A 112448-nucleotide genomic window follows, 5' to 3' on the forward strand; every position below is an offset into this window, starting at 1 on the left:
TGGCCCCGGTTGATCCAGAACAAGTGCAACGGGGGCGAATGCGCCTATTGAGTGCCATGCCGATGAAAGAGCGCTATGAGGCTGCAATTGTGCTGAATGACCACCACCATCCCAGGAAAGCGCTTCGTGGACACAGTGCTTTCCTTCTAGCCGGAGTTAGCCTTGCGTAGCCTTGTCGCCGCCGCGGTTGTCGCGCTCCTGACGATCGTTTTCACGCTGCCGGTCTTTGCCCATGCGAGCCTGCTCAGCGCGCAGCCGGCCGACGGCGCCGTGCTCACTGAAGCGCCGACCGAGCTGGTCCTGACCTTCAACGAACCGGTCAGCCCGCTTGCCGTGCTCCTTGTCGGCCTTGATGGCGCCACGAGCCCGCTCGACACGGTTTCTGCGGTGGGGAACGCCCTCACCATCGAACTGCCCGCCGATCAGGCGGCGGGAACGCGTGTGATCAGCTGGCGCGCGATTTCTGCAGATGGGCATCCCATAGCCGGCACGACGAGCTTTTCCGTCGGCGCTGCGGGGGCCGAACCTGTCGTGGCTGAGGTGGCGCCACTCCATTCGGAGGTGGCGGCCACGCTTTGGGTGACCCGGATCGTTCTCTTTGTCGGACTTTTCTTCGGGGCGGGCGGCGCGGCCTTTCGGGCGCTCTCCCCACTTCTTCCCCAACCGGCCCGGCGCCTGAGCATGATCACCAGCGTTGCGGGCATGGTGGCCGCGTTTTTGGTCATCGGCCTGCAGGGCCTCGATATTCTGGGGCTCGGGCTTGGCAATCTGACGGAGGGCCGGGTCTGGATTGTGGGCGTCGCTTCCGTCTACGGGCAGACGAGTCTGGTGGCGCTGGGCGCCCTGGTGATCGCCTTGGTGGGCCTTGGCGCAAAGAGCGCCGGCTGGGGCAAGGGCCTGGGCATTGCCGCCATTCTTTTGGTCGGCCTCGCCATTTCCCTTAGCGGGCATGCGAGCGCTGCCCAGCCGCAATGGCTGATGAAGCCGGCGCTTTTCCTCCATGTGGTCGCCATCGCCTGGTGGGTGGGCGCGCTTTATCCGCTGATCCTGCTGTTGCGCGCCGACCCCGCCGTGGCAACGCTGCCGCTCGTCAAATTCTCCCGCGCCATTCCCTTCGCTGTGGCGCCGCTGGTTGTGTCCGGCCTGGTTCTGGCCGTTGTGCAATTGGGTTGGCCCGGTCCCGCCTGGCTCTCGGGCTATGGCGCTATTCTCGCCGCGAAACTGCTGCTATTGGCCGGGCTCTTTGCCATAGCCTGCTGGAACCGCTGGGCGCTGACCGCGCCCGCTGCGGCGGGGGATGCCGGGGCGATCGGGCGCATGCGCCGGTCCATCCTTGGCGAAATCATCCTGGTCCTTGCCATTCTCTGCCTCGTTTCCGGCTGGCGCTTTACCCCGCCGCCGCGGGCTCTGGCCCTTGAACAGCCGGTGGCGGCCGAACTGACCCTCACCCAAGGCGACTTTGTTGCCACGGTCCAGATTGCGCCGGCAAAAGTCGGACCGGTCGATTTCAGCATCGGCCTCTCGACGGCGGATGGCGAAACAGTCGCCCCCAGGGCGGTGCGCCTTTCGGTGGAGCCGGTCGGCGCCGATCTTGCGCCCATGACGCGTTCGGCCGAGGCGGATGCAGCGGGGACCTGGCACGCCAACGGCATGCCACTGCCCCTGCCCGGCGCCTGGACCGTGGAGGTCGAGGTGCGGGTCAGCGATTTCAAACTGGTCAAATTCAGCGGCGAGTTCGATCTGGCGCCCTAGGCCAGCAGCGCCGGATTTGTGCAGCCGGTCGCCCGGAACGGCTGCAGGCGATGGGCGGGAACGCCAAGCGTTTCAAGCTCGGTGGTCAACCGCGCCAGAGCCATTTCGTCGAGCAGGAGATCGTGCACCGTGGTGCGGATATCGCAGGCAATGCCGCTCGCCAGAACCTTGAGAAGACTGGCCCGACCCTTGGCGCCGCTGCCTGCAACCCCGGTGACGCGCTGATATTCGGCAAAGGCGGCTTTGACGTCGAAGCCGATCCAATCGATCAGCGGCAGCACCTGCGCCAGCCGGCCCGGATAGGGGCCGGCGCTGTGGAGGCCGATCCGAAAACCGAGGCCCCGCACCGCCCTTATGGCGTCGGGCAACGCGGCCTGCAGGGTCGGCTCGCCGCCGGAAAAGACGACACCATCAAGCAGCCCCCGCCGGCTCGCAAGAAAATCCATGACCTCGGACCACGGGATCGTGTCCTCTGAGGTGGGAGGGATGAGGTGGGGATTGTGGCAATAGCCGCAATCCCAGGGGCAGCCCTGGCAAAAAATGGTGGCAACCAGTTCGCCGGGCCAATCGCAGGTGGAGATTTTCGTGAGCCCGCCAACGCGCAGCTCAGCCGAGCGCTGCCTGCTTTTCGCTGAAGAACCGACGCTCATTATGCTCGCCCTTCTTGCCGCGATTGAAGGAGGAAACGGGGCGATGATAGCCCATGACGCGGGTCCAGACCTCGCAGGGCTGACGCTCTTCTTCGGTGAGGGTGATTTCGGCGCGCAGTGGCTTTGTCGTCATCATATTCATGCGGTTTTCCTTTCAGCATGCGGCGGCCTGCCGCTTGGCTGCGAGCCGTTCGGCGTCGCATTTTGGACAGAAGGCGTGCTCGCCTTCGAGATAGCCGTGGGTGGGGCAGATCGAGAATGTCGGGGTGACGGTGATATAGGGCAGGCGGAAATTGCTCAGCGCCCGCTTCACCAGCTTCTTGCAGGCCGCGCCCGAGGACAGACGCGAACCCATATAGAGATGCAGCACCGTGCCGCCGGTATATTTGCGCTGCAATTCGTCCTGCTTTTCCAGCGCCTCGAAGGGGTCATCGGTGAAGCCGACGGGGAGCTGGCTGGAATTGGTATAGTAGGGATTTTCGTCGGTTCCGGCCTGGATGATGCCGGGAAACCGCTTCCGGTCTTCCCTGGCGAAGCGATAGGTGGCGCCCTCGGCGGGCGTCGCTTCGAGGTTGAACATGTTGCCGGTTTCTTCCTGGAACTGGGTAATGCGCTTGCGCACATGATCGAGCAGGCGCACCGCAAAGGCATGCCCCCAGGCCGTGGTGATGTCTTCGCAATCGCCGGTGAAATTGCGGATCATCTCGTTGACGCCATTGACCCCGAGCGTCGAGAAATGATTACGCAGCGTGCCGAGATAGCGCCTGGTATAGGGATAGAGCCCCTCATCCATATAGCGCTGCACCACGTCGCGCTTGATCTCGAGACTGATGCGCCCGAGATCGAGGAGAGCATCGAGGTGGGCAAAAAGCCCGGCTTCGTCACCCCGATAGACATGGCCCAGCCGGGCGCAATTGACCGTCACGACGCCGATGGAACCGGTCTGTTCGGCGCTGCCGAAAAGGCCATTGCCGCGCTTGAGCAATTCGGTGAGGTCGAGCTGCAGGCGGCAGCACATGGAGCGGATCATGTGCGGCTTGAGCTCGGAATTGAGGAAATTCTGGAAATAGGGCAGGCCGTATTTGGCCGTCATGTCGAAAAGCCGGTCGGCATTCTCGCTGTCCCAAGGGAAATCGGGCGCAATATTGTAAGTGGGGATCGGGAAGGTGAAGACGCGCCCCAGGGCGTCGCCATTACTCATCACCTCGATATAGGCGCGGTTGATCATGTCCATCTCGGCCTGGAGGTCGCCATAGCGGAACGGCATCTCCTCCCCGCCGATCAGCGGCACCTGATCCCTGAGGTCCTCGGGACAGGTCCAGTCGAAGGTGAGATTGGTGAAGGGGGTTTGGGTGCCCCAGCGCGAGGGCACGTTGAGATTGTAGACCAGCTCCTGCATTGACTGCAGGACCTGCCGATAGCTGAGCCCATCCTTGCGGACAAAGGGCGCCATATAGGTGTCGAAGGAACTAAAAGCCTGGGCGCCGGCCCATTCGTTCTGCAGCGTGCCGAGGAAGTTGACGATCTGCCCGACGGCGCTCGAAAAATGCTTTGGCGGGCCGGATTCGACCTTGCCCGGCACCCCGTTGAGCCCTTCGGTCAGGAGCATGCGCAGCGACCAGCCGGCGCAATAGCCCGCGAGCACGTCGAGGTCATGGATATGAATGTCGCCCTCGCGATGGGCCTCTCCGATTTCGGCGGGATAGAGGTGGGACAGCCAATAATTGGCGACGACCTTGCCCGAAATGTTGAGGATGAGGCCGCCCAGCGAATAGCCCTGATTGGCATTGGCGTTCACCCGCCAGTCGGAGCGGTCGAGATATTCCTCGATACTCTGGCCAACCGCGACCTGGGGCGCCACTGTCTGCGGATTCACTGGTTTTTCGCGATGCATTTCACAACCCTTAGTATGGCGCGACTGCGAAATGTATAGATGTGGTATGCCTTGACCGTCTTTGCGCTGACGCAAAGATCGGCCCCGACTGGGTAGCACTTCGGGTCCGAACTGGCGGATTGGTTGCTGGACGGTTGACATCGCGCTAACGCGTGGTAACGTTCCCACGAAGGTCATGACAAATTGACCGCGGAGGATCTGCCGTTGCGCAAGCGCCGGCCTACCATCATCGATGTGGCTGAACGGGCCGGGGTGTCTAAAAGCACCGCGGCGCGGGCCCTTGCGGGTGCGGAAAGCATCCTCGATGAGACGCGCGAGCGCGTGCTCGCGGCGGCAAAAGCCGTGGGCTATGAGCGCAATCACCTGGCGGTGGGCATGCGGTCCGGTCGCTCGGGCATGCTGGGCCTGGTTATTCCAGACATCACCAACCCCTTCTGGGCCGATGTGGCGCGGGGCGCGCAGGATCGAGCGGCGGAGGCGGATGTTTCCCTGCTGGTGTTTTCCTCGGACTGGGACCCGGCCAAGGAAGAGAGCCATTTGCGGGCCTTGCGCCGGGCGCGCGTCGATGGCGCGATCGTCAATCCGGTTTCCGATGCGCTCGATGATCTCGACCGGTTCGGCCTGCCCTTCGTGCTGATCGGTTCGAGCGCCGAGCGCTTTGCCGATGTGTCGAGCGTTGGTTCCGATATTGCCCAGGCAGTGACGCTGGGGCTGAACCATCTGGTTTCCAAGGGACACCATGCGCCGCTGATTATTGCCGGGCCGAAATTCCGCCTGGCGCGCACGCGCTTTCTCAACACCGTGCAGCGTCATTGCATCGAGAGGGATGTGGACCCTGCCCAGCTCGTTGTCGAGGACGGCGAATATACGTTCGAGGGCGGGCGGCAGGCCATGTTGCGGCTACTCGACCGCCCGCATGTCGTCCATATCTGCGTCTTTGCCGCCAATGACATGATGGCGATCGGCGCCATGATGGCCGTGCGCGAGCGCGGCCTGCGCTGCCCCGAAGATGTGTCGATCCTTGGCTTTGACGGCATCCCGTCAGGCGCCTTTACGCTTCCGGGATTGACGACCATTGCCAAGCCCGGCCGGGACATCGGCACGCGGGCGGTGGAGAGCCTTTTCGACGAAATCGAAGGACGGCCGGAACACGGCCGCGTCTATATGCCTTGCCGGCTGGTCGATCGGGCCTCGCTCGCCGATCTGTCGCGCGAACCCCGCAAACTGGCGGGGTAGGGAGGATCTGACTGATGGCGGAACCAAGTGCTGGTGGCATTGCTGCACCCAATAATGGGAACGTTCCCAACGCTGACGCCGTCGCGGGTGGCGCGGGGCAGGAGTTGGGTAACAGACTGTTACCGTCTGGCGTAACGTTCAGGGCGCAAGTGCGACAGTGGTGGCCCTATTACGCCATGATGGCGCCGGGACTGATCTTTTTCATCATCTGGCACTACGTGCCGATCTGGGAAGCCAAGATGGCTTTCGAGCAGGTGCGCATCATCCCGCCCAATATCTGGGTCGGGCTGAAGAACTTTCAGGTCCTGTTTTCGTCCCCGATCTTTTATCAGGTGCTGGCCAATACCCTGATCATTTCGGGCATGAAGATCCTCTTCGTCTTCCCCGTGCCGATCATCGTGGCGCTGCTACTCAACGAAATCCGCAGCGGCAAGCTACGCGGCACGCTGCAGTCGGCGATCTATCTGCCGCACTTCCTCTCCTGGGTTGTCATTTCTGGCGTGTTCATCGCCCTGCTCTCGCCTACGGACGGCGCGGTCAACCAGATCCAGACGGCGCTCGGCTTCCAGCCGATCAGCTACATGACCAATACCGGCACCATTCGCTGGGTGCTGGTGATCTCGGAAATCTGGCGCTCGGCCGGCTGGGACAGCCTGCTCTATCTCGCCGCCATCTTCGCCATCGATCCGCAGCTTTATGAGGCGGCGGAAATGGATGGAGCCAATCGCTGGCAAAAAATCTGGCACGTCACCATTCCCGGCATCGTGCCGACCATCGCGACGCTCTTCATTCTCAATATGGGCATGTTCCTCAGCGCCGACCTCAACCAGGTCATCAACATGCAGAACGACGTCAACGCCTCGACCATCGATATCTTGGACACCTATGTCTACCGACTGGGTCTTTCGACGGGTGAGTACGCCCTCGCCACGGCCGCTGGCCTCTTCAAGGCGGTTATCGGCATGATCCTCGTGATCACCTCGCATCTCGTCAGCAAGAAGCTGACCGGCAAGGGAGTGTGGTGATGGCTAGCCAGGTACGCCGCAGCCCGCTTGAGCGGGTCGAATACGTGCTCATTGTTTCAACCCTGCTGCTGCTGGTTGTCTTTACCCTGCAGCCGCTGTTGAACCTGCTGGCCCTGTCGTTCACCGATCCGAGCAAGGTGGCCGGATTCTCGGGGCTCTCCATCGTGCCCGATGGGTTCTCGCTCGATGTGTGGATGCTGCTCCTGCAGCACCCCAATGTGCAGCGCGGGCTGTTCAACTCGATCTGGATGACCTCTACCAGCGTGCTGATCGGCGTGATGGGTACGGCGCTAATGGCCTGGGGTCTGTCGCGGCCGGGCCTGCCCGGGCGTCGGCTGATCTTTTTGATGGTGCTGGTCACCATCGTCTTCGAGCCGGGCATCATTCCCGACTACTTCCTGATGAAACGGCTGGGCCTCCTCAATTCGCCCTGGTCGGTGATCCTCTATAAGGCTGTCAGCGCCTGGTACCTGATCATCCTCGTGCGCTTCTTCGAGGAGATTCCGAAGGAGCTGCTGGAAGCTGCGGAGCTCGATGGCGCCAATCCGTTCCAGACCTTCTTCATGGTCGTGCTGCCGCTGGCAAAGCCGGCGCTTGCCACCATTGCGCTGTTCTACTTCGTGCTGCACTGGAACGAGTTCTTCCGCTCGATGATCTACCTCAACGACCAGACCAAATGGCCGCTGCAGGTGGTGCTGCGGCAGTTCGTGATCGAGGGCGACAAGATCGCCATCGTCGGGGCGAACAATGCCAACAACAATATCGGGCTGGCGCAGATCAACATCCGTGCGCTCAAGGCCGGGATGATCTTCATCACCATCCTGCCGATCCTGGCGATCTACCCGCTCATCCTCAAATATTTCACCAAGGGCACCATGTCGGGGGCGCTGAAGGGATGAGAGGGTTTGCGACCACGAGCGTGACTTCACCTCTCCCTTTGGGGGAGAGGTCGGCTTGCGCAGCAAGACGGGTGAGGGGGCCTTCGTCTTGGTTCGTGGTTGCCGAAGGCCCCCTCACCCGACGCTTCGCGTCGACCTCTCCCCCGAAGGGAGAGGTGAAGAGAGCACCGAGCCAAAAATCCAAAAATTCCGCGGAAGCGGTGTGACCAAAAAACAACGGAGGAGACTACCAATGACACTGAAGAAACTGCTCCTGGCGACGACGGCTGTTGCCATGCTGGCCGGCATTGCCGCGCCGGCCATGGCCCAGACGACACTGCGCCTTGTCAGCAAGGACCTGCTTTCGACCAACCCGGATGACGTGAAGGAAATCGAAGCCATCGAAGCCGCGCTCAAGGCGCAGGGCGTCGATGTCGATATCCAGACCATCGACCTGCCGAGCGGCACTTCGGCCTATGGCGAAGCGCTGGGCGTGATGCTGCTCTCGGGTGATATTCCCGACATCATCTACTTCCAGGGCGGCGACCAGAAGATGGCCGACCAGGGGATTCTGGAAGACCTGACGGCGCATATCGAGGGTTCGGAGCATGTGAAGGCAGCGCTCTGGCCGCACAATGTCGATCGCCTCGCGAACTATCCGTACCTGCTCTACATCTACCCGCCGCGCGCACCGCAGCCGGTGATCCGCCAGGATTGGCTGGAAAAGCTTGGCCTCGAAGCGCCGAAGACCGTCGAGGAATATGAGGCCCTGTTCCAGGCCATTCATGACGCCGATCTCGATGGCGATGGGACAGCCGGCAATACGCTTGGCCTGACCGGCTTTGGCAATACGGGCGAACTCGACTCCATCTTCAACCAGGCGTTTGGCGTGACCGGCACCTGGATGAAGAATGCCGATGGCCAGTGGGTCAATGCCCGCGTGACCGATGCCGAAAAGGCAAAGATCGAGTTCTATGCGCGGCTCGCGGAAAAAGGTCTCTTCGACAAGGAATATGTCACCAACACGTTCGACGTGAAGGAAGACAAGTTCTACACCGGCAAGGCCGGCGTAGTGTTTGGCTCCTCGCCCGAAGTGATCGACATCTATGCGGGCAAGATGCGCCAGGCGCATCCGGGCGAGGACATTTCCCTCACCCTGCTGCCGATCCCCTCGGGCCCGGGCGGCCAGGGTCTGGCAGCGGTCGACGTTTCCAAGGAATCGCGCGGCTGGGCCATTTCCTCGCTCTCCGAGCACAAGGAAGAAGCCTTCAAGGTGCTCGATTTCATGGCTTCGAAGGAAGGCCAGGATATCGACCGCATGGGTTTTGAGGGCACGCAATATACCAAGGACGCGAGCGGCGCGGTGACGTTCACCGACGCGATCTCGACCTGGTATGCGCGCTTCTTCAACGCTGCCAACTGGACCCCGCCGACCCCGCTGCTCTCGGCCACCGCGCAGGAAGCACTCGACACGATCAAGGCGAACTTCGTGGCTGACAATGCCTTTGTCTGGCCGGCCGAATACGCTGCCGATGTCGATGCGACCGAGCAGGTCTACCGCTCGTGGGTTGCCAAGTTTGTCACTGGCGAAGCCGGGATCGACCAGTGGGATGCGTTTGTTGCTGAGTACAATGCTGCCGGTGGCGAACGTATGGCCGAGCACGCAAGGACTGTGTTGGGCGAGTAAGCGACAGACCGGGCCTGACGGGATGCTGTCAGGTCCACAGGACGGCACCTCCCCCTTGATGGGGGAGGCTGGGAGGGGGTGCGAGAGCCGCGATGTCGTGGCTCACACCCCCACCCTTGATCCCTCCTCACAAGGGGGGGGGGGTGTCGACTGAAAGCGCACGGCAAGCGCCGGGTCATGATCCCGGCGACAACTGAAATATAAAAGAGTCGGAGTCGACATGACCCCATCCTTCCAGTCCCGCATTCGGGCCATGCTTTATGGCATTGCCCTGGGAGATGCGCTGGGCGCGCCGGTTGAAAAACTGTCGGCGGCGCAGATCAGGGCGCGCTATGGCCGCGTGACATCGGTGATGACGCGCTGGCACAAGATGGACCTGCCGCCCGAACAGCGGAACCACCGCGTGCGCGGCGACGGCATCATCACCGACGACACGATGATGACCCTGGCGCTGATGGATATTTATGCCGATACCGGACGGCATCTCGACGCCTGGGACATGGCCGACGGCATGGTCAAGCAGATCGCCTGGACGCCGCGCTGGGTACCGGAATTGCAGCGCGAAGCCATGCTGATCGATCGACTGTTTTATCCCGAGAAGTGGATTTTCCAGCGGCACCAATTGTCCAATTGTGACCCACGCCAGGGCGGGATCGGCAATATGGTGAACTGCGGGGCGGCTATGTATATCGCCCCGATCGGAGTGGCCAATGCGGCCAATCCGCGGGCGGCCTATGACGAGGCGATCGCCTTTGCTGCGGGACACCAGGAAAGCTATGGACTCGAAGCGGCCGGCGTGACGGCGGCGGCGGTGGCTGCGGCTTTTGTGCCGGGAAAAACCATTGAAGGCGTGGTTGAAACCGTCCTGGGCCTCGCCAAGGACGGTACGCGCGATGCCATTGCCGAGATTGCCGATGTGGCCAATCGGTTGCGCGGCAGCGGCGCGGAGCATGCCGAGATTTGCGACGCGTTTCACGCGGCCATCGCGCCCTTCTCGGTGATGGGCGACGACGTCAACCACATGCCCGAAAAGGTCGGGCGGCTGACCGATGCCTATCGGCCGAGCCGGTTGCAGGCGATTGAGGAATTACCTCTAGCGCTCGGCTTCTGCCTCCTCAATCAGGGCAATTTCCGCACCTCGATCGAGGACGGGATCAATTCGGGGCGCGATACGGATTCCATCGGCGTCATGGCCGGCGCCATTCTCGGGGCGCTGCATGGCGAGGCGGTTATCGATGCCGCCGATCTTGCCCAGCTCAATTCGGCCAATCGACTCGATCTCATGACTTCGGCTGACGCCTTTGCGGCGACGGCTTCCAAAATCATTGCCGCTGATCGCGCCGCTGCCCGCGCCCGCGAAGAGGCCTTTGCTCAACTCAATCTCGCCTGAAAGTTGCCCATGCTCTCCGAACAACAAATCCTTGAAAAGATCTATGCCGGCTTCATCGCCAAGGCCATCGGCGTGCGGCTTGGCGCGCCCGTGGAGCCGACCATCTGGAGCTATGACCGCATCCAGAAGACCTATGGCGAGGTGACGGAATATCTCCGCGATTTCAAGAATTTCGCTGCTGACGACGACACCAATGGCCCCGTCTATTTTATCCGCGCGCTGCGCGATTATGGGCTCGACTGCACGGCCGAGGATGTGGGCAAGACCTGGCTCAACTATGCAGCCGAAGAGCATGGCATGTATTGGTGGGGCGGGTTTGGCGTCTCGACCGAACACACCGCCTACAAGAACCTGCAGGCCGGCATTCCGGCGCCGCATTCGGGCTCGATTGCCACCAATGGCACGACCGTGGCCGAGCAGATCGGCGGGCAGATTTTCATCGATAGCTGGGGCTGGGTGAACCCGGGCAATCCCAAGCGCGCGGCCGATATGTCGGCCATGGCGGCATCAGTGGCGCATGATGGCGATGGGCTCAATGGCGCGCGCTTCTGCGCGGCGGCGATTGCGGCGGCGTTTGAAGCCAAGTCGATCGACGAGATCATCGAGACGGCGATGGCTCAGATTGATGCCAACTCGACCTATGCAAAAGTCTGCCGGGCGGTGATCGATTTCCATAAGGCCAACCCCGACAACTGGCGGCTTTGCCGCGACATGCTGACGGCGGACTGGGGCTATGATCGCTATCCCGGCGTCTGCCACATCATCCCCAATGCCGGGGTGACCATCATGTCGATCCTTTATGGTGCAGGCTCGCTGCCGCGCACGGCCGAGATCGCCACCATGGCGGGCTGGGATACGGACTGTAATGCGGGCAATGCCGCGGCGATCGTCGGGACGTTCCAGGGGCTCGATGCGGGCTGGGACAAGTATCGCAAGCCGATCAGCGATTTTCTGATTGCTTCGGGTATCGTGGGCTCGATCAATATCGTCGATATTCCGAGTTTTGCGCGGGAACTGACGGTGTTGGCGCTGCAACTTGCGGGACGCGATGTGCCGGCGCTGTGGCTGGAAGATTTTACCCGCCGCGGGCTGCGCTTCGATTTCGACCTGCCGGGTTCGACGCATGGCTTTAGGACCGAGGGCTTCAATCAGATCAGCCTGAGGCACTCGGACGAGCGGCATGTCGAGGGATCGCGCGGGTCGCTGGAGATCCAACTCGACCGGCTGGAGCGCGGACAGGGCGGGCGGATTTTCTGGAAGCCCTTCTATCGCCGCAGCGACTTTGACGACGAGCGTTATCGCCCGATGTTCTCGCCGGTGGTGGATGCGGGTCAGGTGGTCAAATTCAAGCTCTGGCTCGATCCGTGGAATGGCGACGGCAATCTGCGGGTGGCGCCCTATGTGCGTCGCGCCATGAGCGGGACCATCGAAGAAACCGGCGCCTGGCATGTGCCTTCCCATGATGGCTGGCAGGACTATGAATTCGTGGTGCCCGATGGGGTTGAGGCAATCGACGAGATCGGTATTTCGGTCGAGTATTTTGGGCGGCTAAAATTCCTCGGGCGGCTGTTCCTCGCGGATTTCAGCGTGACGGGACCGGGGCATCTCACCATCGATCCGGCGACGGAAATCCAGGAATGGGGCGCGATTTCGCGCTTTACCTGGAACCGCGGGCACTGGACCAAGCAGTTTGGCCGCATCCATGGGCACGCTTCGAGCGATGCCGATATGTGGACCGGGCACTACTATAGCCGCGACGTGACGGTGTCGGCCGACCTAGAAGTTCTGGCCGGGCAATCGCAGCTGGTGACGGCGCGCGTGCAGGGCACGGGGCGGTTCTATGCGGCCGGGTTCCAGAATGGCGAAGCGGTCATTGTGAAGCATGACTTTGGGCAGACGGTGCTCGCGAGCGTGCCGTTCAAGCCGGAGGCCGGGCGGGTTTATCGCTTGGAGCTTGCTGTTGAGGGCGACAAGCTGGCGTTCTCTATCGACGGCAAGGTTTTGGGGTCCGCAACTGACAAGACCTTTGCCTATGGCATGTCCGGGCTGCGGCTGGGCTCGGCGGGCCGCATGGCGGTTGACCGCTTTGCCGTGACGGAAAAGTAGGAGGCCAAGAAAATGCCGGAAATCGAACTCCGCAATGTCAGCAAAAACTATGGCGGCGTGACGGTCATCAAGGACCTGTCGCTGACCATGGAAAAGGGCGAGTTCGTGGTGCTGGTCGGGCCCTCGGGCTGCGGCAAGTCCACACTTCTACGCATGATTGCCGGACTGGAGCCGATTTCCGGCGGCGAGATCACCATTGGCGGGAAGGTCGTCAACAACATGCCCGCCAAGGAGCGGGACCTCGCCATGGTGTTCCAATCCTATGCGCTCTATCCGCATATGAAGGTCGCCGACAATATGAGCTTTGCGCTGCGGCTCGCCGGAGTGTCGAAGGCCGAGCGGGACAAGCGGGTGGCCGAGGCGGCGGCGATCCTGGGGCTCGAAAACCTGCTTGATCGCCTGCCCAAGGAGCTTTCCGGTGGGCAGCGGCAGCGCGTGGCCATGGGGCGCGCCATTGTGCGCAATCCGCGGGCGTTTCTGTTCGACGAGCCGCTGAGCAATCTCGATGCGAAACTGCGCGTGCGCATGCGCGGCGAGATCAAGGCGCTGCATCAGAGGTTGGGCAAAACCACGGTTTATGTGACGCATGACCAAACCGAGGCCATGACCATGGCCGATACGATCGTGGTGCTGAATGGCGGGAAGATCGAACAGGCCGGCGCGCCGCTCGACCTCTACAATGATCCCAATAATCTCTTTGTCGCGGGCTTTATCGGTTCGCCGGAAATGAACCTGCTTGAGGTTTCAACGCTCGGACCGGATGTGTCTCATGTGGCGTTGGCGGGCGGGGAAAAACTCCCAATTCCCCGTCCGCTGTCGCTGCCCGCTGGCACGCCCGTGATCTATGGCATTCGGCCGCAGCATATCGGGCTGGCTGCGGGCGGCGTTGCCGCCGAGGCGCTGGTGGTGGAGCCGACGGGCGAGGCGCAGGAAGTGCGGGCGCGGATCGGGGCGACCGAGATCAGCGTCGTCATTCGCGATGCGGAGCTGCTGTCGCCGGGCCAGGCGATTGGGCTCGGGATCGATCCGGCAAAGGTGCTGGTGTTTGACAAGGCGAGCGGGGAAAGGCTCGACCGGTGAGTTTTGCGCAGCTTCGGTTTGATGGCGCGGCGACGGGACCGCTGGAGGGCATTCGCGTTGTCGATCTGTCGCGGCTGATGGCGGGCAATATGCTGAGCCTGCAGCTTGGGGATTTTGGGGCCGATGTCATCAAGGTGGAGCCGCCAGAAGGCGATCCGCTGCGCGACTGGAAGGAGGAGGGACACTCTTTTTTCTGGAAGGCCTATGGGCGCAACAAGCGGTCGATTTGCCTTAATCTGCGCGAAGCGGCGCAGATGGATGTGCTGCTGAAGCTGATCGATACGGCCGATGTGTTCATCGAGAATTTTCGGCCGGGGACGCTCGAAAAGATGGGGCTGGCGCCGGAGACCTTGCTGGAGCGCAATCCGCGATTGGTTGTGGTGCGGATTTCGGGGTTTGGACAGACCGGGCCCTATGCGCATCTGCCGGGGTTTGGGACCATCGTTGAGGCCATGAGCGGTTTTGCTGATCGGACGGGGTTTCCCGATCGCGAGCCAGTGCTGCCGCCCCTGGCGCTGGCCGATATGATCGCCGGCGTCTATGGCGCTTCGGCTGTGATGACGGCGCTTTATGCCCGCGATGTGCGGGGTGGACGGGGGCAGGTGATTGATCTGTCGCTGCTCGAATCCATGTTCTCGGTACTCGGGCCCGAGGCGGGGATTTTTGCGAAAACTGGCAAGATTAAGCAGCGGGTGGGTAGTGCGTCCAACACGGCGTCACCGCGGAACGTCTATCGCTGTGCCGATGGGGGCTATGTCGCTCTGTCGGGGTCGACCCAGACGGTGGCGCGGCGGATTTTCGAGATTATCGGGCGGCCGGACATGAATGACGATCCGCGCTTTGCGAGTAATTCGGATCGGGTGAAACATCGCGATCTGGTGGATGCGGCGATTTCCGAGTGGTTCTCGACGCGCACACGGGATGCGGCGCTGGCGGAAATGCGAGCGGCAGGAGCGACGGTGGGGCCGGTCTATAATATCGGCGACGCTATGGAGGATGCGCATTTTCAGGAGCGCGAAATTGTCGTGGCGCTTGAGGACAAAGAGTTCGGCGATATGCCGATGCACAATGTTCTGCCGCGGCTTTCTGGCACGCCGGGCGGATTTCGGCGGCCGGCGCCGGGGCTCAATGAGCATGGCGCGGAATTGCTGGCGGAACTGGGGTTTGATGGGGAATTCCGGAGGGGCGCCTGATGCGTTCGCTGCTCTATGTGCCGGCTGATCAGGAGCGGTTCATTGCCAAGGCGCATTTGCGGGGGGCGGATGCGGTTATTCTTGATCTTGAGGATGCAGTGCCGGAAGAGCGCAAGGATTTTGCGCGGGGGAGTTTGTCCGAGGCCGTGAAGAGCCTGCGGCAGGGTTCGGGCGGTGTGGCGGTGCGGATTAACTCCGGATCGGAGGCGGATGTTGCGGCGGCGCTGACGGCGGGGGTGGATCTGCTGGTTTTTCCCAAGGCCAATTCGGTTGCGGCTGTGGACGAGCTCGACGTGATGATGCGGCGGCATGGTGGGGCTAATGTTCCCGTGTTGGCGACGATCGAGAGCCCGGCGGGAGTGCTGGATGCGGCGGCGATTTGCCGGCATCCTCGGCTGGCTGCGATCAATCTTGGCAGCGAGGACCTTGCGCTGGAGCTGGGCGGGGTGCCGGATCCGGATGTGCTGCGCATGCCGAAACTGCTGGTGCATTATGCGGCCAAGGCAGCGGGGAAACGCTCGCTGGGGCTGCTGCGCTCGATCGCCGATTATGCGGATACGGAGGCCATTGCAGAGGCGGCGCGGGAGGCGCGGCGGCATGGGTTTGATGGGGCGACCTGTGTGCATCCTTCGGCGGTGCCGCTGTTGAATGAGGCTTTTGCGCCCAGTGCGGCGGAGATCGAGTGGGCAAGGGCGGTGATGGCGACCGAGGGGACGGTTAGCCTGGATGGGAAGATGATCGACAAGCCGTTGCGGGATCGGGCGGCGGCGATTTTGCGGCAGGTGGAGTAGCCCCCCTCCCCGGTGTCATTCCAGTGAAAGCGGAATCCCGGTTCCGAAACGGAGATCCCCGCTTTCGCGGGGATGACACGGTGGGTGTTTAGGCGCCGCTCCACGCACAGTCGTCATTGCCGGGCTTGTCCCGGCAATCCACTCTTGCGGAGACATGGACCACCGGGACAAGCCCGGTGGTGACGATGGAGGGGAGACGTTGGGGACTCTCAGGCCGGCTCCAGTCGAAGGCCTCAGGCGGCCGGATTCTTCTGCGGCACATCGCGGAGGTGGTCGAGGAGATAGGCGTGAGTGGCCTTGTTGGCGACGACCAGGACGCCGGTTTTTTCGAAGGTTTCCGGGCCGCGGCCCCACCAGTCGGTGACCACGCCGCCGGCTTCTTCCACCAGCAGAATGCCGGCTGCTGTGTCGACGAAACCGGTTTCTTCAAAATAGCCGGTCAGGCGACCGCAGGCGACCCAGGCGCAGGAATTGGCGGCGCTGCCGACGATGCGGACGGCGCCGATGGGGGCGCGGATGGCGTCGAGGCGGGTGTAGGCGCCGGGGTGCAGCGACAGGTTGGGTGTGGGGAGGCCGGTGCCGACGCACATCATGGCGACATCGGTGGAGCGGCTGACGTGGAGGCGCTCGCCATTGAGGAAGGCGCCCTGCCCTTTTACGGCGGTGAACATTTCGTCGGCGACGGGATCGTAGACCAGGCCGCAGACGGTCTCATTGCCACGGCGCAGGGCGATGGTGATCGTATAGTGCTGGCCATTCAAGAAGTTAGTGGTGCCGTCGATGGGGTCGACGAGCCAGCGATGGGTCTCGTCGTCGCGTTCGGCGGGGGCGAATTCCTCGCCGGTCAGGCCCCATGGGTAGCGAGACAGCAGGCGATCGCGGATGAGGGTTTCGGATTCGCGGTCGGCATCGGAGACGAAGTCACCGGGGCCCTTTACGCCGATCTCGAGATCGCGAAAACGCTTGAAATGTTCGAGGGTCAGCGCACCGGCTTCGCGGGTGGTGGCGACCATGTCAGCGAGGATAGCGTTGTAATCGTGAGTCATTTTTCGAGGGCCGCCTTCAGCCCCTCGGGATCGTCGGTGGTGATCTGATCGACTTTGAGCGCCAGGAGGCGCCGGACTTTGGGGAGCGTCGTGTCGTCGACAGTGCGGATGGTCCAGGCGTCGATGCGCCGGCCGGAGGCGTGAATGGGGGCTACGATATCAAAGCCGGCGGCATCGGCTTGGAGGACGATGTCGTAGGCGAGATAGATCATTTCGGCGTCGGGCGCGGTTTTGAGCGCGTCGTTGATGAATGCCGAGAAGTCGCCTGTGGCTTTCAGACGGGCGAGAGAGTCGCCGTAGCAAGGGTCGTAGCCGGTGCGCAGATCGGGGGCCGAATTCGCTAGCAGACTGATAGCATCGAAGTCGCCGCCCGAGAGAATGAGTGAACGCGCGACGGGGCCAACGGTGGCGCCGAAATTGGCGATCACTTCGGGTGTCAGGGCCGCGGAATCTTCCTTGAAATCGAGCTGCAACAGCGCGTCGGGATGCGGCTGGTTTTGCGTAAGGAGCGCGCAGAGATCTTCGAGCAGCATCACCTTGTCGTCGATGGGATGCCCGTCGGTGCCGCGCAGGTGCAACTCGCGCAGAACTGCGGCCGGCGTTTCGCGCACAAGGCCGAACCCGGTGGTCTCTTCCTCAAGCGAGAAGTTATGGAGGATAGCACAGCCATGGTCGGCGTGGATAACCAGGTCCACCTCGACGCTGGCGCCGAGGCGCATGGCTTCAAGGATGCGGCTGCCGGTGAAGACCGGGTCGGATGCCTTACGGCGGCCGCGGTGCCATTTGAGCCAGGTGCGGTGACCGCCCTGTTCAATATAGAGCGGGTCGCTCATGCCTCGCTCCGGAAGATCTGCTTGTTGTCGCGATAGGCGGCGACGGCGCGGGGAGCGAGATTGACGCCCTGGCCGTGGCTGAACTGGCCGGGGTGGTTGACCATGGCTTTTACGCGGGTGCCATCGGGCAAGTTGAGGTCGAGCAGGCCATGGGTGCCATAGTCGGTGACGCGATGGACCTTTGCGGCGCCGGGTTCGGCGGCGACGAGGTCGAGCGCTTCGGGGCGGATGGCGAGGGTTGCCGGGCCATCGGCGACGGCGAGGGGATGGCTAAAACTGGCGCGGGTAAAAATGCCGTTGGAGACGGTGCCTTCGATGAGGTTCATGGTGCCGATGAAGCCGGCGACGAAGGGGGTCTGAGGATCGCGATAGACGACGTCGGGGCGATCGATCTGCTCAGTGCGGCCATCGCGCATGACGACGATGCGATCGGCCATGGAGAGGGCTTCGTCCTGACCGTGGGTGACGAAGAGCGTGGTGATGCCGACGCGCTGCTGGATGTCGCGGACTTCTTCGCGGAGGCGCTCGCGCAGGTGCTGGTCGAGGCTGGCAAAGGGCTCGTCGAGTAGCAGGATTTTGGGTTCGAGCACCAGCGAGCGGGCGAGAGCGACGCGCTGCTGCTGGCCGCCGGAGAGCTGGGTGACGCGGCGGGTGCCGTAGCCGCCGAGCCCCACGAGTTCGAGCACGGCTTCGACCTTGCGCTTGATTTCATCGGCCGGCAGGCGGCGGAGTTTCAGGCCAAAGGCGAGGTTCTTGAAGACGTCCATGTGGGTCCAGAGCGCGTGGCTCTGGAACACCATGCCGGTGGGACGCTTTTCCGGTGGCAGGTGGGTGATGTCCTGGCCGTCGATGGTGATGAGGCCGGAGGTCGGCTGTTCAAAGCCGCCAACCATGCGGAGGAGCGTCGATTTTCCGGAGCCCGAGGGACCGAGGAGGCAGACGAGTTCGCCGTTCGCCACTTCGAGCGAGAAGGAGTCCACGGCCTTGGTGCCGCCGGGGAAGAGTTTTGTGACGTCTTTGATAGTCAGAACGGACATTTTTACTCCCGGTCCAATTGGATCGGTTGGGATTCTTGAGGGGTCGTCATTGCCGGGCTTGTCCCGGCAATCCACGGCAGGCGCTGCTGGTCAGCCATCCTGCGGATGGCTGGGGACCACCGGCACAAGCCCGGTGGTGACGATAGATGGGTGGAATTGGTGGCGCCCATCATCCGCCAAAGCCCTTGGCGAAGGAGCCGGAATTGACGACGCGGCGCGCGAACAAAAGGGCGATGAAGCTCGGGACCCAGAGGAGGACCGAGAGCACCGCGCCATATTGGATGACGGGCTGGTTGTTGATGAAGGAGATCATCAGCACAGGCAGGGTGCGGACCTGGGGCGCGCCGATGAGCCAGGCGCCTTCGGTTTCGTAAAAAGTGCCGACAAAGCTCAGGAGCAGGGCCGCGGCGATGGTCGGGCCGGCCTGTGGCAGGGTGATCGACCAGAAGACGCGGAACGGGGAGGCGCCCACGTCTCTTGCGGCTTCTTCCATGCGGCGGTCGACGGCCTGGAAGGCGGCGACCGGAATCCAGATCATGAACAGCAGCGTGCCCACGAGCTGGATGAGGACAACGCCCCAGAAGGTGCCGATGAGGTTGAGCTGGAGGAAGATGCCGGCGATGGCGACGAGGAGGCCGAATTTTGGAAAAGCGTGGCCGGCGAGGAACGAGAAAAACAAAATGTCGCGGCCGGGGAAATCCAGGCGGGCGAAGGCGTAGGCGGCCGGCAGGCAGATGATGGCAGAGAGGACCGTCACCGTGGTGGCCAGCGTCAGGCTCATGGTGATGGAGCTCCAGACGTCGGCGCGGGCCAGCGTCTGGTACCAGAATTTCAGGCCAAATTCCTGCGGGATGACCGAGGGGAAACGCCAGACATTGGTGAAGGCCCAGGTGCCGACGACGAGCAGCGGCGCGACGATGACGAGGGTGAGGACGACGGCGAAGACAATGCCGGTCCAGTCCACGGGTTGTGCGACTTTGAGAGAGGCGCTCATGTCAGGGCGTCCTGTTCTTGGCGACGGACCGCACATAGAAGAGCCCGAAGAGGATGCAGAAGCCGAAGGTGATGACGGCCTGGGTGATGGCGTTGGTGGGGTCGAACAGGTCGCGGAAGGTGCGCTGCATGAAGGGGCCCATCATTTCCGGCGCGGCGGGGCCCAGCACGTAAGGCAGGGTGAAGGCCGAGAAAATGCCGAGGACGGCAAAGGAAATGGCAACGAGGATCGAATTGGAAATGCGCGGCAGGATGATGTGCCAGAAGAGCATGAGGCGCCCTGCCCCGACATCGCGCGCCGCTTCGATGGCCTGATTGGACACATTGCCGAGGCCGGAAAGCAGGATCAGCACGGTGAGCGGGATATTGTCCCAGACAAGGCCGATGACCGGACCCCAGGGGGTGAGGTAGGGCGACTTGATCTTAGGCAGACCCACGGAATTGAGCAGCAGATCGACCGTGCCATTGGGGCCGAGCACGCGGATGAAGGCGAAGCTCAGGATGATCGAGGGCACGAACATCGGGAAGATGGCGAGGCCCTGCACATAGGCCGAGATCTTTGAATTGGAAAAGCGCAGATAGAGCGCGATCGGCAGGCAGATCAGCAGCAGGAAAATGGCGCAGACGCCCGTGGTCCAGAGCGTGATGGCCAGGTTCGCGCGGCTATAGGGATCGTTGGCGAAGAACTCGTAGCTCGAGACCGAAAGGGCGCGCCCGCCATCTGATGCCGGCAGCCAGAGGGTCTGGATCACGGCCGAGATAATCGGCCAGATGATGAGCCAGAGAACGAGCAAAACGGGGGCGGCCACGAGCAAGAGGCCAATCGGCCTCTTGCGTTGCGTGGGTGCGGGCGCCAAAGCGCCCGCGTCTGTCGTGGTCACGAGGCAGGGTCCACGTTCGGAGCAACGGCGCGATACCAGCCGTCATTGAGCGCGGTTTCCCACTTGCCGCCCGGGAAGGTCGGGATCGAGGCCGGGATGATGTCGGCAAAGCGCTCGCGCAGGTCGGCCGAGACATAGTCCCAGGCAACGCCGGGGAAGCCACCGAGTTCGGTGAGGACGGCCGACTGGATTTCCTCGGTGAGGAGGAAGTCGGCCAGGAGAATTGCCGAGTCCTTGTTGGCGCCGTTGGAGAGCACGGCGATATAGGTGAAGCCGCCGGGCAGGCCGAGGTCCTGTAGCTGGACGAGGCCGGTGGTTTCCGGAAGCACGCCCTGGGCGATGGCCGAGAGCGCCTGATCGGACCAGGCCGGGATCATGGTGACGGCCGACTGGCCGAGCAGCTGCAGCGACTGGGTATTGCCCGACGTATAGGCGCCGCCTTCAAAGAGCGAGGGGGCGAGGTCGTTGAGAATGGCAAAGGCCGGGGTCAGGGCCTCTTCGGCAAATTCAGGGGTGAAATTGTCGACGGTGAACTTCTTGGGATCCTTGCCATTGGCTTCGAGCACGGCGCGGCGCACGAAATTGCCACCCGAACCGCCCTTGTTGGGACGGTTGTAGATGAACTGGCCCGGGTTCGCCTTGATCCAGGTGACGAGGTCGGCCCAGGTCTTGGGCACGGCAGCAGGATCGAGCTTGGTGGTGTCATAGGCGAGCAGCACCTGGCTGCCGCGATAGGCCAAACGGGTCGGGATGTCGTTGGCGAGCGGATTGACCTTGGAATAGTTGGAGAGGCCTGCGGCCGAGAAATCGACGAAGAGACCCTTGTCGATGGCGCCGGCATTGACGCGGGTGTCATAGCCTTCGAAGAGGTCGGCCTGCGGATCGGCGCCGCTGGCAAGCGCGGCGAGAGCGCGATCGCCGATGGCGGCAACGCCCGGACCGTCGCCACCGTCAACGAGGTTGAGCGTGATGCCGGCATGGGCGGCTTCAAATTTGGGCTTCACCACATTGGTCCAGAAGTCGATGACGTTCTGGTCCGAGGTGAAATAGACGTCGATCACGCCTTCGGCACCGAAGGACATGCGCGGCATAATCGTCACGCCGGCGGCAATGCTGGCGGCGGAAATCAGGAAATGGCGGCGTTTCATCGTGTTCTCCCATGTGGGCAGCCCCAGAGGGTACCCTAGCTGCGCTGGCGACGGAGTCCATGAGCCGGCAAGGCCGACAAGCAGATGCGCACCAGCCCGCACCCGCAAACTTGATGGAACTCCCCTCCTCGCTGCTTGAGCGCGGCGGGCAATTCCGAATTCTGTGTCGGATATTGCCGGGGCCGCGCCGAGCGCATGCATAGACAACACCGAATGATGCTTGCACACAAGTGCATTTGCATCTCTTTCGGTGAAACTAGATATTTGGCTTCGATAACGCTTTCATGACAGCGCTGTTATTGCGACCGTGTGCAATGCTGTGCAAGGTGCAAGACGAGCCGTTTGGGCGCGTTAGTCCGCTGATGGCCTTACACTTTTTCGCCAGATGGGAATGGGCTCGAAAATCCGTCTTCCGGTTTCGGCTGCAACGGTCTGGCCGAGCAGTTCAACCAGGTGATCGCCCATGGCGGCGAAGGGCTGGGCGAAGGTCGTGAGCTTGTAGGATTGCCAATCGCCCTCGTCGATATCGTCGAACCCGACAAGGCAGAGATCGTTCGGGAGGGAGAGACCGAATTCGTGGCGGGCGGCATCCATGAAGCCGAGCGCCAATAGATCGGTGACGCAAAAGACGCCATCGGGACCATCGGAGCGACCAAAAAGGCGGCGTGCGCTTTCGTAGCCCGAGGCGTAATTGGTGGGGCCGGCGGCCATGACGGTGACGGCCATGCCGGCTTCTTTGGCGACCTCGACGAAGACGCGTTCGCGTTCGAGAAGGCTCGCGGTGCTAGCCGTGGAAGTGACGAGGGCGAGGCGCTTGCAGCCGGCGCGGCGGAGCAGGAAGAAGGCTTCGCGCCCGGCCATTTCGTTATCGACGCTGAGATTATGGCAGCCGGTCAGCGGATCGTCGCGATTTATGAGGATAACCTGCTGTCCATTGGCAAGGCTGGTTTCGATCAGTTTTGCCGAGGGGGTGCCGGAGAGGACGACGGTGGCGTCGGCGCGGTAGTTGAGGGTCTGGCGCAGCGCAGCGGCGACGCTTTCCTCGTCGGTGCCGGTATTGATGATCATGATCACCTTGCCGGCGGCCTGCAATTTTCGTGTGAGCACGTCCACCAAGCGGGCGCGGATCGGGGTCGTCATGTCGGCGACGACGAGGCAGACGATATTGCTGCGCTCGCGAAGACCCCGGGCGAGGTGATTGACGTGGTAGCCGAGCTCGCCGGCGGCTTCGAGCACCTTGCGGCGGGTTTCTTCGGAAACGCTGGCGCCATCGGTAAAGGTGCGGGACACGGCCGAGCGCGACACGCCGGCGCGTTCGGCCACTGTGCGGGCACTAACGAAGGGGCGGCGTTCCTGCTCGCTCATGGGGCTCTGCTCTTGTTCAACGGCCGCGATAGTGCGGGCATTATGGCGGCCGTCAAGGGCCGTCAGGCTTTGAGGGCCGCTGCGTGGTGGGCGATGTGCTCGCCGATGAAGCTGGCGATGAAATAGAAGGAGTGATCGTAGCCGGGGCGCAGGTTGAGGGTGACCGGGTGATCGAAGCGCCTGGCTTCGGCGGCGAAGATTTCGGGTTTTAGCTGGGTCAGCAGGAAATCGTCGGCGTCGCCCTGGTCGATGAGGATGGGCAGGCGCTCGGCGGCCGAGGCAAGGAGCGCGGTCGCGTCGTACTGTTTCCAGGTGTCGCGGTCGGGGCCGAGATAGGCGGAGAAGGCCTTTTCGCCCCATGGGACCTGGCTTGGCGCGACGATGGGGGCAAAAGCCGAGACGGCGCGGTAGCGGCCGGGGTTCTTGAGGGCGATGGTGATGGCGCCGTGGCCGCCCATGGAGTGGCCCATGATCGAGCGGCGATTGCTCACAGGGAAATTGGCTTCGATCAGGGTGGGGAGTTCTTCCACGATGTAGTCGTACATGCGGAAGTGTGCTGCCCAAGGGAATTGCGTGGCGTTGAGGTAGAAACCGGCGCCTTTGCCGAGATCGTAGGCCGGGTCGTCGGCGACGTCATCGCCGCGGGGCGAGGTGTCGGGGGCGACGACGATGACGCCGTGTTCGGCGGCATAGGCCTGGGCGCCTGATTTGGTGATGAAATTCTGCTCGGTGCAGGTGAGGCCGGAGAGCCAGTAGATCACCGGCAGGCGCTCGCCCTCTGCGTGCTTGGGGACGAAAATCCCGAAGTTCATGTCGCAGTTGAGGGTTTTCGACGTGTGCCGGAAAACGCTCTGCGTGCCGCCGAAGCTGGCGTGTTGTTCAATGAGGTTCATTGTTTGGGTCCTCTGGGAGGGAGGGCTGCAATGGGGCCGCCCTTACCCGCGGCGTCATCCCCGCGAAAGCGGGGATCTCCGGTCGGAAAAGAGATTCCCGCTTTCGCGGGAATGACACCGAGGATGGATGGGAGGAAGCGGCTGGGTGCCGACCAAGAGCGCCAGCACCCAGTTGCAAATTAATACTTGATGACCGAGCGGATCGATTTGCCTTCGTGCATGAGATCGAAGGCGTGGTTGATTTCGTCGAGGCCCATGGTGTGGGTGACGAACGGCTTCAGGTCGATTTTTCCCGCCATCGCGTCTTCGACCATGCCGGGGAGCTGGGTGCGGCCTTTTACGCCGCCGAAGGCGGTGCCCATCCATTTGCGGCCGGTGACGAGCTGGAACGGACGCGTGGAGATTTCCTGGCCGGCGCCGGCAACGCCGATGATGATCGACTGGCCCCAGCCGCGATGGGCTGATTCAAGTGCGGCGCGCATGACGTTGACATTGCCGATGCACTCGAAGGAGTGGTCGACACCCCAGCCGGTCATTTCGACGATGACCTGCTGGATCGGCTTTTCATAATCTTTCGGATTGATGCAGTCGGTCGCGCCGAATTCCTTGGCGAGATCGAATTTACCGGGATTGGTGTCGACCGCAATGATGCGGCCGGCCTTGGCCTGGCGGGCGCCCTGGATGACGGCGAGGCCGATGCCGCCGAGACCGAAGACGGCGACGCTATCGCCTTCTTGCACCTTGGCCGTGTTGTGCACGGCACCAATGCCGGTGGTGACGCCGCAGCCGAGAAGGCAGACGTGTTCGTGGTTGGCTTCCGGGTTGATCTTGGCGAGGGAGACTTCGGCCACGACCGTGTATTCGGAGAAGGTCGAGCAGCCCATATAGTGGTAGAGCGGCTGACCATTATAGGAGAAGCGGGTGGTGCCGTCGGGCATGACGCCCTTGCCCTGGGTGGCGCGGACGGCGGTGCAGAGATTGGTTTTTCCGGACTTGCAGAAGAGGCATTCGCCGCATTCGGCGGTGTAGAGCGGGATGACGTGGTCGCCCGGTTTTACGGACGTGACGCCTTCGCCGACTTCGACGACGACGCCGGCGCCTTCGTGGCCGAGGACGACAGGGAAGAGGCCTTCGGGGTCATCGCCCGAGAGGGTGAACGCGTCGGTGTGGCAGACGCCCGTATCGGTGATCTTGATCAGCACTTCGCCCTTCTTGGGCGGGGCGACGTCGATCTCGACGATTTCCAGGGGCTTTCCGGGTGCGAAGGCAACGGCAGCACGGGATTTCATCTGGGGCATCTCCTTTTTGGGCGTCAGTTTCCGTTGGGTACAAGTGGAACCGGGCCGGCGCAAGCCCGGTGGGTGTCCATGGCCGGGTCTGATTGTATATGCTGTGCCAACAGCCCAAGGGAGTGGATCATGCAGCTTAGGGACAAGACACTTTTTCGGCAGGCCGCCCTGGTGGGGGACCGCTGGGTCGAGGCGGACGGTGCCGGCATTGCGGTGACCAATCCAGCGACGGGCGAAGTGATCGGGCATGTGCCCAAGCTTGGCGCTAGGGAAACGCGCGAGGCCATCGAATTCGCCGAGGGCGCGCAGAAGGCCTGGGCGAAGCGGACGGCCAAGGAGCGCTCCAATATCCTGCGGCGCTGGTTCGAGCTGATGATCGAGAACAAGGAGGATCTGGGCAAGATTCTCACGCTCGAACAAGGAAAACCCGTGGCAGAGGCGACGGGGGAGATCGTCTATGGCGCGAGCTTCATTGAATGGTTCGCCGAGGAGGCGCGGCGGGTTTATGGCGACCTGATCCCAGGCCATCGGGCCGATGCGCGGATCATGGTGATGAAGCAGCCGATCGGGGTCGTGGCGGCAATCACGCCGTGGAATTTTCCCAATGCGATGATTACCCGCAAGGCGGGGCCGGCGCTGGCGGCGGGGTGCGCCATGGTGCTGAAGCCTGCTTCGCAGACGCCGTTTTCGGCGATTGCCATTGCGGTGCTGGCCGAACGGGCGGGATTGCCCAAGGGGCTTTTCAGCGTCGTGACCGGCTCCGCTAGAGAAATCGGGGCGGAGATGACGGCCAATCCGATCGTGCGGAAGCTGACCTTTACCGGGTCCACCGAGGTGGGGGCGGAACTCTACAAGCAGAGCGCGCCGACGATCAAGAAACTGGGGCTGGAACTGGGGGGCAATGCGCCCTTTATCGTTTTTGACGATGCCGATCTCGATGCGGCAGTGGACGGGGCGCTGATCGCGAAATTTCGCAACAATGGACAGACCTGCGTCTGCGCCAACCGCATCTATGTGCAGGGCGGGGTTTATGACGCTTTTGCGGAGAAGCTCAGCAAGGCCGTGGGGACGCTGAAGACCGGCAATGGTTTTGACGAGGGTGTCATTTTGGGGCCGTTGATCGACGAGGCGGCGCTCGAAAAGGTGGAAGAGCATGTGGCCGATGCGCTGGGGAAAGGCGCGAAGGTGTTGCGCGGGGGCAAGGCGCATGCGTTGGGCGGGACGTTCTATGAGCCGACGGTTTTGGCCGATGTGACGGCAGACATGGCCGTGGCGCGGGAAGAGACTTTTGGGCCGGTGGCGCCGCTGTTCCGGTTCAAGGACGAGGCCGATGTGATCGCGCAGGCCAATGATACGGAGTTTGGGCTGGCTTCGTATTTTTATGCGCGGGATCTGAGCCGGGTGTGGCGGGTGGCCGAGGCGCTTGAATATGGGATGGTCGGCGTAAACACCGGGCTCGTTTCCACGGCCGAAGCCCCGTTTGGCGGGGTAAAGCTTTCGGGGCTGGGGCGCGAGGGATCGCGCTATGGCATCGAGGAGTTTGTCGAGATCAAATATGTTTGCCTTGGCGGGATCAGTTGAGGCTGCGCCACCCTGTTCTCCACTGCATAACGTCATCCCCGCGAAAGCGGGGATTTTTGTTTTGGGGCCCGGAGCTGGGATTCCCGCTTTCGCGGGAATGACGCCGTGGGTGTGGGGCGACCGAGGGCGCGGCACTTGGCACCGCAACTAAGTGAAGTGTCCTCGGGTCAGGCCCGAGGATGACGTTCGGTGGTTGGGACGGCGTGCGTGCCGTTCCAAAAGAATCCGTCTTGCCAACTTCTCGGCTCAACCTTATGACATATGACTTATGACATAAGTTGGAGCGATAGATGTCTGACCTTTTCAGCGTCGCTGGCAAAGTGGTGGTCCTGACCGGTGGTCTGGGGCAGCTTGGTCGCGAATTTACCACTTCGCTGGCCAAGGCCGGTGCCAAGGTGGCCGTATATAGCCGTCGTTCGATCACGCAGGAAAAGTTCGACGAGCTGTTTCCCGGCCTTGGCGAGAATGTGCGCATCTATGAGGCCAGCGTCACCGACAAGGCGGCGATCGAGGCGGCAACCGACAAGGTGATTGCCGATTGGGGCGTGCCGGAAGTTCTGGTCAACAATGCCGGCATCGACTCAAAACCCGATGGCGGCGCCGAGCAGAATGCGCCGTTCGAAGTCTATCCGCAGAAGTTCTGGGACGACATTATCGACGTGAACCTGACCGGCGTGATGCTGTGCAGCCAGGTGATCGGCGCGAAAATGGCCGAGAAGGGCCGCGGCAGCATCATCAATGTCGGCTCGATCTACGGGATCGTCTCGCCCAACCAGGCGCTCTATGCCTATCGCGAAAAGCGCGATGGCGTGCCCTTCATAAAGGCCGTGTCCTATGCCGCGTCAAAATCCGGCCTCGTCAACCTGACGCGCTATGTGGCGACCTATTGGGCGGAAAAGAATGTCCGCTGCAACCTGATCTCCTTTGGTGGGGTCAAGACCGGCAGCTTTGACAAGGAATTCGTCGACAATTTTCTCGAGCGCGTGCCGATGCGCCGCCAGGCCGAGAAGGGCGAATATAACGGGGTCATCCAGTTCCTGGCGTCCGATGCCTCGACCTATATGACCGGCTCCAATGTCGTGGTCGATGGCGGGTTTACCGCATGGTGATCTCAGGCGCGTCAGACCGGGAAAAGCTCCACACTTCGGTGGTTGCCGCCATTGAGGCGGAAATCCTCTCGGGCGAATTGAAGGTGGGCGCCCGCCTGCCTTCGGAAGCCGAGCTGGCGCGCCGCTTTTCGATTTCGACGCGCTCGGTGCGCGAGGGGCTGCAGATCCTTGAAACCAAGGGTCTCGTCCGTCGCCGCCATGGCGAGCGCGCCGAAGTCGTGCGCGATGACGTGGACCAGTTTCTGGGTTCGCTCGCAACGACCGTGAAGGCGCTCTTTGCCGAGGACCCGGCCTATCTCGTGCAGCTCATGGATGTGCGTCGCATGTTCGAGCTGGAGGTGGTCGGGCGGCTCGCTGGGGGTGAGGGCAAGGTTTCCGAGGCGGTCGAGACGGCGCTGGCCGATCTCGCTGCCGCCAAGGATTTTGCCCACTATGCCGAGGCCGACGCGAAGTTTCACCTCGCGCTGGTGCAGTCGCTGGGCAATGAAATCATGTCCAGCGTCTATGCCAATCTCTATGGGCTGATCACCGACGTGATCCGGCTGACGAGTCGCGTGCCGAGCAAGACGCAGGCCGAAGGCGTCGCCGAACACCAGGCCATCTTCAAATCCATCTGTAGTGGCGACGTTGAAAAGAGCCGCGCGCTGATGCGCGAGCATATCGACAATTCCACCACCTATCTCGAACAGGCGATCGACGCCGCAAGAAAGGGACGCTGAGACAATGGCGGCTTATGACTACAACAATACCGATTGGGCAGCGATCAAGCGGCTTTCCCAGTGGTATTCGGGCGATATCCACGACGTGCTCGATGGCCGCGGCCCCTATGGCTATCTGAAGGGTATTTCCCAGTTTGGCGTTCTGGCCCCCGGCCAGGTCGTGTGTGGCCCCGTATCGACCGTGCTCTATGAAAAGAGCGCGCGCACCGGCCAGCCGCAGGACGTTTATCACGGCGCCATCGATGCCGTGGTCAAGGGCGGTATTCTGATGGTCGACAGTTCCTGCGCCGAGGGCTCGGGCACGGGCGAACTGATGTCGAGCGGCGCCAAGACCAAGGGCGCGGCAGCGACCGTGGTCAATGGCACGGTGCGCGACCTGGCCGAAGTTCGGAAGCTCGACTACCCGCTGTTCGCCAAGGGCATGAGCCCGGTGGGCGTCTCGGGCCGCATGGAAGCAACCTATTACCAGACCGAACTCAACATCGATGGCGTGCGCATCCGTCCCGGCGACGTGATCTTTGCCGACGTGACCGGTGTGGTGGTCATTCCCTCTGAGCTGGTTGGCGTGATTGCCGATGCGGCAGATGAACTGGGGAAGAATGAAGTGGTTTGCCGCCAGCGGATTTTGGCGGGTGAAGACCTGCAGAAGATCTGGCCGGTGGGGAAGACTGGCGGGCCGGTCTGATCACGAACGACGCCCGGTTTCCCACTGACCGTCATCCCGGCGAAGGCCGGGATCCATCCTGAGATCTCAAGATGGGCCCCGGCCTTCGCCGGGGTGACATGCGGTGGGTGGAGACGGCCCGGAAGTACGGGCAACCACAGGGCAAAAAGCCCAAAAAACGCCAACCGGAGGAGGGAGGCGATGACGCAGTTAGCGCACGTATCCCAGGCGCTGGGAAATCAGGTTGGCGTGGTAGATGACGACCTTGTTGAGTTCGTCGACCTCGGCCATGGGCAATTGCCAGGCGGGGGAACTGATGCTGATGCCGGCAAAGACCGCGCCAGACTGGTTGCGGATCGGGGCGCCGATGCACCTGAGGCCCGGCTGGTGCTCGCCATTGTCGATGGCGTAGCCGCGCTGGCGGGTGAGGTCGAGTTCGGCGCGGAAGGCGTCGGGTTCGGTGAAGGTGGTTTCGGTAAAGCGTTCGAGACCGGCATCGATCACCCGAGCGATGATCTCTTCGGGCTGGTGCGCGAGGATGGCCTTGCCGACGCTGGTGCAATGGACCGGCGAGTTTTCGACCATGGTATTACTGAGCATGGGCTCGGCTTCGGTGCGCTGGATGACGACGGCGCGATGGCCGTCGAAGACGGCCAGATGCACGGCGCGGCTCGTCAGGCGATGGAGGGCATCAACGATGACGCGGCCTTCGCGATTGAGCTCGAGATTGGCGAGAACGGTATTGCCCAGTTCGAAGAGGCGCAGACCCAGGCGGTAGGCGTCGCGCTCGCGCTCCTGCTCGATGAAACCGACCTCGCGCATGGCGGCGAGGAGGCGATGGGTGGTGGAGCGCGGATAGCCAGTTTTGGCGCAAATTTCGGCCAGCGTCAGGGCGCGGTGCGCAGTATTAAAGCAGTCGAGCACCCGCGACACCTTGGTGAGCGATTTGAGGCTCTCGTCGCTGCGGGCCGGTTTGGCTGGCGCCAGTGCTTGATCGGTATCGGTCATGTTCTGGGTCTCAACGCTCAGATTGAACAGTCACGCGCGACCGTCAAGCCTGGTTCTATTAGTTCACTTGCGAAGCACTCTCAAGCAACGGACGCACTGTCATGCTGAGGGTTTTGAGCAAGACTGCGGACAATTTCGGCCAGAGCCAGCATGCCGGGATCATCGAGACCGACGCTCTTTTCGGCAAACATGCGGGCGCGGCCCATGGCGGAGGGACGATTGCGGAATTCGGCGAGGACGTCGTGCATGGCCTTTTCGGCCGCAGCGGCGGTGCTCGCGGCATCCGTCTTGCCCTCGATGCCGCTGGCAAGCGCGTCGAGGCCGTCGATGATGGTTTTGGCGCCGAGTTCCGCCTTGCCGCGGGCCATGGCGGCGTAGCGGATGGCGGCGATGATGCCGGAGAGGTCCGACCAGGCGATTTCGCTCTTGCCGACGGTGGCTTTGCCGGCCGTCATCATGGCGGTGATGATGAGCGTGCCGAGGCTGGAGCCAGTAGAGGCCGCGCCGGCCTTGGCGAGGGCCATGAAGCCGGCGCCGAGGTTTTCGGCATTTCTCACGTCCACGGCAGCGAATGTGCCGATGAGCCGGGCCAGCATGGTGCCGGTATCGCCGTCGCCCAATTTGGCGTCGGCGGCGTTGAGCACATCGGTCAGGCTGGACATGGAGGCATTGGCGCGGGCGATGGTGTCGGCCAGGGTTTCAAGCGTAATGGCCATGGTTCAGCCGACCTTCCAGAAGGGGCACTCGGCCGGGGCCGCAAGCAGGGTTTCGATTTCGTCGTCGAGGAAGCAGAGGCTGATCGAGGCGCCACCCATTTCCATGGACGTCACATAGGGACCGATCAGAGGGTTGACCACGGTGAGGCCGGCGGCGTCGAGCTGCTGGGCGGCGCGGCGATAAAGAATGAAAAGTTCCTCGAAGGGCGTGGAACCCAGCGAGTTGACCAGCACGGCGACACGGGTCGCGCCTTGGGGCTTTTCGGCAAGGAGCATGGAAATCATTTCGTCGACGAGGTCGTCGGCGGGGCGGATCTTGTGGCGCCAGATGCCGGGCTCGCCATGGATGCCCATGCCGAATTCGATCTCGTCATCGGCAATGGTGAAGTTGGGGCCGGCGGCTCCGGGAATCTGGCAGGAGGAGAGCGCGACGCCAATGGTGCGGGTGCGGTCGACGGTCTTTTGCGCAATGGCGGCGACCTCGTCGAGGCTGCCGCCCTGCTCGGCGAGGGCGCCAGCGGCCTTGTAGGCAAAGATCAGGCCGGCGACGCCGCGGCGCTTTTGGGATTCTTCGGGTTTGGCGCTGGCGATATCGTCGGTGCCGAGCACGGTGCGGGTTTCGACCCCGTCCATGGCGGCGAATTCGCTCGCCATCTCGAAGTTCATCTTGTCCCCGCCATAGTTGCCGAAGAGGCAAAGGACGCCCGCGCCACCATTGGCGGCCGCGATCGCGTCCTGACAGGAATTGATGGTGGGGCCTTCAAAGACATTGCCGATGGCGCAGGCATCGAGCAGGCCTTTTCCGACATAGCCGGTAAAGAGCGGCAGGTGGCCGGAGCCGCCGCCGGAAACGACGCCGACCTTGCCCTGGCGCATCTTGGTGGCGCGGGCCACGGCGCGGCGATCATCGCCGACACGAACAAGGCCCGGATGGGCGAGGCAGAGACCGTCGAGCATCTCGTCGACATAGTTGGCGGGGTCGTTGATCAGCTTTTTCATGTCGTCCTCCCAGGCGTCGTGGTGGAAGGCGGGCCGCTTCTGCGGCGGCCCGCCCGAGATCGATCAGACAGTCGATCAGGCGGCCGACTTGGCGCGCACGCTGGTCAGCTCGAGCACCGGGCCGAGCACGGCATCGATGGCAGCCTTCTGGGCATCGGTGACGCGTTCCATCGGGGCGCGCGGGTGGAAGAGCGGCAGGCCCTGACGGTGCTGGATGTACTTTACGCAGGCCGGCAGGTTGTCGTGGCGGAGGGCATTCCAGAGCGCGTTGAGACGGAAGTGGATGTCCTTGGCGGTCTTGTGATCGCCAGCCTGAACCGCGTCGAAGAGCTTTACGGTGACGCCTGGAACGGCGCAGGTGAGCGCGCTGATGGCGCCATGGGCGCCCAAGGCGAAGCTGGGATAGAGCAGCGCATCGATGCCGGTGAGGACGATGTTTTCGGGCTTGGAACGGAGCATGAGGTCGGAAACCGACTTCACGTCACCCGAGGACTGCTTCATGCCGACAACGCCGGGGACGGCTTCCATGATGGCGAGCATGTCGTCGATGGAGAGGTAGTTCCAGGGAATGACGTTGTAGATCAGGATCGGAACCTGGGTCTCTTCCCAGATCGCGCGGAAGTGCTCAATCGTGGCTTCGCGGCCGGGCTTGAAGAGATAGTGGACCGGGGTGACCTGCAGGGCGTCGATCTTGATGTCGCCCAGCGCCTTGACGCGATCAATGGCTTCGCGGGTCGACTGCACGATGAGACCGACGACGAAGGGCACGCGGCCGGCATTGGCGTCGTGAGCCTCGATCATGGCTTCGGTGAATTCGGTGGAGGAGAGCGTGTGACCCTCACCGGTCGAGCCGCCGACGACGAGCCCGCGCACGCCGGAATCGATCATGAAATCGACCTGGGCCTTGAGCGCGCCTTTGACGAGGTTGCCGTTTTCATCAAACGGCATGGAGAGGGGCGGCAGGATGCCCGTCAGGGTGTTGCGCAGCTTGAGCGCGATGGGGTTGCTCATCGAATTCCTCCAAGGCCTGGACGGGAGCCACCATGGCGATCCTCGTCCGAAATTTTTACAGGATGCGGGCTGCGATTCCAGCGCCGCATTCATGAAATTCCACAATCCGGAACATCATTCCTACATTTGATAGAGGTGATCGCGCTGTCATGTCAACATATTTGGGCCACGTACCGTGCAAATGCACATTTTTGGGGCAGGGAGTTGACATGTTAGTTCCGGAATGTGGTACAGAAGTTTGCAATACGGCAAGCAATGTTCGTATGTCGGAACACCCGACTCACCTGGGAGGACAGAAATGACCCATTTGAAGACGCTCGCTGGCGCCCTGGCGCTCTCGGTCCTGGCAATCGCCCCGGCGGCCGCGCAATATCCTGACCATGCCATCAACCTGATCGTGCCGTGGGCTGCCGGCGGCGGCACCGACGCAACGGGCCGCATCATCGCGACCCTGCTCGAAAAGGAACTCGGCCAGCCGATCAACGTCATCAACCGCACCGGCGGCGGCGGCATTGTCGGCCACACCGAAATTTCCTACTCGCCGCCCGATGGCTACACACTGGGCGTGATCACCACCGAATTGTCCATGTATCACTGGACCGGCGTGTCGCCGCTCAACTACTCGAACTACGAGCCGATCGCGCTGTTCAACGCCGATCCGGAAGCCGTGTTCGTGCGCGCCGATGGCCCCTCGATCGAAGACCTGCTGTCCGAAATCCGCGCCAATCCCGGTTCGGTAAAGGCATCGGGCGCCAATCTCGGCGGCATGGCGCATCTGGGCTGGGCCGGCGTGCTCGTGACCAATGACATCGACCCGGCTGCCGCCCCCTGGGTGCCCTCGGAAGGCGCTTCGGCCAGCCTGCAGCTTCTAGCTTCCGGCGCCATCAGCGTCGTGACCACCACCATGCCGGACGCGCGTCCGATGGTTGATGCCGGTGAAGTCAAGCCGCTGATCGTTGCCGCCAATGAGCGCGCTACCGCCGCCCCCGACGTGCCCACCGCCGAAGAAGCTCTGGGGAACAAGTGGGCCGCCTATGCATGGCGCGGTATCGCCGCTCCCAAGGGCCTGCCGGAAGACGTCAAGGCGCGCCTCGTCGAAGCCATGGAAAAGGTCGTCAATTCGCAGGAATTCAAGGACTTCATGGCCCAGCGCAATTTCGGCATCGACTATCGCGATGCGGCTGGTTTTGAAGCCTTCCTCAGCGAAGCCGACGCATCCATCGGCAAGGCGCTGCAGGCCGTGGGCCTCGCCAAGTAAGCACTTTGCTTGCCCCGACGGCCGGAATGCACCTCCGGCCGTCATTTCTCCAGAGCGCGAATGATCCCAAGTCCCTCAAGGGATCAGGCGCTCTGGTTTTTCTCTTGGCGCGGCGGCTCTGCCCCGAACAGCTGCGCCCCAGGTCCAGTGCTTTTAGGAGGAGCGCATGAGGCAGTCATTTCCAATGGATAGCGCGCTGGGCGTGGTCTTTGCACTGGGCGGCGCTGCAATCCTGCAGCAGGCGCTCACCATGCAGGCCCTGCCCGGCATGAATGTAGGCCCCGGCCTCTTCCCCTCGATCGTCGGCGCCGGCATGGCCATCATGGGCGTGGCGCTCACCATCCAGGGCTGGATCGTGCGCGATACGCCCGAGGACGAGGCCCAGCCGCTCGTCACCTGGTTTGCCGTGGGCATTGTCGTCGCCCTCGCGGTGACGACCCTGGCCATGCCCTATCTCGGCTTCCTCGTTGCCGGCACCATCTTCTCGGTGGTGATCGTGCTGATGAGCGGCGGCAAGTGGCTCCCCGCCATCATCTTCAGTCCCATCGCCTCGGCAGGCATCTACTACCTGTTCATGTCGGGCTTCCGGGTTCCCCTTCCTCGCGGCATCCTGGGATAGAGATCATGGACGCATTCGCTCTTGCCGTCGGCCTTGTCTTCAATGCCGAAACGCTGATCACCATTTTCCTCGCCGCCGTCTTCGGCCTGTTTGTCGGCGCCATTCCGGGGCTGACCGCCACCATGGCGACGGCGCTCTTGGTGCCCGTCACCTTCTATATGGCGCCCATTCCGGCCATTGCCGCGATCATCTCGTGCACCGCCATGGCGATTACCGCGGGCGACCTGCCGGGCACGCTGCTGCGCATTCCCGGCACGCCGGCATCCGCCGCCTATGTGGAAGATTCCTATCGCCTCGCCCAGAACGGCAAGGCGGGCCTGGCCATCGGCATCGGCGTCGTTGGCTCAGTGCTGGGCGGTCTTTTCGGCTTCCTGTTCCTGCTCTTTACCGCACCCATGCTGGCAAAGGCTGCGCTGGGCTTTTCGAGTTTTGAATATTTCTGGCTGGCCGTGCTCGGCCTCTCCTGCGCCGCCCTCATTTCTTCGGGTGGCCTGGTAAAAGGCGCGCTGGCATTGCTGCTCGGCCTCTTCATCGCCCAGGTGGGCATGGACCCGCTGACGGCGACGCCGCGCTTTACCTTTGGCAATATCGAACTAATGGGTGGCATCAGCTTCATCCCGATCATGATCGGTATGTTCGCCGTGTCCGAAGTGATGCGCGCCGGCCGCCGCGCCATGGCCGAAGTGCCCCAGATCAACCTCAAGAACCCCTTCGAAGGCACGCTGGGGGCGCTGTGGAAGTATCGCAAGAACCAGGTGCGCGGCTCGATCATCGGCTCGCTCCTGGGCGCCCTGCCCGGCGTTGGCGGCGATCTGGCGGCCTGGATCACCTATTCGCTGGCCAAGCGCACGTCCAAAGAGCCGGAAAAATTCGGCAAGGGGCATCCTGAAGGGCTCGTGGAAGCCGGCGCCACCAATAATGCGGCGCTCAGCGCGTCCTGGATCCCGGCCATGGTGTTCGGCATTCCGGGCGACGCAGTGACCGCCATTGCCGTGGGCGTCCTGGTGATGAAGGGGCTCGATCCCGGGCCGACGCTGATGACGCTGCACCCGGAAAATTTCTATGCGGTGATGATCGTCTTTGCGATCGCCAACATCCTGATGCTGCCGCTCGGTTGGGTGGCCGCGAAATCGGCCCGCTGGATTTTTGAAGTGCCGAGGGCGCTACTCAATGCCGCCATCCTGCTCTTCTGCATCGTCGGCTCCTATTCAATCAACAATTCCATGTTCGGCGTCTGGCTGATGCTGGGGGCGGGGATCGTCGCTTATGTGCTCGAGGCACGCATGATCGCCATTGCCCCCATCATCCTGGGCATCGTGCTGGGTCCGCTGGTGGAAACCAACTTCACCACCTCGATGATGATCGCCGACGGCAACCTTCTCGGCTTTTTTGGCCGGCCGGTGGCTGCAGTCTTCGGTGTCGTGACCCTGCTGATCTGGAGCGTCGCCATTTTCAGGACCGTTCGTGGTCTCGTGAAGCACCAAGAGAACCCGGGAAGCGTGAACCAGCTCCCCTCCTGAGCTGCGACAAATCGCGCCCCGCACCCCGGAAGTCACTGACTTCCGGGGTTTTTCTTTTCCGTCATATGACAGTTTTTTAACGTTTTCTTCATGCGCCAGTCTTTCGCCCCATTTGCCCCTTAGCGAGACCCCGGCCTGCTCATCACGAGACGGTGAAGACGGTTTCAAGGCGGTTTTTAGGCAGCATTGCGCCATGCGTTTGCTGCATGCCCGCCATGCGACAACTTTACCGGCTTGGCGACGTTGCCGGAAATTGATGGATAGCGAAGAACAACAAGCGTCACAAATGCTCACCGCCCCAAATAATCGACTGTCTCGCCGCGCCTTTCTCTCCGGCGCCGCCGCTTCCATCGCCCTTTTGTCTTCAACATCGCTGACCCAGGCTGTCTTTGCGATCGAGCCCATGTCGGGCGCGTTCGACTATGACAGCTTCTCCCAGCGCATGAAGGATCTGGCGGCTCAGCCCTATCAGAGCCCCGTCCTCATCGACTCCGAGGTCTATACAGGCCTCAACTATGACGGCTATCGCCGCGTCCAGTTCAATACGGACAAGGCGCGCTGGCGCGGGGACGGTCACGGTTTTCAGATCCAGGCCTTTCCGCCCGGCTGGCTCTTCAAGGAAACCGTCTCGGTCTATGAAATCACCGATGGCGACGCGCATCCCTTCGCCTTCGACAGCGAAGACTTCATCTATCACTTCGACGATGATGAAGAGCGCAAGACGATCGAGACTGCTGAATTTCCGGGCATTGCCGGCTTCCGCATCAACTATCCGCTCAATACGCCCGATCTCGCCGACGAACTGGTCGCGTTCCTGGGTGCCAGCTATTTCCGTGCCCTTGGCCGCGGCAATATCTATGGGTCGAGCGCGCGAGGCCTGCTCATCAATTCCTGGCGCGAAGGCCCGGAAGAGTTTCCGCGCTTTTCCGAGTTTTATGTCGAGCGCCCCACTGGCGACGGCCCACTGACGGTCTATGCCGCGCTTGAAAGCCCGAGCGTGACCGGCGCCTATCGCTTCCTGATTTCGCCTGCGAACCAGGAGCAGCAGGAAACGGTGATGGATGTCACCGCGCGGCTCTATTTCCGCAGCGATATCGGGGAAATCGGCATTGCGCCTTTGACCTCGATGTTCCTCTTTGCCGAAACCAATCGCCACCAGTTCGACGATTTCAGACCGCAGGTGCACGATTGCTCTGGTCTCGTCTTCGAACCCGAGGCCGGGCTGCCGCAATGGCGCCAGCTCAACAATACGCCGCAGCTGGGCAATTCCTTCTTCTGGGATGCCAATGTGCGCGCCTTTGGCCTTTATCAGCGCAATCGCAATTTTGACGACTACCAGGATGCCGGCGCGCATTACGAGCGCCGCCCCTCCATGCGGGTCGAACCGACCGGCAATTGGGGCCAGGGCCAGGTGCGTCTCATCGAAATTCCGGCCAAGTCGGAAACCGATGACAACATCGCCGCGTTCTGGATTCCGAACGAAGCCCCCAAGGCCGGCCAGGAACGCGAATATGGCTATCGCCTGATCTGGGGTGACCTCGTTCCCAAGGAGAATGCCGAGCTGGCGCATGTGGTGGAAACCCGCATTGGCCAGGGTGGCGTCTCCGGCGTCGAAAACGCGGCAACCCTGCGGAAATTCGTCATCGACTTCGATGGCGGGCGTCTCGCGGACCTGTCGCCGGACACGATTTTTGAAGTCGATGCCAAGGCATCGGCCGGTGAAATTACATCGTCGACCTTCTCGCAGATCGACGCCAATGGACTTTGGCGCCTGGTCCTCGATGTCGAGACCCAAGGTCAGAACCTTATCGAGCTGCGGGCCAGCATTGGTTCCGGCGGCGAACCGCTGACGGAAGCCTGGCTTTATCAGTGGCGCGGAGAAGTTGCATGAAGCACCAGCCCTTTCAGCCCATAGACGGCCTTCCCAATGCCCCGCTCGCCATGCCCAAGCAGACGCTTGAGCGCGGCTCGGCCTTTGGCGGCTTCTTCAAGGCCTTCTTCCTCGTCTGGCAGCGCAACTAGGACTGGTGAATGGGTAATCGGCTAACCACGGGGCGGGCTGGGTGGCTGCGGCTGCTCACGCTGGGCTTCGCCGCGGCCGTGAGCCTGACCGCCGGCACTGCCTTTCTCGACCTGATCGGGGGCAATCGCCCGGTTTTTCTCGACTGGGTGCGCACGATCCTGCTCGTCCTGACCGGCTTCTGGCTGGTCTGGGGCGGCACGATCGGCCTGCTTGGTGCGCTCTCGCCAAGGTCGCGGCGCCTGCCCGACCTGACACGGCCCGAGGGCAAGACGGCCATTCTGGTGCCGATCTACAATGAAGATCCGGTCGAGACCTTTGCCCGCATCGCCGCGATGAACCGGCAGATCGTCGCCAAGGGCCTTGGCGAGCATTTTCATTTCGCCATCCTTTCGGACACGACCTCGCTTGAGGTTGCGGCCGAAGAGGCGAGCGAATTCGAGCGGCTGATCGTCGAGCCGGAAGCGCCGGGGCGGATTTTCTATCGCCGCCGCGAGCGCAATGTCGGTCGCAAGGCCGGCAATATCGAAGACTTCATCGCCCGCTCGGGCGCGGCCTATGACTATGCCATCATTCTCGATGCCGATAGCCTGATGGAAGCCGACACCATGCTGGCCATGGTGCGGCGCATGGATACCGATCCGCGACTTGGCCTGTTGCAGACCGTGCCGGTGGTGATCGCCGCGCGAACCCTGTTCGGGCGGATGATGGCTTACTCCTCGGCCTATTTTTCGCGCTATTTTGCGCGGGGCGCTGCTCTGTTGCAGGGCGAGGACGGGCCCTATTGGGGGCATAATGCCATTGTGCGTGTGCGCGCCTTTGCCTCGTGCTGCGGCCTGCCGGTGCTGTCGGGAAAACCGCCCTATGGCGGGCATATCTTGAGCCACGACTATGTCGAGGCGGCCCTTCTGGCCCGTGGCGGCTGGAAAGTGGAAGTTGATCCCGAGCTGGCTGGTTCCTTCGAACAGGGTCCGGAAAACCTTATCGAATATGCCAAGCGTGACCGGCGCTGGTGCCAGGGCAATCTGCAGCATCGCCGACTGATCGCGGCCCCGGGCCTGAAATTCTGGAGCCGGTTTACCTTCGTCCAGGGCATCATGGCCTATCTCGCCTCGCCGCTCTGGCTGCTGCTGATGGCGGCGAGCCTGCTTTCGAGCCTTATTCCCGATAGTGGCGGGGACCGCTGGGGCGCGACGCCGTGGATCATCGGCATTGGCGTGTTGACGACGCTGCTGCTGCCCAAATTTGCCATTGCCCTGCGCGGCGCCATTGATGGCACCAATAGCGCGTTCGGTGGCTGGCGCATCATTCCCTCGGTTTTGAGCGAAATCGTCATCTCGACCATCATGGCGCCGGTGCTGCTCGGTTTTCAGAGCCGCGCCGTGTTCCAGATTCTTTTCGGCATGGATGGCGGCTGGCCGGCGACCGAGCGCGACGCCAAGGCCGTGCCGCTGAAGACGGCTTTTTCGGCCAGCTGGTGGATCGTGCTGGCCGCGCTCGCCGCTTTGGTTTTCATGGCCTATGCCGGTCCGGCTTTCCTGCCCTGGCTATTGCCGGTGGCGGGCCCTGCCCTGCTGGCGCCCCTTGTCATCTGGGCCACGGCGCGCGGCAGCGACCGGCCGGTCAGCACCTGGCTGTTCTCGACCGCCAATGAGCGGGCGCCGAGCCCGATCATTGTTGAAGCCAATGCCATTCTCGCGAGCTGGCGCGCCACCGAGCCGGTGGTGACAATGGGCTTTGCTGAAGTCGCCGCCCATGCTTGAGCGCAAGCCGACCGTCTGGGATCGTATCCCGGGCCTGCGTGCTATTGCAGCGGGTCCTGCTCCGCTGCCCCCCGGCGGGCGCGACGAGCGGCTCGACATGTTCCGCGGGCTGGCGCTGGTGATGATTTTCATCAATCACGTGCCGGGAACCGTGTTCGAGGCTTTTACCAATCGCAATTTCGGTTTTTCCGATGCGGCTGAGGCTTTTGTCTTCATGTCGGGCGTGGCGGCGGGTCTGGCCTATTCGGGCGCGTTTTTGAAGAAGGTGCCGCTTTGGCTCGCCGTGGCGCGGCCCTGGGCACGCGCCAGACAACTCTATTTCGTGCACCTGACGCTGACCTTCATTTTCCTCGGCACCTTTGCCGCGGCGGCGCACTTTTTTGGGCTCTATGAGCTGCTGACGACCAATAATCTGAAGGCGCTGGCACAGAAGCCGCTGGAGGTGCTGATTGGCATTCCGCTGCTGACGCATCAGTTCGGCTATCTCAATATCCTGCCGCTCTACCTGACCTTCCTGCTCCTGACGCCGGCGCTGATCGTGGCTGGGCTCAAAAAGCCCTATTGGCTGGTGGCCGGGTCGGTGCTGCTCTGGGTGCTGGCGGGTACGTTGCGGCTCAACTTCCCGAATTACCCCAATTCGGGCGGCTGGTTCTTCAATCCATTCTCCTGGCAGCTGATGTTCGTGCTGGGCCTTGTGGCCGGCATGGGCATGAAGCTCGGCAAGCGCGCTTTTCCGGCGCACCCGGTGGCCTTTCTGCTCGCGCTGGGCTTTGTCATCCTCTCGCTCCTGTGGATGAAGGTGCAGCCGGTTGGCGCCATGGGCAATGGCGTCTTGCGCTGGCTCTGGCAGATCGGCGCGCCGTTCCATATCCACTCCTTCGACAAGACCTTTTTGTCCTTGCCGCGGCTGCTGCATGCGCTGTGCCTCTTCTATGTGCTGGCTTCGATTCCGAGCATGCAGGCGATTGCCGCTTCGCGCTGGGTTTCACCGCTGCGCGCCATGGGACGGCAGGGTCTGGCAGTGTTTGCGACGGGCACGGCGCTGAGCCTGTTCTTCCAGGCGGTGAAGGCTGGGGTGCCGGAAAGCGCGCTGACGGATGCGGCGATCCTGGTGGTGGGGCTGTCGATCCAGATCGGGCTTGCCTATGCGCTCAACCATACGGTCAAGATGAAGGCCGCGCTGGCACGGGCTAGGGCCTAGGACATCACCTCTCCTATCCGCCGTCATTGCCGGGCTTGTCCCGGCAATCCATCTTGGCGCGGCCTGCCACCCTGCGGATGGCATGGACCACCGGGACAAGCCCGGTGGTGACGACGGCGGGGATGGTTCGGCGTTTGCCGCCTTAGCCGCTGCGCCAATGCGGCTGGGGCTCCGCCAGGGTCTGCAATTGCTTGACCGGGTCGCCGTCGATGCGGCGCAGAAGCAGGCGGGTCAGTTCGCCGCCGGCGGCAAAGACATCCTCGCGAATGCTGTCCATCTGCGGGAAGAGTGTGGGCAGAATGCCAGAAGTCTGCTTGTAGATCAGTTGCACCTCACGCCCGAGGGTGACCCCGCCTTCGGTGAGGCCACCCACCAGGGCAATGGTGCGCATTTCGCTGTCGGAAATGATGCCATCGGGGCGATTGGGATCGGCTGCGAGCTCCATGCCGACGCTCCGCATTTCGGCGGGGCTCAGTTTTGCCGTGCCTTCGAGCACGCGCGCCTCGATGCCAGCGCGGGCGGCCTCCTTGCGATAGGAGGTGACGATGTTGTGGTAATTGGTGGTGCTGTCATCGCCGATGACAAGCATGATGTCGCGGCAGCCCTTGCCGGCGAGGCGTCTTACGGCAAGCGCGGCAAAATCCTCGGAATGGAAGTCGTGATAGGCGTGGGGCGTATAGAACTCGGTGCGCCCGTGGCTGACAAAGGGGAAGTCGGCATCGATCATCATTTGCACGCGCGGATCGCGCGGGCCGGTATGGGTGATGATCACCCCATCGGCGGTGCGATTGGAGAGTATGTAATTGATCGTCTCGGTGCTGTTGTGCCGCTCGAATTCCGGGATCACCGTCAGGTGATAGCGCGTGCCGGCAATGGCATGGCCAATGCCCTGGATCATATTGCGGGCAAAATCGATGGAATCCTCGGACCCGTCGAGCACCAGGGCAATGACATTGGTCTTGCCGGTGCGCAGGCGCACGCCGGCGCGATCGGGCACATAGCCGAGCGCCTTGGCGGCTTCTTTGACCTTGTCGCGGGTTTCCTGCTTGAGGGTCGTGCCGCCCCTTAGAGACAGCGAAACGGTGGAAAGGCTGAGACCAGTCATCTCGGCGATGGTCTTGAGCGTCACGCGCCTGGTGCCACTGGCCATATTGTTTGTCGTCGTCTTGCTGCTCATTGCTTTCCCCGCCCCGATTTTACACGGGCTCGCGCTCAAACCAATGCGAAATTTTTGCAACGTTTTAGAGATTCATGGGCGTGATGAAATCGATGCAAACTTTGTAACGACATTGAAATAAAACGATAAAAATTTGGATATGTCAGCATTGATGACGAAAACGGATTTGGAATTGCAACGTTGCATCACATGTGATTACGTTCCTGCGTTCGGGATAAGGAGGTCCCGGGCAATGCCGCACCGATAAGCGGCAGGAGCAGCAGAGGAGGAGTTGATGCTCAGAACTGGCTTTCTGACGACGGTCGCCGCCATATCGCTAATGGCAGCCGCCACCATTCCGGCACGCGCCGAAGTCTCTATTATGTATATGGAATCCTTCGCTGCCCTGATCGAATCGGGCATCGAGAAATTCGAAGCGGAGACGGGCGAAACCGTCAACGCCATCAAGCTGCCCGGCCAGGGCTATGATCAGCGTATCGCGCTCGATCTCAGCGCCGGCACCGCCGCCGACGTCAACCTGATCGACAGCTTTATGGTCAGCGAACTCGCCGCCGCCGGTTATCTCGAGCCGCTCGGCGCCCAATTGGCCGGCTGGGACCAGTTCCAGTACTATCTGCAGGGCCTCTTAGAAGTCGCGTCCTATCAGGGTGAGGTCTATGCCCTCCCCACCGACACCGATGTGCGCATGCTCTGGTATGATCTCAGCAACTTTGAAAAGGCCGGTATCGCCACGCCATGGGCGCCCAAGAACTGGGCCGACATTCTCGATGCTGCGACCAAGCTCAAGGAAGCCGGGGTACAATATCCGTTCCAGCTGCCGGCCGGCACCAAGCAGGCGGAAGCAGCCACCATGCAGGGCGTCTATATGGCGCTGCTCGGTGCCGACGTGCCCGAGGGAGATCGCAATCGTCTCCTCAAGCGCGACACCAATCAGTGGATCGGCGACAGCCCGGCCCTGCGCCGCGTCTTCGACCTCTATCACCAGGTCTATGTCGCCCAGGAACTGAACCCTGCCGACCTCAACTACGCGACCGATATCGGCGCGGCGGTGCGTGCGGCGCTCGCCAATGACCAGCTCGGTATTCTCGCCTCCGGCTCCTGGGAAGATGCGTGCCTCTGGGATTGCAACAATCCGCCGAGCCGCGAGGAACGCGACGCCCAGGTCGGCTGGACACCATGGCCGGGTTCTGGCGAACCGGGCACCAAGGCCACGACCAATATCTCGGGTGGCTGGACCCTCGGCATCAATGCCAACGCCGCCGACAAGGAAACCGCCTTCAAGCTCCTGACCACGATCTTTGACGAGGAGAATTTCAAGGCCTGGACGCTCGCCAACCATCGCATGGGTGTGCGCACCGACATTTCCGAGTCTGCGGAATATACGGCCGACCCCTTCCTCGCCGAGGCCACGGGCCTTGCCGCTGATACGACCGGCCGCGACACTATTCCGGGCTATCAGACGGTTTCGGCCCTGATCCAGCAGGCAACATCCGATCTTCTGGATGGTGTGTCGGTCGAAGAAGCGATCGAGACCTACCACAATGCCCTGGTGGATGAGTTCGGCGAAGAGAACGTCATCACCTACGAATAAGCAAACCTCCCGACGCGGCGGCGCCCGAAATGTCCTCCGGGTGCCGTCGCGACGGGAGTTTTTGATTGTCTCCCGCGTCATTCCCGCGAAGGCGGGAATCTCCTTCCCGAAGCGAGATCCCCCGCTTTCGCGGGGATGACACCGAGTTTGTGGATGCGTGTTGGCCTGCCGACCGCCCAAGCGAGAAAGCCCATGAAAAACCAGGCCAATCCTTGGCTTACCGGCAATCTCTTCGTCCTGGCGCTTGGCATGTTGCCAGCCATTCTCCTGATCGGGGCCCTGCTTTACTTCACCGCCTGGGCCTTTGCCTTTTCCTTTACCGACCTGGCGCTGGTGGGGAAAAAGAGCGTTGAATGGAGCTGGGTGGGGTTTGAGAATTTCGAGCGGCTGTTTACCCGGCGCGGGTTTCTGGAATCGCTCTGGACCACCGTTATTTTCGTGTTTTTCTCGGCCATTGTCGGGCAGTCGGTGCTGGGCTTTTTGCTCGCAGCAACCCTTCGCGGCACGCAATCGAGTATTCGCGGCGTGGTGGAAGTCTGCATCATGCTCGGCTGGCTGCTGCCCGATATCGTGGCCGCGTTTCTGTGGTCGGCGACGACCAGCCAGACTGGGTTGATCAATCAGCTTTTCGTCGTGCCGTTTGGCTTCAAGCCGATCAACTTCATCAACGACTACGCCCTGCCCATCGTCACCATCGCCAATGTGTGGAAGGGCACGGCCTGGTCGTATCTGCTGTTTTCGGCAGCGCTCGACTCCGTATCGCGCGAAGTGGTGGAGGCTGCAAAAGTCGATGGCGCGACGCCGTTCCAGCGCGTGTGGCTGGTGCAATTGCCGATCATTCGGCCGCATATCGCCACCAACATGCTCTTCATCACCATCTGGACCTTTACCTACTTCCCGCTGATCTTCGCCATGACCGGCGGCGGGCCGGGGCGGCAGACGGAAACGCTGGCGGTCTTTCTCTACAATCAGAGCTTTTCGCGCGGTAATCTCGGCTTTGGCTCGGCCATTTCGGTCGCCATGTTGCTCATCGTCGGCGTGCTTTCGCTCTTCTATCTGCGCATGTTGCGGGAGCCCAAATAATGGAAAACCAGCCTTCCCGCCTGACCGCAATTGCCCTGGCTTTCATGGCAGTCATCTGGGTGAGCCCGTTTTCCTGGCTTGTTCTCAACGCCTTCAATCCGCTCTCGACGGGGCAGCTCGAAATTCCCAGGGCTTTTGGCTTTGACAATTTCGGGCTTGCCGTCAGCGGCAATGCCGGGCGGCAGTTTCTCAATTCCATCATCATAGCGGCGGGCACGGCGACGCTGTCCGTCATCGTTGGTATTTCGGCGGCCTATCCACTGTCGCGCCTCAGGATTCCCGGTCGCAATGCCTTTTTGTGGACGCTGGTGCTCTTGCGCATGCTGCCTTCGGCCGGCGTGCTGGTGCCGCTCTATTTTGCGGCGCAGCGCTCGGGGCTCTTGAACCAGCTTGGCGTCATCGTGGCGCTGACGATTTTGAACCTGCCGTTCACGCTGCTGCTGCTGAAAAACTTCTTCGATACCGTGCCGATCGAACTTGAGGAGGCGGCCTATGTGGAAGGCGCCAGCCTTATTCAGATTGTCACGAAAATCGTGTTGCCCATGTCGCGGGCCGGGATCGCCGTGGTCTGGTTCTTCAGTTTCACCGGAGCCTGGAACGAGTTCCTGCTGCCGCTGATCTTTGCGCGCGTGCAGGATGCTTTCCCAATGTCGGTGGGGCTTTACGCCGCCTTCGGGCAGCAGGGCGCCATCAACTATGGCTTCCTCACGGCCTTTTCCATTCTCTACGCTGCGCCGGCGATCGGCGTCTATTTCTTGTTGCGGCGGAACATGAACACAGGGTTCGCCGGTGTCGGAGTCAAAGGATGACCTATTCCAATCCCCAATCTACCAAACTTGGTCTTCTCGACGACGACCTCAAGATGGAAGGAAAGCTCCTCCGTCTCTGCAAGGATCTCGAAGCGAAGATCCGCACGCCGATCGCCAATGTGCCGTTCCAGTGGCATGTGCAACGCGCCGATGGGTTTACGGCTGCGGAGGCGCTGAAGGCCGACTGGAAGACTTGGGAAGAATTCGGCCGCCACACCGTCTGGGCCAAGCACCAGGAACACACATGGTTTGCCGCCGAAATCACGGTGCCCGAGGAAGCCAAGGGCAAGGTGTTTGTCGCGCACTTCACCAGCCAGTGGCAGGACCGGCCCGGCTCGACCGATCCTCAATGTCTCGCCTATCTCGATGGCAAGATCGCCCAGGCGCTGGATGGCAATCACACCGAACTTGTCATCGAGCGCAATGCCAAGCCGGGCAACAAGCACGTCATTCTGGTCAACGCTTTTACATTTTTTGACCGACCGCTGGTTGGGTTCGAGGTCGATTTCTTCGTGCGCAATGAGCGCGCCGAAAAGCTCTATTATGACCTGCAGACCCCGCTCGATGTGGCGGTGCGACTCTATCAAAACGATCCGCGGCGACAGGCTATTCTCAATATTGTCGAGCGCGCACTGCGGGTGCTGGATCGGCGTGATGGGCACACGGATGCCTTCGAGGCCGGCCTGCCTGCGGCAGAGAAAATCGCAAAAGAAATCTACGATCTCGTCGATACAGAAGTGCAGCCGCAGATTACGGCTGTCGGTTCGACCCACCTCGACGTCGGTTGGCTCTGGCGCGTGATGCATACGCGCGACAAGACCGGGCGCAGCTTTGCCACGGTGCTCAACCTGATGGAGGAGTATCCGCAGTTTGTCTTCATGTACAACCAGTCGGTGCTCTTCGACTTCGTGAAGCGGGACTATCCCGAAATCTGGGAGCGCATGCTCAAGAAGGTCAAATCCGGGCAGTTCGAGATTGAAGGCGCCATGTGGGTGGAGCCGGACGTCAATATCGCCTCGGGTGAATCGCTGGTGCGCCAGATCATGCGCGGGCGCAAATTCCATATCGAGCATTTCAAGGTGACGCCGAAGACGGTGTGGCTGCCGGATACTTTTGGTTATTCGGCCAACCTGCCGCAGATCATGGAGAAATCCGGGCTCGAATATTTTGTGACGTCGAAGCTCTCTTGGAACGACACCGACCGGCATCCCTATGACACGTTCTTCTGGCGTGGCATCGACGGGACGGTGACCAAGGCGCAGCTGATCACTGCCCAGAAGTATGACAGCGAGCAGATTTTCACGACCTACAATGGCGACCTCTCGGTCTCCGAGACGATGGGTGCGTGGAAGCGCTATGAGCCCAAGGCCGCCTACAATGAAGTCGTCATGTCCTACGGTTATGGTGACGGTGGCGGCGGGCCGACCCGCGCCATGATCGAGCGCGGCACGCGTCTGGAGCGCGGTATTCCCGGCGCGCCCAAGGTGAAGCTTGAGGGCATCGTTCCGTTCCTCGATCGCCTCGGCAAGGCGATGGATGCCAATCCGGCAAAGTTCCCGACATGGAATGGCGAACTTTACCTGCAGTACCACCGCGGTACGCTGACATCGGTCGCCAAGAACAAGGCCAACAATCGCAATGCCGAGCGGCGTTTGCGCGAGCTTGAGTTCCTGGGCGCCATGGCGCTGAGCCAGGCGGGGCATGCCTATCCCACTGAAACATTGGCTGAATTCTGGGAACTGGTTCTCATAAACCAGTTCCACGACATCCTGCCGGGCACGTCCATTCCTGAGGTCTATGTCGATAGCGACAACGAATATGGGCGGATTTTCTCGACGCTGAGTTCCCAGAATGGGCCGTGGCATGCGGCGGCGCAGGCTTTTGCGAAGCCCGGTGCCGATCAGCTTCGTGTGCTCAATTTCACCAGCCAGAACCGGGCGGAACTGGTCAGCCTCGGCAATGTTGGCGCGGGCAATGGGCTTGCTACTGCCGGCGGCACGGCGCCGATCCAGAAGACTACGCGGGCCGATGGCACGACTGAAAATGTCGCGCCGGTTGGCAATATCGCGGCGCTTGGCTGGACGGCGGCGCAGGTTGTGTCTTCGGCTCCGGCCGCCAAGAGCACGCTGTCAGTTTCCGAAAAGCATCTTGAGAACGAGTTGATCAAGGTGAGCTTCGACAAGGCGGGCGAAATCACCTCGGTCTTTGACAAGACGCGGCAGCGCGAAGTGCTGGCGCCGGGCAAGGCGGCCAATCGGCTGATCGCCTATGAAGACAAGCCGATGGAGTGGGATGCCTGGGATATCGACCGCTACTTCGAAGAGCAGTTCTGGCCGCTGGCCGATAGCCCGACGAAGATTTCCGTGGTCGAAACCGGCCCGCATCGTGCTGCGATCCGGGTCGAGCGTAAGTACCAGAAGTCACTGATCGTACAGGTGATTTCGCTGGCTGCGGGTGCGCGTCAGGTGGAGTTCGACACCTTTATCGACTGGCAGGAGCGGCAGCAGGTCATCAAGGCGCAGTTCCCGTTCGACCTCAACATTTCCGAAATCCGCTCGGAAATTCAGTTCGGCCACGTCAAGCGCCCGACGCATCGCAACACCACTTGGGACCGCGCGCGGTTCGAGGCATCGATGCATCGCTGGGTGGATATTTCGGAGGCCGATTTCGGTGCGGCGCTGATCAATGACAGCAAATATGCCTATGATTGCCATGAGCAATCGGTACGCCTAACGCTGGTGCGTGGCTCGACTTTCCCGAGCCCGGACGCCGATCTTGGCGAACATCGCATTCGCTATGCGCTGTTTGTCCATGAAGGCGTTGCCGATCTGGCGCAGGTGCATCGTGCGGCGGAACGCTTCAACAATCCGGTTGCGGTCATCGGTTCCACTTCTCCCCAGGCGCAGGCTGCCAAAGACTTTGGACAGTTTAGCCTGGCGCAGGTGAGCGGGGATAACGTCACTATCGAGACGGTGAAAAAGGCCGAAAAATCGGACGAAGTGGTGCTGCGCGTCTTCGAGCACGCCAATATTCGCGCCGAGACGACGATCTCGTTTGGCGTGAAGGTCAACAAAGTCCGGACGGTCAACCTGATGGAAGAGGGTGCGAGCAAGCCGTTGGAAATCAAGGACAATAGCGTCACCTTGAGCCTGCGGCCCTTCGAGATCGTTACGCTCCTGGTAGAAGTCTGAGGAGGCATTCATGGCCGATGTCACGCTGCGGCAAGTCCGAAAGTCCTATGGATCGCTCGAGGTGGTCCATGGGGTCGATCTCGACATCAAGAGCGGGGAATTCGTGGTGTTCGTCGGGCCTTCGGGCTGCGGGAAATCGACGCTTTTGCGCATGATTGCCGGGCTTGAGCCCATATCGGGCGGCGACATTTCGATTGGCGGGAGGGTGGTCAATGACGTGCCCTCGCCCCAGCGTGGCATCGCCATGGTGTTTCAGTCTTATGCGCTTTATCCGCATATGAGCGTTTATGACAACATGGCCTTTGGCCTGAAGCTGCAGAAGACGCCGAAAGAAGAGGTGGATCAACGGGTTAGGGAGGCTGCGCGCATCCTGCAGATCGATCCCTATCTCGATCGCATGCCGAAAGCCTTGTCCGGTGGGCAGCGCCAGCGCGTAGCTATCGGGCGGGCGATCGTGCGCAATCCAAAGGTGTTTTTGTTCGATGAGCCGCTGAGCAATCTCGATGCGTCCTTGCGGGCGCAGACGCGGGTAGAGATTGCCAAACTGCACGATACGCTTGACGCGACAATGATTTACGTGACGCACGACCAAGTTGAAGCCATGACGCTGGCGGATAGGATCGTGGTGCTCAATTCAGGGGTGATCGAGCAAGTGGGCACGCCGCTGGAGCTTTATCGCAATCCGGTGAATACCTTTGTCGCCGGGTTCATTGCCAGCCAGCGGATGAACTTTGTTCCGGTGACACCCGAGGCTGGCGGCTTGCGGCTTCCGGGTAACAGACTGTTAGCACTTGGGGGCACCGATCTGGCGAAAGTGCGAACGATCGGGGCACGACCGGAGCATATGGAGCTGGCGAGCCCGGAAACGGCGCACCTGAGCGGGACTTTGGCCGTGATCGAACAGTTCGGGGAATATGCGCTGGCCTATGTCGAGCTGCCCGATGGTGAGACGGTGACGATCAAGCTCGATGGGGCACCGGAGCTGGAATTGCACCAGCAGATGCATATCGGACTGCCGGCTGGGCAGGTGCATCTGTTTGATGAGGCCGGAAGGGCGATAAGGGTCTGAGAACCGAGTTTGCGGCCCCACCCCCACCCGACCTCCCCCATCAAGGGGGAGGTGAAGGGACGGTGGTTTTTGACGGGATCGCGCCACACACTCGGTACGGCACCTCCCCCTAGACGGGGGAGGATGGGAGGGGGTGACGGCGAGCGCGGCGGCCCGCCTTAGCCAGCAGCCCTAGGCTGAATGCCGGCGGCGCGGCGCAGGAAACCGTCGGATTTTTCCAAGGCGGTTTCGGCCGTGGGGCGGTCCATGCCGGTCAGGGCCATGAGGATGGCCAGTTTGACATTGTTGCCGGCGGTGACGAGCAGGCGTTCGGCTTCGTCGGCGCTGCAGCCAGCGACTTCCACGAGGATGCGGATGGCGCGGGCTTCGAGTTTTTTGTTGGAGACCGAAAGGTCGACCATCAGGTTCTGATAGGTCTTGCCGATGCGGATCATGCTGGCCGTGGTCAGCATGTTGAGCACCAGTTTTTGCGCCGTGCCGGATTTCAAACGGGTCGAGCCGGTGACGGCCTCGGGGCCGACGACGGGGGAAATGGCGATTTCGGCTTGGCGGGCAATGGTGCTGTCGGGATTGCAGGACAGGGCCACGGTGGTGGCGCCGACGGACTTGGCATAGTCGAGACCGCCGATGACATAGGGTGTGCGGCCGGAAACGGCGATGCCGACGACGACGTCGCGGGCTTCGAGTTTGACGCGCTCAAGGTCCTTGCGGCCCTCTTCGGGGGAATCTTCGGCGCCTTCAATGGGGTGGCGCAGGGCGTGGTCGCCGCCGGCGATGAGGCCGACAACCATTTCGGGCGGTACGCCAAAGGTCGGGGGGCATTCGGAGGCGTCGAGAACGCCCAGGCGCCCGCTGGTGCCGGCGCCGATATAGATGAGGCGCCCGCCATGGCGGAAGGCCTCGACGATCTTGTCGACGGCCTCTGTGATTTCGGGCAAAACCTTTTCGACGGCTTGAGGGACCTTGTTGTCTTCACGATTCATGGCCGCGAGAACTTCGCGGGTCGACATGAGATCGATCTCGACCGTATCGGGATTGCGGGCCTCGGAAACCAGCGTTTCCAGCTCCGCCATCAGAGCGCTTTTTGCCATGGGTAGTCCCCTCTGTTCGCGCAAAAATGCTAGAAGCGAATATTCCGCTTGTCAATGAAATGTGGAATAGAATATTCCTGTTGATGTGGGATGGCAGTTGATCCCTTGAGGCCCTATCGTCCCGCCCTGCGGACGCGGTTCTTTGGCAGGGCGTTTGCCTTCCACAGACAGCGCGCAGCCCGAGGAATAGAACATGTCCATCCTCAAAATTCTCGGTGCCAAGATCGAATCCATGACCCAGGCGGATCGCCAGATCGCCCGGTTCATTCTCGACCATCCCGAACAGATGCTGACCATGTCCTCGGCGGCCCTGGCCGAAGCGACCGGGCGTAGCCAATCGAGCGTGGTCAAATTCAGCCAGAAGCTTGGCTATGAGGGCTATCAGCAGTTAAAACTCGATGTGAACAAGGCCAAGGCGCAGGAGTTTCATGCGCCGGCCGGGGTCATTCACGGCACAATCGATGCCAGCGACTCCTATATGACGATCCTGCAAAAGTTGATCGGTTCGAAGCTGCTTTCGATGCGGGAAACGTCGGCGGTGAATACCGAGGCGACGATCGATTCCGCGCTCGATGCGCTGATGTCGGCGCGGCGGATCCAGCTTGCCGGCGTCGGCGCGTCTTCGCTGGTGGCGCGGGATTTTTCGTACAAACTGCTCAAACTGGGGCGGACTGTGCTGGTCGATAGTGACAGCCATATCCAGATTTCCAATGCCTCGGCGCTGAATGACCAGGATCTGATCATTGCGCTGTCCCATTCGGGGCGGAGCATGGAAACGCTGCGCATTGCCGAACTGGCGAAGAAGCGTGGGGCAACGCTGCTGTCGGTGACGGGATTGCAGCCCAATCCGTTGCTCGACATTGCCGATATCAGCCTCTTTACGGTGGCAGACGAGGAACGGGTGCGCTCTTCGGCGATCACCTCGCGCGATGCGCAGCTGATGCTGACGGATATGCTGTTCATCCTGCTGCTGCGGCGGCAGGCGGATGCTTATGACTATATCCACCGCAGCGAGGCGGCGGTGACGGTGCTCAAAGCCTGAGGGCTAGGGCAGATCCCACAACCATTCCCATTGCTGCGACATCCCATGGACCACCGGGACAAGGCCGGTGGTGACGATGGTGGGTCAGATTCAGTTTCCATCCACGAAGTCATTCCCGCGAAAGCGGGAATCCCGGTTATTGAAACAGAGATTCCCGCTTTCGCGGGAATGACACCGAGTGGGTGGGGAGAGCGGTAGTTATTGCCGGAAGCCCCTACCCGCCCGCCATTCGAGCGTAGCTCTCATGGCCTTCTCACTTCAAATCGCTCCACCGGAGCGATTTGCCCTGCGGGACAGTTCGAAGCCTTACCAAAATATGACCTGTCACAGTCCTGATGTAATTTTCTATTCTTGACATGATCAAATTTTGGAATTTAGTATTCCATCCCAAGGTGCTCATGAGGGGGCATCGAGGGATTAGCGGAGGGCATCTTGGCTCGACTATCGCTGCGCGGCATCAAGAAGCGCTTCAAGACCACCGATGTGCTCCATGGCATCGACCTCGAAATCGGGGATCGCGAATTCGTCGTCTTCGTCGGTCCCTCGGGTTGCGGCAAGTCGACCTTGCTGCGGTTGATTGCCGGGCTTGATCCGATTTCGGACGGCGACTTTTTCCTCAATGACCAGCGCATGAACGATGTGCCGCCCTCGCGGCGCGGCATTGCCATGGTCTTTCAATCTTATGCGCTCTACCCGCATATGGACGTTTACGAGAACATGGCCTTTGGCGCCCGGCTGATGGGGCTGACCAAGGACGAAGTCGAAAAACGCATTGCCGATGCGGCGCGCATGCTGCGGCTCGATGCGCTGCTGAAGCGCAAGCCGCGCGAGCTTTCGGGTGGCCAGCGCCAGCGCGTTGCCATCGGCCGGGCGCTGGTGCGCAAGCCCGATGTGTTTCTGCTCGATGAGCCGCTGTCGAACTTGGATGCGGCGCTCCGCTCCGATGTGCGTCTCGAAATCGCGAAACTGCACCGCGATATCGGCGGCACCATGATCTATGTGACCCATGATCAGGTCGAAGCCATGACGCTGGCTGACAAGATCGTGGTGATGAATGCCGGCCGCATCGAGCAGGTGGGTTCGCCGCGCGAACTCTATGAAACCCCGGCTAATACGTTTGTCGCGACCTTTATCGGGTCGCCGCGCATGACGCTGGTAGATGTGGCGCGGGATGGAGACCGCCTGGGCGTTGCAAATGGTGGTTCGGTCGCGACCGGCGCCCTGCCCGATGCGAAGAACCTGAAGCTCGGGCTGCGGCCGGACGCCGTAAAACTGCATCGCGGCCAGAGTGGCGAAGGGCTGTCGGCCACGGTCGTCTATACCGAATATCTGGGCGACAACGCCTATGTTTATGCGCGCCTCGCCGATGGCACGCTGCTCTCGGCGCGTACGACCCCCAATGATCTCTTTGCGCCTGATGAGGCTGTAACCGTGACGGTCGAGCCGGGATCCGCGCATTACTTTTCCGCCGAGGATGGCCGGCGGCTGACCTCGTAAAGGGTCGGGACAAACTATCCAGAAGTTTTCAAGGGAAGGGAACACAATGAAGACCAATCTGATCCGCATCGGCGCCGCACTCAGCGCCGTGCTCGTCGCAGCCCCGGCTTTTGCCCAGGAACTGACGTTCTGGAGCTGGCGCCAGGAAGACCGGGCCGCCTACGAAACGTTTATCGATACGTTCGAAGCGGCCAATCCGGGCATCACCGTCAAGTTCGAGACGTTTGAAGCGGCGAACTACAACACCATTCTGTCGACCGCTCTCGCCGGTGGTGTCGGCCCCGACGTGATGATGGTTCGTGCCTATGGCGGCATGGAAAACGTTGCTTCGGCCGGTTACCTCGAAGCGCTGACCACCGAAAGCGTGCCGGCTCTCGCCGATTTCGCTGCCCCGGCGATCGCCGCGGAAAGCATGCGCTCGGACGGCACGACCTATGCCGTGCCCTTCGCCAGCCAGACCCAGCTCGTGATCTACAACAAGGCCCTGTTCGACGCGAACGGCATTGCCGAGCCGCAGACCTGGGACGAGCTGAAGGCTGCAGCCCAGAAGCTCAAGGATGCCGGCGTCATCCCCTTTGCCAATGGCACCGCGACCGCCTGGCAGAACGAAACCGTCACCTTTGGCCTCGGCTCCTCGCTGATGGGCAAGGCCTTTTATGACGAGCTGATGGCCGGCACTGCCGATTTCACCGATGCCCGTTTCACCGGCGCGCTGGGTGAAGTGGCCGCCGTTGCCGCCGAGTACTTCCCGGACGGCTTTATCGGCCTCGACTACCCCTCGGCCCAGCAGCTGTTCTCCTCGGGCATGGCCGGCATGTTCATCGGCGGTTCCTATGAACTGGCGACGTTCAAGACGCAGAACCCGGATATCGAACTCGGCGTTTTCGCGGCTCCCGGCAAGACGGCGGAAGATGCCAAGCTCGTCGGCCTCTATTTCGACGGCGGCTATGCAGCCAATGCCGCCGGCGCCAATAAGGAAGCTTCGGTAAAGTTCCTGAATTACCTCGCGAGCCAGGAATTCGGCCAGGCTTTCGCCAATACGCTGAACAACATCTCGACCATTCCGGGCGTGACGTTCGACAACCCGCTGCTGGCTGAAGTCAACGACCTCAACAAGTCCTCGATCCCCTACCTGATGCTCGCCCACTTCCGTTATGGCGAACCCTCGGGCTCGGTGCTGATCCAGGGCGAAATGCAGAAGCTGTTTGCCGGCGAAACCGCTCCGGAAGCCATCGGTGAAGCCCTGACCACGGGCCTGGCCGCCTGGTACGAGCCGTTCAAGAAGTAAGGCGGATCTCCCTCCGCTGAGGGGGTGGGGCGTAAACCCCACCCTCATTCCCTCCCCACAAGGGGGGTGCGCCGGTGATTGTCTGAAGTCAGGCGTTCTAAATATCGGTTCCTGAGTCCCCCTCCTCCCCGTGGGGAGGGATCAAGGGTGGGGGTAAATTCCCACTCGCTCCATCGCAAAAGCGAGCCCTAAAAGTGCCCCAACTTCGGATGACAGGCCGCGGCCTCTGGATTACCGCGCTCATCGTGCCGCCACTGGCCTTTGTGGCTCTCTTTATCGTCTATCCCATTGTTTCGGCTTTCGCCTATGCCTTCTTCGATTGGCAGGGTCTCAAGCGGCTCGATTTTGTCGGCCTCGAAAATTTCTATACGGTGCTGTTTGTCGAGCCCTATCGGAGCTGGACGATCAATGCCTTCAAGAACAATGTCATCGTCTTTTTCGCGCTGATGGTGCTGCAGAACGGGCTGGGGTTCATCCTTGCCTATGCGCTCTGGCGCGAACTGCCCGGCGCGCGCTTTCACCGGATTGCGGTGTTTCTGCCGGTAGTGCTGTCCACCATCATTGTCGCCTATCTCTTCAAGCTCTTTTACCACCCGCTCTTTGGCGTCGTGAACATCACGCTAAAGGGGATCGGGCTTGGTTGGCTGGCGCAACCGTGGCTCGGGCAATCGGGCACGGCGCTCGGCAGTATTATCGTGGCGCAGGCCTGGCATATGGTTGGTTTTCCGACGCTCGTCTTCCTTGCCGGCATGCAGCGCATCCCGAGCGAAATTCTCGATGCGGTGCGCATGGAGACCGAGAGCGAGTGGGTGAAAATCACGAAGATCGTGTGGCCGCTGGTGGCGCCGAGCGCGACCATCGTGTTCACGCTGCTCTTTGTCGGCGCGTTCAACTGGTTTGAGCTGCCCTATATCATGGGTGGTCTCGATGGCTCGCCGTTTGGCTCGACCGACGTGCTGGGGCTCTATTTCTATCGCACGGCCTTTGGCAATGTGTCGGCCGGGCAGCAGGACTTTGGGCTGGGCTCGGCACTGGCTGTGTTGATCTTCATCTTCATTGCGATCGTTGCGGGTGTCATCACCACGCGGCTGCGGGCCCGGGAGATCCAGCTATGAGCGCGGCTGCGACCAATTACTATGACCGCAAGGGCCTGTTCGCGACCTTGGGGCGCGACGGGATGCTGCAGATCATCCTGATCGCCAATACGGTGCTGATGCTGGCGCCGATCGTCATCATGGTGTTTTCAGCCTTTAAGACGACGCCGGAAATCTTCAAGTCGCCGTTTGGGATTCCCGACTTCACGCAGGTGGCCAACTTCGTGAAAATCTGGAGCGAGACGAACTTTCTGCGCTACCTGCTGAACTCGTTCGTCGTGACCGGCGCCTCGATGGTGCTGATCCTGACGCTTGGGACCATGGCGGCCTATGCGCTGGGGCGCTATGCCTTTACCGGCTCCAGTTTCATCCTGATGTTCTTTTTGGCGGGGCTGACGCTGCCGCTGAAACTGGCGATCATTCCGCTGTTCATGCTGATGCGGGACCTTTCCATTCTCAACAATCAGCTCTCGCTGATCTTCGTCTATACGGCCATGGGCCTACCAACGACCGTGTTCATCATGACCGGCTTTATCCGCAGCCTCCCCAATGAGCTGGAAGACGCGGCGCGCATGGATGGGGCGAGCGAGGCGCGGATCATGTGGGCGATCATGTTGCCGCTGGTGCGCCCGGCCATGGTGATTGCCGGCATCCAGAATGTGGTGCCGATCTGGAACGACTTCTTTTTCCCGCTGGTTTTCATCCAGAACGATAACCTGAAGACGCTGCCGCAGGGTCTGACGACGTTCATGGGCGAATATACCACCGACTGGGGCGTGCTGTTCTCGGGCTTGACCCTCTCGGCCGCACCGATCATTCTCATCTATATCGTCTTGTCCAAGCAGTTCATTGCCGGCATGACTTCGGGAGCGGTGAAGTGAATCTTGCGCTGCCCAAGGGCCTGATCGTTTCCTGCCAGGCGCGGGCCGACAATCCGCTCCATGGCCCTGTGTTCATGGGCGCCACCGCGCTGGCGGCGCGCGATGGTGGGGCCAAGGGCTTGCGAGCCAATGGGCCGGCTGATATTCGCGCCGTGAAGGGCGCGGACCTGCCGGTGATCGGCATTCACAAGGTGTTTTCGGACGAGTACCCGGTCTATATCACGCCGGACTTCGACGCTGCGGCGGCGATTGTCGAGGCGGGGGCGGAGATCGTGGCGCTCGATTGCACCATGCGGCCGCGCAATGGGGAAAGCCCGGAAGTGCTGGTGCGGCGCATTCGCGAGGAGCTGAAGGCGGAGGTTTTCGCCGACATTTCCACGTTTGAAGAAGGCGTTGCGGCAGCCGATTGGGGCGCGACCTATGTGGCAACGACCCTGTCGGGCTATACGGAATATACCGAGCCCAAGCCGGCGCATCCGGACCTCGACTTGCTGGAAAAGCTGGCTCAGCGGCTGAACGTTCCCGTGGTGGCCGAGGGTCGCTACAATACGCCTGAATGGGTGAAGCGGGGCTTTGGGGCCGGCGCTCATGCCGTTGTGGTGGGCACGATGATCACCAATCCGCGCGAAATCACCAAAATGTTCGTCAGGGATGGCGTGCCGGAATGACGGCCGTGCATCTCGGGGTCGATGTCGGCGGCACGGCCAGCCGCTGGGTGGCTTGTGACGATTCCGGCGCTGTCTTGGCGCGCGGAAAAACGTCGGGTGCGACCGGGCATCTGTTCAATCCGGTCGAGAAGGAACGGCTGCGCACGGCGCTCGGCGCTATTGCCGGTGACCTCAAGGCGCATGGGTTTTCGGCGAAATCGGCGACGACGGGGCTGACGGGATTTGGGGCCGGGGTTTCCGGATTGCTCCGCGAGCAGCTGGTCGAATTTTTCGGCGTGGCGGCCGAATGCTGCATCACCGTCGACGATATGACGCTGGCCTATGCCTCGATCTTCAAGCCGGGCGAAGGGCATCTGATCTCGGCAGGGACGGGGTCGATCGGGCTCCATATCGGCACGGGCGACGCCTATGTGCGCGTCGGCGGGCGGGGAATTCTCATCGATGATGCGGGGTCGGGGAGCTGGATTGCGCTGAAAGCACTCGACACGCTGTTTCGGCGGCTCGATCACGATGGGTCGTTTGCCGGCGTTGCCGTGCTGGCGGACGAGATCGCCAAGCGACTGGGCAGTGTCGAATGGCATGTGGTGCGCGAATTCGTCTATGGCGGCGATCGTGGGCGGATCGGGACGCTGTCGGTGGCGGTTGGCGCGGCGGCGGAGCGCGGTGATCTGATCGCGCGGGAGATTTTGGCTTCAGCCGGGCGCGAGCTGGCGCTGATGGGTTCGGCGCTGACGGGGCGGGTTGGGCAGAGGCCGATCGGGTTTGTCGGTGGCGTCTTGGCGCTGCCGGGGATTCGTCAGGCGATTGTCGAAGCGCTGGCGGGACACGAGGTGATTTTCCCCGAGGCGGACGCGGCGCTGGCGGCGGCGCGGATGCAGACGGATGTATCGTCGGAATGGCGAGCGGCCCTGGCTGGGAATAGCGGGCTGGCGTGAGGGCCACCGCAACTTAGACTCTCACAGCGTCATTCCCGCGAAAGCGGGAATCTCCGTTTCAAGTTCAGGATTCCCGCTTTCGCGGGAATGACGCTGTGGGTGAGGCTAGTCTGGCAAGATGGATTGCCCGGACAAGCCGGGCAATGACGATGATTGCTGAGCCCAGTTCTATTTCTTCTTCATTGCAGCACTGAGCAGAGCGCCGAAGGCGCCTTGGTCATTGCCCTTGGTTTTTTGTTCCGGGCGCTGTTGCTGGGGGCGGCTATTGCCTGGACGGGTTTGTTCCGGGCGGCTTTCGCGGGCCGAAGTGCCGCCGTCGCGGCGCATGGTGAGGCCGATGCGTTTGCGGGGGACGTCGACTTCGACAACCGTCACTTTCACGACGTCGCCGGCTTTTACGACCTCATGCGGGTCTTTGACGAACTTGTCGGCCAGCTGCGAGACGTGGACGAGGCCGTCCTGGTGCACGCCGATATCGACGAAGGCGCCGAAGGCGGCAACGTTCGTCACTGTTCCTTCAAGCTGCATGCCGGGTTTGAGGTGCTTGATGTCATCAACACCCTCGGCAAAGGTCGCCGTCTTGAAGGCGGGGCGCGGGTCGCGGCCGGGCTTTTCCAATTCGCCGATGATGTCGCGGACGGTGGGGAGACCAAAACGCTCATCGACGAAGACGCGCGGGTCGAGGGCTTTGAGGGCTGAACCATCGGCCATGAGGGCACGGACGTCGCGGCCGCAGGCGGCGACGATTTTCCGCGCGACGCCATAGGCTTCGGGGTGGACCGAGGAGGCGTCGAGCGGTTCGGTGCCGTTGGGGATGCGCAGGAACCCCGCGGCCTGCTCAAACGTGCGCTGGCCGAGGCGGGCGACCGAGAGCAGGTCTTTTCGCGTCTTGAAGGGGCCATTGGCGTCGCGATGGGCGACGATGGCTTCGGCAATGGAGGCGCCGAGGCCGGAGACGCGGGCGAGGAGCGGGGCGGAGGCGGTGTTGAGATCGACGCCGACGGCGTTCACCGCGTCTTCCACCACGCCATCGAGCGATTTTGCCAAACGGTATTGATCGACGTCGTGCTGGTATTGGCCGACGCCGATGCTTTTGGGCTCGATCTTGACCAATTCAGCGAGGGGGTCCTGCAGGCGGCGGGCGATGGAGACGGCGCCACGAAGGGACACGTCGAGGCCGGGGAATTCGGCGGCCGCCAATTCGGAGGCCGAATAGACCGAGGCGCCGGCTTCGGAGACGATCACCTTGAGCGGCTTTGGCGCGGGCATGTGGGCCAGCATTTCGGCGACGAGCTTTTCGGTCTCACGGCTGCCGGTGCCATTGCCGATGGCGATCAGTTCGACATTGTGGGCGCGGATGAGCTTTGCGAGCTCGATCTGGGTGCCGGTGACGTCGTTGCGCGGCGGGAAGGGATAGACGGTTGAGGTGGCGAGGACCTTGCCGGTGCCGTCGACAATGGCGACCTTTACGCCGGTGCGGATGCCGGGATCGAGGCCCATGGTGGCGCGGGAGCCGGCGGGGGCGGCGAGCAGCAGGTCCTTGAGATTGCGGGCGAATACGGTGATGGCTTCTTCGTCGGCGCGTTCGCGGAGGTCACGCATCAGATCGAGCGAGAGGTGCACATAGAGCTTGGTGCGCCAGGCCCAGCCGGCGACTTCGAGCAGCCATTTGTCGCCAGGAAGTGAGCCGCCGATCTGGTAGGCCGAAGCCACCATGCGGACGGCCGGTTTTACGGGCGCAGTGTCGTCGGCATCGACTTCGATATCGACGGAGAGCACTTCCTCGTTGCGGCCGCGCAGCATGGCGAGGGCACGATGGCTGGGGGCCGTGGCCCAGCGCTCGGTATGATCAAAATAGTCGGAGAATTTTGCGCCGGCTTCCTGCTTTCCGTCGATGACTTTTGCCCGGAGGGTGGCGCGATCCTTCATATAGATGCGCAGGCGCCCGACGAGGTCGGCGTTTTCGGCCATCTGTTCGACGATGATATCGCGGGCGCCATCGAGGGCGGCTTTTGCGTCGGGGATGTCATCGTTGAAGTAGCTGGTTGCGAGATCGGCGGGGACGAGGCGTCGATCGCCAAGGATGGCTTCGGCCAGGGGGCCCAGACCCCGCTCCCTGGCGATTTCGGCCTTGGTGCGGCGCTTGGGCTTGAAGGGAAGGTAGATGTCTTCCAGTTCGGCCTTGGTGGGCGCGGCAGCGATGGCGGCGGCGAGGTCGGGCGTCAGCTTGCCCTGTTCGGTGATGGATTTGAGGATAGCGTCGCGGCGGGCGTCGAGTTCGCGGAGATAGCCGAGGCGCTCTTCGAGGTTGCGGAGCTGGGTGTCATCAAGGCCGCCGGTCACTTCCTTACGGTAGCGGGCGATGAAGGGGACGGTGGCGCCGCCGTCTAGGAGTTCGATGGCAGCCTTGGCCTGATCGGGCCTGGCGCCGATTTCCTGGGCAATGCGGGTGGCAAGGTTTGGAGTGGGGAGCGCCATGGGTCAGCCAGTCTGGATTCGAGTTGGCGCGACCATAATGGGGATTTGGGCGAAAACCCAATCATGAGGGGGAGAGGGTGTGGAAAGGTGGCATCCGGGCCCGTCACCCTCGGGCTTGACCCGAGGGCTCTGTACTTGCCGCACGCCCGCTAAGTAAAGTGTCCTCGGGTCAAGCCCGAGGATGGAGGGCGGAGGGATTACACGCTCGACATTTCGCGCAGCAAGAGCGCCGGGCGGATGGAGAGGACGCGGAGGAGCGTCGTCGCACCGAGGATGGCGGTCATGCCGACGAGGCCGGCGACGACGATGCCGATGGTGGCGGGATCGACGGCGAAGGCGACGTTGAGGAGGACCTGGGTGAGGAGCCAGGCCGTAAAGATGCCGGACGGGATGGCGATCAGGGCGGCGAAGACGGCGAGGAGGAGGAACTGGATGAGCGCACTCACCAGAATCTCACTGCGTTTGGCACCAAGCACCTTGTTGAGCACGGCGTCGGATTCGCGCTGGCGGCGACCGGCGGCGAGGCTGCCGATGAGGATGAGGAGGCCGTTGAGGACGGCGATGCCGCCTACGGCCGCGACGGCGAGGGAAAGCTGGCTCAAGGCTTCGGTGATGCGGGTGAGCGTGGCGCCGATCTCGATGAATTTGATGTCGACATATTCGCTGGCGAGGAAGCGTTGCACCTCTTCTTCGCGGCCGGGTTCGGCGGTGACGGCGGCAAGGATGGTCGAGGGGTACATGTCCAGGACGCCGGGGGAGAAGGCGACGAGGAAGTCGATGCCGCCTTGCCAGGCATAGTCGCGGAAATTGCCGACGGTGGCGGTGATCGTCTCGCCGAAAATTTCGAAGGTGATTTCGTCGCCGATTTTGGCGCCGAGACCCTGGCGCAGGTTCTGGTGCAGGGAGACGAGGGCGGGGCCGGTATAGTCGGCGGGCCACCACTGGCCTTCGACGAGGCGGGAAGCAGGCGGCAGGACCGAGCGATAGGTCATGGGGATTTCGCCCGAGAGCAGGAAGGCGGCTTCGGGGCCGTTGGCGGCAAGGTTCTCGATGGGCTTTCCAGCAATGCTGACGACGGTGCCGCGCAGCATGGGCGTGGCGGTGACCAGGGCAATGCCGTGTTCGGGGCCGACCGAGGCTTCGAGGGTCTGCATTTCGTCGGGGAAGAGATCGGAGGCGACAAGGGTCGGGGCGTCGAAGACCGAGGCGCCGAGGAACTCGTTGCGGAGGTTGATGGCGAGGACCTGGACGACGACGAGGATCACCATGGCGAGGCCGACAGCAGTGACGACGGCCGAGGAATTGCGGGTGGTGCCGATGATGGCGCGGAGCGACTGGCGCAGGGGGCGCCAGCGGACGGCGGGGAGTTTGGAAAGGCCGACAAGTGCGAGGCGACTGCCGAACTGGAGGAGCACGGCGGCGCCGATGGCGGAACCGGCAAAGGCGAGGACCAGGATGAGGTCGTTGGTGAGGACCACGGCCAGCCAGAAGAACAGCAGCACGGCGATAGCCAAAGGCAGGAGTTCGCCTGAAGCCAAGAACTTGCGCCAGTCGATGCGTGGGGCGCCGAGGCCTTTTGAGCGGAAGAGATTGGCCGGGGACACCATCTGCGCCTGGACGAGGGGCAGATAGGAAAAGGCAAAGGCGGTGAGGAGGCCGACGGCGCCGGCGACGAGAACGGCGAGGAGATCGAGTTCCCTCGCGAGCGGAATGCCGATGGCTTCACCCACGGCGGGGAGCACGACAAGGCCGATGGTGACGCCCACGGCAATGCCGATGCCAACGCCCACGAGGCCGAGGGCAAGCACCTGGACGAGAAAGTGGACCAGAACGCGCCAGCGCGAGGCGCCGAGGCTGCGGAGCACGGCGATGACGCCGGAACGCTCGCCGATATAGGCGGACATGACGCTCCAGACGGAAACGCCGCCGATGAGGAGCGAGCCGAGGCCCACGACCATCAGGAAGCCGGTGAAGAGTTCATAATAGCGCAGCATGGGGCCGAGGCCGTCAAGGGCGGAGCGGATTTCCCAGCCGGCATCGCCGAGTTCGGCGGTCAGACGCTCGCGTTCGGCTTCGGTATCGCCGGAGGCGAGGAGCAGCTTGTAGCGGAAATTGGTGCCGAGGCCCGGAAGGGGCGAGGTGCGGTCGGAGACATGGGCGAAGCCGTCGGTGCTCAGCAGCGCCGAGAGGCCGAGGCGGAAACCGCGGACGGGGCCATCGGGGAGGCCGGTCAGGGTGCCGCGGACTTCGAAATCGGTGCCGCCGATGGAGATGGTGTCGCCGGTTTTGAGGCCGAGCTGGTCGAGCATGACGGGATCAACGAGGGCGCCGAACATGCCGTCGCGCTCTTCAAGGGCGTTGAAGGGCGAGACCATGGCTTCGCTATCGCTGGTGCCGACGCCGCCGAGAAGGGGATAGCCGGGACCGGCGGCGACAAGGTCGACAAAGGCTTCGCCAGTGAAAGATTCGGCGCCCAGATTGGTCTCGACGACGCTGGCGAGGGTGCCGGCCTGTTCGAGGATGGCGAGTTCGCTGGCGTTCGCCGCCCGGTCGGAGCGGGTGAATTCGAGATCGCCGCCCATGAGCATGGCAGCGTTCTGGTCGACGGCGCGGGTGATGGCCGAGGAAACCGCGGAAACGCCGGCGATCAGCGCGGTGCCGACGGCGAGGCAGATGATGAGAAGGGAAAAGCGGGCCCAGTCGCCGGCCATTTCCTTGAGGCCGACACGGGCCGCAGCAAGCAAGGCACGCATCAACGGGGGCTCGTGGTTTCGGTCAGCTGACCCTGTTCCATGGTGAAGGTGCGGTCGGTGCGTTCGGCCAGGTGCGCGTCATGGGTGATCATGACGACGGAAGTGCCATTCTGGCGGGCGAGGTTGAACATGAGTTCCACCACCACGGCGCCCGACTTCTGGTCGAGATTACCGGTGGGTTCGTCGGCCAAGAGGAGACGCGGTTTTGTCACGAGGGCGCGGGCGAGGCCGACGCGCTGCTGTTCGCCACCGGAAAGGGCGGAGGGGCGGTGATCCAGACGCTTGCCGAGGCCGACGGCGTCGAGCGCGGCGGCGGCTTCCTTGCGGACATCGCTGAGCTTCATGTCGGGGCGGGCGATTTCGAGCGCGAGGCCGACATTGTCGAGGGCCGTCAGCGAGGGAATAAGATGAAAACTCTGGAAGACGATGCCGAGGGTCTGGCGGCGGAAGACGGCCATGGCGTCTTCGTCGAGTTTTGTGATGTCGGTGCCGCCGACCTGGATGCGACCGGCGCTGGCGCGTTCGAGGCCGGCGAGCAGCATCAGGAGCGAGGTCTTGCCGCTGCCCGAGGGGCCGACAATGGCCACCACTTCGGCCGGATTCACCGACAGATCGACACCGCGCAAAATGTTGAGCGGCTTGCCGGCGACTTCGACGCTATAATCGACCTTGCTGGCGATGATGATCGGGCTATTGGCCATGCGCGCCGCTTTCTTGGGATTAGCAGGAGCATCGGAAAGCGGGGACTGTTCAGGCGCGGACACGCTGCCTCCGGCGGTAGTGGTTTACGCGGTGTAAATGCCGCATCTTTGCTCGATCATATTAAACTGGCATTGTTGGATGAAGTATAAAGAAGTCATGCCCGGGGGGCGGACAATTATGACCAAGAGGATTTGACGTGGTGAAGGGTGGGAAGAGCGCCATTGGCGTGGCAATGATGCTGGTAGGGCTGGCCGCAGCGCCGGCGCTGGCGGGGCCGGGCGAGCAGGCGCTGCTGGCTTCCTATGTCGGCAATTGGCGCGGCGAGAGCATTTTGCAGGGCGGCGACAAGCCCGAACCCTTCCGCTGCCGCCTGGCCGTAAGCCCCGGAAATTCCGGCAAAATCAACTATACCGGCCGCTGCACGCTGGTGAACATGAACCTGTCGGTTTCGGGCACCATCGCCTATGTCGACGCCAAGGGCCAGTATGAAGCCGTGATGACCTCCAATGCCGGCTTTTCGGGCATTGCCGTCGGCAAGCAGGGCGGCAATGAGATCGGCTTTGACCTCGTCGAGCGCCAGAAGGATCGCGGCGGCAATGACGTTGCCATCGGCTCGCGCATCTTCCTCGTCGGCGATTCGATTCGGGTGGATTTCCAGGTGGAATTCAACGATTCGGGGAAACTCCTCACCACCAGCGTGCCGTTCGCGCGCTGATCACAAGGTTTTGCCCCGCCCTTTGTTATGAGGGCCGGCAGATCGATCCCGAGGGATCGGACCGGAGCGCATAATTGCGCGCCGGTGCAATGCGGCTCTTGCAGGATAAAAACATGATGCAATGTGTCATGTTTTTATCACACGACGAAAGTCGAGCACGGTTTTTCGATTTTTTCTCGCTTTGCGCATCACGCCCCACTGGTGAAAACGCAAAAGCTCGCCTATCTTGCCATCGCTGCGCCGCAAATGCCGCGCACTCATACAGTCAACACTCGCAAGGAGAGGAATGACGATGACTACATCGCCGACCATTACCATCCATGCCCTGTGTTCGACCGTAGTAACCCGCCGCACTGACGCCAAACGCTGGCAAGGGTCCTGCTCGAAACGAATGTGATTCCGATCACGTTCACGGTGTGAAGACAGTCACACCACCGTCTCAGAGTTTCGATAAGACCCGCAGCGAAATGGCTCACCGGCGTGGACAGTTCCACCGCCCGTGTTTTCCCATTCGTCGCGCAAGTGGAGATTCCACCCATGCAGGAAAACAGTTTTTCTAAGGCCGAAACGCTTCGGCCAACCGTGATTGAAGTTGGCGGCGAGCCCCAGGGCGTCGTCGTGCCGGCAGAGGGCGGCTTCCGCTTCCTCGCCGTGAAGCTGCCGGCCTTCGTGGTCGATGGCCAGCATTTTGCCTCTGTCGAGATTGCCCATCGGGCGGTGCGCGAGGCCGTGCAGGGTTCTGCTGAAATCTAGGCGCGGTCGGCCCTGGCCGCGCCACCATATCTGCTCGTCCCGATGTCCCCGCGTGAGCGGGGATTTCTGTTTTTTGGGGGATGGGCCCCTGCCCTAGCCGCACTCGATTGTCACCCCGGCGCAGGCCGGGGCCTATCCTGAGATCTCAAGATGGGCCCCGGCCTGCGCCGGGGTGACAGCCGGTGGGAGTGGCGATCATCGTGCCAACCTGTTTCAGAGTCCCCGCAGGCTCGGGAAAAGCTCCGGCCAATAGGCCAGCGGTTCGAGGACGACGAAGAGGTCGGCATCGACGGGCATGTCGGCCATCATCCGGCAGATGCCGAGGATCAGGTCTGAGGGCGAGGGATTGTCGGGCACGAGGCGCTCGAGGCGTCCTTCGAGGCTGTGCCTCAGAACGCCTGCGCAAAGCTCTCCGTTGTGCACGAAGAGGAGAAGGGCCGTCTGGCCCGCCGGAATCTGGTCCGGCGTGACGCGCACATATCCCGGCATTTCCGCACCGCTTGGGTTTTGACCGTGACGCTGCGAAGAGGATCAGGCCCAGGCGGTTGGAACCGTCTTTCCGGCCCCGCGCGCAAAAATGCGGAGCCCCATACGGATTTTGACGGAGCAATTAGCCATCATTGCTCGAATTGAGCTCTTCGGGACGCTGGCCCTCTGCCAGAGGCGGATGGGGATCGAGCGCACGCAGAACCGCATCGGCCAGCGCCTCGACATCGATACGTAGAGCGCCCGCCTTGGCCTGACGCTGCAATTCGGCAGATATGGCCGCGGCGATGGCCGAGCGATGCGTTTCCCTAGCCGTTTCCATCGATGGACACTCCCTGCTCGTCGATCCGCACTTCAATGCCCGGTTGGGATTGCTGCTGCTGATAGGTATAGATCGCAAAGGCGACGACGGCCACGGCGAGCACGGCCACCAGGGCATAAAGTCCGTTTCGGCTCATGGAGAACTCCTGACGCTTGGATAGTCAATTTCCAACGCGATAGGAGGAAAAGGGTTCACTCTTCGGCGAGGGCACGAAGGGCCATGACGAAGGCGGTGACGCCGATGCCGACGGAGCTCGAATTGTCGATCATGACCGGGGACACATCGGCCGGCAGCGCGGCGCCCTCGCGGGCGAGGCGGGCGGTGATCTGATCGCGGTTTTCGCGACCGCGTTTGGAGAGGCGCTCGGCGCGCAGCGAGATTTCGGCGGTGATCATCACGACGCGGCAATTGGGATATTTGGCAATCGCCGTGGGCACGACATGGCGCGAGACATTGGCGACGACAATACGGCCCAAAGCCAGATCGGTATCGACGCCGATGGGCAAGGCGTAGTTGAGGCCATGGGCCTCCCAATGAAGCGCCAGGCGTCCATTGACCAGAGCCTCGGCGAATTCGTCGGGCTCGATGGAGAGATGATCTTCGAGATCGAGGTCGGTGGGACGGGTGACGAGGCGGCGCACGAAGCTGAAGCGCTTGTCGGCATCGAGCGCCTGGCGGGCGCCTGTGATCAGCGTGTCCTTGCCGACACCCGAGGGGCCGATGACCAGAACCAGCACTCCGGGCGGACGATCGCTCAACTGACCCTGATCCCCTCTTTCCAGACGGCGCGTACGGCGGGCACGCGCGTCTCACCTGAAACTCGCACCAGATCGGCCCTTTTGCCAATGGCGATCTCGCCGCGGTCCACAAGACCGGCGGCTTCGGCCGGATTTTTGGTGACGGTGAGGAGGGCCTGCGGAAGGCTGACCTCCTGCAAACGCTGGGGCAGGACGAAGACGGCCTGCAGCAGGGCGAAGGGCACGTAATCGGAGCTGAGAATATCGAGAAGGCCGGCGGCGACGAGATCGCTGGCGGAAATGTTGCCCGAATGGGATTTGCCGCGGACAACGTTTGGCGCGCCCATCAGCACGGCCTGGCCGGCATCGTGGGCGGCGGCGGCGGCTTCAAGCGTTGTTGGGAATTCGGCGATGGAAACACCGTCTTCAGCGGCTTCTTCGACCTGCGCCAGGGTGGCGTCATCGTGGCTGGCGAGAGCCAGGCCCAGTTCGTGGGCGCGAGCGACGATGGCTTGGCGATTGGGGGCGGAATAGCGGTCGTGCTCGGCCTGGCGGGCTTCTATATAGGCCAGCATCTGCGCTTCGTTCTGGCCCATATGCTTGGCGTAAAAGCGCTTGTAGTCGTCGAGCGAACGGAACTGGCGCTGGCCGGGCGTGTGGTCCATGACCGAGGCGAGGCGCGTCTGGGGATGGTCGGCGAAAGCCTCAAAGTGTTCGACCACGTCATGGCTCGGCAATTCGCAGCGCAGGTGCAAAAAATGCTCGGCGCGCAGCCAGCCCTGTTCGGGACCGGCACGGACGGCATCCACCAAATTCTTGGAATGCTCGAACATGCTGGGCAGGTCGACATCGGAACCGATGCGGACCGCGTCAAAAACCGTGGTGATGCCGGAGCCGGAAATCTGCACGTCATGGGCATGAAGCGCGGCCAGCGGATCCCAGAAGACGCCGGGGCGTGGGCGATAGTGATTTTCGAGATGATCGGTGTGGAGTTCGACGAGACCGGGGATCAGATAATCGCCGCCGAAATCCTCGCCGGTTCGGGTGTTCTTGGTGTCGATATCAGCGATTTTTCCATCGCGCACGAGGACGCTGCCGGTGACGACGTCATCGGCAAGGACCACACGGGCATTGGAGAGAACGAGTTCGGACACGGTCAAGCTCCCAACTTGTAATCTTCGAGGCGGCGGAAGGGGCGGCCGCTATCGGGCTCGTGGAAGAGAACCAGACGATCGAAAAGGACCGGCTCGGCAATGTCGGGCGCGAACCATGATTCCAAGGCGGTGCTGATTTCGGCGCGCTCTTCTTCCGGCAGGCGATCGGTCAGCGTCATGTGGAAGCGGAATTCGTCGAAGACATAGGGATAGCCGTAGGAATCGAGCAGTTCTTCCTGACGCGGGGAGAGGCCGCGGGCGGCGCGGGAGGCCCGGTCCTTGATGCTGAGCGGGGCGCGGAAGGGTTCAAATTCCTCCACCACATAGGCGGCAAAATCCTGCAGGGCCTCATTGGGCTCGGCCGGGATGAGCGCGAGAAAGCCGTCGAGCGAGGCAATGCGCAGATGGCCCAAAACGAAAGGCGCCTGCTTGCGGGCAAAATCGGCGAGCGCGGTGCGCAGTTCCTCGATGCTCGCCCCTTCGGCCAGGGCCATGGGTGGCTTGATGGTGGCGTGGAAGGCGTAGCGATTGGCCGACTGGGTGAGATTGAGCAGGCGATTGCGCTCGATGCCGGCGACGGCGCCGTCGAAAAGCTGATTGGTCAGGGGATCGCGGCCAAGCCAGGCGGCGGCGCGGTCCCAGAGCGGACTATTGGCGGAGGGCGCGTAATAGATGGCGAATCGTTCGGTCATGAAAACTCCAGAAGCGTGCCGCTAGCGCCTCTATGTGTCTGCCTTTTGACATGACGGCAAGGCTGGACAAGGTGGGCGCCACTCTCCACAAAGACGGCGAGGAATTTTGGGGGTCGGAGGATGACCATGGACCGCGCGCTACTGCAAACCCTGTTCGAGCTTGCCGTGGAGCGCGCCCAGCCGGCGCTGGCCGTTTCGCGCCATTTGCCGCAGAAACCCAAGGGGCGCACGATTGTCATCGGGGCCGGCAAGGCTTCGGCGCAGATGGCGCGGGCTTTTGAAAAGGCCTGGCCGGGCGAGATCACCGGGCTCGTCGTCACCCGCTATGGCTATGGGGAAAAATGCGAGCGGATCGAGATTGTCGAGGCGGCGCATCCGGTGCCGGACGCGGCGGGTTTTGCGGCGGCAAAGCGGCTCAAGGAGATCGTCAGCGGGCTGACGGCGGACGATCTCGTGGTGGCGCTGATTTCGGGCGGCGGTTCGGCGTTGTTGCCGGCGCCGGCCGAGGGGCTGACGCTGGAGGACGAGCAGGCGATCAATCGGGCGCTGTTGGCTTCGGGTGCGCCGATCGGGGTGATGAACCTCATTCGCAATCAGTTTTCGACCATCAAGGGTGGGCGGCTGGCGGCGCTGGCGGCGCCGGCGCGGGTGGCGACGCTGGTGGTTTCGGATGTGCCGGGGGACGATCCGGCGCTGGTGGCCTCGGGGCCGACCATTTCGCTGGCGGGCACGCGGGCCGACGCACGAAAGTTTGCCGAGCTCTATCGGCTGGAACTGCCCGAGGCGGCGAAGAAGCTCTTGGCCAGTGATGAAAATCCGGCGCCGCGGGCGGATGATGCGCGGTTTGTCGGCAATTCGGTTGTCACCATTGCTTCGGCGGCCCTGTCGCTGACAGCGGCGGCTGAGGAGGCGCGAAAGAGAGGGATTGCGGCGGCAGTGCTGTCGGACTCCATCGAGGGCGAGGCGCGGGATGTGGCGCTGGTGCATGCGGCCATTGCCAAGGAAATTGCGCAAAGGAACCAGCCGTTTGAAAAGCCGGTGGTTTTGCTCTCGGGCGGGGAGACGACGGTGACCCTGCGCGGAAAAGGGCGCGGGGGGCGGAATGGGGAGTTTTTGCTCTCGCTCGCCATTGCGCTTGATGGCGTCGAAGGGGTGACTGCGCTGGCGGGGGACACGGACGGGATCGATGGGTCCGAGGACAATGCCGGGGCGTTTGTCGACGGCACCTCGGCGCGGCGGATGCGCGAGGCGGGGGTGGATCCGCTGGCAGCGCTTGCGAACAATGATGCCTATGGGGCGTTTGAGGCGATTGGGGATTTGTTTGTCACCGGGCCGACGGGGACGAATGTGAATGACTTTAGGGCGATTCTTATTCGTTAGCGCTCCTTTCCAACACCGCGTCATCCCCGCGAAAGCGGGGATCTCGACATGGGCAGGGATTCCCGCTTTCGCGGGAATGACGCCGGGTGCAGACTGCATGCCTGTTGGGGTGAGGCGAACCGAGGAGGAGCAAAAGAATGGCAAAGGCACTTGGTATTGGCGGCTTTTTCTTTCGTGCGCGGGACAAGGTCCAGTTGGCGGCCTGGTATGAGCAGCATCTGGGCGTGACGGAGCTCTGGACCCAGGAGGGCGGCCTGACTGTCTTTGCCCCCTTCAAGGACACGACCGACTATTTTCCGCCCGACAAGCAATGGATGATCAATTTTCGCGTCGACGATCTCGACGCGATGATGACGCAGTTGCGGGCGGCTGACATTGCCGTCGAGACGCGGCCGGATGAGTGGGACACGCCCGAGACTGGTCGCTTTGCCCGAATTCATGATCCCGAAGGCAATCAGATCGAGTTGTGGGAGCCTCCGGAGCCACAGTCGGAATAAAAATCATACTTTTGTTGCGAAAGGGCCTTGGCAGGCGGGGGAGAGGTTTGCTCTAACGTGCCGCAAACCGGCTCGGGGAGATGGATATGGCCAAGCGCAAGATTGCGGTGATCGGTGTGGGCAAGATCGCTGTGGATCAGCACCTGCCGGTGATCGATGCCTCGGGTGATTTTGAACTGGCGGCGACCGTTTCGACGCGCGGCGTGGGCCATGGCAATGTGCCGGTGTTCAAGACGCCGGGCGAGCTTTATGCGGCCATGCCCGAAGTTGGTCTTGTTTCCATCTGCACGCCGCCGGGCATTCGCCACACCTACGTTCGCGAGGCGCTCGACGCCGGCAAGGACGTGATGATGGAAAAGCCGCCGACGACGACGATTTCGGAACTCGACGACCTGATCGACCACGCCAAGCGGCTTGATCGGGTGCTGTATCAGACCTGGCACAGCCAGTTTAACGCGGCGGTCGACCGGGCCAAGGCGATCCTTGCCGACGAGGGTGTTACCTCGGCGCGTATCGACTGGCGCGAAAGCGTGCGGAAATGGCATCCGGGGCAGGACTGGGTGTGGGAGCCCGGTGGGTTCGGCGTTTGCGATCCCGGCATCAATGCGTTTTCGATCTTTACCAAGGTCATGCCGTTCCCGGTTTTTGTCGAAAGCTCAAAACTGACTTTCCCGGCCAATCGGCAGACGCCGGTCGATGCCGATATCGTCTTCAAATCGAGCCAGGCGCATAAGCCCAAGCTCTCCTGCGGGTTCAACTGGCTCGAAGAGTCAGGCGAAATCTGGACGATCCGGTTTGAGACGGGGCGGGGTAACGAGATCAAGCTTGAGAATGGCGGGCGGAAGCTGGTGGTGAATGGCCAGACGGTGCTCGAGCACGGCGATCTCGAATATTCGGCCATGTACGACCGGTTTGCGGACCTGCTGGATCGGCACCAGAGCGATGTCGACGCGGCGCCGCTGCGGTTGATGTCGGATGTGTTTTTGCTCGGGGCCCGGATCAATGGGCCGGAGTTTGAGTGGTAAGTCGCTCGGCGTCATTCCCGCGAAAGCGGGAATCCCGGCTTTGAAACAGAGATCCCCGCTTTCGCGGGGATGACACGGTGGGTTGGGATGGACAGAGACCAGCCTAAACCCCCTCCAATATCCGCTCGTGGTCCAGTTCCAGACACGTCGACAGATGCTTGCGGGCGTCTTCGGCATTGCCGGCTTCGATGGCCAGGATGACTTTTTCCAGCCCTGCGACGCTCGCCTCGCAATAGGTGCTGACCGTGCTGCTGTTGCGTGTCAGGGCCACCGCCAGCAGAAGTTCCACGACACCGACGACGCCCCTAAGCAGCGTGTTCTGCGAGCTTTCGGCGATGAGGCTGTGGACTTCCAAACAAGCCAAGCCGAACTGTTCGAGGCTGTCGCCTGATGTGGCGGCCTGATGCAGCCAGTATTTCATCAGGCGGACGTGTTCGGCGGTGCGATGGCGCGCGGCGCCGGTGACGGCGGGCAGTTCGAGGGCGGCGCGGACTTCGAAGAGGTTTTCGTAAAAACGCCGGTCCGGCGGGGCGTGAAAATGCCAGGCGAGGACCTGGCTGTCGAAAAAGTTCCAGCGGCTTTTGGGGGAGACGCGGGTGCCGACCTTTGGGCGGGCTTCGACGAGGCCCTTGGCTTCGAGGGTTTTGACCGCCTCGCGCAAAACGGTGCGGGAGACGCCGTAGGTCTCCATCATGACGGCATCGCTGGCCAAAACGGAGCCGACCGGGAACTCACCGCTGACGATGGCCCGGCCGATTTCGTTGATCACGAAACTATGGAAATTGCGCGCAGCGTGCCGGCCCGAAAGGGACCGGATAAGGCTGCCAGCTTCGATCATGGTGCGGTCTTGCCTTAGGCCTTTTGGGCTTTTTCTCCAGGTGCGGACGCAACGAATATCAGGCGCTGCAGCACGATGAACAGGAACAATAGAATGCCGATGACGATTTTCGTCCACCAGCTCGAAAGCGTGCCATCGAAGATGATGTAGGTCTGCACAAGACCCAGGAGCATCACGCCGATGAAGGTGCCGAGGACGAAGCCATAGCCACCGGTAAGGAGGGTGCCGCCGATAACAACGGCACTGATGGCATCGAGCTCGACGCCGACCGCGGCCAGCGGATAGCCGGCGGAGGTATAGAGGGAAAAGACGATTCCCGAAATGGCGGCGAGGACGGAAGAGAGCGTGTAGATGGCGACGGTGGTGCGCGCCACGGGCACGCCCATGAGCGAGGCGGAAACCGGATTGCCGCCGAGGGCATAGACATAGGAGCCGAACTTGGTCCGGTGGGCAATGAGGGCTCCGATGACGAAGATGGCGACCATGGTGAGGCCGATGAAGCTCAGGCGCCCGCCGCCGGGGAGGCGAATGGTGAGGTCGGAAATCCAGTCATAGAATTCGTGGTTGATCGGCACGGAATCGCGGGTGATGACCGAGGCACCGCCGCGGGCGAGGAACATGCCGGCCAAGGTGACAATGAAGGCGGGCACCTGCAGATAGTGGATGGCGAGGCCCATGGTGGCGCCGAAGGCGCCGGCCACGAGAATGGCGATGGCAAAGGCCGGGACCGGATGCATACCGGCCCAGGTGATGAGCACGGCGACAAGCACGCCGGTGAAGCCGATCACCGCGCCGACCGAGAGATCGATACCCCCTGACAAAATGACAAAAGTCATGCCGACGGCGGCGATGCCCAAAAAGGCATTGTCGGTGAGGAAATTGCCGAGAACCCGCGTGGAGAACATCGACGGGAACTGCATGACCGCCAGGGCATAGGCAATCGCAAAAATCAGCGCCGTGGCGAGGAGCGGGCGAAGGGAGCGGTTCATTTCGCTGATACCTTGGCGACGGGTTTTATGCGGGGCGGCGCGAGGCGGCTCGCCAGGGGCGACTGGATGACGAGGACGATGAAGATCAGCCCGGCCTTCACGATCAGGTTGAATTCGGGCGGGAAGCCCGAGACCAGAATGCCGGTATTCATCGCCTGGATGATGAGGGCGCCGATGACGGCGAGGGGCACGGAAAAGCGGCCGCCGAGGAGCGAGGTGCCGCCGATGACCACGGCCAGGATGGCGTCGAGTTCGAGCCAGAGGCCGGCATTGTTGGCATCGGCGCCGCGGATGTCACCGGCAACGATGATGCCGGCAATGGCGGCACAGAGGCCGGAAAGGGAATAAACCAGCAGCAGCAGCATGCGGCTGCGGATGCCGGCAAGGCTTGCCGCGGCACGATTGACGCCGACGGCTTCGATGAAAAGGCCGATGGCGGTGCGGCGGACGACGAGGGTCACGATGACCATCAGCACCAGGGCGATGACGGCGGCCATGGGGAAGCCGAGGAAGGAGCCGGTGCCGATATAGATGAGCAGGGGATCGTTGAAGGTGACGATAAAACCTTCGGTGATGAGCTGGGCGATGCCGCGGCCGGCGACCATGAGCACGAGCGTCGCGATGATCGGCTGGATATCGAGAATGGCGACCAGGATACCGTTCCACAGGCCGCAGAGGAGGCCGACGACGAGCGCGGCGACAACGGCGATGGGTGCGGGATAGCCGGCGACGACCATGGTGGCAGCGACGGCGCCGGCTACGGCCATGACGGCGCCAACCGAGAGATCGACGCCCTTGGTGGCGATGACGCCGACCATGCCGACCGCGAGGATGGCGACGGGGGCGCCGCGATTGAGCACGTCAATCAACGAACCGAAGAAGCGACCGTCCTGCCAGGTGACGCGGAAGAAATTGGGGAACAGCAGCCAATTGATCAGCAGCACGCCGATGAGGGCGAGGAGCTGGGGATTGGCGAGTTTGAGGAGCGAGCGGCGGATCATGCCTGCGCTCCGTCTTTGTGATTGGCGATGGCCTGCACGATGACCCCGGGATTGATGTTTTCGCCATTGAGCTCGGCGACCAGTTCGCGATCGCGCATGACGACGATGCGCGAGGAATAGGCGACGACCTCGTCTAGCTCGGAGGAGATGACGACCAGCGCCAGACCCTCATCACGCAGGCGATTGATGGTGCGGACGATTTCGGCATGGGCGCCGACATCGATGCCGCGGGTGGGCTCGTCGAGAATGAGGAAAGCGGGATCGGTGGCGAGCCAGCGCGAGAGAATGACCTTTTGCTGATTGCCGCCCGAGAGCAGCTTTACCGGCATATCGAGCGAGGCGGCGCGGATATCCATGGCCTCGCCGAAACGGCCGGCGATTTCCATCTGCTCGTCGCGATTGAGCGCGCTGAACCAGCCGAGCTTTCCCTGCAGAGCGATGACAATGTTTTCACGCACGGAGAGATCGCCAAAAATGCCTTCGGCCTTGCGGTCCTCGGGGCAGAAACCAAAGCCGTGGCCGATTGCGTCGGTGGGGCGGGCGATGGAGGTTTGGGTACCGGCCACAGAGACTGTGCCTTCATCGGCCGCGTCGGCGCCGAACATGATGCGGGCCATTTCGGTGCGGCCGGAGCCCAAGAGGCCGGCGACGCCGACGACTTCGCCCTTGTGAATGGTGAGGTTGAAGGGGTGGACGCTGCGCTTGCGGCCGTAATTTTTGAAATCGAGGAGCACATCGCCAAGCGGGCGGTTCTCTTCGAGCTTTGTCGCGCCTGAGAAGGCGATGTCCTTGCCGAGCATAAGGCGGACGACATCGGTGCGCGTCAGGGAGTCGAGGGTTTTGGTGTCGATCAGTTTGCCATTGCGCAGGATGGTTACGCGATCGGCGATGGCAAAAACCTGGTCGAGGAAATGGGTGATGAAGACGACGGCCAGGCCGGTTTTCTTCAGGTCCGCGATGATTTCGAAGAGGCGTTCGACCTCGTTGCGGTCAAGCGATGCGGTCGGCTCGTCGAGGATAAGCACCTTGCCCGAGAGTTCGACGGCGCGGGCGATGGCGACGATTTGCTGGACGGCGACGGAATGGGCGCCGAGTTCGCTCGAGGGGTCGATATTGAGGCCATAACGCGCAAGAACGGCGATGGAATCGCGCTCCATCTTGCGCCGGTCGACGAGGCCGAAACGGGTCGGCTGGTGGCCGAGATAAAGGTTTTCGGCGACGGAGCGGTTGGGCAGGAGATTGACCTCCTGGTAGACTGTGCCGATGCCATAGGTCTGGGCGTGCTGGGGATTGTTGAGGGTGACCGGGACGCCCTCGGCCAGGACTTCGCCACCATCGGGCTGATAGGCGCCGGTGAGGATCTTGATCAGCGTTGACTTGCCGGCACCGTTTTCGCCGAGGAGCGCATGGACCTCGCCGGGCTTTAAGCCAAAATCGACCTTGTCGAGCGCTACGTGATTACCAAAGATCTTGACGATCCCGCGCGCTTCAAGCGCGTAGCCGGTCTCCGCCATTGCCCCTCCCCGCCGCCCTTTGGGGCGGTCTAGTCCATTCACTGTCGCCCGTTCCGGTCACGGTGTCATCCCCGCATTGGCGGGGATGACATTGTGGGTCGATGGGCGGCAGCGGAGTGTGCCGCCGCCCATTCCAGGCGGAGGTTCTTAGTAGCCGAGGCCCTTGCGGCGCTCGTATTCGCCGGCCGGGTCGTTTTCGGCGGTGTAGAGCTTGGACTCGGTGATGATGAACTTTTCCGGTTCCGTGCCGTCTGCCAGGTAAGCAGCGAGGGCGTCGAAGGCCGGGCCGGCCATGTTCGGGGTCAGTTCAACAGTGGCATTGGCTTCGCCGGCCGCGATGGCGGTAAAGATATCGGGCACGGCGTCGATGGAGACGACGAGGATGTCGGTGCCAGGCTTGAGGCCAGCGTCCTTGATCGCCTGGATGGCGCCGACGGCCATGTCGTCGTTATGGGCATAGACCGCGCAGATATCGGCGCCGCCATTGGAGGATTTCAGGAACGCTTCCATGACTTCCTTGCCCTTGGAGCGGGTGAAGTCACCGGTCTGGCTCTGGGTGATCTTGACGTTGGCAGCGCTGGCGATGCCTTCCTCAAAACCCTGCTTGCGATTGATGGCCGGGCTCGAACCCACGGTGCCCTGCAGCTCGACCACGTTGCAGTCCTTGCCGGCGACCTGGTTGACCAGCCACTCGCCGGCCGTGCGGCCTTCGAGGACCTGATCGGAGGCAACCGAGGTCAGGTAGAGGTCTTCGGGCGCATCGACGCCGCGATCGAGCAGGACGACCGGAATTTCGGCTTCCTGGGCTTCCTTGAGGACGTCTTCCCAGCCGGTGGCGACCACGGGGGCGATGAGGATGGCATCAACGCCCTGGGCGATGAAGCCGCGCAGGGCCTTGATCTGGTTTTCCTGCTTCTGCTGGGCGTCGGCAAATTTCAGATCGACGCCACGGGCTTCCGCTTCTTGCTTCGTCACAGACGTTTCAGCCGCGCGCCAGCCCGATTCCGAGCCGATCTGCGAAAAGCCGATAACCTTGCCGGTCAGGTCCTGCGCAAAGGCAGCAGTGGACAAGGCGGTAGCGAGGCCGGCCGCGAGGGCCAGCTTGGTAATGATGCTCACGATGGATCCTCCCAAAAGACCGCCCGGCGTTTCGCTTCGGGCGATGAGAGGACGCTATATAAAGTACTATTATATGTAAAGAGGGTTCGGAACAGGAACAAAAAACGGCGACCCGAGGGCCGCCGTTTCAGTTGGGAGCTTTCCGGCATGGGACGGAAAGCTCTTGTTTTTGAGATGTTTAGTAGTCGAACTGCTTGGAGAGGGTCACCTTGAAGGTGCGCCCCTTGGAGCGGTCCGAAGCCAGATTGGGGCGGTAGTCGGCATCAAAGACATTGTCGATCGATGCCTGGAACTGCGTGCCTGCAAACGGGCCGGCTTCCGGCTTCCAGGAAGCGAAGAGGTCGAGCGTCTGATAGGCCTCGGCCGGGCCGTCGCCGCCGCTGGAGGTCGGGACAATGTACTCGCCCTTGGCGGCCAGCGTTACCCGAGCGCCGTATTCGAGGTTCCATTCCTGGTTGCGACCACCAACAGTGGCCACGATCTTGTTCTGGGGAACGGTCGTCAGCGGCTTGTTGGTCGTCAGATCGTCGCCGATCGTGAAGGTGTAGGCGAGGTTGGCGAACCAGGCGTCGGAATTGTATGCGCCTTCGATTTCCACGCCATAGATGCGGGCGGCCGCGATATTGGCGTAGTAGGGAGGAGCGGCGACGCCGAAGGCCGGTGCCGTACCGGTCGAAGCGATCAGGTCGGTCAGATCGCTATAAAAACCGGTCGTCTTGATGCTGGCATTGTCGCCGTTCTGAAGCAGGTCATAACCGCTCAGGGCAAAGCCACCTTCAACGGTATTTGCTTGCTCCTTGCGAAGACCGAGGCTCGCAACCTTGCCCGAGCTGCCGGTCGGGTTAGCGACGGTGGGCCGCACTTCATCCGCGATCGAATAGAGCTCATCGATCGTCGGCAGGCGCTCAGTGTGCGCAAGCGAGCCAAACACTGAAATGTTGTCGTTGATCTCGTAATGCGCTGCGATCTTGGGCGAGAAGGCCGAGCCGTCGATTTCGCGGATGCCGGGCGTCGTTGCCTTCACCCAGTGGAAATCGCTGCGCAGTCCGGCAATGAGCGTCAGGCGCTCGTCGTAAATATACTCGTTCTGAGCAAACAGGCCGAGCTTGTTCTCAGTGCCTTCTGGGTGCGCCGGCAGGGCGAGCGCCGTCGCGGGACGCTTGGCCGTGCGGCCAAGCGTGCTGGCCTGGAAGCCGAAGGTGAAATAATTCTCGAAGTCTTCGCCGATCCATTCAACGGTATTGTCGGCCTGGAGCTGCCAGGTCTTGTAGCCGTAGATCGTGTCGGCCAGGACATTGGTACCGGTCTGTGCGGTCGGCACACCCGTAGCGCTGCGATGGTTGAACTGATTGTTCTCGGTGTCAGAGAAGGACAGCGAAACATTCATGTCGAGCCATGGATTATCGCTGTCCGGGTTCTCGTAGGACAGAACGGCAGTCTGGTCGGTAACCTTGCGGTCGATGATGCCGAACATCTGGTCGATCGTCATCCCGGGCGTGCCGGGCCGACCAACGACCAGGCCACCGCGGCCGCCGGTGCCGGTCTGGGCATAGGACTGGTTGAACGCTTCGCTGTACCAACGCTGGTAGGAAGCACGAATGACCTGCTCATTGTTGTCGCCGAAGCGGACGGTACCCTTGAGCAGCCCCGACCAGGTATCGAAGGCGGACCCGGTCAGCGTTGTCCCCTGAGCCTGGGTGGCGTCCTCGGCGCGGCGCCAGATGCCGGTCGCCAACAGATCGACGTTCTCGTTCGCACGATGGGCAAGAACCACCGAGGTGGTCGTACCAAGACCATTGCTGTCAAAAGTTTCCTTGAGACGGACAGCGCCGGTTGCGCCATCGGCGATGAAATCGGAAGCGTCCTTGGTCGTGAAATTGATCACGCCGCCAAGCGCACCAGCGCCATAGAGGGTGGAAGAGGCGGGGCCGCGGAGAACTTCGATCTGCTTGTAAAGCTCGGGATCGGAGAAGAACGAGCCCATACGGTATTGTTCGTTGAACTTGGGCGTACCATCGACATTGACGATGACGCGCGAACCGTCCGAGGAGTTTTCGGGCGTACCGATGCCGCGAATGTTGAACACTTCGCCGAAGGGCCGGACGCTGCCGGTGATGTTCACGCCCGGGACGTTGGCGAAAAGCTCGCCCGTCGTGGAGGCCTGTTCCTTGTCGAGATCTTCCTGATTGAGAACCGTCACGGCCTGCGGCGTGTTGATAGCCACCTTGGGTGCGCCGGCGCCGATGACCAGGCGCTCGAGAAGGGTAATATTTGTTGCGTTGGCATTCTGCGCGACAGCCCCCTGTTGCGCAACAATTGCCAGCGCGACGCCGCCCAAAAGCGCGGCCGCGCGTGACCTGACCAGCCCCATGTCTGTCTCCAGTTTCTTATCGGTTTTTTGTGATCGGTTGGCTGGCGGAAGGCTGGCAGACCGGCTGAAAGAATGCTGACTCTTTCAATCACCTATTGCGCAGATAATTTATTCTGTCTAAAGAAGTCAAGTTTAATTCTCCTGCCGCGACGTTTGTTGATGACGCCGCAACAGACTGACTTCATTGGATAAATTATGCCCGCGAATGATCTCCCGTCCACAACAAACCAGTCGAAGATCGTCACCAGTGACGAGATCCTGGGTGGTGGAAACGAGATTCAGATCGAGCACAAGGGCATGATCTATCGTCTGCGGGTCACGCGGCAGGACAAGTTGATCCTCACAAAATAGGCCCTTCCCGTGACCGAGACCGTTGCCAAAACCGCTGAAGACATCCGCAGCCTTCGCGCGCTGCATCCGCAAATGCGTGAGCGCGATTTTGCGCGCATTCACGGCATTACCGAGGGCCAGCTTGTGGCCGCCGAAGTCGGCCGCACGGCCACCCGCATCAAGGCTGACGTGGAAGCCGTTCTGAAGGGCCTGCCCGGCGTGGGCGAAGTCATGGCGCTGACGCGCAATGAAAGCGCCGTGCACGAAAAGATCGGGCCCTATGAAAAGGCCTCGTTCAATCCGCACGCGTCCATCGTCTTGGGCGACCAGATCGACCTGCGCATTTTCCCGAGCCGCTGGGTGCATGGCTATGCCATCGAAAAGACCGCGGAAGACGGTTCTACAAAACGCTCGCTGCAGTTTTTCGATCGCGCCGGCAATGCCGTGCACAAGGTGCATGGGCGCCCGGCGACCGATGTTGCCGCATGGAATGCCCTCGTTGAGACGCTGCGCCATGACGAGCAGGTCGATGTCATCGAGGTGACGCCCTACCCCCCGACCAAGATCGACGGCGAAGCGGCTAGCATCGATGCGCTGCGCGATGCCTGGTCGGCCATGACCGACACGCACCAGTTCTTCGGCCTGCTGAAAAAGCTCAATTTCCACCGTCTCGACGCCGTGGAAAGCGTGGGCGAGGATTTTGCCTGGCAGCTCGATCACACGGCCGTGGATGCCATGTTCCGCAAGGTGGCAGGTACCGATCTGCCGATCATGGTTTTTGTCGGCAATGACGGCTGCATCCAGATCCATTCGGACCCGATCACCAATGTCAGCGCCATGGGCCCCTGGCTCAACGTGCTCGACGAGACCTTCCACCTGCACCTGCGCCTCGACCATGTCGTGGCGGCCTGGGCCGTGCGCAAGCCGACCAAGGATGGGCACGTCACCTCGGTGGAGCTCTATGACGAGAACCGCGAATTGATCATCCAGTTCTTCGGCCAGCGCCATGAAGGCGTGGACGAGCGCCCGGAATGGCGCGCCGTGGTCGAGCAGCTGCCGCTTTTCTCCACTTCCAACGCCGCTTGAGATCTTTTGCAAATGCGCATTCGCACCCTGACTTCCCTTGCTGCCGCCCTGATGGTGGCCACTTTTGCGGTTGCCCCGGCTTCGGCCGAAGACCTGCACAAGTTCGCCGACACCGCCCGCCTCGTTTCCATCGGCGGCTCGCTCACCGAAATCTTTTATGAGCTCGGCGCCGAGGGCACGCTGGTCGCCCGCGACCAGACCGCCCTTTTCCCCGAAGCTGCAACAAAGCTGCCGGACGTGGGCTATATGCGCGCCCTCGCCCCGGAAGGCGTGCTCTCGGTCAATCCGAGCGGCCTGCTCGTCATCGAAGGCAGCGGCCCGCCCGAAGCGCTAGAAGTGCTTTCGCATGCCGGCGTCGAATATCAGACCGTTCCGGAAGGCTATTCGGCCGAAGGCGTGCTGGTAAAAGTGCGGGCCGTGGGTCAGGCGCTTGGTCTTGAAGACAAGGCCGAAGAGCTTGCGACCAAGCTCGAAGCCGATTTCGCTGCGCTCAAGACCCGCACCGATGCCATTACCGCGCCCAAGAAGGTGCTGTTCATCCTTTCCAACCAGGGTGGCCAGATCCAGGCTTCGGGCACCGGCACGGCGGCCAATGGCATCATTGCGCTCGCTGGCGCCACCAATGCCATCACCGAATATGAGGGCTATCGCCCGCTTTCCGAGGAAGCCATTACGGCTGCCGCGCCCGACGCTATCCTGCTGATGGATCGTGGTGGCGACCATGGCGCGACGGAAACCGAACTCCTCGCCAATCAGGCTATTGCCCTGACCCCGGCCGGCCAGAACAAGGCGATCTACCGTCTCGACGGCGCTTATCTGCTCGGCTTTGGTCCGCGTACGGCCGCTGCGGCGACCGAGCTGGCTGACCTGCTCGAAGCTGGGGCGCATAACTAAATATGGCTGGCACCATGACCCTACCCGCCAGCAACACGCTGGCCCGGCCCGCAGGCGATCGCAGCCATATCGGACGCATCACCGTCATCGGCCTGGCCTTTGCGCTGCTGGCAGCCATGGTGCTGTCCATGACGACCGGCGCCTCGGGTGCCTCGGCGATCAATCTCGTCGGGCACTGGCTCGGTTTTGGCACAGATGACGCAGCGGTCTTCAAAGACTATGCGGTGATCGTCAATATCCGCATGCCGCGCATGATCCTCGGCGTGCTGATTGGTGCAGGGCTGGCGGTGTCGGGCCTGCTCATGCAGGGACTGTTCCGCAATCCGCTGGCTGATCCCGGTCTTGTGGGCGTGTCGAGCGGCGCGGCGCTGGGCGCCGTCATTATCATCGTGCTCGGTGGTACGGCGCTGGCGCCGTTCACCACCGCGCTCGGGATATGGTCCCTGCCTGCAGCGGCCTTTGGCGGCGGGCTTCTTACGACTTTTGTGCTCTATCGCGTGGCGACGCGCGGGGGCCAGACGGCGATTGCCACCATGCTGCTGGCCGGCATCGCCATCGGTGCACTGGCCGGGGCGTTCAGCGGCGTTCTCACTTACATTGCGAGCGAAAATCAGCTGCGTGATCTCACATTCTGGGGCATGGGGTCGCTGGCCGGGGCCACCTGGATCAAGGTTCTGGCGGCCGGGCCGATCATTTTCGTGGCCCTCGCTGCGGCCGGGTTTCTCGCCAAGGGGCTCAATGCCATGACGCTGGGCGAAGCCACTGCATCGCATCTCGGCGTACCGGTACAGCGGTTCAAGCGCATCACCATTGTGGCCGTGGCGGCGGCGACTGGGGCCTCGGTGGCGGTCAGTGGTGGTATCGGCTTTGTGGGCATTGTCGTGCCGCATCTGCTGCGGCTCGTGATCGGGCCGGACCACCGCTATCTGCTGCCGGCGAGTGCACTGCTTGGGGCGACCTTTTTGCTGTTCTGCGACGCGCTGAGCCGCACCATCGTGGCGCCGGCTGAGCTGCCGATCGGCATCGTCACGGCGGCTTTTGGCGGACCGTTTTTCCTCTGGATCCTGCTGCATCGCCGCAGCGCCTTTGCATGGTGAGATCAATGATTGCCATCGACAGCATTGATGTCAGCGTAGGCGGCCGCAAAATCCTGCATGGCGTTTCCATGGAAGCGCCGGCCGGAAAACTGACGGCGATCATCGGGCCCAATGGCTCGGGGAAATCGACGCTGCTCAAGGCGCTGTGCCGGGACTATGCCTATTCGGGCACGATCTTTCTCGATGGGCGCGACATTGCCACCATGAGCCCGGTGGAGATCGCAAGTCTTCGCGCCGTGCTGCCGCAATCGAGCAACCTGCCTTTTCCGTTCACCGTGCGCGAAGTCGTCGCCATGGGGCTGACGGCCGGGCGGCCGGGGGTGCATCCGCGCGCCTTGCAGCATCTTCCGGAAGAGGCGCTGGCGCGGGTCGATCTCGCCGGCTTTGGCGCGCGCTTTTATGGCGAGCTTTCGGGCGGTGAGCAGCAGCGCGTGCAGTTGGCGCGCGTGCTGTGTCAGGTGTGGGAGCCGGTCATATCAGGCGTGCCGCGCTATCTGTTCCTCGACGAGCCGGTTTCGAGCTTGGACATCAAGCACCAGCTGATGATCATGGACGTGGCCAAGAGTTTTGCGCGCAGCGGCGGCGGCGTCATCGCCGTGCTGCATGATCTCAACCTGACCGCACTCTATGCCGATGCGATCACGGCCCTCCGCGAGGGTCAGGTGGTGGCGAGCGGGCGACCCGAGACGGTTCTTACAGACTCTGTTTTGGAAGCTGTGTTCGACGTGCCGCTCAAGGTAGGCGCCGCGCCGAGGCCCGGTACACCATTCGTGCTGCCGCAATCGGTGCAGCTCACAAAGTCCATGCAGGTCGCCTGACCGCCCCTATTGCAGGGGCGGCTTGCTCAGAAAGTCGTTGCGATCGGCGGTCTTCACTCGCAGCCAGGATTCTCTGCCGGAGCGGACGATGCGTAGGGCGAATTCAGAGCCGGCGGGAGATTTGGACCAGAGCTTTCGATAGAAATCGCCGAGGCCTTCCACCTCTTCGCCATCGAGTTCGGAGATGACATCGCCACTCTTGAGGCCAGCTTGTTCGGCCGGACCGCCATCGGAAACATTCATCACCACCACGCCGTTGTTGCGTTCGGCAGAGAAGACGCCGAGCCAGGGGCGAGCCTCGCGGCGCGCCTGGCCGCGGGTGACGAGATCGTCGAGAATGGGTTTCAGGAGGTCGATGGGGACGACCATGTTGATGTCGGTGGTGTCGCCGGCCTGCAGCATTTGCAGGCGCAGCGAGCCGATGCCAATGAGATTGTCGTTTTCATCGAGCAGGGCCGCGCCGCCCCAGGACGGGTGGTAGGGCGCGGTGAAGAGCGCCTCTTCGAGCATATATTCCCAGTAGCCGGCAAATTCCTGCTTGGCGACGATCTCGTTGACGACTTCCTCGCCCTCGCCATCGATGATGCGACCGACGGCACGCACCTTTGCTGCCGTGGAACTGCCGAGGCGCAAAGCGGGCAGGTCGAGATCGCCCATGGCCTGGACGAGGCCAAAGCCGGTTTCCTGATCATAGGCGACGACATGGGCCGGCAGGACGCGCTCGTCATGGGTCGTGAGCCAGACTTCCTCGGCCTCGGTGATGAGATAGCCGATGGTGACGATAAGACCCTCGTCATTGATCACCGCGCCGCTGCCTTCGCGCAGCGTGCCGAGAGTATTGGCGGTGAAGGCGGTTTCCGGGACGTGGGCCCTGAGGGCGACGATGGAATGGCGCGCATTGGTGGACATGGTGCATCCCCTGTTTGGCTTTTCCATTAGATATGGCGCATCGCGGCGGAAGCAAGGTTTTCGCGGTGCCGTGAAGTAGCCATTCAAAATTGAATGATAATCGCCTGATTTTGGCGAATTCTATTCGCGAGTGAGGAGGCCTATCTTCTTTCCAACACGGAAAGGAATTTTGCCATGAACGGTATTGCTTCGACGAAGGAACGTGCTTCCGCTTTCAATGCCATCGTGCTGCAGCGCCTTGAAGGGCTCGCGGCGCTGGGATTTGGCGTTTTCGCCTATGCCTCACTCGGGCAATCGTGGCTGGTCTTCGCGGTGCTGTTCCTGGCGCCCGATTTTTTCATACTGGGCTATCTGCGCTCGGCGCGAGTTGGAGCGATGACCTATAATCTTGCGCACACCTATGTGGCGCCGGCGCTGCTGGCTCTGCTCGGCTTGCTCGTCGGGCCGCTGGCATTTGGGCTGGCGGCGATCTGGGTAGCCCATATCGGGCTCGACCGGATGCTGGGCTATGGGCTGAAGCTCGATGGCGGTTTTGAGCAGACGCATCTGGGGCCGATCGGGAAGGCACGGCGGAAGTAGGGGAAGGCCTACTTCACAACGCGATAGTCCATATGCGTCACGTAGCGGGTAGCGCGAGCGCCGATGGGCTCGAGAGTGGCGGTCAGCCCCTCCCAGAGGCGTTCGCCCTGCCCGGCGATGAGCGGGACGATCTTCAAATGCAGGGTGTCGACGGCGCCGGCATTGAGATAGTGGCGGAGGGTGGAGACACCGCCGGCGATGGAGACGTTGCGGTCGCCGGCTACTTCCCGGGCGCGGGATAGCGCCGCGTCATAGCCCTCGGTGACGAAGTGAAAAACCGTGCCGCCTTGCATTTCCAGGGGCTCGTGCTCGTAGTGGGTCAGGACGAAAACCGGCGCGTGATAAGGCGGGTTGTCGCCCCACCAGCCGGTCCATTCCGGCTCCCACACCGTGTCGCCCGGCGCCGCGAACATGTGGCGGCCCATGATATAGGCGCCGTAATCGGTGATGGCCGCCACCTCGGCCTCGTTGTTCTCACGGTCCTGAAACATCCAGCGGGCAAGCTGCTGCGGATCGATCGTGCCGAAGGGTTTTTCGCGGGACTGGTTGAGGCCGGTACCAAAGCCATCCAGCGTCAGCATCATATGGGCAGATACGGTCTGGGGCATCTTGGGGCCTCGAGATTGTTAAGTTGTGCCTTTAGTATTGGCACGTGGGGTGGGTTTGTCAATGCCCTCCAAACGTCACCCTCGGGCTTGACCCGAGGGTGTTGCGCTTGCTGCATCGAAAGTAAGAGAAGTGTCCTCGGGTCAAGCCCGAGGATGACGATTGGGATTGTGGAGGCATGGACCACCGGGACAAGCCCGGTGGTGTCCATCGAAAATAGATCGCGGTATTGGGGGCTAGGCCCGCGGCCTTGGCGTCAGGCCATGCAGGAAGAGCTGTTCCAGGTAGCGCGCTGCATCCTCGAAACGCCCTTCCCCGCCGCGAGCTTTGCCCAGCACGGCGCGGACCTGGACGTCGAAGTCGGCATAGTGCTGGGTGGTGGCCCAGATGGAAAAGATCAGGTGATAGGGGTCGGTGCGGGCGATCTTGCCCTCATCCATCCAGGTGAGGAGCACCTGGGCCTTTTCGTCGACCAGCGCCTTCAGGTCCACCTCGATCATGTCGATGATGTGCGGCGCGCCGCGCAGCATTTCGTTGGCAAAGAGCCGGCTCTGGCGCGGGAAATCGCGGGCCATTTCAAGCTTGCGCCGGATGTAGGAGCGGATTTCGACGAAGGGGTCGCCATCGGCGCGCATTTCTTCAAGCGGGGCGAGCCAGGTGACCAGCAGTTCGGACATCAGGCGGCGATGAATCTCTTCCTTTTTCGGGAAATAGTAGAGCAGGTTTGGCTTGCTCATGCCCGCGACCTCGGCGATCTGGTCGATGGTCGAGCCCCTAAAGCCGTGGGCGGAAAACACTTCCAGCGCCGCTTCGAGGATAATGTCCTGTTTCTCGCGCTGGATGCGCGTCAAAGGACGCGGCTTTGCCGGCGTAGCCGCAGCAGCCTTCGCATCCGCCTTGTGCTGGCGCCTGGCGGAGGTCTGGGTGGGCTCTGCTGTTTTCAGCTTTCTGGGCGCCATTTTCGCCTTGCGGGAATGAACAGGAGTGCTAACATTTTTCCAACTGGTCAAAAATCTTGGTTCCGTCGATGCGTGTCAAGCGCCAATCAGGAACGAAACGACCAGACATGAAAATTGGGAGCGCCTAAGCCGTGTCCACCACAACTGTCGTGCCGAACGATCTCAACGCGTTCTGGATGCCTTTCACGGCTAATCGGCAATTCAAGAAGTCTCCACGCATGTTCGTGGCGGCCAAGGATATGCACTACACGACTTCGGATGGCCGTCAGGTGCTCGACGGCACCGCTGGCCTCTGGTGCTGCAACGCCGGCCATGCGCGCCCGAAAATTGTTGAGGCGATCGCGAAGCAGGCAGCGGAACTCGACTATGCGCCGGCCTTTCAGATGGGCCATCCCAAGGCGTTTGAGCTGGCCAATCGGCTGATCGACATTGCGCCCAAGGGGCTCGACCATGTGCTCTTCACCAATTCCGGGTCGGAATCGGTGGAGACGGCGCTGAAGGTGGCGCTGGCCTATCATCGCGTGAAGGGCGAGGGTTCGCGCACCCGCCTTATCGGCCGCGAGCGCGCCTATCACGGCGTCAATTTCGGCGGCATTTCCGTGGGTGGCATTGTCACCAACCGCAAAATGTTCGGCACGCTGCTTAGCGGCGTCGACCACATGCCGCATACGCATAACCTTGCCAAGAATGCCTTCTCCAAGGGCCTGCCCGAATATGGCACGGAACTGGCGGATGAGCTGGAACGCATCGTCACGCTGCATGACGCGTCGACCATTGCGGCCGTGATCGTCGAGCCGGTGGCCGGTTCGACCGGTGTGCTCATCCCGCCGCCGGGCTATCTGAAGCGCCTGCGCGAGATCACCAAGAAGCACGGCATTCTGCTTATTTTTGACGAGGTCATTACCGGGTACGGCCGTCTCGGGACGCCGTTTGGCGCTGACTACTTTGACGTCGTTCCCGATATCATGGTCACCGCCAAGGGCCTCACCAATGGCGTCATTCCCATGGGCGCGGTGATGGTTTCGGCCGAAATCCACGATGCGTTCATGAATGGGCCGGAACACGTCATCGAGTTCTTCCACGGCTACACCTATTCGGGCAATCCGATCGCCTCGGCGGCGGGTCTGGCGACGCTCGAAACCTACAAGGACGAGGGCCTGCTTACGCGCGGCGCAGAACTGGCGCCCAAGTGGGAATCGGCGCTACACTCGCTCAAGGGCCTGCCGCATGTCATCGACATCCGCAATATCGGGCTTGTCGGTGCCATCGAGCTGGAGCCGATCGCCGGGCAGCCGACCAAGCGTGCCTTTTCGGCCTTCCTCAAGGCATTCGAGCAAGGCGTGCTCATTCGCACCACCGGCGATATCATCGCGCTTTCGCCACCGCTGATCGTTTCGGAAAGCCAGATCGATCAGATCGTGACCACACTCGCAGGCATCCTCAAAACGCTTGAGTGAAATGGAACGGAAATTCTATAGGTAGAAATATAGAATATTTGTTCCCAAGAAGGAGGGGAGGTTCTGATGCAGATCATCGAGAATGCCGTAGGCGGCAAGCGTTATGTATCGAGTTCAACGCGGCGCGTACCCGTGTTCAATCCGGCAACCGGCGAGCAGAGCGCGGAACTGCCGCTCTCGACGCTGGACGAGCTTAATGCGGCCGTGGCCAATGCGGTCAAAGCGCAGGTCGCCTGGGGCGCCACCCCGCCGATGAAGCGCGCCCGCGTCATGTTCAAGTTCAAGGCGCTGCTCGATCAATATGCCGACGATCTCGCGCGGGAAATTTCGAAAGAGCACGGCAAGGTGCATGACGATGCGCTGGGCGAAGTGGCTAGGGGTATCGACTGCGTCGACTTTGCCTGCGGTATTCCGCACCTCCTCAAGGGCGAATTCTCGCGCAATGTCGGGCCGTCGATCGATTCTTATTCCGATCGCCAGCCGCTTGGCGTCGTGGCCGGCATTACGCCGTTCAACTTCCCGGCCATGGTGCCGATGTGGATGTATCCCGCGGCCATCGCCTGCGGCAATGCGTTTATCCTAAAACCGTCGGAGCGCGATCCTAGCGCGCCCATGCTGGCCTGGAACCTTTTTATGGAAGCAGGCCTGCCCGAGGGCATTCTCAATGTCGTCCATGGCGACAAGGAAATGGTCGACGGTCTGCTAGACCATCCGGATGTGAAGGCTGTGTCCTTCGTGGGTTCGACGCCGATTGCTGAGTACGTTTACCAGCGCGGCACGAAAGCGGGAAAACGCGTGCAGGCTCTCGGCGGCGCCAAGAACCACATGATCATCATGCCCGATGCCGATCTCGATCAGGCGGCCGATGCGCTGATGGGTGCCGGCTATGGTTCGGCCGGTGAACGCTGCATGGCGATTTCGGTGGCCGTGCCGGTGGGCAAGGCGACGGCCGACGCGCTGGTGGCAAAGCTCAAGCCGCGCGTCGAAAGCCTCAAGATCGGTCCGGCGACCGACAAGGACGCCGAGATGGGTCCGGTGGTCACCAAAATGCATCGCGACAAGATTCTCGGCTATATCGACTCCGGTGTCGAACAGGGCGCTGAACTGGTCGTCGATGGCCGCGGCTTCTCGCTGCAGGGCTATGAAAACGGCTACTATGTCGGCGGCACGCTGTTCGACAATGTCGAGCCGGAGATGAAGATCTACAAGGAAGAGATCTTTGGGCCGGTGCTCTCCGTCGTCCGCCGCGACAGTTTTAAGGACGCCGTCGACCTGATCCATGGGCATGAATATGCCAATGGCACGGCGATCTTTACCCGCGACGGCGACGCCGCGCGCGAATTTGCCGACAAGATCGAAGTGGGCATGGTGGGCATCAATGTGCCGATCCCGGTGCCGGTGGCCTATCACTCCTTCGGCGGCTGGAAGCGTTCGCTGTTTGGCGACCACTCCATCTATGGGCCCGAAGGCGTGCATTTCTATACGAGGCTGAAAACCGTAACGACCCGCTGGCCCGCCGGCATCAAGGGTGGTGCGGAGTTCACCTTCCCGAGCCTCAAGTAGCGCTACCGGCCCCGCCCTCGCATTGCGACGGCGGGGCTGTTTCTATGACCAACCAGAACTATGAGCAAAACCATGACCTCTCCCGGTGAAAACCTTCGTATCAATGGCGATCGGCTCTGGGAGAGCCTGATGGACATGGCCAAGATTGGCCCGGGCATTGCCGGCGGCAATAATCGCCAGACGCTGACCGATAGCGACAAGCAAGGGCGCGAGCTGTTTCAGCGCTGGTGCGACGAAGCGGGGCTCACCATGGGCGTCGACAAGATGGGCACCATGTTCATGACGCGCGCCGGGACCGATCCCGATGCCCTGCCGGTCTATATCGGCAGCCATCTCGATACGCAGCCGACGGGCGGCAAGTATGACGGCGTTCTGGGCGTGCTTGCGGGGCTCGAAGTCGTGCGCTCGATGAATGATCTCGGGATCAAGACCAAGCACCCGATCGTCGTGACCAATTGGACCAATGAGGAAGGCGCGCGCTTTGCGCCGGCCATGGTCGCGTCGGGCGTTTTCGCGGGCGTTCACACGCTCGACTACGCCTATGGCCGCAAGGATATGGACGGAAAGCTCTTTGGCGACGAGCTGAAGCGCATCGGCTGGGTCGGCGAGGAAGAAGTCGGCGCGCGGAAAATGCATGCCTATTTTGAGTATCACATCGAGCAGGGGCCGATCCTCGAGGCCGAGGAAAAGCAGATCGGCGTCGTCACCCATTGCCAGGGGCTGTGGTGGCTCGAGTTCACGCTGACCGGGCGGGAGGCGCATACCGGCTCGACGCCGATGACCATGCGCGTCAATGCCGGGCTAGCCATGGCGCGGATTTTTGAGGCGGTGCAGGCAATCGCGATGAGCGAGCAGCCGGGCGCCGTGGCCGGTACCGGCCAGGTGAAGTTTTCGCCGAACTCGCGAAATGTTTTGCCGGGCACGGTGGTGTTCACGGTCGATTTGCGCACGCCGAGCCAGGAAAAGCTCGACCGCATGCGCGCGACGATCGAGGCCAAGGCGGCGGAGATCTGTGCGGAGCTGGGCGTCGGGTGCTCGGTCGAGGCCGTGGGGCACTTTGATCCCGTGACGTTCGATCCGACACTGGTCGGGCGCGTGCGCTCGGCGGCGGAGAAGCTTGGCTACAGCCACATGAACATCATTTCAGGCGCCGGGCATGATGCCTGCTGGGCGGCGAAGGTGGCGCCTAGCACGATGGTCATGTGCCCCTGCGTCGGTGGGCTCTCGCATAACGAGGCCGAGGATATTTCCATGGAATGGGCAGCCGCTGGGTGTGACGTGCTGTTCCATGCCGTGGTGGAAACGGCGGAGATTGTGGAGTGAGGTTCAACACCTCCTCACGCGTCGATCTTACCAGCCACCTCTCCCTTCGGGGGAGAGGTGAAGAAGGAGCCGCAGGCCCATAGGAAACAAATAACAGTCTCACCGAGGCGCTGAGGGGTGCGTGGTGGGGCTGAGCGAATGCAAGGGAACGAAGATATGAGCAAAGTTATCAGGGGCGGCACCGTCGTCACGGCTGATCTCAGCTATGTGGCCGACGTCAAGATCGACGGCGATGTCATTGTCGAGATTGGCCAGAACCTTTCGGGCGACGAAATTCTCGACGCCAGCGGCTGCTACATCATGCCCGGCGGCATTGATCCGCATACCCATCTCGAAATGCCCTTTATGGGCACCTATTCGGCCGACGATTTTGAAAGCGGCACGCGCGCGGCCCTCTCCGGCGGCACGACCATGGTCGTGGACTTCTGCCTCCCCAGTCCCAATCAATCGCTGCTTGAAGCCCTGCAGATGTGGGACAACAAGACCGGCAAGGCGAGCACCGATTATTCGTTCCACATGGCGGTCACTTGGTGGGGCGAGCAGGTGTTCAATGAAATGGCCGAGGTGGTCGATCGCGGCATTACCTCGTTCAAACATTTCATGGCCTATAAGGGCTCGCTGATGGTGAACGACGACGAGATGTTCGCCTCGTTCCAGCGCTGTGCCGCACTTGGCGCCCTACCCCTCGTCCACGCAGAAAATGGCGACGTCGTTGCGGCGATGACGGCAAAGCTGCTGGCCGAGGGCAACAATGGCCCCGAAGGCCATGCCTATTCGCGGCCGCCCGAGGTCGAGGGCGAGGCCACCAATCGCGCTATCATGATTGCCGACATGGCCGGGGTACCGCTCTATGTGGTGCATACGAGTTGCGAGCAAGCACACGAGGCCATTCGCCGGGCGCGGCAGAAGGGCATGCGGGTTTATGGTGAGCCGCTGATCCAGCATCTGGTCTTGGACGAGACCGAATATTTCAATCCCGATTGGGACCATGCGGCGCGGCGCGTGATGTCGCCACCCTTCCGCAACAAGCAGCATCAGGATTCGCTCTGGGCCGGTTTGCAGGCGGGTTCGCTTTCCTGTGTGGCGACAGATCATTGCTCTTTCACCACAGCGCAAAAGCGCAATGGGGTGGGCAATTTTTCCAAGATTCCAAACGGGACGGGCGGGCTCGAAGATCGTCTGCCAGTGCTGTGGACGGCGGGCGTGAACACCGGCCGGCTGACGCCGAACGAGTTCGTGGCGGTGACATCAACCAACATTGCAAAGATCCTCAACATGTACCCCAAAAAGGGTGCGGTGATGGTTGGCGCGGACGCCGATCTGATCGTCTGGGACCCCAAGCGCAAGAAGACGATCACGGCCGCCAAGCAGCAGTCGGTGATCGACTACAATGTGTTTGAAGGCTTTGAGGTGACCGGCCTGCCGCGCTTCGTGCTAAGCCGCGGCAAGGTTTCCATCGTCGAGAACGAGGTGAAGGCCGAGCCGGGCCACGGCAAGTTCGTGGCCCGCGAGGCCAAGAACCCGGTCAACCGGGCTCTCAGCCAGTGGAAGGAATTGGTCGCCCCGCGAAAAGTCGAGCGCGCGGGCATCCCGGCTACGGGGGTGTGATGGCAAAGCCGATCAGTCTGGGCATCATTGTCCTCGTCGCGGGGGCCAGCGCGGCCTCCGCAGCGAGCCTCGTCCTGCCGCATGATCGCTATGGCAACAAGGAAGGTTGCGAATATCTCGCCACCGGCAATGTCGACAGCGATGGGTTGCAGCACCTGACGAAGGATTATCTCGCCACCTATGCCACCGGTTGCATGATCGTTGATGTGCATGCCGATCCCGCCGGCAATCAGCGGGCCGCAGGCATTTGCGGCTATGAAGGCGAGGAAATGCTGGGCGCCGAAGATTTTATCGTCGCCGCGCCGCTCTCTTCCGGAACATTGAAAATTTACACCGCAACGGGCGAGACCTGGGGCGAGTTGGAGCCGTGTTTGTGACGACCCCTAACGTAGTTTCCGCCGAACATCTCGGCCTGACTTTTTCGACCAATGATGGCGATGTCATTGCCCTCAGCGATGTCAACCTGACCATCGAGAAGGGCGAATTCGTTTCCTTTATCGGGCCTTCGGGCTGCGGCAAGACGACGTTTTTGCGCACCATTGCCGATCTCGAACAGCCGACCTCGGGCGCGCTGCATATCAACGGCCAGACGCCGGAAGCGGCGCGAAAAGCCCGCGCCTATGGCTATGTGTTTCAGGCCCCGGCGCTTTATCCCTGGCGCACCATCGAGAAGAACGTGGCGCTGCCGCTCGAAATCATGGGCTATTCAGCCGCCGAGCAGGCCGAGCGCATCAAGCGCACGCTGGAACTGGTCAACCTTTCCGGGTTCGAGAAAAAATTTCCCTGGCAGCTGTCGGGCGGCATGCAGCAGCGCGCCTCCATTGCCCGCGCTTTGGCGTTTGACGCCGACCTCCTGCTCATGGACGAGCCGTTCGGGGCGCTCGACGAGATTGTCAGGGATCATCTCAATTCGGAGCTTTTGAAACTCTGGGACCGGACGAAGAAGACGATCTGCTTTGTGACGCACTCCATCCCCGAGGCGGTTTATCTGTCGACGAAAATCGTGGTGATGTCGCCGCGGCCGGGGCGGGTGACCGATATCATCGAGAGCAACCTGCCCAAGGAAAGGCCGCTCGATATTCGCGAGACGCCGGAGTTTCTGGCGATTGCGGCGCGCGTGCGCGATGGACTGCGGGCCGGGCATTCCTATGAGGAGGTGGTGTGATGCTTCGAGCCGTCCCTCAGGGCAAATCGGTCCAGTGGACCGATTTGAGGCGAGAAGGCCATGAGAGCTATGCTCGAATGGCTGGCTCATGTCATTCCGCCGAGAGCGTTGGCGCGTGGGGAGAGACACCCCCACCCTGCTCGATCACGGACTTAGCTGACGCCAAGTCCTATCTCGCTTCCCTCCCCACAAGGGGGAGGGTAGGTGGCTCACTGGCCCCTCGGCAGGCGCTTCCCTCCCCCTTGTGGGGAGCAAATGAGGGTGGGGGGTCTCCATGAACCGCGTCCTCCCCATACTCACCATTTTGCTCGCCATTCTCGCCTTCTGGTATGCCGCGGCGATCTGGATGAATGCGCCCTGGCAGAACATTCTCAATGGGCGCGCCAATCTCGAAAACGTGCCGTTCATGGAATTTGCCCAGCAAACCTGGGCGCAGGACAAGCCAGTGCTGCCGGCGCCGCATCAGGTGGTTTCGGAAATCTGGAACGCCACGATGGGGCTCGAATTCACCTCGCGGCGCTCGCTGGCGCTCCATGCCTGGATCACGCTTTCGGCGACGCTCCTGGGTTTCGTTTTCGGCACGGCGCTGGGTGTCGTCTTGGCCGTTGCCATCATCCACAATGATGCGACGGATCGCTCGCTGATGCCGTGGATCATTGCAAGCCAGACCATTCCCATTCTCGCTATTGCTCCCATGGTGGTGGTCGGGCTTGGCGCCGTGGGGCTGACCGGGCTCGTGCCCAAGGCGCTGATCTCGATGTATCTGAGCTTTTTCCCGGTCGTCGTCGGCATGGTGAAGGGATTGCGCTCGCCAGAGGCGATCCAGCTCGATCTGATGCGGACTTATGACGCCAATTCCTGGCAGGTCTTTTGGAAACTGCGCTGGCCGGCGGCGCTGCCCATGCTCTTTGCCTCGATGAAGGTGGGCATTGCCATTTCGCTGATCGGCGCCGTGGTGGCCGAGCTCTCCAATGCAGCAGGGGGCGGTCTTGGCGTGCGCCTGCTCACGGGCTCCTACAATGGCCAGACCATCCAGATCTGGGCAGCGCTATTCATTGCAGCAGGTCTTGCGGCGGTGCTCGTCGCGATCGTCGGGGCGGCCGAGAAATTCGTCAATGCGCGGATCGGGGTGCGGGCGTGATGAAATCAGGTCTCACTCTCCTGCAATCCCTCCTGGCGCTGCTGGCCGGCGGCATGGCGCTGTGCGGGCTCATCGGGGCGGCGATTTCCGCGGATGCGGAAATTCTGCTCACCGTGGCCGTTGGGCTCGGTGCGCTGACGCTGGCCCGGTTTTTCTTCCGACCGATCAGTTTCTGGCTCGATGGCCTTGCCGCGGTGCTGATTGCCGTGGCGCTGGTTCTGGCGCTGCCAAGGGGTTCGGCCATGCCGGGCCACTACTGGTTCGCCATGATGAGTGCCTGGGCCTTTGCCTGGCTTTTTGTCGATCAGCTTTCAGGCGAGATCCGCAAGGGAACAGTGCCGCGAAAGACGATGGGGCTCCTCATCCCCGCCGTGTTCGGCGTGGCCCTGCTTGTCGTGTGGGAAATCGTCACCCGCGGCGCCAATGTGCCGCCGGTGCTGCTGCCAGCACCTTCAGCTATCGGGGCGCAATTGGCCAATTCGGCACCGATCCTCTGGGCCGACTTTGTCCAGACATTCGTGAAATCCGTCATTCCCGGCTATATCATCGGCTGTCTCGCCGGGCTTGTCGTCGCCATTGCCGTCGACCGCTCGCCTTTCCTGAAAGCCGGGCTGCTGCCGATCGGCAATTTCATGTCGGCGCTGCCAATCATCGGCATCGCGCCGATCATGGTCATGTGGTTCGGCTTCGACTGGCAGAGCAAGGCTGCCGTCGTCGTCGCCATGACGTTCTTCCCCATGCTGGTCAATACGGTGGCGGGGCTCAACGCAGCCTCTTCCATCGAGCGCGACCTCATGCGGACCTATGCTGCCAACTATTGGCAGACGCTGTTGAAGTTGCGCCTGCCCGCTGCGGGGCCCTTCATCTTCAATGCCCTCAAGATCAACTCGACTCTGGCCTTGATCGGCGCAATCGTAGCGGAATTCTTCGGAACACCTGTTGTGGGGATGGGTTTCCGGATTTCGACCGGGGTGGGGCGTCTTGCCATCGACCTGGTCTGGGCGGAGATCGCGGTTGCCGCGATCGCGGGGTCCGCCTTCTACGGGGTGATCGCCCTCATAGAAAGGGGCGTCACCTTCTGGCATCCGTCTGTCCGTGGTGGACGGGCGTAAACTGTTACAGGGAAAAGGGAACGACAGAATGAAGACTTTTATCACTGGTCTGCTTGCCGGCACCATGGCGCTGGCGGCCATGCCCAGCGCCTTTGCAGCCGATGCGCTGACCCTGCAGCTCAAGTGGGTGACGCAGGCCCAGTTCGCGGGCTATCTCGTTGCCGAAGCCAAGGGCTTTTATGACGAGGAAGACATCGACCTGACTATCCTCCCCGGCGGCCCGAACATCGCCCCGGAACAGGTGATTGCTGGCGGCGGCGCCGACATCATCGTCACCTGGATGGCAGCCGGCATGGCGGCCCGTGAATCGGGCGTACCACTGGTCAACATCGCCCAGCCGTTCAAGCGCTCGGGCCTGATGATGATCTGTCCGGTCGAGAAGGAAATCAAAACCGTCGCCGACTTCCCGGGCCACACGCTCGGCGTCTGGTTCTTCGGCAATGAATATCCGTTCTTCGCCTGGATGAACAAGGAAGGCATTGCCACCGACGGTTCGGCCGGCGGCGTCACGGTTCTCCAGCAGAGCTTTGATATCCAGCCGATGATCCAGGGCCAGGCCGACTGCATCTCGGTCATGACCTATAACGAATATGGCCAGGCGCTCGATGCCGGTTATGGCCCGGATAACCTGACCATCTTCAACTATACCGAGATGGGCAATGACCTGCTCGAAGACGGCCTCTATGTCCTCGAAGACTCGCTCTCCGATCCGGCCAAGGTCGACGCCTATACGCGCTTCGTCCGCGCTTCCATGAAGGGCTGGGCCTATGCCCTCGAAAACCCGGAAGAAGCCGCGCAGATCGTTGTCGACAGCGACGAAACCGGCGCTGCCGAACTCGCGCACCAGCTCTATATGGTGGGCGAGGTTTCAAAGCTCGTCGACGCGACCGACCCGGCGCTCAATATGGAAACCTATGATCGTACCGTGAAGGCCTTGCTCGACCAGTCGATCATCAAGGCCCAGCCGGAAGGCGCTTACACCACCGTCGTCACCGACGCGCTGAAGTAAGTTTTCGTCACCTTATTGAAGCGGGCGGGGAGCGATCCCCGCCCGTTTTGTCTTTCTGAAAACTTGAAATGGCCACGCTCACCCGGCACAAGGCGCAAAACACCGAGGAGCGCAAAATTCCGACAGAGATTCCGACAGACCCGCTAACCCTTATGGGCCTCGGCATTGGTGCCGTCGTCGTCATCTGGCTCATCTTTTCGGTGGTCAAGAAAGTAGTCGGGATCGCCATTGTGCTGGCTTTGGCCGCGGGCGCCTGGTTCCTCTGGACCAATCCGCAGCATCTGGCACCGATCATTGCCTATGTCAGGCAGTATATCGGCTAGGCCCTGAGGCTATTCAAAGAATCACTTAAGGCGCTTTAGTTCCTTGTTTTTGTGCATTTCTTTGCCGGAAAGCCGGCAATAGCTTTCGCTCCGCGACCGGAACGAAATCGCCCTCCCGCCAGTTGAGATGTCACATTTCAATTGCCGGAGGGCATTTTCATGAATTCCATTATTTATCTCGTTGGCCTCGTGGTCATCGTCATGGCCATCCTGTCCTTCATCGGCCTTGCCTGAACGGGGGCCGCAACCATGACCGTTTTGCATCCGACCGAAGTCGCTGTTGTCGACGCGTCGTCCACCCGTGAAAGCGCCAGCTATGTCGACTGGTCCGCTATTGTCGCGGGCATCATCTTCGCATCAGCCATTTCACTCCTGTTCATTGCCTTCGGCGCCGCCATAGGGCTCAACTTCGTCGGTTTTCACGCCCGCGAAGGGGCACCCGGCATCCTGATCGGCATTGCTGCGGCAAGCTGGTTCCTCTGGGTGCAGGTCTCGAGCCTGATGGCCGGGGGCTATCTCACCGGCCGGCTGCGTCGCCGGCATTTTGATGCCACCGAAGACGAAAGCGATGTGCGCGATGGCGCCCATGGGCTGATCGTCTGGGCCGGCGCCACCGTGCTCGGCGCCATCATCGCCGTGGGTGGCGTGGGTGCCGTCGCCAATATGGCGGGTTCGGCGTTGGCAACGGCCACCACCGCCACCTCCAATGTGGCGGAAGGATCAGCGGACCTGATCGATCCCAATGCCTATTTCACCGATCAGCTGTTCCGTTCCGAGCAGCCGGTGGCCGGTGATACGGAAACCGCCCGTGGCGAGGCCGCGCGCATCTTTGCCCAGGCGGCCCTGGGCGATGGCACCGTGCCCGATGCCGACCGCACCTATCTCGCCAATGTCGTTGCCGCCAATACGGGCCTGACGCCCGAGGAATCGGCAGCCCGGGTCGATGCGGTCATTGTGGCCATTGACGGTGCCAAACAGGATGCAGTGGAGGCCGCGCGCATCGCCCGCAACACGGCCATCATCGCCGCCTTCCTGCTCGCCGCAACGACACTCGTCTCGGCCATCGGCGCCTATTGGGCGGCGCAAAAGGGCGGCAACCACCGCGATGAGAACACCGTTCTCACCGACGTATTCCGCCGCTTCTAACCAAGCCGGAGAAAGGAAAACACCATGTTCAAAGGTCTTGCTCTCTGGCTACTCGGCGTGCCGATCTGGCTGATCATCATCATTTTTCTCGTGACGTGACGAGAACGAAAACGGGGCCGAAAGGCCCCGTTTTCCTGTTCCCTGATCGGCGCGACTTACGCGTCCGGATGCTTGAACACCAAAGCGGCATTGGTGCCACCAAAGCCGAAGGAATTGGAGAGCACATAGCCCAGATCGACATTGTCGCGGCGCTGGCGGAGGATCGGCATGTCTTCGAAGGCGGGATCGAGCACGTCGATATTGGCGCTTTCGGCGATGAAGCGGTTCTTCATCATCAGGATCGAATAGATCGATTCATGCACGCCCGTGGCGCCCTGGCTGTGGCCGGTCAGCGACTTGGTCGCCGAGATCGGCGGGCACTTGCCCTCATTGCCGAAGACGGCGCGCAGGGCTTCGATTTCCTTGAGATCGCCCACCGGGGTCGAGGTGGCGTGGGGATTGATATAGTCGATCGGCGCCTTGATGTTTTTGAGCGCCATGCGCATGCAGCGCTCGGCGCCTTCGCCCGAAGGCGCGACCATGTCGACGCCGTCCGAAGTCGCGCCATAGCCGACAAGTTCAGCCCAGATTTTTGCGCCGCGCGCCTTGGCGTGCTCGTACTCTTCGAGCACCAGCACACCGGCGCCGCCGGAGATGACGAAGCCGTCGCGGGCCGCGTCGTAGCAGCGCGAGGCCTTTTCGGGGGTCTCGTTATAATTGGAACTCATGGCGCCCATGGCGTCGAAGAGGTTCGACAGGGTCCAGTCGAGATCTTCGTGGCCGCCGGCAAAGACGATGTCCTGCTTGCCGAGCATGATCTGTTCCATGGCATTGCCGATGCAATGCTTGGAAGTCGCGCAGGCCGCGGTGATCGTATAGTTGACGCCCTTGATGGCAAAGGACGTGGCAAGCGTCGCCGATGCCGTCGAGCCCATGGCCTTGGGCACGGCAAGCGGCCCGATACGCTTTGGCGACTTTTTCTCGCGGGTGACGTCGGCTGCTTCGACGATGGTGCGCGTGGAAGCGCCGCCCGAACCCATGACGATGCCGGTCATGGGATTGGAAATGTCTGATTCTTCGAGCCCTGCATCGGCAATGGCCTGCTGCATGGCGAGATAGTTCCAGGCCGCACCCTTGCCCATGAAGCGGGTGACGCGACGATCGAGGGCTTCAAACGGATCAAGACGCGGATCGCCCTTGACCTGCGAGCGGAATCCCAATTCGGCATAGTCTTCGGCAAAGACGATACCAGGCTTGGCCAGGCGCAGGCTTTCAGTGACTTCGTCGAGCGAATTGCCGATCGAAGAAATGATACCCATGCCGGTTACCACTACTCGTCTCATAGAATCCTCGCTCTGGTCGTCTGGTGAAGTCGCCATGGGGGCCGGCGCTTCACTCTATATAGTTTCGGTTCGGTACGGCATTAAGGCCGATCAGGCAGACTTCTGCTCGTGAAGCTGCGCATCGGTGAAGAGACCAACGCGCAAGTCCTTGGCTTCGTAGATCAATTTTCCGTCAGCCTTGACCCAGCCATCGGCAATGCCGAGGGTCAGGCGCGAACGCATAACGCGCTTGATGTCGATACCGTATTCGACCAGCTTGACGTCATTGGTCACCTGGCCGGTGAACTTGATTTCGCCACCGAGAGCGCGGCCCTTGCCCGGCTGGCCGATCCAGCCAAGAAAGAAGCCGGTCATCTGCCAGACGGCATCAAGACCGAGGCAACCCGGCATCACCGGATCATCGATGAAATGGCACTTGAAAAACCACAGGTCCGGGTTCACATCGAGCTCGGCGCGCACAAGACCCTTGCCGAAATCGCCGCCGGTTTCATCGATGTGAGTGATGCGGTCGAACATCAGCATGGGCGGCGCAGGCAGGCGCGCATCCATCTGGCCGGGCAATTCGCCGCGACCATGCGCCAAAAGCTCTTCATAACCAAATGCGTGTTGCCGGTCCGCCATTACCCATCCCCGCTAAGCTCAAGCCTTGTCTCGTATAGAGGTGCGGAAAAGGGGTCAAGCCAGCCCAAAGGACAAGGGAGGCAGGCAGGCCCGCGCTGTGACAGTTCGGCGACTTGTTTCAAACCCCTGGCGCCACTATAACTAGGGTCATATTTTATGGACCAATGAGACGAGTAGCACTGGCCCAATGACCGATTTTGACCTTGCCGACCGTCCTGCGTCCCATACGCCCTGCCTGACGGCGGTGTTGCGCATGGCTGGCCTCCGGCCGACACGGCAGCGCGTTGCGCTGGCCGAACTGCTGTTTGGCGGCCCGCACCGCCATGTCAGCGCCGAGCAATTGCATACCGAAGCCAACGCGGCCGATGTGAATGTGTCGCTGGCAACGATCTACAATACGCTGCACCAGTTCCATGAAGCGGGGCTCCTGCGCGAAGTAGCCATCGACGCTTCACGCTCCTACTTCGATACCGACACGTCCGACCACCATCACTTCTTTGTGGAAGACGAGCAGCGGATGATCGATATCCCGGCCTCCTCGGTCGAATTCAAGGCCCTGCCCAAGCCCCCCAAGGGCATGGAAGTGGCCCATGTCGACGTGGTCATCCGCGTGCGCAAGGCGGCGGTCTGACCTTCAATCGTCACCCTCGGGCTTGCCCCGAGGGCTCTCCACTTGCGGCATCGCTTTCAAGTGAAACGTCCTCGGGTCAAGCCCGAGGATGACGGCCAATGGACGCCGAAGCTGTCGTGCACCCCGTGACAAAAGCCCGTCCTTTCCCCATATAGTGGGGCCCAGGAAACAGCGACAAAGGTGGTCGATGCCCGAAAAGGTCAATCTCAATGCCTATTTCGAGCGAATCGGCTTTGCCGGTTCGATAGCACCCACCATTCAGACCCTGGAACTGCTGCATGCCCTGCATCCGGCTGTCATTCCCTTCGAAAATATCGGGCCGCTGACCGGCGAGCAGGTGCTGCTCGACCAGCAAAGCCTTGAAAAGAAGCTGCTTGTCGAAAAGCGTGGTGGCTTCTGCTTCGAGCACAATTTCCTGTTCATGCGCATTCTTGCCGATCTCGACTACGAGGTGCGGCCGCTCTTGGCGCGGGTGATCTGGACCAATCCGGAAGCCATCAGCGCGCCGCCGAGCCACATGCTGCTGCTGGTCGATATCAAGGGCGTCAACTACATCGCCGATGTCGGCTTTGGCGGCTTGAGCCTGACGACGCCGCTGCGCCTCAGGGCCGGCGCCGAACAGGCGACCCCGCACGAGACTTTCCGCCTGACCGGTGGCGATCCCGATTGGACGCTGGAGGTCAAGATCGGGGAAGAGTGGCGAGGGGTCTATGTCTTTACCACCGACACAGTGGCCGAAGTGGACCTCTGGGACATCAATCGCGACCTCTCGAGCAATCCCGCCTCGCCGTTCACGCTGCAATTGCGCGCCTCCCTCTCGCCCAGCGGGCGGCGGCTAAAGGTGCACAATGACCAGTTCACGGTGCAGCCGACCGGCGGAGCCGCGGAAAAGCGCACCTTGAACTCGGTTCAAGAAATTCGCACGGTACTCACCGAAGAGCTGGGCCTGACCCTGCCCGAGAACGACAAGCTCGATGCCAAGCTTGCCGGGCTCCTCCCGGCGCCACCTGAAACGGTCGAATAGCTCATGGCGCCCGTCACCGTGCCGCTTGAGGCCCTCCGCGAGTTTCCTGATTTCCACTCGTTTTACGATTGGCTGGCGCACAATCACGACAGCGCGCCGGAAGTGTGGATCCGCATCTTCAAGAAGGGTGCGGGCAAGCCGACCGTTACCCCGGTCGAGGCGATCGATGCCGTGCTCTGCTGGGGCTGGATCGATGCGATCAGAAAAAGCTGGGACGACGAGAGCTTTGTGCAGCGCTATTGTCCGCGCCGGCCCAAATCGGTGTGGAGCCAGATCAACCGCGACAATGTCGCGCGGCTGACCGAAGCGGGGCTGATGACCGCGCATGGCCTGGCCCATGTCGATCTCGCAAAAGCCGATGGGCGCTGGGACGCGGCCTACAAGACCACTATGGGGCCGCCCGAGGACCTGCTGGAGGCCATTCGCGCCAATGCGGATGCGCTGAAGACCTTTGAGAGGCTGACCGCGCAAAACCGCTTCGCGCTGACCTTTCGCGTGCAAAACCTCAAGACCGAGGCCGGCCGCAAGAAGAAGATCGCCAGCCTTGTCGAGATGCTGGCGCGGGGCGAAACGATCTATCCCCAGAGCTAGTTTGGAATTTTCTCCAACCGGCACCCTCGGGTCTGACCTGAGGGCTTTCTACTTGCGGCAGCTTGCCAAAAGTGTCCTCGGGTCAAGCCCGAGGATGACGATCTGTGGTCTTCGTGGCCAATTCCGCTTCCAGTCCCTCATTGCGCAATTTTAGCGCTGCAACGATGTCGGACAGAAACCGCTCGATGACTTCGATGTCACTGCGCGAATAGCCCGCCATGACGGTTTCGCGCAGGCGCTGGGCACTGCGGGAGAGCGGAAGCGCCATGTCCTCGGCGCCCGGGCCGACCCGCAACAATGTCGCGCGGCGGTCATTGGGGTGCTGCTCGCGCAGCACATAGGCGTCCTTTTCCAGCCGATTGATGAGGATGGCCGTGGCGCCCGAGGTCATGCCCAGATACCGGCCGAGAGCCGTCGGGGTCGCCTGGCCCTCCTGATCCCTCACGAAACGAATTGCCATCATGTCGGACATGTTGATGCCGGCCGCTGCCGAGAAGGCGCGATAGCCACGGCTCATCTCGTCGGTCAACTCGCGCATCAATGGTTCGATCCGGTCCTGCATGCCCCCTCCTTTATGCGATTTTTACTATTTTGCAAAGATACTTTCTTGCAAAGGTATATTTTCGGCACTAGATAGCGTCCCACACCAGCAATCGAAGATATCCAAATGGCCAAGCTTTCTCCTATGACCGAGGGCGACATTCAAGCCGTCCGCGCCGAATCCCGGCCCGCTATTGTCCCGCCCGTTCCGGCCGAGGCCGAGCCCGCCGTGCCCACTATCGTCGCCGAGGAACCGGCAAAGCCCTCACGCAGCCGCAAGAAGGCGCGCATGGTGGGCCTGGGCCTCTTCGTCGTGCTGGGCGGCGCCATCGCCTGGTATCCGCTTTCGGACCATAACGCCCCCTTCGCCTCCGGCGGTTCCGTCATGGGCAATGTCACCCAGGTGGCAGCGCGCGTCGCTGGCCCCGTCGCCGAAGTGCTGGTCTCGGACAATTCGAGCGTTAGGGCGGGCGACCCGCTGTTCCGTATCGACGAGACGACGTTCAGGATGGACGTGGCCCAGGCCGAAGCGCAGCTTGATCTGACCTCGACCAATATTTCCTCGGCCAGCGCCGCCATTCCGGCGACGCAGGCCAAGCTCAGCCAGGCCGAAGTGGCGCTGGTGACGGCAAAGGACGCCGTCGAACGCACGCGCCAGATGTATGATCGCGGCCTTGTCACCGATGCCCAGAAAACCCAGGCCGAGGGCAATTTCCAGACGGCCGAGCTCAATGTCGCCGCCGCCAAGGCCGAACTCGACCGCGTCACCACTTCGGCCGGCGCGCTCGACGACACCAATCCCAATTTCCGCGCCGCCCAGGCCGGGCTTGAAAAGGCGCGCTTTGCGCTCGAAAGCACCACCGTGGTGGCGCCGGCCGACGGGCATGTGTCCAACCTGCTGCTTACCCAGGGTCAGTTCGTCGCGGCCGGCTCGCCGGTCATGACCTTCATTTCGGGCGACCGCGGCAGTGTCCTCGTCGATTTCCGCGAAAACCAGCTGGTCAATGTCGAGCCCGGCGACAAGGCCGTGGTGGTGTTTGAAGCGGCGCCCGGAAAACAGTTCGACGCCACCGTCGATTCCATCGCCTGGGGCATTTCGAGCGGCCGCACCTCCACCAATGGCCTGGCGCAATCTTCCACGGACACGCGCTGGTTTCCGCCCGCCCGCAAGATCCCGGTGCGCGTGACCATCGACGATCCCGCGTCGCTCCCCGCCAATGTGCGCATCGGCTCGGAAGCGGCGGCCCTGATCCTGCCCGATGAGGGCGGTATCGTGCCGGTCCTTGCCCGCGCCATGCTGGGCTTTTCGAGCGTGATGTCGGGCTTCAACTAAGATGGAACCGCTGCCGCGTGTCGACCCGCTGGACGATCCCTATCTCGCACTGCGCACCATGCTCTGCGTGGCGGTTCTGTTCGCCTTTGCAGAACCGCTGGGCGTCACCCAGCCCATGCTGCCCATTGCCATCGGCATGAGCATGATTTCCAATCAGCGCGGCGCCCTCAATGGGCGCACCTTTGCCGGTCCTCTCGTGCTGCCCGTCGTGGCCATGCTGTTCGGCTGGCTTGCGGGCCTGACGGTTCACCAGCCGGCCATCTTCATCTTCTGGAACGTGGTGCTCGCCACGGGCGGCATTGCGCTGATGCTGTTCAAGGGCTCGCGCGGCGGCATGTTGCTCACCGTGTTTCCGGCAATGATGTCGATCTCGGCGCTCTACAATGAATATGCGCTGACCGTGATGGCCGAGGGCATGGCGACAGCCGGGCTGATGGTCGGGATCATGGCCATCGTCACCAATCTGCTCTTCCCGCCGCAAACCAAGCAGGTCTATGTCGAACAGGTAAAACCCTATGTCGGGCGAAAGCCGGGCGTGGAACTGGCCATTCGCGTCGTGGTCTATCTCGCCGTGCTCATCGCCACCTATGCGACCAATAATCTGAGCCTCTTGATCGCGCCGATCATGATGATCTTCATCTGCGGCGAGGCCGACCATGGCGGGCGCATGGAGCAGGTGGTCGATCGGGGCGGCGGCACCATTGTCGGGGCCATTATCGGGGTCGGCGCGCTGATGGTCTACCATCTCGTGCCCCAGTTCATCGTACTATTGGCCCTGCTCAGTGCCATCACCTATGTGCTGATCGACAAGATGACGACCGGCTCGGCGCGCCCGCAATATTATCAATATGTCTGCTCGGTCGCGCTGGTGATCGTCCTGTCCTCGATCTATGGCGCCAATTCGGCCGTGGAAGTGGTGGTGCAGCGCGTCGTGCTCACCGTTGGCATCATGCTCTCGGGTATTGTCCTGCTGGCGCTGCTGGAAACCATGTTCGTGCCGCGCGAGGACCGGAGCGAAGAAGTGGCTGAAGCCACCGCCTGAGCCTTCCAATTCTCCGCCGCCCGGTGCTAGATCGGGCGGCAGGGTCGAACGCTTGTGGAGGGGCGGGACATGGCTGTGGACGTCGCTTTTCTGCGTGGCATTAACCTGGGCAAGCGCCAGATGAAGATGGCCGAACTGAAAGCCTGCCTCGAAGAGGCGGGGTTTTCGGACGTGAAGACCATCCTTGCCAGTGGCAATGTACGGTTTCTCAGCAAAGCAGGGCCGGCCGAGAGCAAGGCGCTCCTTGAAAAAACCATCGAGAAAAAGTTCGGCTTTGCCGTGGGCGTGGTGCTGCGGACCGAGGACGAGATCAAGGAAATGCTCGCCGAGCATCCCTTTGACAGGATCGACCCCGCGGCCGATGTGACGCGGCATGTGCTGATGTTCGATGAGCCCCTGCCCAAGGGCGTGGTGATCGAGGACCGGCCCGGCCATACCGAGATCGTCCGCGTAGACCCCAAGGAAATCTACATTGCTGGCTATCGCCAGCCCAATGGGCGCTATACGGAAGGCGTCGAAGAGGTGCTGAAGCCGCTTTATGCCAAACTGGGCAAGGGCGTGCTCGACACCATGCGCAACTGGAACACTATCGAAAAGGTCCTGAAGTGATCGTTGTTTTCGGCTCTAGTAATCTCGATCAGGTCGGCACTGTTTCGCGTCTGCCCGAACCGGGCGAAACCGTTGCGGGCGGCACTTTTTCCATGGCGCCGGGCGGCAAGGGTGCCAACCAGGCGCTGGCCGCGCGCCGCGCCGGGGCCGATGTGCGCCACGTTTCCGCCGTGGGCGACGATGCCTTCGCCGATATGGCGCTGAAGCTTTTGCAGGAGGGCGGGGTAGACCTGTCGCAAATGCGAAAAGCGCATGCGGCAACCGGCATTGCCATGATCTTCGTCGATAGCGCGGGCGAAAATGTCATCGCCATCCTGCCGGGCGCCAATGGCACGATGAGCCCGGACGATGCCGACCGGACGCTGGGCAATCTGACGGCCAGGGACACGATTCTGCTGCAACAGGAAATCCCGCAGGCGGCGACGCGGCGGGCGCTCGACATTGCGCGGGAAAAGGGCGCGAGGAGTGTGCTCAATACCGCACCGTTCCTTGCCGATACGCCGGAGCTGGCGCCGCTGGCCGATATCGTCGTTGCCAATGAAACCGAATTCGCCCTGCTTTCGGGTCGCGGCATCGCGGAACTCGATACGGCCATGGATGAGTGGGTGAAGAAGACCGGACGCACCATTGTGGTTACCCTCGGCCCCGAAGGAGCGCGGGCGGCTTCGCCGGAGGGCAAATTTGCCGTGCCGGCCTATAAGGTGACGCCGGTTGATACGGTGGGCGCGGGCGATACGTTCTGCGGGTATCTGGCAGCGAGCCTTGATGCCGGGATGACGCTGGAACAGGCCATGCGCCGTGCGGCCGTGGCGGGAAGCCTTGCCTGTCTCAATCCGGGTGCGCAGCCGGCTATTCCGCTCGCCAGGGATGTCGACGCGCTGGTTTAGAAGCGGGTCACGGCGTCATTCCCGCGAAAGCGGGAATCTCCCTTCCCCAAACAGAGATCCCCGCTTTCGCGGGGATGACACCGTGTTTGAGGTTGGGCTTTAGTGAAAGACCCGCCGCGGCTTGAACTGGCCGAATTCGACCGAGCCGGTGGCAAGCACCTTGCCCTTGAAACTGACCCAGCATTCGTCGAGCTGAGCCGGGGCCGCCGCGCCGGTAAGAAGTACCGGATTGCCATTGCCCACCGCGCTGGCCTGGCCGGCGTCGAGGCGGATTTCGGGGAGGTCGACGAGACCGGCCGAGGTCGGGGCCAGCAGCGCGTCACGCGCTTCGCCCGCTTCGGCGGCCTCCAGTTGTTCCAGCGTTACCGCATCTGCGTCGGAAAAGGGCCCGACCGCAGCGCGGTGCAGGCTGCCGACGTGGCCGCGGGTGCCAAGCACTTCGGCGATGTCGCGGGCGAGCGAGCGCACATAGGTGCCCTTGCCGCAGGTGACTTCCAGCATACTTTGCTCCGTGCCGTGTTCGAGCACAGTCAGGGCGTCAACTTCGATGGGGCGCTCGGCCAGTTCGACGGTTTCGCCAGCGCGCGCCAGATCATAGGCACGTTCGCCGTCGATCTTGAGTGCCGAAAAAATCGGCGGCCGCTGCATGATGAGGCCGGTGAACTGCGGCAAAACAGCTTCGAGCGCGGCGCGGTCGGGGCGAACGTCCGAAGTGGCGATCACCTCGCCTTCGCGGTCGTCCGTGGTCGTGGCGCTGCCCCAGACAATGGAAAACCGATAAACCTTGGTGCCATCCTGCACCTGCGGCACGGCCTTGGTGGCTTCGCCGAGGGCAATCGGCAGAATACCGGTCGCCAGGGGATCGAGCGTGCCGGCGTGACCGGCCTTGGCCGCGGAAAACAGCCAGCGCACCTTGCCCACCGCCTGGGTGGAGGTGAAGTCATAAGGCTTGTTGAGCACAACCCAGCCGGAGATGGGGCGCTTCTTGGATTTCTTCTGTTCGGTCACGGCTATTCTTCGTCGCCGCCGTCGTCTTCGAGGTCGCGCTTGACGCGATCGGAACGCAGCAATTCGTCGATCCGGCCGGCTTCTTCAAAAGTGTCGTCGACGAAGAAGCGAATGTCCGGCGCGTACTTCATGTTGATCTTGGGCGCGACGCGGCCGCGGATAAATTTCGAATGCCGGTTGAGCGCGGCGACGATCTCTTCGGCATGCACGCCGCCGAGCGGCATCACATAGGCATTGGCGAGTTTGAGATCGGGCGTCATGCGCACTTCGGGCACGGTCACGACCGAACCGACCAGCGCTTCGTCCTCGATGTCACCGCGCGCAAAAATGTCCGCCAGCGCGTGGCGCACCAATTCGCCCACGCGCAGCATGCGCTGGCTTGGACCCAGGGGCTTGTTGTCTTTTTTCATGGGCAAGCGGATTAGGCTTTTAGGGCCCTTCCGTCAATCCGCCTTGCTGAGCGCGGCCTCAGCCTTGAGCTGGTTTGCCCGGGCCTGAACCACTTCGGTAGCGACCGGCCAGGACTTCGGATCGCCCGGATCGAAACTTTTGCCGCGCCATTCCTGGTAGATGATGGCAACACCCGTGTCCGAGCGCTGGAAGCTGGCGACCATCACCTCGCCGAGCCCGGCAAAGGTCCTGTACTGATCGGCATAGGCGCCGCAGACAAAGCCGAGCGGGGCCAGGTCATTGTCGCCATTGTCCTGGCCGAGCTGGAAGAAGCCGGTCAGTTCCGGCTTGCAGCTATTGGCGTGCAGCATCATCAGGGCGGCGCGATAGTCGGCCAGGGTTCGCTCGTTTTCGTCGCGGCTGATGCGCGCGCCATAAAGCGTGGTCCAGAGCGCTTCGCTTTCGCCCTTGGGATAGATTTCGAGGAGGGCCTGGCCGTCTTCAGCGAGGAACGAGGTTTCCACCCGGCCGAGCGCCGCATCGTCACCCGTGAGCCAGTCGGGCCGGGGCAGCGACAGTTGGTGACCCAATGCATCGAGAACCAGCTTGCCGCCCTCTTCCACGAGGGGCGGGGTGCTGCGAATCTGTGCCGCAGCCGGCATGGTGGCAACACCCAGCGCGATCAGGACAAAAAGAGCGGTTCTCAACGGCGTCACGGGGCACTCCTTAGCCCAAAGACAGGTGCAGTCCGGCCCAAGCCCCCAAAGGCCAGCTGCTATCGGCACGATTAGAAAGGAAGTTTCGCCCATGCAAGGCGAACGAGTGATGGGCGTGATGATGATGAGGCGGTTGAAGGAAAGCTGCAACACATGGCGTGGTGCATGGGGTGATGGGCAAGCGCCAGCCTACCCTCTTGCACTCCGCGGGAGCGGTGTTTCCGGTAGCAGGCGATGCGGCGGCTGGTGGCCGTCCATAAAGGTGCGGATATTGACGATGACGGTCTCGCCCATCTCGATGCGGGCTTCGAGCGTCGCCGACGCCATATGGCCGGTGAGAACCACCTGATTGGTCTCGGCAAGACCCAACAGCCGGGGATTGATCCCCTTGCGATTGTCGAAAACGTCGAGCGCGGCCCCGGCAAGGCGGCCGGCTTCGATGCGCTCGATCAATGCGATTTCATCAACGAGTTCGGGCCGACTGACATTGAGCACATAGGCGCCCGGCTTCATGCGGTCGAGTCGCTCGGCCGAAAGGATGTTCGTCGTGTCGCGGGTGAGCGGGGTGTGGAGCGAAACGATATCCACCGCTTCGAGCATGGGTTCGAGTTCGGGCCAATAGGTGGCGCCCAGGGGCTCTTCCACGCCCGGCGGCCGGCGATTGCGGGAGAAGTAGTGGATATTGAGGCCGAAAGCCCTGGCGCGCTGGGCGACAGCCGTGCCGATGCGGCCCATGCCGACGATACCCAGCGCCTTGCCGCGCAGGCGATGGCCGAGCATGGAGGTGGGCGACCAGCCGGCCCAGGCTCGATCGCGCAGCAGCAATTGCGAGCCTTCCACCAGTCGCCGCGGCAAAGCCAGCATCAGGGCCATGGCCATGTCGGCGGTGTCCTCGGTGAGAACGCTTGGCGTATTGGTGACCGTCAGGCCGGCGGCCCAGGCCGCCTCGAGGTCGATATTGTCCACCCCATTGCCGAACTGGGCAATCAACCGCACGCTTTGCGGCAGGCGGGCGATGAGATCGGCATCGATCCGGTCGGTGATGGTGGAGACCAGCACATCCTTGCCCTCGACGCCGGCCAGAATATCCTCGGCGGTCAGGGTTTGGTCGGTTTCATTGACATCGGTTTCAAAAAGCGTCGCCATGCGCGCTTCGATGGTCTCGGGCAGGCGACGAGTCACCAGAATTTTCGGTTTGCTCGATGTCATGCTTGCCTTGCGACCTGATCACAAAGGGATGGCTTGCGCCTATCCTTTAAGGACCGTTAAGGATCATGCCGTAGTGATAGGGCAATTCCAATCCGTCTGCAAAGTCATGTTCATTTCGCACGCCGCTTCGGGCCGTGTCCGTCTGCTTTTTCCGCGTATTTTCGCAATCCTGCCGCTGGTGTTCGCGAGCCTGTTCGTCAGTGCGCCCGCCGCCTGGGCCCAGGCCGAATCGGTTTCGGGGCTGAAATTGCCGCGTTTTGTGTCCACGCGCTCCAACCCCATCAATGTGCGTGTCGGCCCAGGCACCAAATATGACATTGCCTGGAATTACACCGTTTCGGGCGTACCGGTCGAAATCGTCCAGGAATTCGACACCTGGCGCAAGATTCGCGACATGGACGGCGAAGAGGGCTGGGTGCACCAGAGCCTGCTCGTGGGCACGCGCGCCGGCTATGTCACCCCCGTCGCCGCCAATGGCGAAGTCGATATGTATGCCTCGCGCTCGACAGAGTCGGGTGTTCGCGCGCGGCTTGCGCCGGGCGTGCGCGTCAACATTTCCGAATGCGACGGGGACTGGTGCACGGTTTCGGCCGGCCAGCCGGGCGAACGCGCCAATTTCTCGGGCTATGTGCGCCAGGAAGAAATCTGGGGCGTCTATCCCGACGAAGTCTTCGACTGATTTTTTGCTTGTCGCGTTTTTAGGAAGAAACGCTCTAGGCGTCGAGTTCGGCCAGCGCCTCGTCGCGCTGCCGGCCCAGACGCACGTCATCCTCCTGCTTGGGGCAGGAGCTGCAATAGGTGGCGGGAAAAGCCAGATAATCGAGGCAGCAGCCTTTTCGGGCGGTGATCAGCACCTGGCGCCCATCGGCGAGGTCGAGCGTTTCCAAATCCCCCTGCCCCACCAGATCCATGGCTGACAGCCAGAGGCCGCAGATGCGCCGCTGCTCTTGCATGCTCATGCCGGGCACATAGTCGCGCAACCGCAGCATCAGCCCCAGCATGCGATCGGTCAGAAGCCGCAGCGCGGGCACGCGCTTGAGTTT

Annotated in this window: 106 protein-coding genes and 1 pseudogene (1 of these 107 cut by a window edge); 63 read left to right on the forward strand and 44 right to left on the reverse strand. The window is 62.1% G+C overall.

Translation table 11 applies throughout. The features are described from left to right. The first annotated feature begins 162 nt into the window (after window positions 1–162). The gene (locus tag ACSQ2A_RS19920) at window positions 163–1752 is read left to right on the forward strand and encodes a copper resistance CopC/CopD family protein (protein ID WP_436073642.1); all 1590 of its coding nucleotides are present in this window, start codon (window positions 163–165) and stop codon (window positions 1750–1752) included. Here the strand turns inward: ACSQ2A_RS19920 and ACSQ2A_RS19925 are convergent. Together ACSQ2A_RS19925 and ACSQ2A_RS19930 are read right to left on the reverse strand one after the other, a co-directional pair. Next, entirely contained in the window at window positions 1749–2402 is a 654-nt protein-coding gene (locus ACSQ2A_RS19925; protein WP_436073643.1) for an anaerobic ribonucleoside-triphosphate reductase activating protein, read from the reverse strand. The two genes, ACSQ2A_RS19920 and ACSQ2A_RS19925, sit on opposite strands and share 4 nt — an antisense overlap. After that, window positions 2359–4278 (reverse strand): annotated as a pseudogene (locus ACSQ2A_RS19930) (ribonucleoside triphosphate reductase). The gene ACSQ2A_RS19925 and the pseudogene ACSQ2A_RS19930 overlap by 44 nt, the downstream one beginning before the upstream one ends. Window positions 4279–4479: 201 nt before the next feature. Here ACSQ2A_RS19930 and ACSQ2A_RS19935 point away from each other — a divergent pair. The 9 genes from ACSQ2A_RS19935 to ACSQ2A_RS19975 all read left to right on the forward strand — a co-directional run bounded on the left by ACSQ2A_RS19935 (window position 4480) and on the right by ACSQ2A_RS19975 (window position 15682). Then, a complete protein-coding gene (locus tag ACSQ2A_RS19935) occupies window positions 4480–5532 on the forward strand; it encodes a LacI family DNA-binding transcriptional regulator (protein ID WP_436073644.1) in 1053 nt (350 codons plus the stop codon). Window positions 5533–5546: 14 nt separating this feature from the next. Next, on the forward strand, window positions 5547–6557 hold the full coding sequence (locus ACSQ2A_RS19940; protein ID WP_436073645.1) for an ABC transporter permease: 1011 nt from the start codon (window positions 5547–5549) through the stop codon (window positions 6555–6557). Then, on the forward strand, window positions 6557–7456 hold the full coding sequence (locus tag ACSQ2A_RS19945; RefSeq protein ID WP_295414142.1) for a carbohydrate ABC transporter permease: 900 nt from the start codon (window positions 6557–6559) through the stop codon (window positions 7454–7456). Before ACSQ2A_RS19940 ends, ACSQ2A_RS19945 begins: the two co-directional genes overlap by 1 nt. Before the next feature lie 232 nt (window positions 7457–7688). Then, window positions 7689–9122: an extracellular solute-binding protein gene (locus tag ACSQ2A_RS19950; RefSeq protein ID WP_436073646.1), complete on the forward strand. Its 1434-nt coding sequence runs from the start codon at window positions 7689–7691 to the stop codon at window positions 9120–9122. Window positions 9123–9342: 220 nt separating this feature from the next. Beyond that, a complete protein-coding gene (locus ACSQ2A_RS19955; RefSeq protein ID WP_436073647.1) occupies window positions 9343–10512 on the forward strand; it encodes an ADP-ribosylglycohydrolase family protein in 1170 nt (389 codons plus the stop codon). A gap of 9 nt (window positions 10513–10521) precedes the next feature. Beyond that, complete coding sequence (locus ACSQ2A_RS19960) at window positions 10522–12618, forward strand: ADP-ribosylglycohydrolase family protein (RefSeq protein ID WP_436073648.1); 2097 nt, start codon at window positions 10522–10524, stop codon at window positions 12616–12618. A 12-nt stretch (window positions 12619–12630) separates the two neighbouring features. Beyond that, window positions 12631–13698, forward strand: coding sequence for an ABC transporter ATP-binding protein (locus tag ACSQ2A_RS19965; protein WP_436073649.1), 1068 nt, complete (start codon window positions 12631–12633; stop codon window positions 13696–13698). Next, entirely contained in the window at window positions 13695–14891 is a 1197-nt protein-coding gene (locus ACSQ2A_RS19970; RefSeq protein ID WP_436073650.1) for a CaiB/BaiF CoA transferase family protein, read from the forward strand. Before ACSQ2A_RS19965 ends, ACSQ2A_RS19970 begins: the two co-directional genes overlap by 4 nt. Next, window positions 14891–15682 carry an HpcH/HpaI aldolase/citrate lyase family protein gene (locus tag ACSQ2A_RS19975; protein WP_436073651.1) on the forward strand — a complete coding sequence of 264 codons (792 nt, stop codon included), beginning with the start codon at window positions 14891–14893 and terminating at the stop codon, window positions 15680–15682. Before ACSQ2A_RS19970 ends, ACSQ2A_RS19975 begins: the two co-directional genes overlap by 1 nt. 233 nt (window positions 15683–15915) lie before the next feature. Here the strand turns inward: ACSQ2A_RS19975 and ACSQ2A_RS19980 are convergent, their stop codons facing one another. The 9 genes from ACSQ2A_RS19980 to ACSQ2A_RS20020 all read right to left on the reverse strand — a co-directional run bounded on the left by ACSQ2A_RS19980 (window position 15916) and on the right by ACSQ2A_RS20020 (window position 25167). Further along, the gene (locus ACSQ2A_RS19980; RefSeq protein WP_436073652.1) at window positions 15916–16728 is read right to left on the reverse strand and encodes an inositol monophosphatase family protein; all 813 of its coding nucleotides are present in this window, start codon (window positions 16726–16728) and stop codon (window positions 15916–15918) included. Continuing rightward, the gene (locus ACSQ2A_RS19985; protein WP_436073653.1) at window positions 16725–17561 is read right to left on the reverse strand and encodes a glycerophosphodiester phosphodiesterase; all 837 of its coding nucleotides are present in this window, start codon (window positions 17559–17561) and stop codon (window positions 16725–16727) included. Before ACSQ2A_RS19985 ends, ACSQ2A_RS19980 begins: the two co-directional genes overlap by 4 nt. Then, window positions 17558–18598, reverse strand: a complete 1041-nt coding sequence (locus ACSQ2A_RS19990) for an ABC transporter ATP-binding protein (RefSeq protein WP_436073654.1) — start codon at window positions 18596–18598, stop codon at window positions 17558–17560. Before ACSQ2A_RS19990 ends, ACSQ2A_RS19985 begins: the two co-directional genes overlap by 4 nt. A gap of 169 nt (window positions 18599–18767) precedes the next feature. Continuing rightward, a complete protein-coding gene (locus tag ACSQ2A_RS19995; RefSeq protein WP_295414115.1) occupies window positions 18768–19592 on the reverse strand; it encodes an ABC transporter permease in 825 nt (274 codons plus the stop codon). 1 nt (window position 19593) lies between these two features. Next, the gene (locus tag ACSQ2A_RS20000; RefSeq protein WP_436073655.1) at window positions 19594–20472 is read right to left on the reverse strand and encodes an ABC transporter permease; all 879 of its coding nucleotides are present in this window, start codon (window positions 20470–20472) and stop codon (window positions 19594–19596) included. Next, window positions 20469–21620 (reverse strand): extracellular solute-binding protein, encoded by a 1152-nt coding sequence (locus tag ACSQ2A_RS20005; protein WP_436073656.1) that lies wholly within the window; start codon window positions 21618–21620, stop codon window positions 20469–20471. Before ACSQ2A_RS20005 ends, ACSQ2A_RS20000 begins: the two co-directional genes overlap by 4 nt. A gap of 351 nt (window positions 21621–21971) precedes the next feature. Further along, window positions 21972–22985, reverse strand: coding sequence for a LacI family DNA-binding transcriptional regulator (locus ACSQ2A_RS20010; protein ID WP_436073657.1), 1014 nt, complete (start codon window positions 22983–22985; stop codon window positions 21972–21974). A gap of 62 nt (window positions 22986–23047) precedes the next feature. Continuing rightward, window positions 23048–23878 (reverse strand): S-formylglutathione hydrolase, encoded by an 831-nt coding sequence (gene fghA / locus ACSQ2A_RS20015; protein WP_436073658.1) that lies wholly within the window; start codon window positions 23876–23878, stop codon window positions 23048–23050. Between the two features lie 179 nt (window positions 23879–24057). Continuing rightward, window positions 24058–25167: an S-(hydroxymethyl)glutathione dehydrogenase/class III alcohol dehydrogenase gene (locus ACSQ2A_RS20020; protein ID WP_436073659.1), complete on the reverse strand. Its 1110-nt coding sequence runs from the start codon at window positions 25165–25167 to the stop codon at window positions 24058–24060. 129 nt (window positions 25168–25296) lie between these two features. Between ACSQ2A_RS20020 and gabD the strand changes: the two genes are divergently transcribed. The 4 genes from gabD to ACSQ2A_RS20040 all read left to right on the forward strand — a co-directional run bounded on the left by gabD (window position 25297) and on the right by ACSQ2A_RS20040 (window position 29261). Beyond that, window positions 25297–26748 carry an NADP-dependent succinate-semialdehyde dehydrogenase gene (gene gabD / locus ACSQ2A_RS20025; RefSeq protein WP_436073660.1) on the forward strand — a complete coding sequence of 484 codons (1452 nt, stop codon included), beginning with the start codon at window positions 25297–25299 and terminating at the stop codon, window positions 26746–26748. A gap of 290 nt (window positions 26749–27038) precedes the next feature. Next, window positions 27039–27857, forward strand: coding sequence for an SDR family oxidoreductase (locus tag ACSQ2A_RS20030; RefSeq protein WP_295414097.1), 819 nt, complete (start codon window positions 27039–27041; stop codon window positions 27855–27857). After that, window positions 27851–28576, forward strand: coding sequence for a FadR/GntR family transcriptional regulator (locus tag ACSQ2A_RS20035; RefSeq protein ID WP_436073661.1), 726 nt, complete (start codon window positions 27851–27853; stop codon window positions 28574–28576). Before ACSQ2A_RS20030 ends, ACSQ2A_RS20035 begins: the two co-directional genes overlap by 7 nt. A 4-nt stretch (window positions 28577–28580) precedes the next feature. After that, on the forward strand, window positions 28581–29261 hold the full coding sequence (locus ACSQ2A_RS20040; protein ID WP_436073662.1) for an RraA family protein: 681 nt from the start codon (window positions 28581–28583) through the stop codon (window positions 29259–29261). Window positions 29262–29450: 189 nt separating this feature from the next. Here the strand turns inward: ACSQ2A_RS20040 and ACSQ2A_RS20045 are convergent, their stop codons facing one another. From ACSQ2A_RS20045 to ACSQ2A_RS20060, 4 genes are all read right to left on the reverse strand, one after another. After that, window positions 29451–30248, reverse strand: coding sequence for an IclR family transcriptional regulator (locus ACSQ2A_RS20045; RefSeq protein ID WP_295414090.1), 798 nt, complete (start codon window positions 30246–30248; stop codon window positions 29451–29453). An 80-nt stretch (window positions 30249–30328) separates the two neighbouring features. Then, window positions 30329–30964, reverse strand: coding sequence for a DAK2 domain-containing protein (locus tag ACSQ2A_RS20050; protein ID WP_436073663.1), 636 nt, complete (start codon window positions 30962–30964; stop codon window positions 30329–30331). A 3-nt stretch (window positions 30965–30967) separates the two neighbouring features. Next, window positions 30968–31963, reverse strand: coding sequence for a dihydroxyacetone kinase subunit DhaK (locus ACSQ2A_RS20055; protein ID WP_436073664.1), 996 nt, complete (start codon window positions 31961–31963; stop codon window positions 30968–30970). Between the two features lie 75 nt (window positions 31964–32038). Then, complete coding sequence (locus tag ACSQ2A_RS20060) at window positions 32039–32974, reverse strand: dihydrodipicolinate synthase family protein (protein WP_436073665.1); 936 nt, start codon at window positions 32972–32974, stop codon at window positions 32039–32041. A gap of 298 nt (window positions 32975–33272) precedes the next feature. Here ACSQ2A_RS20060 and ACSQ2A_RS20065 point away from each other — a divergent pair, with 298 nt between their 5' ends. The 7 genes from ACSQ2A_RS20065 to ACSQ2A_RS20095 all read left to right on the forward strand — a co-directional run bounded on the left by ACSQ2A_RS20065 (window position 33273) and on the right by ACSQ2A_RS20095 (window position 41355). Next, complete coding sequence (locus tag ACSQ2A_RS20065; protein ID WP_295414079.1) at window positions 33273–34232, forward strand: Bug family tripartite tricarboxylate transporter substrate binding protein; 960 nt, start codon at window positions 33273–33275, stop codon at window positions 34230–34232. 166 nt (window positions 34233–34398) lie between these two features. Continuing rightward, the gene (locus ACSQ2A_RS20070; protein ID WP_295414077.1) at window positions 34399–34851 is read left to right on the forward strand and encodes a tripartite tricarboxylate transporter TctB family protein; all 453 of its coding nucleotides are present in this window, start codon (window positions 34399–34401) and stop codon (window positions 34849–34851) included. Between the two features lie 5 nt (window positions 34852–34856). After that, window positions 34857–36371 carry a tripartite tricarboxylate transporter permease gene (locus ACSQ2A_RS20075; protein WP_436073666.1) on the forward strand — a complete coding sequence of 505 codons (1515 nt, stop codon included), beginning with the start codon at window positions 34857–34859 and terminating at the stop codon, window positions 36369–36371. 286 nt (window positions 36372–36657) lie between these two features. Next, window positions 36658–38262 (forward strand): glucan biosynthesis protein, encoded by a 1605-nt coding sequence (locus tag ACSQ2A_RS20080; protein WP_436073667.1) that lies wholly within the window; start codon window positions 36658–36660, stop codon window positions 38260–38262. Continuing rightward, the gene (locus ACSQ2A_RS20085) at window positions 38259–38393 is read left to right on the forward strand and encodes a hypothetical protein (protein WP_295414070.1); all 135 of its coding nucleotides are present in this window, start codon (window positions 38259–38261) and stop codon (window positions 38391–38393) included. Before ACSQ2A_RS20080 ends, ACSQ2A_RS20085 begins: the two co-directional genes overlap by 4 nt. Window positions 38394–38402: 9 nt before the next feature. Beyond that, window positions 38403–40154 (forward strand): glucans biosynthesis glucosyltransferase MdoH, encoded by a 1752-nt coding sequence (mdoH, locus tag ACSQ2A_RS20090; RefSeq protein ID WP_436073668.1) that lies wholly within the window; start codon window positions 38403–38405, stop codon window positions 40152–40154. After that, window positions 40147–41355 (forward strand): OpgC family protein, encoded by a 1209-nt coding sequence (locus tag ACSQ2A_RS20095; protein WP_436073669.1) that lies wholly within the window; start codon window positions 40147–40149, stop codon window positions 41353–41355. The genes mdoH and ACSQ2A_RS20095 overlap by 8 nt, the downstream gene beginning before the upstream one ends. A gap of 142 nt (window positions 41356–41497) precedes the next feature. On the opposite strand, the gene ACSQ2A_RS20100 is transcribed toward ACSQ2A_RS20095, so the two are convergent. Then, on the reverse strand, window positions 41498–42532 hold the full coding sequence (locus tag ACSQ2A_RS20100) for a LacI family transcriptional regulator (protein WP_436073670.1): 1035 nt from the start codon (window positions 42530–42532) through the stop codon (window positions 41498–41500). 274 nt (window positions 42533–42806) lie between these two features. Here ACSQ2A_RS20100 and ACSQ2A_RS20105 point away from each other — a divergent pair, with 274 nt between their 5' ends. The 5 genes from ACSQ2A_RS20105 to ACSQ2A_RS20125 all read left to right on the forward strand — a co-directional run bounded on the left by ACSQ2A_RS20105 (window position 42807) and on the right by ACSQ2A_RS20125 (window position 50275). Further along, entirely contained in the window at window positions 42807–44123 is a 1317-nt protein-coding gene (locus ACSQ2A_RS20105) for an extracellular solute-binding protein (RefSeq protein ID WP_436073671.1), read from the forward strand. 192 nt (window positions 44124–44315) lie between these two features. Next, window positions 44316–45206 carry a carbohydrate ABC transporter permease gene (locus ACSQ2A_RS20110; RefSeq protein WP_295414058.1) on the forward strand — a complete coding sequence of 297 codons (891 nt, stop codon included), beginning with the start codon at window positions 44316–44318 and terminating at the stop codon, window positions 45204–45206. Then, the gene (locus ACSQ2A_RS20115; RefSeq protein ID WP_436073672.1) at window positions 45206–46015 is read left to right on the forward strand and encodes a carbohydrate ABC transporter permease; all 810 of its coding nucleotides are present in this window, start codon (window positions 45206–45208) and stop codon (window positions 46013–46015) included. The genes ACSQ2A_RS20110 and ACSQ2A_RS20115 overlap by 1 nt, the downstream gene beginning before the upstream one ends. After that, window positions 46012–49206 (forward strand): alpha-mannosidase, encoded by a 3195-nt coding sequence (locus ACSQ2A_RS20120; RefSeq protein ID WP_436073673.1) that lies wholly within the window; start codon window positions 46012–46014, stop codon window positions 49204–49206. The genes ACSQ2A_RS20115 and ACSQ2A_RS20120 overlap by 4 nt, the downstream gene beginning before the upstream one ends. 10 nt (window positions 49207–49216) lie before the next feature. Beyond that, window positions 49217–50275, forward strand: coding sequence for an ABC transporter ATP-binding protein (locus ACSQ2A_RS20125; RefSeq protein ID WP_436073674.1), 1059 nt, complete (start codon window positions 49217–49219; stop codon window positions 50273–50275). 158 nt (window positions 50276–50433) lie between these two features. On the opposite strand, the gene murQ is transcribed toward ACSQ2A_RS20125, so the two are convergent. Further along, window positions 50434–51366, reverse strand: coding sequence for an N-acetylmuramic acid 6-phosphate etherase (gene murQ, locus ACSQ2A_RS20130; protein ID WP_436073675.1), 933 nt, complete (start codon window positions 51364–51366; stop codon window positions 50434–50436). 193 nt (window positions 51367–51559) lie between these two features. On the opposite strand from murQ, the gene ACSQ2A_RS20135 reads away from it, so the two are divergent. The 7 genes from ACSQ2A_RS20135 to ACSQ2A_RS20165 all read left to right on the forward strand — a co-directional run bounded on the left by ACSQ2A_RS20135 (window position 51560) and on the right by ACSQ2A_RS20165 (window position 58771). Then, a complete protein-coding gene (locus ACSQ2A_RS20135) occupies window positions 51560–52408 on the forward strand; it encodes a MurR/RpiR family transcriptional regulator (protein ID WP_295414049.1) in 849 nt (282 codons plus the stop codon). 432 nt (window positions 52409–52840) lie between these two features. Beyond that, a complete protein-coding gene (locus ACSQ2A_RS20140; RefSeq protein WP_436073676.1) occupies window positions 52841–53905 on the forward strand; it encodes an ABC transporter ATP-binding protein in 1065 nt (354 codons plus the stop codon). Between the two features lie 46 nt (window positions 53906–53951). After that, window positions 53952–55193 carry an extracellular solute-binding protein gene (locus ACSQ2A_RS20145; RefSeq protein WP_295414044.1) on the forward strand — a complete coding sequence of 414 codons (1242 nt, stop codon included), beginning with the start codon at window positions 53952–53954 and terminating at the stop codon, window positions 55191–55193. A gap of 194 nt (window positions 55194–55387) precedes the next feature. Then, entirely contained in the window at window positions 55388–56308 is a 921-nt protein-coding gene (locus tag ACSQ2A_RS20150) for a carbohydrate ABC transporter permease (protein ID WP_436073677.1), read from the forward strand. Next, window positions 56305–57168, forward strand: a complete 864-nt coding sequence (locus ACSQ2A_RS20155; RefSeq protein WP_436073678.1) for a carbohydrate ABC transporter permease — start codon at window positions 56305–56307, stop codon at window positions 57166–57168. The genes ACSQ2A_RS20150 and ACSQ2A_RS20155 overlap by 4 nt, the downstream gene beginning before the upstream one ends. Further along, window positions 57165–57836, forward strand: a complete 672-nt coding sequence (locus ACSQ2A_RS20160; protein WP_436073679.1) for an N-acetylmannosamine-6-phosphate 2-epimerase — start codon at window positions 57165–57167, stop codon at window positions 57834–57836. The genes ACSQ2A_RS20155 and ACSQ2A_RS20160 overlap by 4 nt, the downstream gene beginning before the upstream one ends. Beyond that, the gene (locus tag ACSQ2A_RS20165) at window positions 57833–58771 is read left to right on the forward strand and encodes an N-acetylglucosamine kinase (RefSeq protein ID WP_436073680.1); all 939 of its coding nucleotides are present in this window, start codon (window positions 57833–57835) and stop codon (window positions 58769–58771) included. Before ACSQ2A_RS20160 ends, ACSQ2A_RS20165 begins: the two co-directional genes overlap by 4 nt. Window positions 58772–58939: 168 nt before the next feature. On the opposite strand, the gene ACSQ2A_RS20170 is transcribed toward ACSQ2A_RS20165, so the two are convergent. The 3 genes from ACSQ2A_RS20170 to ACSQ2A_RS20180 all read right to left on the reverse strand — a co-directional run bounded on the left by ACSQ2A_RS20170 (window position 58940) and on the right by ACSQ2A_RS20180 (window position 64766). Beyond that, window positions 58940–61249, reverse strand: a complete 2310-nt coding sequence (locus tag ACSQ2A_RS20170) for a Tex family protein (RefSeq protein WP_436073681.1) — start codon at window positions 61247–61249, stop codon at window positions 58940–58942. Window positions 61250–61446: 197 nt separating this feature from the next. Next, window positions 61447–64002 carry an ABC transporter permease gene (locus ACSQ2A_RS20175; RefSeq protein WP_436073682.1) on the reverse strand — a complete coding sequence of 852 codons (2556 nt, stop codon included), beginning with the start codon at window positions 64000–64002 and terminating at the stop codon, window positions 61447–61449. Next, window positions 64002–64766, reverse strand: a complete 765-nt coding sequence (locus tag ACSQ2A_RS20180) for an ABC transporter ATP-binding protein (RefSeq protein WP_436073683.1) — start codon at window positions 64764–64766, stop codon at window positions 64002–64004. Before ACSQ2A_RS20180 ends, ACSQ2A_RS20175 begins: the two co-directional genes overlap by 1 nt. Window positions 64767–64903: 137 nt before the next feature. Between ACSQ2A_RS20180 and ACSQ2A_RS20185 the strand changes: the two genes are divergently transcribed. Beyond that, a complete protein-coding gene (locus ACSQ2A_RS20185) occupies window positions 64904–65419 on the forward strand; it encodes a hypothetical protein (protein WP_436073684.1) in 516 nt (171 codons plus the stop codon). 126 nt (window positions 65420–65545) lie between these two features. Here ACSQ2A_RS20185 and ACSQ2A_RS20190 read toward each other — a convergent pair whose 3' ends face one another. Next, entirely contained in the window at window positions 65546–65731 is a 186-nt protein-coding gene (locus tag ACSQ2A_RS20190; protein ID WP_436073685.1) for a hypothetical protein, read from the reverse strand. Window positions 65732–65956: 225 nt separating this feature from the next. Here ACSQ2A_RS20190 and ACSQ2A_RS20195 point away from each other — a divergent pair, with 225 nt between their 5' ends. After that, entirely contained in the window at window positions 65957–66172 is a 216-nt protein-coding gene (locus ACSQ2A_RS20195) for a hypothetical protein (RefSeq protein ID WP_295414020.1), read from the forward strand. Window positions 66173–66385: 213 nt separating this feature from the next. On the opposite strand, the gene ACSQ2A_RS20200 is transcribed toward ACSQ2A_RS20195, so the two are convergent. The 6 genes from ACSQ2A_RS20200 to ACSQ2A_RS20225 all read right to left on the reverse strand — a co-directional run bounded on the left by ACSQ2A_RS20200 (window position 66386) and on the right by ACSQ2A_RS20225 (window position 69563). Next, window positions 66386–66661 (reverse strand): hypothetical protein, encoded by a 276-nt coding sequence (locus ACSQ2A_RS20200; protein ID WP_436073686.1) that lies wholly within the window; start codon window positions 66659–66661, stop codon window positions 66386–66388. Between the two features lie 121 nt (window positions 66662–66782). Further along, window positions 66783–66980, reverse strand: a complete 198-nt coding sequence (locus ACSQ2A_RS20205; RefSeq protein ID WP_295414016.1) for a hypothetical protein — start codon at window positions 66978–66980, stop codon at window positions 66783–66785. Beyond that, window positions 66967–67116 carry a hypothetical protein gene (locus ACSQ2A_RS20210; protein ID WP_035079779.1) on the reverse strand — a complete coding sequence of 50 codons (150 nt, stop codon included), beginning with the start codon at window positions 67114–67116 and terminating at the stop codon, window positions 66967–66969. The genes ACSQ2A_RS20205 and ACSQ2A_RS20210 overlap by 14 nt, the downstream gene beginning before the upstream one ends. Before the next feature lie 55 nt (window positions 67117–67171). Further along, window positions 67172–67738, reverse strand: coding sequence for a phosphonate metabolism protein/1,5-bisphosphokinase (PRPP-forming) PhnN (gene phnN, locus ACSQ2A_RS20215; protein WP_436073687.1), 567 nt, complete (start codon window positions 67736–67738; stop codon window positions 67172–67174). Continuing rightward, window positions 67735–68871, reverse strand: a complete 1137-nt coding sequence (locus ACSQ2A_RS20220) for an alpha-D-ribose 1-methylphosphonate 5-triphosphate diphosphatase (RefSeq protein ID WP_436073688.1) — start codon at window positions 68869–68871, stop codon at window positions 67735–67737. Before ACSQ2A_RS20220 ends, phnN begins: the two co-directional genes overlap by 4 nt. Before the next feature lie 2 nt (window positions 68872–68873). Then, on the reverse strand, window positions 68874–69563 hold the full coding sequence (locus tag ACSQ2A_RS20225; RefSeq protein ID WP_436073689.1) for a DUF1045 domain-containing protein: 690 nt from the start codon (window positions 69561–69563) through the stop codon (window positions 68874–68876). A gap of 120 nt (window positions 69564–69683) precedes the next feature. Between ACSQ2A_RS20225 and ACSQ2A_RS20230 the strand changes: the two genes are divergently transcribed. The 3 genes from ACSQ2A_RS20230 to ACSQ2A_RS20240 all read left to right on the forward strand — a co-directional run bounded on the left by ACSQ2A_RS20230 (window position 69684) and on the right by ACSQ2A_RS20240 (window position 72465). Further along, a complete protein-coding gene (locus tag ACSQ2A_RS20230; protein ID WP_436073690.1) occupies window positions 69684–70943 on the forward strand; it encodes a glycerate kinase type-2 family protein in 1260 nt (419 codons plus the stop codon). A 137-nt stretch (window positions 70944–71080) separates the two neighbouring features. Continuing rightward, window positions 71081–71440, forward strand: coding sequence for a VOC family protein (locus ACSQ2A_RS20235; protein WP_436073691.1), 360 nt, complete (start codon window positions 71081–71083; stop codon window positions 71438–71440). An 86-nt stretch (window positions 71441–71526) separates the two neighbouring features. Beyond that, entirely contained in the window at window positions 71527–72465 is a 939-nt protein-coding gene (locus tag ACSQ2A_RS20240) for a Gfo/Idh/MocA family protein (protein WP_436073692.1), read from the forward strand. 103 nt (window positions 72466–72568) lie between these two features. On the opposite strand, the gene ACSQ2A_RS20245 is transcribed toward ACSQ2A_RS20240, so the two are convergent. The 6 genes from ACSQ2A_RS20245 to ACSQ2A_RS20270 form a co-directional block, all read right to left on the reverse strand. After that, complete coding sequence (locus ACSQ2A_RS20245) at window positions 72569–73303, reverse strand: FadR/GntR family transcriptional regulator (protein WP_436073693.1); 735 nt, start codon at window positions 73301–73303, stop codon at window positions 72569–72571. Window positions 73304–73317: 14 nt separating this feature from the next. Beyond that, a complete protein-coding gene (gene yjfF, locus ACSQ2A_RS20250) occupies window positions 73318–74292 on the reverse strand; it encodes a galactofuranose ABC transporter, permease protein YjfF (protein WP_295413995.1) in 975 nt (324 codons plus the stop codon). Further along, window positions 74289–75293, reverse strand: coding sequence for an ABC transporter permease (locus tag ACSQ2A_RS20255; RefSeq protein WP_436073694.1), 1005 nt, complete (start codon window positions 75291–75293; stop codon window positions 74289–74291). The genes yjfF and ACSQ2A_RS20255 overlap by 4 nt, the downstream gene beginning before the upstream one ends. Continuing rightward, window positions 75290–76807 carry a sugar ABC transporter ATP-binding protein gene (locus ACSQ2A_RS20260; protein ID WP_436073695.1) on the reverse strand — a complete coding sequence of 506 codons (1518 nt, stop codon included), beginning with the start codon at window positions 76805–76807 and terminating at the stop codon, window positions 75290–75292. The genes ACSQ2A_RS20255 and ACSQ2A_RS20260 overlap by 4 nt, the downstream gene beginning before the upstream one ends. A 147-nt stretch (window positions 76808–76954) precedes the next feature. After that, complete coding sequence (ytfQ, locus tag ACSQ2A_RS20265) at window positions 76955–77926, reverse strand: galactofuranose ABC transporter, galactofuranose-binding protein YtfQ (RefSeq protein ID WP_295413988.1); 972 nt, start codon at window positions 77924–77926, stop codon at window positions 76955–76957. 178 nt (window positions 77927–78104) lie between these two features. Beyond that, complete coding sequence (locus ACSQ2A_RS20270; protein WP_436073696.1) at window positions 78105–80297, reverse strand: TonB-dependent receptor domain-containing protein; 2193 nt, start codon at window positions 80295–80297, stop codon at window positions 78105–78107. A 195-nt stretch (window positions 80298–80492) separates the two neighbouring features. Here ACSQ2A_RS20270 and hemP point away from each other — a divergent pair, with 195 nt between their 5' ends. The 5 genes from hemP to ACSQ2A_RS20295 are packed head-to-tail and all read left to right on the forward strand — an operon-like array spanning window position 80493 to window position 84522. Then, a complete protein-coding gene (gene hemP, locus ACSQ2A_RS20275; protein WP_295413983.1) occupies window positions 80493–80648 on the forward strand; it encodes a hemin uptake protein HemP in 156 nt (51 codons plus the stop codon). 9 nt (window positions 80649–80657) lie between these two features. Then, the gene (locus ACSQ2A_RS20280; RefSeq protein WP_436073697.1) at window positions 80658–81713 is read left to right on the forward strand and encodes a hemin-degrading factor; all 1056 of its coding nucleotides are present in this window, start codon (window positions 80658–80660) and stop codon (window positions 81711–81713) included. A 12-nt stretch (window positions 81714–81725) separates the two neighbouring features. Beyond that, a complete protein-coding gene (locus ACSQ2A_RS20285) occupies window positions 81726–82607 on the forward strand; it encodes a heme/hemin ABC transporter substrate-binding protein (RefSeq protein WP_436073698.1) in 882 nt (293 codons plus the stop codon). A gap of 14 nt (window positions 82608–82621) precedes the next feature. Next, entirely contained in the window at window positions 82622–83704 is a 1083-nt protein-coding gene (locus ACSQ2A_RS20290) for a FecCD family ABC transporter permease (RefSeq protein ID WP_436073699.1), read from the forward strand. Window positions 83705–83709: 5 nt separating this feature from the next. Next, window positions 83710–84522 (forward strand): heme ABC transporter ATP-binding protein, encoded by an 813-nt coding sequence (locus ACSQ2A_RS20295; protein ID WP_436073700.1) that lies wholly within the window; start codon window positions 83710–83712, stop codon window positions 84520–84522. A gap of 6 nt (window positions 84523–84528) precedes the next feature. On the opposite strand, the gene ACSQ2A_RS20300 is transcribed toward ACSQ2A_RS20295, so the two are convergent. Beyond that, on the reverse strand, window positions 84529–85431 hold the full coding sequence (locus ACSQ2A_RS20300; protein WP_436073701.1) for a S1C family serine protease: 903 nt from the start codon (window positions 85429–85431) through the stop codon (window positions 84529–84531). A gap of 174 nt (window positions 85432–85605) precedes the next feature. On the opposite strand from ACSQ2A_RS20300, the gene ACSQ2A_RS20305 reads away from it, so the two are divergent. Further along, entirely contained in the window at window positions 85606–86010 is a 405-nt protein-coding gene (locus ACSQ2A_RS20305; RefSeq protein ID WP_436073702.1) for a DUF4260 domain-containing protein, read from the forward strand. Window positions 86011–86018: 8 nt separating this feature from the next. Here ACSQ2A_RS20305 and ACSQ2A_RS20310 read toward each other — a convergent pair whose 3' ends face one another. After that, window positions 86019–86618 (reverse strand): dihydrofolate reductase family protein, encoded by a 600-nt coding sequence (locus ACSQ2A_RS20310; protein WP_436073703.1) that lies wholly within the window; start codon window positions 86616–86618, stop codon window positions 86019–86021. 234 nt (window positions 86619–86852) lie between these two features. Further along, window positions 86853–87575: a TetR family transcriptional regulator C-terminal domain-containing protein gene (locus tag ACSQ2A_RS20315; RefSeq protein WP_436073704.1), complete on the reverse strand. Its 723-nt coding sequence runs from the start codon at window positions 87573–87575 to the stop codon at window positions 86853–86855. A 176-nt stretch (window positions 87576–87751) separates the two neighbouring features. Between ACSQ2A_RS20315 and ACSQ2A_RS20320 the strand changes: the two genes are divergently transcribed. The 11 genes from ACSQ2A_RS20320 (at window position 87752) to ACSQ2A_RS20370 (ending at window position 99422) form a co-directional block, all read left to right on the forward strand. Further along, window positions 87752–89032, forward strand: coding sequence for an aspartate aminotransferase family protein (locus ACSQ2A_RS20320; protein ID WP_436073771.1), 1281 nt, complete (start codon window positions 87752–87754; stop codon window positions 89030–89032). A 66-nt stretch (window positions 89033–89098) separates the two neighbouring features. Continuing rightward, a complete protein-coding gene (locus ACSQ2A_RS20325; protein ID WP_436073705.1) occupies window positions 89099–90595 on the forward strand; it encodes a CoA-acylating methylmalonate-semialdehyde dehydrogenase in 1497 nt (498 codons plus the stop codon). 72 nt (window positions 90596–90667) lie between these two features. Continuing rightward, window positions 90668–91918 carry a Zn-dependent hydrolase gene (locus tag ACSQ2A_RS20330; protein ID WP_436073706.1) on the forward strand — a complete coding sequence of 417 codons (1251 nt, stop codon included), beginning with the start codon at window positions 90668–90670 and terminating at the stop codon, window positions 91916–91918. A 156-nt stretch (window positions 91919–92074) separates the two neighbouring features. Next, window positions 92075–93526, forward strand: coding sequence for a dihydropyrimidinase (gene hydA / locus ACSQ2A_RS20335; RefSeq protein WP_436073707.1), 1452 nt, complete (start codon window positions 92075–92077; stop codon window positions 93524–93526). Further along, window positions 93526–93903: a hypothetical protein gene (locus ACSQ2A_RS20340; RefSeq protein ID WP_295413957.1), complete on the forward strand. Its 378-nt coding sequence runs from the start codon at window positions 93526–93528 to the stop codon at window positions 93901–93903. The genes hydA and ACSQ2A_RS20340 overlap by 1 nt, the downstream gene beginning before the upstream one ends. Further along, entirely contained in the window at window positions 93894–94691 is a 798-nt protein-coding gene (locus ACSQ2A_RS20345) for an ABC transporter ATP-binding protein (RefSeq protein WP_436073708.1), read from the forward strand. The genes ACSQ2A_RS20340 and ACSQ2A_RS20345 overlap by 10 nt, the downstream gene beginning before the upstream one ends. Window positions 94692–94965: 274 nt before the next feature. Further along, on the forward strand, window positions 94966–95832 hold the full coding sequence (locus tag ACSQ2A_RS20350; RefSeq protein ID WP_436073709.1) for an ABC transporter permease: 867 nt from the start codon (window positions 94966–94968) through the stop codon (window positions 95830–95832). Beyond that, window positions 95832–96944 carry an ABC transporter permease gene (locus tag ACSQ2A_RS20355; protein WP_436073710.1) on the forward strand — a complete coding sequence of 371 codons (1113 nt, stop codon included), beginning with the start codon at window positions 95832–95834 and terminating at the stop codon, window positions 96942–96944. The genes ACSQ2A_RS20350 and ACSQ2A_RS20355 overlap by 1 nt, the downstream gene beginning before the upstream one ends. Before the next feature lie 28 nt (window positions 96945–96972). Further along, window positions 96973–97953, forward strand: a complete 981-nt coding sequence (locus ACSQ2A_RS20360) for an ABC transporter substrate-binding protein (RefSeq protein ID WP_436073711.1) — start codon at window positions 96973–96975, stop codon at window positions 97951–97953. 68 nt (window positions 97954–98021) lie between these two features. Continuing rightward, on the forward strand, window positions 98022–98276 hold the full coding sequence (locus tag ACSQ2A_RS20365; protein WP_436073712.1) for a hypothetical protein: 255 nt from the start codon (window positions 98022–98024) through the stop codon (window positions 98274–98276). Window positions 98277–98525: 249 nt separating this feature from the next. Continuing rightward, window positions 98526–99422, forward strand: a complete 897-nt coding sequence (locus ACSQ2A_RS20370) for a hypothetical protein (RefSeq protein ID WP_436073713.1) — start codon at window positions 98526–98528, stop codon at window positions 99420–99422. 155 nt (window positions 99423–99577) lie between these two features. Here the strand turns inward: ACSQ2A_RS20370 and fabB are convergent, their stop codons facing one another. Next, on the reverse strand, window positions 99578–100804 hold the full coding sequence (gene fabB, locus ACSQ2A_RS20375; RefSeq protein ID WP_436073714.1) for a beta-ketoacyl-ACP synthase I: 1227 nt from the start codon (window positions 100802–100804) through the stop codon (window positions 99578–99580). A 90-nt stretch (window positions 100805–100894) separates the two neighbouring features. Further along, window positions 100895–101425 (reverse strand): 3-hydroxyacyl-[acyl-carrier-protein] dehydratase FabA, encoded by a 531-nt coding sequence (gene fabA, locus ACSQ2A_RS20380; protein WP_295413939.1) that lies wholly within the window; start codon window positions 101423–101425, stop codon window positions 100895–100897. A gap of 187 nt (window positions 101426–101612) precedes the next feature. On the opposite strand from fabA, the gene irrA reads away from it, so the two are divergent. From irrA to ACSQ2A_RS20395, 3 genes are all read left to right on the forward strand, one after another. Continuing rightward, window positions 101613–102056, forward strand: coding sequence for an iron response transcriptional regulator IrrA (gene irrA, locus ACSQ2A_RS20385; RefSeq protein ID WP_295413936.1), 444 nt, complete (start codon window positions 101613–101615; stop codon window positions 102054–102056). 187 nt (window positions 102057–102243) lie between these two features. Then, window positions 102244–103080 carry an arylamine N-acetyltransferase family protein gene (locus ACSQ2A_RS20390; protein ID WP_436073715.1) on the forward strand — a complete coding sequence of 279 codons (837 nt, stop codon included), beginning with the start codon at window positions 102244–102246 and terminating at the stop codon, window positions 103078–103080. Window positions 103081–103083: 3 nt separating this feature from the next. Then, a complete protein-coding gene (locus tag ACSQ2A_RS20395; RefSeq protein WP_436073716.1) occupies window positions 103084–103671 on the forward strand; it encodes a YdeI/OmpD-associated family protein in 588 nt (195 codons plus the stop codon). An 82-nt stretch (window positions 103672–103753) separates the two neighbouring features. Here ACSQ2A_RS20395 and ACSQ2A_RS20400 read toward each other — a convergent pair whose 3' ends face one another. Next, entirely contained in the window at window positions 103754–104233 is a 480-nt protein-coding gene (locus ACSQ2A_RS20400) for a MarR family winged helix-turn-helix transcriptional regulator (RefSeq protein ID WP_295413928.1), read from the reverse strand. 105 nt (window positions 104234–104338) lie between these two features. On the opposite strand from ACSQ2A_RS20400, the gene ACSQ2A_RS20405 reads away from it, so the two are divergent. From ACSQ2A_RS20405 to ACSQ2A_RS20420, 4 genes are all read left to right on the forward strand, one after another. Further along, window positions 104339–105544, forward strand: coding sequence for an HlyD family secretion protein (locus tag ACSQ2A_RS20405; protein WP_436073717.1), 1206 nt, complete (start codon window positions 104339–104341; stop codon window positions 105542–105544). Between the two features lies 1 nt (window position 105545). Then, the gene (locus ACSQ2A_RS20410) at window positions 105546–106586 is read left to right on the forward strand and encodes an FUSC family protein (RefSeq protein WP_436073718.1); all 1041 of its coding nucleotides are present in this window, start codon (window positions 105546–105548) and stop codon (window positions 106584–106586) included. Between the two features lie 69 nt (window positions 106587–106655). Then, window positions 106656–107195 carry a DUF1697 domain-containing protein gene (locus ACSQ2A_RS20415; RefSeq protein WP_436073719.1) on the forward strand — a complete coding sequence of 180 codons (540 nt, stop codon included), beginning with the start codon at window positions 106656–106658 and terminating at the stop codon, window positions 107193–107195. Further along, the gene (locus ACSQ2A_RS20420; RefSeq protein WP_436073720.1) at window positions 107192–108082 is read left to right on the forward strand and encodes a ribokinase; all 891 of its coding nucleotides are present in this window, start codon (window positions 107192–107194) and stop codon (window positions 108080–108082) included. The genes ACSQ2A_RS20415 and ACSQ2A_RS20420 overlap by 4 nt, the downstream gene beginning before the upstream one ends. 99 nt (window positions 108083–108181) lie before the next feature. Here the strand turns inward: ACSQ2A_RS20420 and truB are convergent, their stop codons facing one another. From truB to ACSQ2A_RS20440, 4 genes are all read right to left on the reverse strand, one after another. Then, a complete protein-coding gene (gene truB / locus ACSQ2A_RS20425; protein ID WP_436073721.1) occupies window positions 108182–109090 on the reverse strand; it encodes a tRNA pseudouridine(55) synthase TruB in 909 nt (302 codons plus the stop codon). Window positions 109091–109092: 2 nt separating this feature from the next. After that, the gene (gene rbfA / locus ACSQ2A_RS20430) at window positions 109093–109500 is read right to left on the reverse strand and encodes a 30S ribosome-binding factor RbfA (protein WP_035079861.1); all 408 of its coding nucleotides are present in this window, start codon (window positions 109498–109500) and stop codon (window positions 109093–109095) included. A gap of 33 nt (window positions 109501–109533) precedes the next feature. After that, the gene (locus tag ACSQ2A_RS20435) at window positions 109534–110196 is read right to left on the reverse strand and encodes a hypothetical protein (protein WP_436073722.1); all 663 of its coding nucleotides are present in this window, start codon (window positions 110194–110196) and stop codon (window positions 109534–109536) included. Between the two features lie 189 nt (window positions 110197–110385). Further along, entirely contained in the window at window positions 110386–111405 is a 1020-nt protein-coding gene (locus tag ACSQ2A_RS20440) for a 2-hydroxyacid dehydrogenase (protein WP_436073723.1), read from the reverse strand. Window positions 111406–111511: 106 nt separating this feature from the next. Here ACSQ2A_RS20440 and ACSQ2A_RS20445 point away from each other — a divergent pair, with 106 nt between their 5' ends. Next, complete coding sequence (locus ACSQ2A_RS20445; RefSeq protein ID WP_436073724.1) at window positions 111512–112084, forward strand: SH3 domain-containing protein; 573 nt, start codon at window positions 111512–111514, stop codon at window positions 112082–112084. A 34-nt stretch (window positions 112085–112118) separates the two neighbouring features. Here the strand turns inward: ACSQ2A_RS20445 and ACSQ2A_RS20450 are convergent, their stop codons facing one another. Then, window positions 112119–112448: the final stretch of a siderophore ferric iron reductase gene (locus tag ACSQ2A_RS20450; RefSeq protein ID WP_436073725.1), read on the reverse strand. Its footprint extends 462 nt past the window's final position; the window shows 330 of its 792 coding nt (coding positions 463–792); its start codon lies beyond the right edge, outside the window; it ends in the stop codon at window positions 112119–112121.

It is taken from the genome of Devosia sp. LjRoot3 (assembly GCF_964252865.1).
Taxonomy (GTDB): domain Bacteria; phylum Pseudomonadota; class Alphaproteobacteria; order Rhizobiales; family Devosiaceae; genus Devosia.

Excerpts from the sequence above, each read along its gene's own strand:
- ACSQ2A_RS20190 (WP_436073685.1), bottom strand. The coding sequence starts at position 65,731 with ATGGTCGGCGATGTAGTCATCGTCATTCCTCTCCTTGCGAGTGTTGAC.
- ACSQ2A_RS20360 (WP_436073711.1), top strand. The coding sequence starts at position 96,973 with ATGAAGACTTTTATCACTGGTCTGCTTGCCGGCACCATGGCGCTGGCG.
- ACSQ2A_RS20365 (WP_436073712.1), top strand. The coding sequence starts at position 98,022 with ATGGCCACGCTCACCCGGCACAAGGCGCAAAACACCGAGGAGCGCAAA.
- ACSQ2A_RS19980 (WP_436073652.1), bottom strand. The coding sequence starts at position 16,728 with ATGACTCACGATTACAACGCTATCCTCGCTGACATGGTCGCCACCACC.
- ACSQ2A_RS20285 (WP_436073698.1), top strand. The coding sequence starts at position 81,726 with ATGCGCATTCGCACCCTGACTTCCCTTGCTGCCGCCCTGATGGTGGCC.
- ACSQ2A_RS20195 (WP_295414020.1), top strand. The coding sequence starts at position 65,957 with ATGCAGGAAAACAGTTTTTCTAAGGCCGAAACGCTTCGGCCAACCGTG.
- ACSQ2A_RS20355 (WP_436073710.1), top strand. The coding sequence starts at position 95,832 with ATGAAATCAGGTCTCACTCTCCTGCAATCCCTCCTGGCGCTGCTGGCC.
- hydA (WP_436073707.1), top strand. The coding sequence starts at position 92,075 with ATGAGCAAAGTTATCAGGGGCGGCACCGTCGTCACGGCTGATCTCAGC.
- ACSQ2A_RS20065 (WP_295414079.1), top strand. The coding sequence starts at position 33,273 with ATGACCCATTTGAAGACGCTCGCTGGCGCCCTGGCGCTCTCGGTCCTG.
- hemP (WP_295413983.1), top strand. The coding sequence starts at position 80,493 with ATGCCCGCGAATGATCTCCCGTCCACAACAAACCAGTCGAAGATCGTC.
- ACSQ2A_RS20040 (WP_436073662.1), top strand. The coding sequence starts at position 28,581 with ATGGCGGCTTATGACTACAACAATACCGATTGGGCAGCGATCAAGCGG.
- ACSQ2A_RS19965 (WP_436073649.1), top strand. The coding sequence starts at position 12,631 with ATGCCGGAAATCGAACTCCGCAATGTCAGCAAAAACTATGGCGGCGTG.
- ACSQ2A_RS20100 (WP_436073670.1), bottom strand. The coding sequence starts at position 42,532 with ATGAGCAGCAAGACGACGACAAACAATATGGCCAGTGGCACCAGGCGC.
- ACSQ2A_RS20370 (WP_436073713.1), top strand. The coding sequence starts at position 98,526 with ATGACCGTTTTGCATCCGACCGAAGTCGCTGTTGTCGACGCGTCGTCC.
- ACSQ2A_RS20005 (WP_436073656.1), bottom strand. The coding sequence starts at position 21,620 with ATGAAACGCCGCCATTTCCTGATTTCCGCCGCCAGCATTGCCGCCGGC.
- ACSQ2A_RS20030 (WP_295414097.1), top strand. The coding sequence starts at position 27,039 with ATGTCTGACCTTTTCAGCGTCGCTGGCAAAGTGGTGGTCCTGACCGGT.
- ACSQ2A_RS20070 (WP_295414077.1), top strand. The coding sequence starts at position 34,399 with ATGAGGCAGTCATTTCCAATGGATAGCGCGCTGGGCGTGGTCTTTGCA.
- ACSQ2A_RS20225 (WP_436073689.1), bottom strand. The coding sequence starts at position 69,563 with ATGACCGAACGATTCGCCATCTATTACGCGCCCTCCGCCAATAGTCCG.
- rbfA (WP_035079861.1), bottom strand. The coding sequence starts at position 109,500 with ATGAAAAAAGACAACAAGCCCCTGGGTCCAAGCCAGCGCATGCTGCGC.
- ACSQ2A_RS20165 (WP_436073680.1), top strand. The coding sequence starts at position 57,833 with ATGACGGCCGTGCATCTCGGGGTCGATGTCGGCGGCACGGCCAGCCGC.
- ACSQ2A_RS20330 (WP_436073706.1), top strand. The coding sequence starts at position 90,668 with ATGACCTCTCCCGGTGAAAACCTTCGTATCAATGGCGATCGGCTCTGG.
- ACSQ2A_RS19995 (WP_295414115.1), bottom strand. The coding sequence starts at position 19,592 with ATGAGCGCCTCTCTCAAAGTCGCACAACCCGTGGACTGGACCGGCATT.
- ACSQ2A_RS20055 (WP_436073664.1), bottom strand. The coding sequence starts at position 31,963 with ATGAAAAAGCTGATCAACGACCCCGCCAACTATGTCGACGAGATGCTC.
- ACSQ2A_RS20320 (WP_436073771.1), top strand. The coding sequence starts at position 87,752 with ATGCCTTTCACGGCTAATCGGCAATTCAAGAAGTCTCCACGCATGTTC.
- ACSQ2A_RS20155 (WP_436073678.1), top strand. The coding sequence starts at position 56,305 with ATGAGCGCGGCTGCGACCAATTACTATGACCGCAAGGGCCTGTTCGCG.
- ACSQ2A_RS20245 (WP_436073693.1), bottom strand. The coding sequence starts at position 73,303 with ATGATCGAAGCTGGCAGCCTTATCCGGTCCCTTTCGGGCCGGCACGCT.
- ACSQ2A_RS20145 (WP_295414044.1), top strand. The coding sequence starts at position 53,952 with ATGAAGACCAATCTGATCCGCATCGGCGCCGCACTCAGCGCCGTGCTC.
- ACSQ2A_RS20125 (WP_436073674.1), top strand. The coding sequence starts at position 49,217 with ATGGCCGATGTCACGCTGCGGCAAGTCCGAAAGTCCTATGGATCGCTC.
- ACSQ2A_RS20235 (WP_436073691.1), top strand. The coding sequence starts at position 71,081 with ATGGCAAAGGCACTTGGTATTGGCGGCTTTTTCTTTCGTGCGCGGGAC.
- ACSQ2A_RS20290 (WP_436073699.1), top strand. The coding sequence starts at position 82,622 with ATGACCCTACCCGCCAGCAACACGCTGGCCCGGCCCGCAGGCGATCGC.
- gabD (WP_436073660.1), top strand. The coding sequence starts at position 25,297 with ATGCAGCTTAGGGACAAGACACTTTTTCGGCAGGCCGCCCTGGTGGGG.
- ACSQ2A_RS20035 (WP_436073661.1), top strand. The coding sequence starts at position 27,851 with ATGGTGATCTCAGGCGCGTCAGACCGGGAAAAGCTCCACACTTCGGTG.
- murQ (WP_436073675.1), bottom strand. The coding sequence starts at position 51,366 with ATGGCAAAAAGCGCTCTGATGGCGGAGCTGGAAACGCTGGTTTCCGAG.
- fabB (WP_436073714.1), bottom strand. The coding sequence starts at position 100,804 with ATGAGACGAGTAGTGGTAACCGGCATGGGTATCATTTCTTCGATCGGC.
- ACSQ2A_RS19945 (WP_295414142.1), top strand. The coding sequence starts at position 6,557 with ATGGCTAGCCAGGTACGCCGCAGCCCGCTTGAGCGGGTCGAATACGTG.
- ACSQ2A_RS20410 (WP_436073718.1), top strand. The coding sequence starts at position 105,546 with ATGGAACCGCTGCCGCGTGTCGACCCGCTGGACGATCCCTATCTCGCA.
- ACSQ2A_RS20445 (WP_436073724.1), top strand. The coding sequence starts at position 111,512 with ATGTTCATTTCGCACGCCGCTTCGGGCCGTGTCCGTCTGCTTTTTCCG.
- ACSQ2A_RS19975 (WP_436073651.1), top strand. The coding sequence starts at position 14,891 with ATGCGTTCGCTGCTCTATGTGCCGGCTGATCAGGAGCGGTTCATTGCC.
- ACSQ2A_RS20085 (WP_295414070.1), top strand. The coding sequence starts at position 38,259 with ATGAAGCACCAGCCCTTTCAGCCCATAGACGGCCTTCCCAATGCCCCG.
- ACSQ2A_RS20400 (WP_295413928.1), bottom strand. The coding sequence starts at position 104,233 with ATGCAGGACCGGATCGAACCATTGATGCGCGAGTTGACCGACGAGATG.
- ACSQ2A_RS19990 (WP_436073654.1), bottom strand. The coding sequence starts at position 18,598 with ATGTCCGTTCTGACTATCAAAGACGTCACAAAACTCTTCCCCGGCGGC.
- ACSQ2A_RS20210 (WP_035079779.1), bottom strand. The coding sequence starts at position 67,116 with ATGAGCCGAAACGGACTTTATGCCCTGGTGGCCGTGCTCGCCGTGGCC.
- ACSQ2A_RS20230 (WP_436073690.1), top strand. The coding sequence starts at position 69,684 with ATGACCATGGACCGCGCGCTACTGCAAACCCTGTTCGAGCTTGCCGTG.
- ACSQ2A_RS19950 (WP_436073646.1), top strand. The coding sequence starts at position 7,689 with ATGACACTGAAGAAACTGCTCCTGGCGACGACGGCTGTTGCCATGCTG.
- fghA (WP_436073658.1), bottom strand. The coding sequence starts at position 23,878 with ATGAACCTCATTGAACAACACGCCAGCTTCGGCGGCACGCAGAGCGTT.
- ACSQ2A_RS20255 (WP_436073694.1), bottom strand. The coding sequence starts at position 75,293 with ATGATCCGCCGCTCGCTCCTCAAACTCGCCAATCCCCAGCTCCTCGCC.
- ACSQ2A_RS20010 (WP_436073657.1), bottom strand. The coding sequence starts at position 22,985 with ATGAGCGAGCAGGAACGCCGCCCCTTCGTTAGTGCCCGCACAGTGGCC.
- ACSQ2A_RS20350 (WP_436073709.1), top strand. The coding sequence starts at position 94,966 with ATGAACCGCGTCCTCCCCATACTCACCATTTTGCTCGCCATTCTCGCC.
- ACSQ2A_RS20415 (WP_436073719.1), top strand. The coding sequence starts at position 106,656 with ATGGCTGTGGACGTCGCTTTTCTGCGTGGCATTAACCTGGGCAAGCGC.
- ACSQ2A_RS20205 (WP_295414016.1), bottom strand. The coding sequence starts at position 66,980 with ATGGAAACGGCTAGGGAAACGCATCGCTCGGCCATCGCCGCGGCCATA.
- ACSQ2A_RS20270 (WP_436073696.1), bottom strand. The coding sequence starts at position 80,297 with ATGGGGCTGGTCAGGTCACGCGCGGCCGCGCTTTTGGGCGGCGTCGCG.
- ACSQ2A_RS20240 (WP_436073692.1), top strand. The coding sequence starts at position 71,527 with ATGGCCAAGCGCAAGATTGCGGTGATCGGTGTGGGCAAGATCGCTGTG.
- ACSQ2A_RS20170 (WP_436073681.1), bottom strand. The coding sequence starts at position 61,249 with ATGGCGCTCCCCACTCCAAACCTTGCCACCCGCATTGCCCAGGAAATC.
- ACSQ2A_RS20305 (WP_436073702.1), top strand. The coding sequence starts at position 85,606 with ATGAACGGTATTGCTTCGACGAAGGAACGTGCTTCCGCTTTCAATGCC.
- ACSQ2A_RS20295 (WP_436073700.1), top strand. The coding sequence starts at position 83,710 with ATGATTGCCATCGACAGCATTGATGTCAGCGTAGGCGGCCGCAAAATC.
- ACSQ2A_RS20440 (WP_436073723.1), bottom strand. The coding sequence starts at position 111,405 with ATGACATCGAGCAAACCGAAAATTCTGGTGACTCGTCGCCTGCCCGAG.
- ACSQ2A_RS20095 (WP_436073669.1), top strand. The coding sequence starts at position 40,147 with ATGCTTGAGCGCAAGCCGACCGTCTGGGATCGTATCCCGGGCCTGCGT.
- irrA (WP_295413936.1), top strand. The coding sequence starts at position 101,613 with ATGACCGATTTTGACCTTGCCGACCGTCCTGCGTCCCATACGCCCTGC.
- ACSQ2A_RS19960 (WP_436073648.1), top strand. The coding sequence starts at position 10,522 with ATGCTCTCCGAACAACAAATCCTTGAAAAGATCTATGCCGGCTTCATC.
- ACSQ2A_RS20260 (WP_436073695.1), bottom strand. The coding sequence starts at position 76,807 with ATGGCGGAGACCGGCTACGCGCTTGAAGCGCGCGGGATCGTCAAGATC.
- yjfF (WP_295413995.1), bottom strand. The coding sequence starts at position 74,292 with ATGAACCGCTCCCTTCGCCCGCTCCTCGCCACGGCGCTGATTTTTGCG.
- ACSQ2A_RS20050 (WP_436073663.1), bottom strand. The coding sequence starts at position 30,964 with ATGGCCATTACGCTTGAAACCCTGGCCGACACCATCGCCCGCGCCAAT.
- ACSQ2A_RS20080 (WP_436073667.1), top strand. The coding sequence starts at position 36,658 with ATGCTCACCGCCCCAAATAATCGACTGTCTCGCCGCGCCTTTCTCTCC.
- ACSQ2A_RS20060 (WP_436073665.1), bottom strand. The coding sequence starts at position 32,974 with ATGAGCAACCCCATCGCGCTCAAGCTGCGCAACACCCTGACGGGCATC.
- ACSQ2A_RS20135 (WP_295414049.1), top strand. The coding sequence starts at position 51,560 with ATGTCCATCCTCAAAATTCTCGGTGCCAAGATCGAATCCATGACCCAG.
- ACSQ2A_RS20310 (WP_436073703.1), bottom strand. The coding sequence starts at position 86,618 with ATGCCCCAGACCGTATCTGCCCATATGATGCTGACGCTGGATGGCTTT.
- ACSQ2A_RS19925 (WP_436073643.1), bottom strand. The coding sequence starts at position 2,402 with ATGAGCGTCGGTTCTTCAGCGAAAAGCAGGCAGCGCTCGGCTGAGCTG.
- ACSQ2A_RS20120 (WP_436073673.1), top strand. The coding sequence starts at position 46,012 with ATGACCTATTCCAATCCCCAATCTACCAAACTTGGTCTTCTCGACGAC.
- ACSQ2A_RS20340 (WP_295413957.1), top strand. The coding sequence starts at position 93,526 with ATGGCAAAGCCGATCAGTCTGGGCATCATTGTCCTCGTCGCGGGGGCC.
- ACSQ2A_RS20020 (WP_436073659.1), bottom strand. The coding sequence starts at position 25,167 with ATGAAATCCCGTGCTGCCGTTGCCTTCGCACCCGGAAAGCCCCTGGAA.
- ACSQ2A_RS20300 (WP_436073701.1), bottom strand. The coding sequence starts at position 85,431 with ATGTCCACCAATGCGCGCCATTCCATCGTCGCCCTCAGGGCCCACGTC.
- ACSQ2A_RS20110 (WP_295414058.1), top strand. The coding sequence starts at position 44,316 with ATGAAAAACCAGGCCAATCCTTGGCTTACCGGCAATCTCTTCGTCCTG.
- ACSQ2A_RS20395 (WP_436073716.1), top strand. The coding sequence starts at position 103,084 with ATGGCGCCCGTCACCGTGCCGCTTGAGGCCCTCCGCGAGTTTCCTGAT.
- ACSQ2A_RS20075 (WP_436073666.1), top strand. The coding sequence starts at position 34,857 with ATGGACGCATTCGCTCTTGCCGTCGGCCTTGTCTTCAATGCCGAAACG.
- fabA (WP_295413939.1), bottom strand. The coding sequence starts at position 101,425 with ATGGCGGACCGGCAACACGCATTTGGTTATGAAGAGCTTTTGGCGCAT.
- ACSQ2A_RS20325 (WP_436073705.1), top strand. The coding sequence starts at position 89,099 with ATGCAGATCATCGAGAATGCCGTAGGCGGCAAGCGTTATGTATCGAGT.
- ACSQ2A_RS20315 (WP_436073704.1), bottom strand. The coding sequence starts at position 87,575 with ATGGCGCCCAGAAAGCTGAAAACAGCAGAGCCCACCCAGACCTCCGCC.
- ACSQ2A_RS20045 (WP_295414090.1), bottom strand. The coding sequence starts at position 30,248 with ATGACCGATACCGATCAAGCACTGGCGCCAGCCAAACCGGCCCGCAGC.
- ACSQ2A_RS20405 (WP_436073717.1), top strand. The coding sequence starts at position 104,339 with ATGGCCAAGCTTTCTCCTATGACCGAGGGCGACATTCAAGCCGTCCGC.
- ACSQ2A_RS19940 (WP_436073645.1), top strand. The coding sequence starts at position 5,547 with ATGGCGGAACCAAGTGCTGGTGGCATTGCTGCACCCAATAATGGGAAC.
- ACSQ2A_RS20175 (WP_436073682.1), bottom strand. The coding sequence starts at position 64,002 with ATGCGTGCCTTGCTTGCTGCGGCCCGTGTCGGCCTCAAGGAAATGGCC.
- ACSQ2A_RS19985 (WP_436073653.1), bottom strand. The coding sequence starts at position 17,561 with ATGAGCGACCCGCTCTATATTGAACAGGGCGGTCACCGCACCTGGCTC.
- ACSQ2A_RS20200 (WP_436073686.1), bottom strand. The coding sequence starts at position 66,661 with ATGCCGGGATATGTGCGCGTCACGCCGGACCAGATTCCGGCGGGCCAG.
- ACSQ2A_RS19955 (WP_436073647.1), top strand. The coding sequence starts at position 9,343 with ATGACCCCATCCTTCCAGTCCCGCATTCGGGCCATGCTTTATGGCATT.
- ACSQ2A_RS20115 (WP_436073672.1), top strand. The coding sequence starts at position 45,206 with ATGGAAAACCAGCCTTCCCGCCTGACCGCAATTGCCCTGGCTTTCATG.
- ACSQ2A_RS20105 (WP_436073671.1), top strand. The coding sequence starts at position 42,807 with ATGCTCAGAACTGGCTTTCTGACGACGGTCGCCGCCATATCGCTAATG.
- ACSQ2A_RS20390 (WP_436073715.1), top strand. The coding sequence starts at position 102,244 with ATGCCCGAAAAGGTCAATCTCAATGCCTATTTCGAGCGAATCGGCTTT.
- mdoH (WP_436073668.1), top strand. The coding sequence starts at position 38,403 with ATGGGTAATCGGCTAACCACGGGGCGGGCTGGGTGGCTGCGGCTGCTC.